Here is a 113,941-nt window from a genome sequence, read left to right as displayed (position 1 = left end):
TTTTTGTTTGATGATAAACAAACGAAAAAAATAATGAGAAGGGCAAGGTTTTGGTCAACAGTCAAAATGATTGGGATTACATTGATTGTTACACCCATTGTGCTAATAGCCTTATGGTATGGGCTGAGGACTTTATCGTTAAATAGTGCTCAAAAAGTAATGGATGATATTCATTTATTTAACGAAATAAGTGCGCCCAATGTTCAAATTAGTAATCAGGTTTATGACGATCATTTGCTTGGAGGAAAAATAACAACAACAACCTATAAGGTGCTTGGAGATCAGCATCGACCCTATATTTGGAAGCCTATCGAAAGTGATTATAATCTGTTTGGAACGCTTACATTCACTTCCTTTTCTAGCTCCATCCAAATAGAAGGTTCAGAATCACTGGCAGAAACACATCAATTCGAACGGTTTAATGACTACACGGGTGATCGAGAAATGTTTTTTTATCACCCTAAAATTGCATACGATCATTATAAAGATAATATTAGTGAACTGAATCAATTGGAGAAAAATACTTTAGTAGAATTAGCTATTTCTTTTGATAATGCCTATCGTTTTGACGACATTAAAAGCAAGCTACCGCCTGAAGTGCAAGTAGATTGGTGGTGGGTGGATGCTTATACAGATGATACGCTAGATTTTATTAAGCAAGGACAGCATACGATTGCAGCTAATCATCCGTACATTTACGGCTTCCAATCAGAGCAATCCAAACCAAAACCCCGACGTTCTTCAAGCGACGAGGTTGACACCTTTATTCGAAACATTGAGCTTCTTCGTAAAGGCAAGAACTTTGAGTGGGAAACAAACCAGGTTTATCAAGCTTTAATAGGGGAAAATGGGACCCTGGAGAAAAGTGATGTGAAAATAACTGGAGCGGTAGTAACTGGTACACCAGAACAATTGCAGTCATTACAAGGACAACCATACATTAAAGGGTCTATATTTGGTGTAATATCAAATCAGAAATAGAGGGCTTGAAAAAAGTAATCAGCACGATCCTGCAGGAAAGGTCAATTTTAGAAAAGCTTATTTTGGATTAACCAGAATAGGCTTTTTTATCTGAAGTAATTTAGTTTAAAATTAAATAGTTTAATGTTAAACTATTTACAGACAAACAAGAAGGAGATGTTGTTGCAATGGGTAAACTACAAAACAAAGTAGTCATCATTACTGGTGGTGCAGGTGGTATTGGTAGTGGAATGGCAAAATCTATGGTAAAGGAAGGGGCGATTGTCACAATTGTGGATTTAAATGCAGAAGCAGGCGAGGCAATGGCAAAAGAATTACAAGAAATGTCTCCACAGTCTATGTTTTTACAGGCGAATCTAATGGAACGCGATGAATTACCAAAAATTATTGATACAGTCGTAGAAAAATACGGTAAACTAGATGTGCTAGTTAATAACGCTCATGCTGCTAAACAAGTTACAATAGAAGAAACTACACAAGCAGATCTTGACTTGTCATTTGGGACAGGTTTTTATCCAACCTTCTATTTAATGCAAGCAGCACTACCACATTTAAAAGAAACAAAGGGTAATATTATTAACTTTGCATCTGGAGCAGGCATTCAAGGTCATGAAACACAGGCAGCTTATGCCGCTGCTAAGGAAGCCATTCGCGGCATTTCACGTGTTGCCGCAAATGAATGGGGACGTTTTGGTATTAATGTCAATATCATTAGTCCGCTTGCTGACTCACCAGGTGTACAGGCATGGGCAAAAGCACAGCCAGAATATTATGAAGCGGTTAGAAGTAAAATCCCACTAGGTCGTTTTGGTGATACTGAGCAAGATATCGGCCGTGTAGCTGTTTTCTTAGCTTCTGACGATTCCCAATACATCACGGGTCAAACGATTATGGTGGATGGGGGTTCACTAATGCTTCATTAATGCTCGGCGTTTGAGGAGGATTTTTTTGAAACAGACAAATATTTTTAAACTGATTCATATGATTGAGCAGGTGAATAATGCCAATATTATACGTTTTACAAAAGCGTTTCCATATCCTTTAGGAATTTCACCTATTTTAGTTTTAAACGAGCTACATGGCAAAGGCCCGCAAAAACAAGCAGAATTAGCCGAAACGATCGGCTATACAAAAGGTGCTATGACGAGCATTGCTGAAAAGTTGGTCAAGCTTGGATTAGCAGAAAGACTGTATGATCCATCCGACCGTCGCACGATTCGCTTACAAATTACAGTTGAGGGTCAAAGTGCTTTAGCAAAGGCTCAATCCATCGGGAAAGAGGTCTTTGTACAGCTTTTTGACGTATTAGATGATGAGGAAATTGCCCAATACTTACGGATTCAAGAAAAATTAGTACAGGGTATCCAGCAGAAAAATGAGTAGCTAATAGTAATGTAAAAAATCAACGCTCCTTTTAAGAGGTGGGTTGATTTTTTATTGGATAGAATACGCAAACTGGCGGATAAAACTCAATATGTGACGGATAGAATGAGGATTCTGGTGGATAGCCTTCTATTTTTGCTGGATAGCCATGCTCTATGCAATTTGGATGACCCTATTAACTGCTTGAATACAATAATTCATTTAAAATCTAATTGTAAAATAGTTGAATTTATTGAAAATTGTCCGGCTTCATTTTATAATCAAAATACGGTTCTATTATAGAGACATTTGAGGTGTAAAATGACATTAAAAACATTAGATAACTCCTTGGAGGTTCTGAAATATTTTAATAAGGAAAATCCTACATGGGGTGTACGTGAGCTAGCGAAAGAGATGGATATTAGTCACTCGATTATTTATCGGATTTTAGCGACCTTCGAAAAACAAGGCTTTCTTATTCAAAATCCTGAGACAAAAAAATATGAATTGGGGCTACGCTTTCTAGAATATGGTCAGATGGTTAAAGATAAATTAAATCTTTCTGACTTTGTTTTACCAATTATGATAAACCTTGCAGATACCATCAAAGAATCCGTGTTTTTAACATGGCTAGATGGAACGGATGGTGTCACAGTGGAAATAGCTGAGAGCTCTCAAACCATTAAGTTTTCGGTGTCGATTGGCACGCGGACACCGCTACATATTGGGGCATCTTGTAAAGTCATCATGGCTTATCTACCTGAAGAGAGAAAAAAGGAGATCATGGAGCATGGGATGAAAAGATTAACTCCTGAAACGATTACTGACCCTGATGAAATGCTAGCTGATTTAGAAAAAATACAACAGCAAGGCTGGTGCTTTTCGACGGGAGAATATTCTCACTCGGTATTTGGGCTAGGTGTACCTCTTTTTAATAGTAAAAAAGAAGTGATTGCCTCTTTAACAATTGCTGGCCCTATTTATCGTAAGCCAACAGAGGAGAAGTTACCTGAAATGGTGAATGTTCTTCAATACGGAGCAATGAATATTCAACGTTATTTCGATCAATACAGCTTTAAATTGTATCATGAATAAGCATGAAAAAGAGGCTCAAGATAGTTAATGTCTATCTTGAGCCTTTGTTTGGATGTCTTTCATGATGGACACAGCCGTGTCGATTTCTTCAAACGTATTAAAATAGTGTGGCGAAAAACGGGCCATTTTAGTAATTTGATTGCGTTCCATAATGGTATTCGCCATAAATGTGCCCGCTTCAATGATGACCCCACGTTCTGCTAAAGCATTGGTTAGATCATCTGGTGACAGCCCTTCAATATTAAACGGTGTAATCGATAATCGATAAGCATTATTTTGCGGGCCATATAAGACAATGCCTGGAATCGTTGCAAGCTGTTCAATTAAATAGTTTGTTAGCTGTTGTACGCGTTCATATATGTGATGGATACCAATATTGTTCGCATAATCAATAGCTGCCCCTAATCCGAAAATACTGGGAATGATCGGACAACCTGGCTCAAAACGTTTAGCTGTTTCTAAAAAAGAATAGGCATTGTTCTGATAATCCCACTGGGTGCTGCCCCAGCCAATCATAATGGGCGTCAATGTTGGAATGAGCGCTTCTCGTACGTATAAAATACCTGATCCTTCAGGGCCGCGTAGCCATTTTCGCCCACATGCAACTAGAAAGTCACAGCCAAGTTCGGCAACATTCATTGGTGTTAAACCAAGTGTTTGATTGGCATTAATCAATGTTAGTACATGGTGTTGCTGGGCTAGCTGACATATTTCTTTGGCGGGCTGGAGTGCCCCAGCAGCATTGGACATATGGGCAAAGGCAATCAATCTCGTTTGAGGGGTGATGAGTAGCTCAAGCGCTTGTAAATCTACCATATATTCATCATTCGTTTTTAACACTTTCAGCTGAACCCCTTGTTGCTGAAGGGCAAGCCAAGGCACATAGTTACTCAACATTTCTGTGTCGAGCACTATGACCTCATCTCCCTGTTTCCATTGCATGCCCCCAGCGACATAATTAATAGCCACTGAACCGTTTGGCACAAAGGCAATTTCCTCTTTTATTGCGCCGATAAACAATGCGGCTTGCTCTCGAATACGCTCTACTTGAGCATACGTTTCTTGACGAAAAGAGGGCAAGTAGGGACCAATACTTGCTTGTTTTTGGAGATAGCTCGTCATTTCATCCACTACTGGCTGTGGCATGGCAGATGCAGCAGCTGTGTTTAGATAAATATAGTGTTCAAGTAGCGGCATATCCTGTTGTATTTTCCTCATGTCTATCATTGTACACACCAACCTTATAAAATGATTAATTCTTTCGAATAGGTCATCAAATTTTCGTAACCATCTTCTGTGACAATTAAATTATCCTCGATACGAACACCAGCAACATCCTGCACATAGATACCTGGCTCCACAGTAAAGGCCATGCCTGGCTTTAACATTAGTTGATTACGTTGCATCATATAAGGCTCTTCATGTGCGCTTAAACCAATGCCATGGCCAAGTCGATGTGTGAAATAATCGCCATAGCCAGCATCGCAAATAATGCCTCTTGCCAGATCATCGATGGCATGAGCTGGCATACCTGGTTTTATGGCTGCTATGGCCGTTTCATTTGCTTGCTTCACAATGCTGTAAATCGTTTTTAGCGTTGGAGAAACTTCTCCTAAAGCAACCGTTCTGGTCATATCCGCCACATAGCCCTTATAAATAGCACCAAAATCTATGACGATTAATTCGCCTGTCTCTATTTTTTTCGTGCTTGCTCTACCATGAGGAAGCGCACCTCGATAACCCGAAGCAACAATAGTCCCAAAAGGTGTTCCTTCTGATCCGCGTCGTCTCATTTCATATTCTAATTGGGCTGCGACTTCCATTTCTGAAATACCTGCTTGAATAATTGGTAATGTGGCTGCTAGACTTTCTTCGACAATCTGTACAGCCTGACGCATAAGGGCTATTTCATGTTCATCTTTTTCCATACGTATATCACGAATGGATGCTCCGATATCACATAAATTGTCATATGTAAGGTTTTCGATAGCCTTCTGTTCCTTCACGCGCATGGCGTCATATTCAATACCAAGTGTCTGCGCTATTCCTAATTCTTTTTTTAGTTGCTGGATGGCCTGTGTAGGTCCTTCTTCATCTGAATAGGATAAGATTGTCCCACCATTACTCAAGTCTACTTTTGTTAATTCTACTTGTGGAACGAGAAAATATAATTGATTATGAGCGGTGATAGCGACTACTGTTAAGCGTTCACTTTGCTTTAACTGAAGGCCTGTAAAATAATACATGTTTGACCCTGGCACTAGTACCGCTACATCAATCGACTGTTGCTGCATACGGGAAACGAGCTGCTCTCTTCTTTTTTGAAACATTGAGTGATTCCTCCTAAATAAAATTGTTTCTATTATAGAGACGTTGTATCTTGAAAATAGTATATATCAACAATAATGAATTTTCAATAAATTAAGATAGCACCATTTTGATAGAAGGGGATGAATGTAAAAGGAAGATAATTGACAAATGAGGGAATAGTATGCTGTAAAATTAGTAAATACTAGTGTACGTCTTTTTTTCGTTCATTATGCATATAAGTAGACTAGATAAACTTTTTTCCAACTTAATACGTCAAAAAGAGGGGCAAAATTGTTAAGCAAGAAAGGACTTATGTATGGAAAAAAATATGAAACGCTCAAAAGAGAAAAAGAGCAAGAAAAAATTATGGCTGTGGATTGTTGGTAGCCTATTAGCAATTTTTTTGATTTTTATAGGTACTGCCTACTTTACCATCCAAAAAACTATGAATAAAATAAATACACCACTTATTCAAACAACAGATGCAGCACAACCAGAAGAAAAAACAGTGATTAAAAAAGATCCATTTTCGGTTCTGATGCTTGGGGTCGATGAACGAAAAGATGATAGTGGTCGTTCCGATACCATGATTGTAATCACTGTGAATCCTGAAAAACAGACAATGAAAATGCTTAGTATACCCCGTGATACACGAACAGAAATCGTTGGTCATGACACAGTAGATAAGATTAATCATGCCTATGCCTTTGGGGGCGTCCCAATGGCTGTGGATACGGTCGAGAATTTTTTAAATATACCCATTGATTATTATGTGTTTATTAATATGGAGGGCTTTTTACAAATTATTGACACGCTGGGTGGCGTAACAATCGATAATGATATGGATTTAACCTATGACGAATACCATTATCCAAAGGGAGAAATCACATTAGATGGTAATGAGGCCCTTATTTTTTCTCGTATTCGTTATGAAGATCCCCGAGGTGATTTTGGACGTCAAATTCGACAACGCCAAATCATTGAAGCGGTGATGAAAAAAGCTTCTACACCATCAACATTATTAAAGGCAACCGATATGCTGAATGTACTAGGCGACAATGTTCGCATGAATTTCTCTGTGAAGGACCTTATTCAGCTACAAAGTATTTATAAAAAAATGGATAAGGATATTGAGCAGTTATCGTTTGAAGAGGGAGATGGAGAAAGGATTAACCGCATTTGGTACTACATTCCGAATGAGGCAGAGCTTCAAAAAATACAAACAGATTTAAAAAACCATTTACAAAGCAAGTAAGCAAGTTGCTTACAATATGTCGCATACGAGTTGTAAACTTTTTGGCCACGAAGGGAGGGAGATGAATGAATGGGAGGACCCAGGTGCTGAGGTATACAGCGCTGAATCATTGCATGCAAAGCTATGTACCTAAACGTAAAGTGCGAAAAAATCCAGTCCAATCAGCGGTAAGAGGCCTACAAGTATTGTGTTTAAAATTGTTTATGTAAGGGATAAAAAATCATTCAGGTAGGGTGCATGCCTAGTTGAATGATTTTTTTGCTGTTATCCATCATTTTTCGATATTTCTTGAAATATCTGAAAATTAAGTGTATACTGACATTAGAAATGGTTAAAGGAGTGATTGTGATGATTATAGGCACAATTTTATTAGCATTTGCATTACCAGTTGGTATCGTATTAGCAGTAGATTTATTAAACGAGCAGCATCACTCTGCTACACAAACTAACCATTCATAACGGTGAAACATCAAAATAGCAATTTCTAGACAATGTTACTTTGTAGCCTTGTCTATTTTTCTATGAATAGGAAACAATTTGTGTGATTCATTCGTCAATAATAGTGAGAAAATGTTATACTATTAAAAAACAGTATCGGGGAATGAGCATGCAAGAGGAAAAAACATCCAATCTAAAAAAAGAAATACTATCCTACATCAAAATTATTGTCATTACAGCTGTTGTTGTTTTTGGCTGTAAGCAATTTTTATTTGCGCCGATTAAAGTGCAGGGAGCATCGATGTACCCGACTTACCATGATAAGGATATTATTATTGTAAGTAAAACAAGTAAAATCGAACGTTTCGATCAAATTGTTTTCCAATCACCTGTTGAGGATGAGTTATATATTAAGCGTGTCATTGGTCTTCCAGGGGATAAAGTGGAAATGAAAGACGATGTATTGTATGTCAATGGCAAAGCATACAAAGAAGATTATGTTAACCGTCAAACGGATGATCCTAATCAATTACGCATTACGGAAAACTTTACATTGGAACAATTAGTAAATGAAAAAGAAGTGCCAAAGGGCATGTATTTTGTGCTTGGTGACAATCGTCTAAAAAGTAGTGACAGTCGCCATTATGGTTTAATTTCAGAGGATGCAGTGTACGGTGAATCAAAATTAATACTATATCCATTTAGTCATTTTCATATTGGTTCAAAATGATGAAAAAAGAGGTCACTCCATTGAGTAGCCTCTTTTTTATTGTTGGGGTAAATCGGTACAGCTTTTATAAGTGGGATAATAGACACAAATCCTTGAATTTTCAACGGTTTCCTTGATGGGCGATGGCTTACTTTTCATGGGAGATTGCATTGCTGTTTCTTCATTTGTGAACGCTTCTTCTACTAATTCTACGCCATAAAATAGTATTAAAAAATAGCAGACAAATCCTACTATACGCAAACAATCACCTCGTAAAATAGTTATTGTATGTTATTATATATGGTCAAATTCGTCGAAATATAAGCAGAAAATCGAAATTTTCTCTCGATGAAAAGATTGTTAGATGTAAAAAACTCTATAAAAAAAGCTATTGTCAATGAAATTTTGATGTGCTACTATAGCTAAAGTAAATATTTGATCTGTATAACCTCAATAATATGGATTGAGGGTCTCTACCAGGAACCATAAAATCCTGACTACAAAACTTTGCTTTATTTTTGTAGTCAGGATTTTTTATTTTGTTTTAAAATAATCTCCTACAAAAATGAGCGTGTAACGAAGGGGAGATTACGATGAATTGGAGAGTTTATATTCTTGCTATGACTACCTTTGCAGTAGGGTTAGTTGAATTAATTGTTGGTGGCATACTGCCAAATATTGCAGAGGATTTAGATGTATCTTTAGCGACAGCGGGGCAATTAATTACTATTTTTGCACTAGTTTATGCAATTTCTGCGCCAGTCCTACTATCCTTGACAGCCAAGGTGGAACGGAAGCGCTTATTCCTTATTTCTTTATTTATTTTCACGTTAGGAAATCTCATGACTTTCTTTAGTACAACGTTCATCATTGTGCTAATTGCACGTATTTTCACAGCCATGAGTACAGCGTTAGTGATTGTTTTATCATTAACGATTACAACCAAAATCGTAGAGCCTCGCCATCGCGCTAAAGCACTTGGACTTGTTTTTATGGGCGTAAGTTCTGCGCTTGTGATCGGTGTGCCAATGGGTATTTTTATTACAGAAGCGTTTGGCTGGCGAGCTGTATTTTTAGGTATTAGTGTACTGTCAACGATTTCAATGATATTAATTGCCTTATTACTTGAAAAAATGCCAATTGGAGAAGTAGTGCCACTCAAGGCGCAAATCAAATCTCTGGCGAATTTAAAAATCCTGACAGCGCAGTTAACTACCTTGTTTATGCTAGCTGGTCATTACATGCTCTATGCTTATTTAACACCATTTTTAGTAGAGGCATTTGATATGAGTGCTTCATGGATTAGTATTTGTTACTTAATCTTTGGTATTGCCTCTGTTAGTGGGAATGCTGTAGGTGGCTGGGTCAGTGATAAAATTGGCACAAGTAAAGCCATTATTTTAATTGTCTCGGCCTTCGCCATTGTCTTATTCAGTATTCCTTATACAATTATTGCCTTACCACTGTTTTTAGTGTTTACGGTTTTATGGGGTGCGTTGAGCTGGGCATTGACACCGCCATTACAAAATTATTTAATTCAAGCGGATCCTCAATCATCCGATATTCAGCAAAGCTTAAATACAGCTGCCCTGCAAATTGGTATTTCTATCGGATCAGCAGTTGGTGGCGCAATGTTTGCCTGGACAGGATCTGTTATGCACTTAGCTAGCTTCGGTACGATTCTAGTTCTCTGTGCTTTAGGCTGTGCCATCTTCTCTATTAAAAGAGCACCACTTGGACAGGAGCAGCACGTAGATTATCAATCAGCACAACATAACTCATAATAGAACAACAGCCATGAAAGGTATTGGGAAAGCCATCCCAATACCTTTTTAATTGGTTTGCATGAATCTATTTTCATACGCTTTCCAAAATTAAATTCTCTATGGTTTCTTAGCATACTCTAATTACCTATGGAATAGATTGTTGTAGTTAATGAATTTACAGATTTGAGGAGTTTGAGATTTTAAGAGCGAATATTATTTTCAAGAAAAATAGTAGGAGACCTTCATCTCTTGTAAATGGAAGGAGAACCCAATGACTGAATATCATCAACAATCATCTGCTGAAGTCATGAAGATATTGAACGTCACCACACAAGGTTTGACTGATGATGACGTCCAAAAAAGGCAACAGGTCTATGGCTATAATGTATTAGAGGAAGGGAAAAAAACAAGTACGTTGGCTGTTTTCATGGGCCAATTTAAAGATTTATTGGTCATCATTTTACTCGTTGCTGCCATTGTTTCCTTTCTACTAGGAGAAGTAGAAAGCACCATTGTGATCATGATTGTGGTCATTTTAAATGCCATTTTAGGTACAGTGCAGCATGTCAAGGCAGAACAGTCACTAGATAATCTGAAAGCCTTGACCTCTCCCATTGCCAAGGTCATGCGCAATAATCAACTAGTAGAAATTCCTTCTGAAGAAATTGTAGTAGGAGACCTTCTGATGTTGGAGGCAGGAGACTATATCAATGCAGATGGCAGACTACTAGAAAGCCATAATTTACACATCAACGAAAGCTCTCTTACAGGCGAATCGATAGCTGTGGCCAAAAGTACAGACCCTATTCGAAAAAACAATATCACCATTGCGGATAAGAAAAATATGGTGTACTCAGGAAGCTTTGTGACCAATGGACGTGGCATCGTGATGGTTACGGCAATCGGGATGCAGACGGAAATCGGAAAAATTGCGAATTTACTCGATACAGCCAAGGAAAAGAAAACACCGTTACAGATTAGCCTTGATCAATTCGGTGAAAAATTAGCATTAGGGATTACGCTGATTTGTTTAGCGATTTTTACTATTGACCTTATCCGAGGACGAGCCTTAGTGGAATCCTTTATGTTTGCCGTATCTCTTGCTGTTGCGGCTATTCCAGAGGCTTTGAGCTCCATTGTGACCATCGTATTAGCTTTTGGCACCCAAAAGATGGCGAAGGAAAATGCGATCATTCGCAAGCTGTATGCTGTTGAAAGCTTAGGGAGTGTATCGGTCATTTGTTCCGATAAAACAGGTACTTTAACAGAAAATAAAATGGTGGTACAGGAAGTTTTTGTAGACCAGAAGAAGATTCCCCATGACTGGCTTAATCCAACGAACCCAGTGGAAAAAGAGCTAATGGTAAAAGCCCTTTTATGTAGTGATGCTGTAGAGCGTGAGCAGAAAGAAATCGGCGATCCTACAGAAATTGCGCTCGTGAAATTGGGGAAACAGTATGGTTTAGATGAATTGAATATCCGCGAGCAATATCCACGCCTGGCTGAAATTCCATTTGATTCGACGAGGAAGCTCATGAGCACTGTCAATCAGATGGACAAGCAACCCGTCATGATTACCAAAGGGGCTTTAGATGTACTCTTGCCAAAAGTGACACGAATCAAAACATCAACAGGCATTTTTGAGATGACCCCGCAGCATCGTCAGAAAATCGAGGCGATGAATCGTGATTTTTCTATGAATGGCTTAAGGGTGTTAGCCATTGCTTATAAGGAGGTATTGCCTCTACAAAAAGTCGATACAAGAGCGGAACGAGATTTAATCTTTGTGGGCTTAGTGGCAATGATGGACCCGCCAAGAAAAGAATCAAAAGAGGCTGTGGAAAGCTGTATAAAAGCAGGTATTAAGCCCGTCATGATTACAGGGGACCATAAAATTACAGCAACGGCTATTGCCGAACAAATTGGTATTTTACAAAATCCAGCAGAAGCGATAGAAGGACATGCACTCGAGGGTCTAACCGATCAAGAGCTACAAGATAAAGTACATGATTATTCTGTGTATGCTCGTGTTACACCAGCCCAAAAAATCCGTATTGTTAAAGCATGGCAGGATAAAGGGCATGTTGTCGCCATGACAGGGGATGGTGTCAATGACGGCCCTGCTCTGAAACAAGCAGATATTGGGGTAGCTATGGGCGTGACGGGAACAGAGGTTGCAAAAGATGCCTCGTCCATGATTTTAACTGATGATAATTTTTCAACGATTGTTAAAGCAATCGCCAATGGCCGTAGCATCTATACAAATATTAAAAATGCCATTCTGTTCTTATTATCTGGAAATGCAGGCGCTATTTTTGTCGTGTTGTATGCAACGGTTCTGGGCTTACCTGTTCCTTTTGCACCTGTCCATCTATTATTCATCAACTTATTAACAGATAGTCTGCCAGCTATCGCCATCGGTTTAGAGCCAAATAATAAGAAAACAATGAAGGACAAGCCTAGAAACATTCATACCCCTTTATTAAATAAAGCCTTTACCACACAAGTCGTGCTTGAAGGGATATTAATCGCCATTTCCACCATTATTGCGTTTCAAATCGGTTTATCGACAGGCGATACGTTAACAGCGAGCACGATGGCCTTTACAACGCTATGCTTATCAAGGTTAGTGCATGGCTTTAACTCTCGATCCAAACAATCCATTTTTGCTATTGGTGTATTTTCGAATAAATATACGTGGTTTGCCTTTATCATTGGTGTGCTAAGTTTACACATTGTTTTATTTATGCCAATGCTTACAACGGTCTTTGAGGTAGCTCCATTAACACTAGCACAGCTAGGCTTTATTTATAGCCTATCGGTGTTACCATTCCTAGTCAATCAATGGTATAAGCTACTGTTTGTGAGAAACCGATAATAGATAAAAAAAGAAGCTTCCGTTAGGTAATAAACGGAGGCTTCTTTTTAGCGTGGAGAGGCTAATAACCAGCCTTTACTCTTACTTAGGTCAATCAATTTCGCTCCAAGTAGGGCATAACGCATATGGAGTTCACCATACTTGGTTAGATGTGTTTTCTTTACTGCCAGTTCTAAAGCTTGGCTTACGGCAATCAAAGAGGAGGCAATATTCATCGATAAAATAGCACTAATTTCGCTATCATTAATGAAAGATTTTCCACGAATATCCGTTATTTTCATTTTGCTGTACTCTATCGAGGCTGTTGGTGCTAGCACACCGTTTTCCTTTAATAGCAGTGTTAGCTGTTTATTTTCTTCTTTTAAACATTGAATAAATTCCAATGTTAGGATTTTTAAGTTTTTATCACGCGTATGCTTAAAAAAGGCATGGCTTGAAGCAATATAGCCTTGATTGACACCGAGCTGTGACCAAAGCTTAAAAATCTCCTTAAATCGTAATGATGCTAGATTTTCATTTATCATTGTCATCCTGACACTTCCTAACTCTTAGTTTGAATTAAGATTAGGATGGAGCAGTAAATGACATTCTATTCATCTTTTACAATAAAAAATGAATAAGAGGTCGCTAATAGTACATGCCATAAGAATACGTATGAGGGTAATGATATGGATAAGGGTATGGACATGGTTTCATATATTGCTGTGGCATGGTTGGTTTATAAGGGGCTTGATCGGTTGCTGATTTGACACGATTGCAGCCTTTTGCTGGTCCAATATAAGTTGTAGGAACAATCGGTGCAATAGTTTTCTTCCATTGCTCTTCATCTAAACAATACGTATGGGCCATAATATTGGCTGGTGTGAATTTTAAGATATCAGAGCCTAAAATGACCTCTGGCGTTGGCGCATCAAAAATAGCGAGTAGATGTGTGTTATCTTCTGTTGCTACCTCATAATGCCACCAGCCCTGTGGTATATTGGCAACTTGCCCAGGCTTGATGGGATAGTTTTGAATTTTCTTGGTAAAGGGATTCAATAGAGAAACCGTTGCTGCTCCTGCAATACAATAGACAAGCTCGGCTGCATTTTGATGGTAATGTGGCTCGATGACATTGTCTTTACTTAAAAAAATATCAAGCAAAGATGTATTTTCTAATGTATTTAATTGTTCCACACCGAGAATATTAATGTAATTTCGGGAGTCTTTTTTAAAAAGCGTACTTTTATTGACATCAAACGTGAACGCTGCAGAAGGGGAGCTATAATCGATATTTGAGCTGATACTTACATCCTTTCTCATGTAAATTGAGCTATTCATCATCATAGATTATGTTTTAAGGGCTTCTAGACTTACACAAATGCCTAGATGCCGCTAGCATCTGTCTGGATAAAAATTAGCTAAAATTACCACTTCTATTTCAGAACGTATGTGCGTATAATGAAAACACAAACGTTTGTTCTTAGTTGTGAAAAACTCTGTTCAACATGTAACGCACGTAAACAGAGTCAGTAAAGGAGCATTCAACATGAAAGAACAGTTAATAAAAGCCATGCACCGTCACCAAATCGTCCACATGATGTATATAGCGAAATCAGGTGCCATTACAAAAAGGCGCGTGAAAATCATCAACATCACAGGTGATTCCTTTACCGCCTTTTGCTTTACAAGGCTAGCGAAGCGTACGTTTCTTATTAACAATGTTCTAGCACTTCTGCCTATTTTACAGCGAGAGTCTGAGGTCATATGAATTACGACGACTTCCCACAAAGAGATATTTTTTGTATTGATATGAAATGTTTTTATGCGAGCTGTATCGCTATGCTAGAAGGGCTAGATGTTCTGACAGATCCGATTGCCGTCATCGGTAATTTTGAGCAACCAGGCAGTATTGTTCTGGCTGCTTCCCCGATGATGAAAGAAAAATTTAACATTAAAACAGGGAATAGACGTTATGAAATTCCCCAACACCCAGATATTAAGCTGTTTGAGCCAAAAATGTCCTTTTTTCTAGAGATGTCCATGGCCATTACGCGTCTGATTGCACAATATGTCCCTCCAGAGGCGATCCATGTTTATAGTGTGGATGAAAGCTTTGTAGATCTAACGGGAACAGAGCAACTTTGGGGCTCACCTGAGCAGGTAGCCAAATTGATTCAGGAAGATATCTATGAAAAGTTTCGCATTCCGTCCGCCATTGGCATGGGACCAAATATGCTGATGGCTAAATTAGCGTTAGATCTAGAGGCAAAAAAGTCAGGCTTTGCCAAATGGACCTATGCAGATGTGCCACCAAAGCTTTGGCCAGTACGTTCTTTATCTGATATGTGGGGGATTGGTAAACAGATGGCAGCCAATTTAAATGCGATGGGCATCCAAACAGTCGGTGGATTAGCCCATGCCGATTTAGCCGAATTAGAAAAGCGTTTTGGTATTATGGGTAATCAATACTATTACCATGCATGGGGCATTGATCTCTCCACATTGGGGGAGCCACTAGTGAACAATGCGGCATTAAGCTTTGGGAAGGGCCAAATGCTGATGAAGGATTATCACACACGAAAGGATATTGCGGTTGTGCTGTTAGAAATGTGTGAGGATGTGATGCGACGTACACGAGAAGCGGGGTATGTAGGGCGGACGGTTAGCTTGGGGCTCTCTTATAGTCGCAATGCGATGACAAAAGGGTTCCATCGCTCAAGAACCATCGAAAGTCCAACTAATGAGACCCTTGTCATGTATCAGACATGTCTGGCCTTACTAGATGAGCATTTTGCGGGTGAGCCAGCACGTCAATTATCGGTTAGACTGACAAACCTAGAGCCAGAGCGTAGTATTCAACTTGATTTATTTGATGAGCGGAGGGAACAACGACAGGTCATTGGTCATGTCATGGATGCGATTCGCAGAAAATATGGAGTGGTGGCCTTATTACGCGCAGCCTCCTATACAAACGCTGGTACGGCTATTTCACGGAATCGCTTAGTTGGCGGGCATTTAGCATAAGGAGTGAAAAAATGATAAGAGATAGAGGAACGATGAAATGGACAGCGATGATGCTACCAGAGCATTTAATGCTTTTGAAGGCGTGGAAACAAGAGATGTTGACAGAGTCACCTCGGGAACATGCTGAATGGGAGCTTGAAGAACTACAGCAAACAATCACACGAGCATTCGTACAACATAACTATATTATGTTAACTATATGGGAACATGGTAACTATGTGCAATGGGGAGGTACCATTCAAGCAATGAACAAGGAGCAGTTGCTACTTGAAACCATTACCACAACGAAGCATATTCCCTTAAGGTATATTTATGCTGCTCGTATAGAAGATGATGGCTGTGATTAATGGAGAGCAACGACGATTATTACATCAATATGTGCTGCTTGATTTAGCCGTGAAATCCTTGCAGCACGATCTGACAGTGGCAGAACATTTTAAGATGAAGCGTGTATTTTTACCTGCCATGGATGCCTTGTTAAAGCAGCTACACAAAGATTATTTTCAATTGAAACGTCAGCTCGCCCAACAAAAAATACGATTAGTTGGCTGGCACCGGATTGATGACTACTTTAGTGATGTGCAAGTGGCTACCGCAGGCAATGATGAGGTGCTACGCTATGCCAACCAAGCATTAAAAACCCAGGTGGAGGAGCTTATGAATAAACATCTACACAATGCATAGGCTTACGTTTACGACGAAAAAGCCAAAAGCTGATGACAAGAATGGTCAGCTTTTGGCTGGCTTTATTTCTCGATAGGTTTCACATCCATTTGCTCAACAAGAAATTCATTGTTAGAACGATTGAATTGATAGGTGATACGAACATTGGCTACATAAATGGGTGACGCTATCTTTAGAGCGGCAAATTCAAAACGATTTGCTCACCAATAGGCCCCATTCTTCTTACGCCATGATCCACAAAGCCTACTTTGATATACAAATTCTGTGCAGCTATATTTTTATGATTGACGACTAACACCACTTCGTTACATTCTTTAAATTCCTGCTTCACAAAATCAGCAAGAGCAAACATGGCCATTTTAGCATAGCCCTTACCTTGTTGCTGATGATCGATGGATAGGGCAGTTAGTAACATGGCCTGAGGATTACTAGAATACTCCTTAACTCTGTCCGTTGCATGAAGAACAAAAAAGCCAACAGGTACATCATCACTTAAAATCACAATCGGATATTGTCCTACCTTTTCAATCGCAATCTCTTTAGGAAGAGCTGTAAATTGGTGTTGTTCTTCCGGTAATTCAAAACGATTTAACTGTTCTACGTAGTTTTTAGAGAAATGTACTAACGCAATACTCGTTGTTTTTTGCATAAAAAAGCCTCCTTTTTTAATATTTTAAACATAGAACAAATGTTCGTCAAGGAGGCTTGTATAAAAATAATATGGGGGCAGGTCATTTTAACTTAATAGGGTACCAAAAAATAAAATAAAAGAAATACTAATAATCACAATAAGAGTGATTACCATTGTCAAAATTCCTCGAAGCAAGGTCGTTAAATTTTTCACATCTTTCATGCCGACCAGGCTTAGATAAAAGCAGGCAATGGACAAGAGAAGTGTCAATAGTAATGGATGTAAATGAAGATGTGTGTCAAAGAAGCCTTTCAATGTGCCTGATAGAAAAAATAGTAGGATGCAACCCAAAGATAAAATAAATGACCAAAAATTTAAATTAATTCTCATTATTTTCCTCCTTCCTATAAAAACGAATTTGTTGTAGGAATGTTTCGATGATTCCGCTTGATAGGGAAAAGGAGAAACTAAACGAGCAGTTGCTAAAAGAGGGTCACTTGGACGAAAGTGACCCAAAGTACCATAAAGGAGTATAAAGTAAAGTTGAAAGAACTTTACACTACTATTAGTATGTGAAGCTAGCTGTTTAAGATAGTTATCTATCTCAGCCGCTAGCTATTAATTGTTTGTCAAAAATAAAATGAGCTAGAAAAAAACGATGAGGGGGAGTTTAGAGGAATAGCTGGGTAGCGTTTCATTGTAAAAGGCTTTAGCTTCTGTAATGGAACAGAGGCTAAAGCCCGAGGCGATCAATTAACACATAAAGCTAGCACCAACGATAATAAGAAGGATGAATAGTACAACAATAAGCACGAATGTCGAGCTATTGCCACTTCCATTGTCCCCGCCACAGTAACTATTGAAATTACTAACATTTCCATAGTAACTCATGAAACATACCTCCTTTCTTTCTTCTAAAGTATGTACAGGACAAAAGGGGGAGCGTTATGGAGCCAAGCCACAATGAGAGAAAATGTGAAAGAGCAAATCATTGCCTGAGTTGAACCTTCATTTTGAACGCTTTACCTTATTATTATGATGAAATAGTAGCTTGAGCTAGTTGTTAGCCTGCACAGCACTAGAAAATGCTATCACGAGCAGGTAAAGACTTTTTGGCAAGGGGAGGGGGGTGATTTCCGTTATGTCAGTGTACGATGAGCCCATTCACTTATTGTGTTCGCTTCCAACTAGTTACAGCATCAAAAATAATGAAACAAATTCTACTAATTGTTTTGTTTTCATCACTATGTAAAAAAACATCCGTTCTAGGATGTTTTTTAGTATAACGGCTGCTGCATATGACAAGAAGGGAAGCCGTTCACATCATGAATCATATGAAGATCGTACTGCTTTAAGGCAAATTGACTTTGATACAAATATTCAAGGACAAGAAGCTTTCCACCTGATACGCCACAGAGGACACCGGAAGTTCCTTGACCATTTGTGAAAGAAACACCAACGGGCTGACCGATTAAATATGGAATTTTATGTTGCCAAGGCACAATAGCCACTCCTTTCACTATAATATATGAAAGGAGTGACTAGAGGTTCTTGCCTTTACTAAATCGTTACCAAATATTAGTGAATCTATTTTCTTTCATCATCATTCACATGGTAATATAAGTTATAATTGGGGTTATAAAGAATTGTGAGTTATTAACGATCGGGAGGAGAAATGATGAAATTTAAAATAGGGATCACATTTATTCTAGGCTTCTTACTACTCATGCTTGCTGCATGCACACCAACTGAAAAAAAGGAGAGCCAACTTCACGAGAAAGAGCAAATAACAGATGACGAAGAGATGGTGTTCTCATTTGAGCACCCTCAAACCAAACAAAAATACAAAATCATTCATGCCAATCAACTGTTTTATCCCTATATTGAAAAGGTCAAAGAGAACCCGAATCTTTCAACCTCGGAAACCTTGGAACTGTATAATAAGGAAATCATTCAACCAATCAACCAGGATTGTTTTGAAAATGGGGAGTATTATCATATGGCAGAAACCCTGCTTAATACGGTTCCTAACAGGCTAACAGAAATACAAGTGGTAAGTGAAAAAATGGAGACGCATAAAGCAGAAATCAATCAAGCCATTCAAGAATCTCTTTTGAAATCCGCAGACCTCTTACCCTCTCGAAGTGATGTAGCCGTTTGCGTATTCCCTTCCGCAACCAATAATAGAATACCCTTCGCAGTTGGGGCGGGCAAAATTATAATTCCGTATTCTCTAGGTGGTTCAGATGAATATTTAAAGGGAACCATTGCCCATGAATACCATCACAGCGTTTGGGCGGAGAAGCATACGAATAAAGTTAAGACGTTTTCGATTTTGGATAATATAGTCTTCGAAGGAAAAGCCGTCATGTTCCAAAAGTCCGTATTTCCTGACATCCACCTGATTTCGGTGGACTTGACCTACAATAAGGAATTATGGTCTCAAATTGAACCAGATTTAAACAAGTCTAACTTAAAACGATCCTTAGAGATTGTCCATGGTGGCAAAGAATTACCGTATAATTACGGTTACAGTGAAGGCTACAAGATGGTTAAATCCTATCTAGACTTGCATCCTAATCAAACACCAGAGGATTGGACAGCCTTAAGTGCACAAGAAATTTTTGAAGAAGGAAAATACTTGGAACACTATCAATAACTATTTTAGGATGACACTTATTTGTGAGGGGCCAAAATTAAAGACAGAGCACTTTTGCTTACGGATTACCTTGTGAACTAGTAAAACATGCAGCGTAATGATAGGTCCTTCTCAATTGAAAAGCAACAAACAATGAGTCACTACGGTTTTGAATCGCAGTGGCTTATTCTCTTTAATGAGCACTAACTGTCAAATATTCTTTTACGTAAGGTTCACAATTATTCGAAAAAAAGAAGAGAAATATGAATTTTACAAAAATATTAGGAACACCTTTTCCGACAATACAAACGAAGCAAATTCAATTAAGAAAGTTAAAGCCAGAGGATGCTATAAACTTATACAACTATTATTCAAATGAAAAGGTCTATCGTTATCTGGATTGGAACGGACCAGAGTCACTCGAAAAAAGTTATGAAGTCATTAATAGTTGGAACGAAGGCTATGAAAAGGGGTGGCTTATTCGTTTTGCCATTGCTGACAAGTCGACAGATGAAGTAATTGGAACGATTTTTTTAAGTGAATTTGTAGGAAAACGAGCTGAAATAGGCTACGAATTATCGGAAAGATACTGGCATCGAGGCATTATGACAGAAGCGGTGAATGAAATATTATCTTTTGGCTTTAATCAATTAGGTCTAGTCAGGATACGGGCAACTGTTGCTACAGAAAACATTGCGTCCAAGAAGTTACTAACGAAGGGTATTTAAGACAATATGAATATCATAGTGTTACAGGACAAAGTAGCGATATGTTGATCTACTCATTATTACAGACAGAGTTTGCAAAAAAAGGTAGGAAAATTAGTGTGTTATCAAAGCAACCTTAGCTGTTCAAAGTGCCAAAATATAAATGCCGCAAAGTCATAGTATGCTGATGGAATGAGGAGAACCTCCCCAAGAACGATGCAACGGGTTGTTAATGAATAGTTTGCTCTAAATCATGAAAAAATCTGCGGCTAAACAAAGTATGTAAAAAGGGATAGCATTGTACAAAAACATCTTGGGGGCGATGTTAAAGGTGCTATCCCGACATTAATGTATGTGAAAGGACTTAAGAACATTACCACTGTAAGTAAATTGAAAAGTAATTGAAATAAGGGTGAAAAGTTTTTTACATGGATTTCATGACGCATCCAACATATTCAGCGTTAAAAGGGAGTACTGGAGTTGAGCTAGATGAAAGATTGCTGAAAGTAAACAATGTTTATTTTTCAAAAAATAAAGCTAATGCATTTAGTAACCCAGAACTGACTAGATTTTTAAATGGTAATGGAATCAAAGAAATACATATTGTCGGTTTGTTTACAGAAGGCTGTTCTCTTTACAATAATTTTCATACGACCGTCGTGAAAGATGCAGTGGCAAGTTCAAGTGATAAAAAGAGATTAATAGCATTAAATAAGTTAAGATCAAATAAGGTGAAAGTTATTGATTCTTTTCAGTTATTAGAGATGCTTTGAATGGCAGAAATTCCTTTCACACAAGGATACAGGTTTCAATTACATTTTTGTAACGAGAAAGGGTGGCAATATGAGTAGGAATTTCATTATATTTGGTGCTAGCCAAGGATTGGGTGATGCGTTTGTCAAAGGTTTACCTGTCAAAGGAGATACAGTATGGATGGTATCACGAACGAGACCTAAAAGTTTAGATATAGTTGACGGAGTAAATCGTCAATGGCTATCAATCGATTTGTCTAATCAACAACAAATAGCAACTTTAAAAGAAGCGTTAAAAGACATTCCTCTTGATGTATTAATTTATAATGTTGGGGTATGGGAAAAGCATGGATTTGAAGATAATTATACATTTGATAAGGATGAAGTAGAGGATATTTCTAAATTAATCAATATCAATCTAACTTCTACTATTACATATATTCAGGCACTTTTACCAAACTTAAGACAAGCGGAGCATGGGAAAGTTATTTTAATTGGGTCAACGTCAGGCTTAGATCACACAAACAATGCACAAGTTTCATTTGTAACATCTAAATTCGGCTTAAGGGGCATTACAAATGCGCTACGCGAACATTTAAGAGAAGATAAAATTTCAGTCACTTGTATTAATCCAGGTGAACTGGCAGCAGAAGTACCGTATGAAGAAGGAGCCGAAAAGGCCATTCATTTATATGAAGGTACAAGAATTCCCGTACAAGATATTGTAGCTATTGTACAATGTGTAATTAATTTATCAGCGGTCTCCTGTGTAAAAGAAATTAATATGCCAGCCATAACGGATTTAAATGCTTGATTACTCAGTGTACGCTACTCTTGTTGAGTAGCGTATTTTAATAAAATAATAAGCGATTATTCTTTACCCCAGAAAAAATTTTCGAGATCACCTCACACATATGCATACAAGTAAGCTCATATAAATAAAGGTAGTACAAAAATCAACATCATTTCATCGTCATCATTAAATTCTAAAAACACTTCCACCCTATCAAATCTTAAGAAAATCTTCAGGTTCTACTAGGAAATATTTAAGATTCGCTGTGTATAATTATAAAAAAAGTAAATTTACGAAACCATTTGAAGATTTAAAACGTATTGGTAGTAGGAGAGAGAATATTGAAGTAGGTGAAGATATGGCACATACGATTTACATAGTATTAACCAAAACAGGGACGTTATTATCAAAAGCGATTGGCATGTATACGGGCAAGGAGATGAATCATGCATCCATAGCCTTTGACGAGGGGCTATTGGAGATGTATAGCTTTGGTCGAAGGCAATTGAACAATCCATTAAGTGGGGGTTTTTTACGAGAGGATGCAGAAAGAGGGCTATTTGAATGTGCGGATTGCGTTATTTATCGCTGTCGTATATCCCATTATCAATATTTAGACATGATGAAAATTGTCCGTTATATGTATTGGAATCGAGATCGCTATAAATATAATTTTATCGGACTGTTTGGTGTGGTGATGCAAAAGGAAGTGAGACGTGAACGTGCTTATTTTTGTTCCCAGTTTGTAGCGACGCTATTAAAAGTGGGAGGTCTAAGAATAGTTCAAAATCCAGCATTAATGACGCCTCATTGCCTAGCACAATTACCGTATTTAGAGAAAGTATTTGCAGGGAAAATGGCAGACTATTTACAAACTGTTCGTGAGCCAGCTATGCTTTACGGTTAACGAATGTACGCACTACCTTACGTTTAAATATTAAAATAGACACGCACGCGGGCAATCTTCTATTTTGTAAAATAGAGGATTGCCTTTTTATCTTAATTCAATAGAAAACTCGCTTCTCTATCGGTGGTGAGGTGAATGTACAAATTGTTCTTTTGATGCAGTGGGTATCCGAATACCGAAGCGGAGGAACTTATCGAGCAAGCTCAAAAAATATGGATGCAATTACGCTAAGGCGCAGTCGATTATTAGTAATATTTACCTCATATGGAATGTCAATAAACCTAGTTGTTGGAAAGTGGAAAATGAGTCCTATTCCTGTTAAAAGAGTCATCATAAAATTGCTATCATAATTAGTAGCGTATGTACGTTCATTGATTGAATAGTAGCAAGGAGGATATGTAAATGAGTGAAGAAGTAACAGCAGTTGGTTGGGATGCGATTGATCAGGCATTATCACAGGTGTATGGTGAGCAGGAGCCAATGCATTATGGGACATTGATTCCCTATTCACTAGGAGGACAAGATCCTTTAGATGGAATAAGTGTTTATAAAAGCGAAACATCGATTCCACATTGGCATTTTGTTACATATGGCTTCTCGGAATTATATGAAAAGGAATTTGAAAATAAGGACTATAGTGGCTATGGATTTGAATTAACATTTCGACTAGTACGTCAAATAGATGAGGAAGAGCCACCTGCTTGGGCATTGAATTTACTACAAAATATGGGCAGATATGTGTTTAATAGTGGCAATGTTTTTAAAGCGGGAGATTATTTAGATGCAAATGGTCCTATTTGTCTTGATGCCGATACACAATTAACCGCACTGGCCTTCACACATGATCCAGAGCTTGCTGAAATCGATACACCGAATGGCAAGCTGGCGTTTGTCCAAATGGTTGGTATTTCAGAGGATGAGTTAGAAGCGATGCAGACGTGGAATACACTTGGTGTGCTAGAGGCAGGCATCAAGGAAATCCCAAGCTATATTACTGATTTAACAAGAACTTCTCTACTCCAAAATCCTGAAGTTGCCGAGGCAGTTGCGCGAGGAATGGAGGAGGATGGTTCTAATACGGGGTTTCTTTTCGTAGATCAACTCGCTTGGGAAGTAGAAAAAAAGGGCTGGTTTAACAAACAGTCTACTATCGTTCAACTTGGGGCAAAGCAAGCTGATGTCATTAGTAAATTATTACGTGGACGAATTTTGAAAGATAAAGATCTTAGCTTAGTCGGTCAACAAATAACGATAATATTTAAAGCAGGCCATCAAGTAGGTTTTTCTGAAAATGGTCAAGAGATTACGATCACATTGAACAAGGCAGCAGTAGAAGAATTAAGTCAGAAGCTGATACCGCAAGAAAGTCAATTCACCATTTCTTCTTTAGCTGGTGTAAGCTTTCAAATTTTGAAGACATATATTAAAAATCAAGAAGGAGCGGTTGTGAAAACAATCGGATAAGATGAATCTCTCGCTAGGCTTTAGCGAGAGATTTTTCTCTAACAATAGAAAGCGAGGATGTACAGTGAAGCAGTGTGTAGAGCATTTTCTAGCGGCTGTATGGGAGCAACTCACAGCTGTTTATCAACAAGAGAGTAAACGAATATCAGGCTTGAAAGAGCAAAGTAGGTTACAAGCAGGCATCTTTCAATATTTAAAAGTCGCCTGGAAAAAGGGAAAAAGCCCTAATGGCATGATCTTGATAGATGTTTATGAGCCATTTAGCTGGAGTGACAGTTCCTATAAGGTGGAAGCGGGTCCATATATACAAGAGTTTACAAACGTACACCATATTGAGGAGCTTTTTTCGGCTTTATGTACAAAAACAGAGGCTATGTTTCAGTCTGAGCAATATGGTCCCCGATTTTTTGATTACCGCTTTCAGGTGGTACTTGAATTTGAAGATGATAAAACGGTATTCCAATATCAAAAGGAGCTGTTGAATAATCGTAAACTGGAGTCAACGAAACAAGTGCTGGCAACATTTATAGAAACAAAGGTGATGGCAGAGCTACCAGTCAGACCAAGTGATAACGATGAATTTTTCTTTGCGCAGTATTTGGTCAATCCACATTTTTTCCATCAAACAGCTGAGGAAGTCGAACCACTTATTCATCGACTTCAAGAAAAGCATCGTGCCAATAAAGAGCGTTTAGACCAATGGATTTATTATTATACGATGGCGTTTAAGCACTGGGCAGAGGAGCGTTTTTTAACGCACTATTTTGAACAAACAGGCGATTACATGAAAGAGTGGGTATTGATAACGGAGGACCCAGTACAACAACTAGAGCAGGAAAAACTAGATTTCTTTCTTTATGTTGCGTTGAAAATTGGTCAAAAAGAGCCAGCCACACGATTAGAATACTTGGAACTTGCTAAGCAGCTTGGCTCGCAGCAGGCAGCTGATTATTTGGAAAAAGGAAGCGGTCGTTTTGAAAGTATAAGAAAGCGAGATGTATTCCAAGGACAAGCAAATGATATTTTACAAACGATTGATATACGAGTGATGGTAGAAGAGGAAGCAGTTTATCGTGAAGCGCTTTGCTATATCAATCAACTGTTAAAGGAAGGTTTTCCAAAGGGCTATAAGCTGACTTTAAAGAGTAAAGCGAAAAATTACCTTCCTATCAAAAAGTTAGCTAAATCAAAGCTTCATCAGTTTTTCGCCAATTGTCTAGAATTTCCGAACCTTTTTCCATTATTGGCGGATTATGCACAGCTCGCGATGGAGGAATTTGCTTGGTATCAGGATGTCGAGCCAAGCGAAAAATCAGCTATGCCTGGTACCTATGCAGTTTTAGGATTAGGGCTTTCTAGCAGGGATTATTTTACGCTTGTTCAACGTTATATGTTACTCGTTGATACAGAGCATCAGTCTGTGCAAGATCCTTATGCGGAGGCTTTTCTCGAAGCTCATGGTCTATCGGTGGAGATAATGCCTGTGTTTGTAGCTATTTTACTTGGTGCAAGTGAATCGGCGAAGCCATTAAAGGCCATTGACATCAGGGAACTGGATTTACTCGTGGCGCTTCGACAAGAGCTGGAGAAGAAAGAAGATTATCAGCGTGCATTTGCATTATACCGAATATTCGGTAGTTCCAAGAAGCTTGCACAGCGACTAAAGCAAGAATCAGCACCCATAAAGGATGAACTAGAGAAATTACTGCAATGGATGGATTCCTGAAAGGAGGGAAAACGAATGGAATGGGCGGAAGTGAGTAAATCCAAGGATCTAGAGGTCGTCCGAAAGGCCATAAGTAAACTAAATGTAAATGAGCGAGATGCACGAGGGAGAACACCGTTGATGCTTTTTATAACAAATCGAATGCCCCTAGAAGGAATCCAGCTTCTTATGGCACAACATATTGATTTGGAGGCACGAGACAAGCTAGGTGATACAGCGCTTAAAAAGGCTGTAAAGTTTAAGCAAGAAAAAGTGATTTCATTACTACTTGCAGAGGGTGTAAATTTACATATGCCAGAGGGGATTACAGCTACAGCTTGGTTTGCAGCCAGGGAGCATGCTAGAATAGCAGATTTATTGTTAGAAACACCAGGTGCAATCCGTCTAACCTTGAATGCAGTAGAACAACAGCAAGTCGATACCATTTTATACGAGGATTCTCTCGATACAATGTGCCAGCACATTAGCAAAATATCATCAGCTATCATTTTGCATGCCATTGTCAATAACTATAACTGGGATGATGGACCAGAGCCAATGCGCACAGCATTAGCTAATCCAGTTTGTGCCCCTATTACCATGATGGACATGTTTGAGCTAATGGAAGGTGCGTATTGGCTAACACTAACAGAGGAAGAAATAGCGAGTTCCGATTGGAAGCGACCATGGAAAGAGATGGCGGAAATGTTACGGGGAAAATTAGAACGATAGATAGTGAGGAAAGAGCAATGGATCAGAAAGCAAGGAAAATATTAATGCAAACCTATTGGCAAGCTGGTAGATGGCGATCTGGTGGATATACCTATACAGAAGAAGATTTTCAATATGCTAAAAGTAAGGGTTTGATGTTTGATCGATTAACGATTTCCCACGATGAATGTGTACAAAGGTTGCAACAGCTTCACGAGAAAGCCTTAACAAAGGAGCTTGTGGTGAAGGCATTTTTGCATAGTTTATCGACGCGCAAGGTACATTTACGCAGTGCCTTATCGAGCTGGGCTCTTACTCATAATTTACCAATGCATACGTATCATGAACGACCTGTGGCATTGGCCTCCTATAGTGGTTGTGGCTACTGTAATGAGCAGAAAATCATGTCAAATGAGGCGTATGAAAATGAAGATTTAAATGTGCTTAATTTTGAACGAATCAAGTGGGGAGGGGTTCGCCTCAATTGGCTCGTCTATTGTTTACTAGACTTAGAATGCTTAGTGAAAGAACAACAGACATTGAATGTAAGTGAGGAAGACGTAGCCCTGCTAAAACAGATGGTAGCGGCAGTAGAAACCTGTAACGACACAGATGCAGCTAGACAGCTTGAGAAGCGCTGGAAAGAAGTTTTCAAGTCCAATCAATATGAACGAGATGTGGTAATGGAAATCTGGGGTTATGCGGGTTTACTCGTATCGAAGGATGATTATCGCAAGGAGCGCGGACGGGGAACTGATTTTATGTCAATGGCTACTTGGAGAGGACAGGATGGCTATTCACAAGAAAAGATGGAGTTCTACTTCGGTTCCTACTTATAAAAAAAGGAGCGATATTCGATGAAGAAACCGACCAAAAGACCGTTGAAGCTTGTAGCGAGGGAACCTTTAAAGCAAATAGCGTATTTGACAACAGCTTCTAAGTGGCTCCCTATTTATTTGATAGTTTCTGTGGACATGTTCAATGGAATACTGCCATGCTGGAATACACAGACGATATGCAGATTTTAATTACAGAGGGCTGAGCATTTATTTTTACGAAAGCTTTATTAGATTAAGTAAAAAGGAGAGGACAATGAAATGGGTGCATGGGGATACAAAGCATTAGAAAGTGATGAAGGTTTAGATGTAGTGGCGTTTTTACAGGAGTTTATGGAACAGCATAAGGAATCCAATGAGATAACATTATCGGGTATTATACAGGCTATGAATCAGCAAGGCTTTTTTGGTAAAGCCTTTGAGGAAATTGACTTTTTCTACGATGTAAGTGCCATGGCTTTGGCAGAGCTTTATAGTCAATATTTGAATATGGGTACCATTTATGGTCAAGAAAGGAAGGATGGAGAAATACAATGGATAGCGGATGAAGGCTCATTGACATTTCTATTACGGTATTTACAGGACATTAGAGACGAAATACCTGATCAGCATGGTAGTAGAGAGATTGTAGAATTATGGCAAGAGTCCAAGAGCTGGCCCGACTGGCAGTCCAACTTAGCCTACCTTATTCAGACAATGGAACAAGAGATTAGCCGTTTGCCACAATAAAAACACATGGAGTGAGTGTAAGTGACCTATGATTTTTGGATAATGGCTTCAATCATGGAATTGATTGAATATCCAGATGAGGCAAGTGATGACTATCAAGCACATCCAACTTTACAGGCCATTATGGATGTGCTTGATATCCAAGTGCCGATAGCAGAGATTTACGAACGTTATTTGAATCAATCCATCCATACAGGGCATGTTTTGGTATTTGCCAATAAGCAGCTTCCACATGTCTGTGTGGTACTTGATACTTATCGTGATCCACTTGATCAACATGATTTGATTCAATTTGGCTGGAGAGTGAATACAAAAGATGTTCGCCTAGTAAAACAGCTGACACGAAAACTATTTGATCATTGTGATGAGGGGATTCGCTATGAGGAAGGTCAATCCATTCTCTATCAGGTATTACAAGAACAACGCTATCCTCGCCAATTTTACTATGAGACATTATATGAGCAACAGATGAAGAAATTTTGGGTATGACAGCATCAAAAAGGATTCGTGACACTTTCTATAAAAAGTGCACGAATCCATATGATAGAACTTATATAAAGACAAAGCTGAATAGAGATAACGCTATGGAAATGATTACAATAGGTCCAATCATTTTCATATGGCGTTTTCGTGTCATCACAACAATCGCTACATATTCACGAATCATCGCATTGGGCCAATAGTAAAAGGCTGTCTTAGAGCCAATGCCCTGACTATCTAAGCCCGCGAGTCTTGCATAAATACCCGCACGAAATAGATGGAAATTATTTGTGGTAAAAATACTGTTGTAGGTTTCACCTTGTTTTCGATCATCCATGAGCTGCTTAGAAAATAACATATTTTGATAGGTATTCACAGAGCGGTTCTCCTGAAGTGTATGCTCAATAGGAATGCCTTTTTCAATTGCATATCGTTGCATCGCTTCAGCTTCTGGTAGATTCTCATCAGGACCTTGTCCACCAGAGAAAATAATGGTAGGTGGTGTAGTCACTGCTGCTTGCCTATGATAGAAATCCATTGCCTTTTGAATTCTACTAGCTAAAAGTGGAGGGACCTTATCATTAATTAATCCACTGCCTAGCACAATAATAAAGTCTTGGTTCAATCGAGGTCGATTGAATTGGTAAAGAAAGTAAGCGGATAAAAAATTGGATAAATGGATAAAAAAATAAAACGTAATGAGTGAAATTCCACCAAAAATGGGCTGGAGATGGATTGAAAACAAACTTGCCGGATTGATAATCGGTAATAGGATAAATAATAAGATGCCAATCGCCACGAGTAGTGTTAAGGAATTGGCTAAACGTCTACCTTCTCGCTTCATTAATACTCTTGCATTTAAAAATAAACCAAACATTAAAGCAACAATGCCAAAAGGAATTAGGATGAATAGAGCAATGAGTGGAATAATGACAATAAGCCTTAAAAAGTAATGGTCAGATGCTAAAGATAGGATGACGCAAAATAGCAGAAATGAACAGACAAATAGATTAAATAATAGCCCGTTGATCATTTTTCTTGGGTCTTTGAAGTAAGAAATAAGAAAAACGACGAAAAGAATCAGTGGAATAATGCCAAAATACATACAAAATGCACCTCAAGTGATGGAGTTGGTTAATATCTCTTTATTATAAGTAATTATTGGATGAAATCAACCACCGATGAAAAGTGAAGGGGGAGCATTTAGAAGCTCCCTCTATTTTTTTTGTGTACGATGATAGGTTTTATTGAGGTAATCAATATATTGGGTGCGCGTTAATCCACCAGTTTGGCGATTAAAATCATCGTAGGAGATATCTTCTGGTAAACTAAATTCAGCTAGTGCCCGCTGACGTTCTTCACGGAAGTGCGGATGATCTAGCGACGCTGTTACAATTCCTTCTTCTGGTTTCAACCAATCACTGGCAACGCCTGCAGAGACACCATGATTGGTAAAACGGCTAGCTGTTTGAAATGAGGTTGAAGGCGCAGGTTTACTAATGTTTCCTGTTCCCCAGGATAGACGATATCGAGGCTCTTTCCCATAGTTTAGTGTCACGCCATAGCCCATTGGGAATACAATATCGGATGCTGTTAACATTTTGTGACCTATCTTTTCATAGCACCCTCGCATAAAATGGTCGTCCATCACAATATGGGTTTGAGCGGCCAATGGAGCGGATATGATTTCTTCAAGAGAAGGCAAGCGCTCTGTCGTTGTCAACAAATAGGGCCGGACGAACAATGGCATTGTCATTACATTATGCCAAATACTATCTTCTGCAAAGAGATGATCCTTTTGCATTTGACGTAAATCGCCAATGACAAGCACATAGCCGTCCACAAATAAATCGATTTCTACACGAAAAATATCGCCTGGCACAGTCTTATAGCGTAGACTTTTCATCTTTGTTAGCTTTTCAAGCTTGGCTGAATAATCTGCAGGAAGCTGGGATGGAAATTGCTGTAACCAATTCAAGAGAGCCGATTTAGTCGTTAAATGCTCAAAGCCTGTTAGTGGTAGCTGGTAATATGTTTTGGTATTACGAGCCGTAATAGAGCTAGATGGATGATTTTGGTTACCTAGACTAGCAGAAAAAACAACGCCTGCAGCTTTCACAGCGGATATATTGGTGTAATTCAATTTCTTTTCTTTTCCACGCGCGGTTTGAGGGACGATGACTTCTCGATTACGTGTTAAAATGTCCACATCTGCTTCTTGGTAGCTATGCTCATTAACGAAAATTCTTTTTTTTATGAGATCACCTTCTAGGCAAATAAAATAATCCTCTCGAATCTGAATCGTTTCCCAATGTGTTTCTAGGGTATGTAGGCCGAAATATGGGCGCAATGAATTGGTTAACCAACTAGTAAATGGTGTCAACTGGACTTCCTCCTAACTATCGTTTCTTATTTTGGTTCAGTATACTGAAATTGATGAAGGACGAAAATAGCTAAGGTGGAAAATAGTTACTTTTATGCAGTGATAATAATTGCTTTTGGAGCAGATGTCTATCTTTTTCTTCAGGCTATAGAACTGCTATAATGACAGACAGAGGTGATGAATATGCATATTGTGACGATAGAAGGCATACCCTATGCTTGGCTTGAACAATTACAGAAAATCCACGCACACGTTTTTGATGGTGCTAATTTGCCACTCGAAAAGCTAGAAAAGAAAGAAGGCCTTCTTTGCATATTGGCAGTGGAAGGTGACACAGTAATCGGCTTTAAACTAGGCTATCCACATCCAGATGGTGTTTTTTATAGTTGGTTGGGTGGCGTTCATGTGACGAAACGAGGTCAAGGAATTGCAAGCCAATTAATGAAACAACAGCATGAACATATCAAGACTTTAGGCTTTCACAAAGTTCGTACATATGGTAGAAATACACGCAAAGCCATGCTCATTACCAACCTCAAACATGGTTTTGATATACTATCAACATTTAGTGATGAAAAAGGAAGACATAAAATTATATTTGAAAAAACAATCGATAAGGAGTTCTAAACATGAAAGCATATTTAGCAAATGGATTATTTTCGTTAGGGGATCGTTTCGTGAATGAACAATTGGCAGCAGCTATTCGCGAGGCAGTGCCAGGCATCGCATTGTACGTACCCCAGGAGAATGAAGCCATCAATGATAAATCTGCCTATGCAGATAGCCTAGCCATTGCCCAAGCCGATTTAGAGATGCTACAAAATAGTGATGTACTGATAGCTGTATTGGATGGGGTGGAAATTGATTCAGGTGTAGCCGCAGAAATTGGTGCGTTTTCTATGCTGAATCGTCCCATTATTGGTGTACTAACAGATGTTCGTCAGCAGGGGCGGGACAACATGCAAAAAATAGAGGCTCTGATCCGAGATGGGCTAGAGAATCAGTTTGTTTATCGTAATTTATTTGTTGTTGGGTTAATTAAACGCAATGGCGTGATAACATCTTCTATTGAAGAGGCTGTGAAAGCAATACAAAAACTAAAGAACGGGGAGGCATCATGATGCTATTAGCTACATCAGACATTGTGGCAGGAAAAGATATTATTGAAACATTAGGACTGGTGAAAGGGAATTCTGTTCAATCCAGAAACATTGGTCGTGACATGATAGCTGGACTTCGCAATATTGTAGGTGGAGAGATGAAAGAGTATGCTGAAATGCTTGTGCGCTCTCGTGAAATTGCCACAGAGGCAATGGTTGAGGAAGCCAAACAATTAGGTGCAGATGCGATTGTAGGCGTTCGTTATGCTACTTCCTCTGTAATGGATGGTACATCAGAAGTATTGGTATATGGAACGGCTGTAAAATTTAAATAAAAGAGTAGAAGGACTTTCATTCATTCGATGGAAGTCCTTTTTCAATGGTTAAAAAGTGACACCTTCATCTAAAATGCTGTAAAATTTTAGTTAATTATGTCAGAAATACAGTCTGTTGTGCTGCTTGAATGGTGATTTATTGTAGGATGCGTATAGTACAAATTATACCAATAAAGTAGAAGTTTTATCTTGATTCAGCAGAAAACGTCCATCTTAGTGGGTGTCCAAACACCGACTGAATCAAGATAAAAGCCCTAGCGGAGGTCACAGATTTTGAAGAGGAGCTTTTGGAGCAACTCGAAAAAATCCGGACGCAATCACGCTGAGGCGTAATTGATAGTAGGAAGGCTATTTATGTCCAATGTATTGCGAGCCGGGCATGATAGAAGGAAGAGTGGGATATATGGTAAATTCACAACAAGGCAAAGGCTATCGCGTTCTATCCATGTTTGATCGATTGATGAATGGCCAAGGAATCAACAAGAAGCAGGAAGCATTGACACATCAGGTTGGTGAAAAAACCATACAACGGGATATCGATGAGATTCGTACGTATCTGGAAAAGGCTAAGCTTGATTGCCATTTACAATATGTGCGAACAGAAAAAGTGTATAAATTAATGAATACGGAAAGCAATCGTTTATCAAAAGAACAGGTGCTGGTCATCGTTAAAATATTGATTGCATCAAAAGCTCTTATAAAGTCTGATATCGGTGAGATCATGGAGCAGCTTCTCTCACAAGTAGCAGTAGATCAACTGGATCAAATATTATTAAATGAAAAAGCTGTGTATGAAGATGTCCATCATAATAAGTCATTATTGTCATTGATATGGGAGATTTCAGCAGCCATTCAAAAGAAAAAGGTCATTACCATTGATTATTTACAGGAGGGTGAAGCTATTCCAACTACAAAGGTTTTAAAGCCGCTCGCTATTATCTTTTCAACACATTATTTTTACTTAATGGCAGATAATCAAGACACCCCAACTGTTTACAGAATGGATCGTATTCAGCATTTTCGTGAAATGGATATAAAATTTCAATTTCCCGCTGTAAATCAATTACGAGTAGAGGACGCTAATGAGCTTACTCATATGCGTATTCTCTATAAAGGCCAATCTCCTCAAATTGTTTACGGTCGTTTCCCAACAGCCAACCTAGTTTCCAAAAACAAGCATGAATATGTTTTTGAGGCAGAAGTATTAGGACATGGCATGAAAGAATGGTTGTTAAGTCAAGGAGCCGATATAGAGGTATTAGAGCCAATTGAACTGAGAGAAGAGATCATTGAAATCATCGAAGCTATGCAGCAAAATTATCGTTGCATATAAAAAACCCGTGCATTTGCGCACGGGTTTTTACGATTACTGAAACAATTGCTTGATGAATGTCATATCGACATCCTTAGCAAGTTTATAATCTTTCATGTAGTTTTCTTCATATAAATATACAAATAAATGCTGATTATCATCTAAACGCAAGCCAATTTCCCTGCCATCATTGATCGATAATGTCAGCCAGTAAGCTTCATTAGAATTGGATTTAGAAAACCACACTTTTTTTAAAGGTAGGTTCTTTAATGGCTGCATCATTTGATTGATTTCTGCTGCATCAGTAATGGTCAATGTTTTCTCATCTGAGGAACGAATGATTTCAATTTCATAAATTTCCTCCATTTCGAGACGTTCTGTTACCTCTGTTGTAAAATCAGTGTCTCGTGTTAACAACATTGTCGAGATATACAGAATAAGTAGTGGTAGTAAAATGCCTAGCAGTAGCTTGTATCTTTTTTTCATGCTCGTCTCCTTAAATTCTAAAAATTCACACATATGTATTCTTTTCCACGCTATAATTGAGCATATACTGAAATGATGAAGGAAGGCAATTAAATGACACATAATCATGAAGAAAAAGAACTATTTTATCCAAATGGAACGGTCATGTATCGAGGTGGCGTCAAAAAGAATGATTTTGGCCACGATATCTATGACGGCAAGGGCTCGCTATTTGATCAAGAAGGAGAACTATTATTCGAGGGTGAATTCGTCAATCATATGAAGCAAGGCAATGGCATCATGTATTTAAAAGGACAACTCATTTATCAGGGCGAATTCATTCAAAATAAAAAACAAGGTCATGGCATTTTATACAAGGATGGTCACATTCATTATGAAGGTCATTTTCGCAATGATTTAATGGATGGTTATGGAATTCTATATTATGAAGAGGATGTGACAGCCCCTTATCAAGCACTGCGATCACAGTACCCACATTTAAATCAACCACAGTATGAGGGTGATTTTGTCCACGGCATGAAAAAAGGAAAAGGCAAGCAATATTATCCAAATGGATTGTTACAATATGAGGGTGATTTTATTTGGCATCATATGCAAGGGGCTGGGAAGCTGTATTATCCTACAGAATCACCAACAACTGAGGAGCTTGATCGTGGGGTAACAACACTCCACTATGAAGGTCATTTTTTTGAAGATCTAAAGCATGGTAAAGGCAAAGTATATGCTAGGGATGGGATTCTAGAAGCGGAAGGGCAATTTAAAGAGGATGTGATGACAGGGCAAGGAACGCTATATTATGCCAATGGGCAGGCTTCCTATATTGGTGACCTCGTGCAAGGCAAAAAACATGGACGAGGCGATTATTTTAATGAAGAGGGCAAAATCATCTATAGTGGAGAATTTATCAACGACGAACGATTACGCATTACACCTGAAGTCGAGCAAGAGATTGCCAAGCTACAAAAACAATTAGATAGTCTTGTAGGTCTTCCAAATGCAAAGAAGGAATTACATAATTTAATTAACTTTATTAAAATTCAAAGCTTGCGTGTGGATCATGGTTTAACAAGCTTTCCTATTACCTATCATCTTGTTTTCTCAGGTAATCCAGGCACAGGTAAAACAACGGTGGCACGCATTATTGGCCAAATCTACAAGCATCTTGGTGTCCTTTCAAGTGGGCATTTTGTGGAAACAGATCGTGCGGGGCTAGTCGCTGGCTATGTTGGACAAACAGCGTTAAAGGTTCAGGAAGTCGTTAACAAAGCAAAGGGTGGGGTACTTTTTATTGACGAAGCCTACTCATTAATAAATGATAAACAGGATGCATTTGGGAAGGAAGCAATTGATAGTTTATTAAAGGCAATGGAGGATCTACGTGATGACTTAGTAATTATCGTTGCTGGCTATACAGAGCTGATAGAGGAATTTTTACAATCTAATCCAGGCTTTAAATCTCGTTTTAATCATTTTGTACAATTCGATAATTTTAGCACTGATGAACTCTATGATATCTTTGCGATGCTTTGTCAAACGAACGACTATCAATTTGGCGATGCATTTGCCCAACATATGAAAGCACAGCTACGTCATATGCCAATTGAAACCATCCCTAATTTCTCGAATGGTCGTTATATTCGAAACTTGTTTGAAAAACTAGTGACAATCCAATCAACCCGATTGATTCAACAGGCAACAATCACGAAAGATGAACTTATGACATTTGAGGAGCAAGATATTTTACAGGGCATTGCAGAAAAGCTATTTGATAATACTTTTTAAGACAAGGAGTAGACGAATGAAAAAGTTGATTGCGCTTATTATAGTGTGTGTATGTATTTTACCACGAGTGGTAACAGTCCATGTTACAGTGAATAATCATATTAATGTTCGCCATAAAAACGATAAAAGTTGATGAGGGATGCATAAGGTGGTAATATAAGACAAAACATACGCTATCGTATTTTTTGGAGGGCAATCATGCAAGTATCGAAAGAAGATTGGATTAGAGCGGGTCTAGAGCAATTAGCAGAAGCGGGCATACATAAAGTACGTATTGAAGCACTTGCTCGATCATTAAACATTAGCAAGGGGAGCTTTTATCATTATTTTCGTGATCGTCAACAGCTATTAGATGCCATGCTTGACTATTGGGAAACCCATGCGACAAAGGCCATTATTCAAAGCATGGAGCAAGAAGATGCTACTTTAGAACAGCTTTTACGGATAAGTTTTCACAAAAATAAAAAAATGGAGATAGGCATTTATGCTTGGGCCAAATATGATCCAGATGTCGCAAAGCGTATCGTTCAAATAGAGGAGCAGCGAATTGACTGTGTGGCGACACTCTATCAAAAAAGTGGTGTAGATATAAATGAATCTACTGACCGTGCAAGATTGGCTTATTTAACCTATATTGGCTGGATGACACGATTCGAAGCCAATCCTCATTTCGATCTCGAAAAGATGATTAAGCTCCTATTACAATAAGAAGGTCTCTCAGAGCCGACATAAGCTTTGAGGGACTATATTTATCGCCAAAACATACGATGGCGTATGGAAAGGTGAATAGGGAGGTAGAACATGTTTATTTTATCAATTGTCGCAGTGGGACTATTATGGCTGATTAGTGTAATACATATTTATTGGGCTTTTGGTGGTGGATGGGGTACAGAAGCTGTTATTCCTATGAAAGAAGGCAGCCAACAAGCCGTTTTTGTTCCTAGGAAATGGGGAACGCTCTGTGTAGCAATGCTGGTGTTGCTAGCAAGTAGTATCATCCTTGTTCAAGAAGGGTGGATGACATTTTTTCAAGCCTCTATTTTTTCAAAAATAGGCAGTATCGTTTGTGCGCTGGTATTTTTGATACGAGCAATTGGTGATTTTAAATATGTTGGCTTTTTTAAAACCATTAAGCATTCCAAGTTTGCTCAAAATGATTCGAAATGGTATAGTCCGTTATGTTTGTTTCTTAGCTTGGTCTATGTACTAGTGTTGTTTTAACAGCTATTTTACTTTGGAATGGGGGAAATAAAATGGAGCAAATAATCTACTTACTTCGTCATGGTGAGACAAATTATAATACACAAGGGAGATATCAGGGACAGCTTGATTCACCACTAACAGAGCGTGGCCGGGAGCAAGTTCAGCAAAATGCACGCATGCTGAAATCACTCATTGGCGATGCAGATGAATGGACCATCCTATCAAGTCCAATGGGAAGAGCCATGCAGAGCACAGTCATACTTTGTGAAACGCTTGGCTATAACATTAACAAGGTGAAGCAGGATCAACGTTTAACAGAGGTTGCTGTGGGACAATGGGCTGGCTTAACCATGGCAGAAATACAGCAAAATTGGCCTGCTTTATTAACGAACACGGATGCCTTCAATTGGTATTTTCGTGCACCAGATGGAGAAACCTATGAAGCTGTTGTGAGCAGACTAACTGCTTTGCTTGAAGAGATTCAACCATTTTCAAAAGTAATTGTTGTCTCGCACGGTTTGACGGGGCGTATTTTGCGCGGCGTCTATGCTGGTCTAAATAAAGAAGAGGCTCTCAAGCTAGAGGTTTCTCAAGATGTATTGTTCAAACTAACTAATAAAGAGATTACAAGAATTAGTTCAAATTACGAAGATGATTTTTACATGTGAAAATATTTGAGTTCATCTCATTTTTCTCAAGGAATATTAAGAAATGCCGCCTATTATAATGTGTAGGAGGCGTTTTTTATGAAAAAATGGATGTTATTGGGCTGTCTTTGTATCGTGGTTTTCTTATTTTATTGTATAAACAAAACATATGAACTCGCTCATCTAGAACTGCCATCATTACATAGTCAAAATGCTTTGTTACTCAATGAACAGGGCGAAGTATTATACGAAAAAAATGCGGATGCTATTATTTATCCTGCATCCTTAACAAAAATCATGACAGCTATCGTTGCCATAGAGATGACAGATAATTTACAAACACAAACCATTGTAGAACCCCAAACGATTGCGAACTATACGGCACAAAATGCTTCGATGGCAGGCTTTCAAGCAGGAGATTTTGTCACGATGGAGGACTTATTGTATGGCACACTCCTTGCCTCAGGTGCCGATGCAACCGGAACACTTGCAGATGCTGTGGCAGGTAGTGAGGATAAATTTGTTACGTTGATGAATAATAAGGCGCAGGAATTAGGCATGCATGATACACATTTTGTTAACACCAGTGGCCTACATGATGAGGCACATGTATCCAGCGTGCGGGACATCAGTAAACTTCTACGTTATGCGTTAGAAAATCCTATCTTTTATCAAATCTTTACCTCGAAAAGCTACACAACTCATGTACCCAACCAATTAATAATTACAAACTCATTATTTACAAAATTGCCGGGTCTAGACGGACCAATACTAGGTGGAAAAACAGGCTATACCCCAGAAGCAGGACTGTGTCTGGCGTCCATAATCGAAAAAGAAGGGAAATCTTTTTTATTCATTACAACCAATGCCCCAAGCTATATGTGGACCCCACCCCCACATATCGAGGATGCCCTCACTGCCTACGAGGCTTTATGAGAGGAAAAATAATGAAAAAAGCTCAACTTTTTCATGGTTCCCAGCGTCTTAATAGAAAGGAGGGCATTGAATATTTTAGGGACGGTAGTAGATAATCCAGGTTTTTTGGGAGAAGCTGCTTGATACGAGGAAGAGGATCTATTCCTGAGAAGAGCTGCTCATAAAAGTGGTGGAAGCGCTCTAAATGAGAAGAGAGCCGCTCATAAAGGAGGTGGACCCGCTCCGAAAGAGAAGAGAGCCGCTCATAAAGGGGGTGGACCCGCTCCAAATGAGGAGGGAGCCGCTCAAAGAGGGGAGAGACCCGCTCCGAATGAGGGGAGAGCCGCTCATAAAGGAGGTAACCCCGCTCCAAAAGAGGAGAGAGCCGCTCATAAAGGAGGTGAACCCGCTCCAAAAGAGGAGAGAGCCGCTCAAAGAGGAGAGAAACCCGCTCCGAATGAGGAGAGAGCTGCTCATAAAGGAGGTGAACCCGCTCCAAAAGAGGAGAGAGCCGCTCATAAAGGTGGCAAACCCGCTCCAAAAGAGGAGAGAGCCGCTCATAAAGGGGGTGGACCCGCTCCAAATGAGGAGGGAGCCGCTCAAAGAGGAGAGAAACCCGCTCCAAAAGAGGAGAGAGCTGCTCAAAAAGGAGGTAACCCCGCTCTAAATGAGGAGAGAGCCGCTCAAAGAGGAGGTGGACCCGCTCCAACTGAGGAGGAAGCTGCTCAAAGAGGAGGTGAACCTGCTCCAAATGAGGGGAGAGCCGCTCAAAAAGGAGGTAACCTCGCTCCAAAAGAAGAGAGAGCTGCTCATAAAGGTGAGAGAAGCGTTCCAAAAGAGGAGAGAGCCGCTCAAAAAGGAGGTGAACCCGCTCCAAGTGAGGAGGGAGCCGCTCATAAAGGTGGCAACCCCGCTCCAAAAGAGGAGAGAGCCGCTCAAAAAGGAGGTGAACCCGCTCCAAATGAGGGGAGAGCCGCTCATAAAGGTGGCAACCCCGCTCCAAAAGAGGAGAGAGCCGCTCATAAAGGTGAGAGAGCCGCTCCAAATAAGGAGAGAGCCGCTCAAAGAGGAGAGAACCCCGCTCCAAAAGAGGAGAGAGCTGCTCAAAAAGGAGAGAACCCCGCTCCAAAAGAGGAGAGAGCCGCTCATAAAGGAGGTAACCCCGCTCTAAATGAGGAGAGAGCCGCTCATAGAGGAGGTGGCCCCGCTCCAAATGAGAAGGGAGCCGCTCATAAAGGAGGTGAACTCGCTCTAAATGAGAAGGGAAACGCTCAAAAAGGAGAGAAACCCGCTCCAAAAGAGGAGAAAGCTGCTCATAGGAGGTAACCCCGCTCCAAAAGAGGGAAGAGCCGCTCATAGAGGAGATGGACCCGCTCCAAATGAGAAGGGAAACGCTCAAAAAAGAGAGAAACCCGCTCCAAATGAGAAGGGAAACGCTCAAAAAAGAGAGAAACCCGCTCCAAATGAGAAGGGAAACGCTCAAAAAAGAGAGAACCCCGCTCCAAAAGAGGAGAGAGCCGCTCAAAAAGGAGAGAGCCGCTCACCTAAGTAATAGTACCGCTCCATTCTAAGTAGCAACGGCTCATTAGTAGCAGCACGAAGATGATCCATTCTCAAAATAGGAACTAACAAAAAATCAACAAAATAAGTCGACATCATTGAATTATCATAAACTATGCATAGTTTCGTAGAAAAACGGGAAGGAGGAATGTATAAGTATTTATTAAAATACGATTTGAGTAGCCTTGTAATAGGGAATCTAGTTGATTATTACTATTTTCTGGTATGAATGTTTCCTCTATAATGAAAGTTAAATCTTAACATTTTTTTAGCAAACAGACATGGAAGACATCTAAGGGCGGTGTAGAACAATGAAAAAATTTTTACCCTATGCAATCGTTTTGACGTTTATGATATGCATATTGGCTGGGCAACTTTCAGCAAGTGCTGAAGGGTCAGTGGTGATTCAAAAGGTCACCAAAGATGCGGTAATCTATGAAGAAGCTTCTACGAATAGTGCGGAGACCGGGGAACTATCAAAAGGAAGCTTTGTTTCAGTAACACAAGTAAGTAAAGGATGGACACATATTCAAACGCCAGAGCAGGAGGGCTATGTCACATCTGATGTTTTAGTCAAGCTGAAGTCTGAGGGTTACTTAGTGATTCAAAAGGGTGGTACGACTTTATTTACAGCCCCAAGTCAACATGCCCAGCATGTAGGACAGCTCTATGAAGGACGAATGATTTATGTGTATGGCACAGCACCTGGAGGCTGGTCTTTCGTCCAATATGGGGAAGAGATTGGGTATGTAGCGACAAGCGCATTAAAAAAACCAACCTCAACAAAGAAAAAAATCAATGCTGTTGCTGGTGCTGAATTACGTTTAACAGCGAGTCCAAACGGAGAAGTTCTTGGTACACTTGCCAATAAAACGACTGTCCAGTATTACATAACACTTGCAGGCTGGGCCTATATAGAAGCAGGCGACCAAAAAGGGTATGTCAAAGCTTCTGAGCTAGCCGATATTCAGTTAATAGATAACAAAGTTTATAATAAAGGTGTGCCAGTGGCGAAAGGCGCAAAAAAACGGGTAGCTTTAACATTTGATGATGGGCCTGATGCCAAGGTGACACCACAAATTTTGGCAACGTTAAAAAAATACGATGCCAAGGCTACATTCTTTATGGTAGGTAAAAATGTATCAAGAAATACTGCAATCGTTAAGCAAGTCTATGAAGCAGGGCACGAAATCGGCAACCATACCTTGAGCCATAAAAAATTAACGACCTTATCAATAGCAGGTGTTAAACAAGAAGTCAGTGGCACAAGTAACGCTATTTATGCAGCCATTGGGCAGTATCCAACCGTTTTTCGTCCACCGTATGGAGCGACCAATGACCAAGTACGTTCTGTCATGACCATCCCTTCGATTTTGTGGTCGATTGATACACTGGATTGGAAACATCACAATCCAGATAAAATTTTAGCGTATGTCAAAGCCTCTGTAAAAGATGGTAGTATTATTTTAATGCATGATATCCATCAAACGACAGCCAATGGTTTAGAAAATGTCATTCTTTATTTACAGAAACAAGGCTATGAATTTGTCACAGTAAGTGAGATATTACAATAATAGAAAAGCTTTGCAATCGTCTACACTGGACGACTGCAAAGCTCTTTTTGTGTGCTTTGAAAACCCCCTGCTATGCAGGGGGTTCCGGAAAGCTTTTAGCTATGGACAATAAAAAAACTCCAAACGTACAATAAAGTCAGGTCTAGTCAACCGACTTCGTACGAAAGGAGCCACCATAAATGGATAATAAAAGTTTAGCACATACAACGTGGAATTGTAAGTATCATATCGTCTTTGCGCCAAAGTATAGAAGGCAGATTATTTATGGTCAAATTAAAGCAGATGTTGGAAGAATATTGCGCCAATTATGTGAAAGAAAAGATGTAGAAATCATAGAGGCAACAGCCTGTCCTGACCATATTCATATGTTGGTAAGTATTCCTCCGAAATTGAGTGTATCTGCGTTCATGGGTTATTTAAAAGGGAAGAGTAGTCTAATGATTTTCGACCGACATGCAAATTTAAAGTATAAATACGGTAATCGTCAATTCTGGTGTCGAGGATACTATGTGGATACAGTCGGCCGAAATAAGAAAAAGATACAGGAGTATATAAAAAATCAATTACAAGAAGATATCCTGCAAGATCAAATGACGATGAAAGAATTCATTGACCCATTCACAGGAGAAGAAATCAAGAGAAAGAAAAAATAAGTAAGCCGCTTTAGCGGTTTGTGTGAAAACGGAGTGCGGTTGACGGACCATTCAGAATGTCTTTAGACATGGGCCAGTACCCCAGCGTTTCACGCGCAGAGCAAAGAGGCTGGGACAAAAGAAAAAATGTTAGACCATTTACAAGTTTGGTCTAACATTTTTTTGCGTTATTAGAACACATATACTTTAATAAATCGCAAAAATAACATTCATTTTTTGCTTTTTCTCAATAAAATGAGTTATGTCCCAGCCTCTTCTGATTTATTTAAATAAATTGATCGTTGTAATGATAATTGGAATACCAAATACGTCGATTAAAAAGGCACCGACAATCGGAACGACGAGGAAGGCTTTTTTAGAAGGCCCGAAGCGTTGCACTACGGCTGACATATTGGCCATGGCATTTGGTGTGGCCCCTAAACCATGTCCTGCAAAACCAGCTACCATAACAGCTGCATCGTAGTTTTTGCCAAGTAATTTAAACAATACAAAAATACTAAATACAACAATAAAGAATACTTGCGCAAAGACAATGATAAATAATGGAAGCGCTAAATCAGCAATTTCCCATAACTTGATACTCATTAGCGCCATGGAAAGGAAAACACCTAATGTGACATCACCAATTAATGAGATACTCTTCATATTGATTGCTTCTGGTTTGAATTTGTCCATCATATTGCGGACTAAGACAGCTACAAACATAGCTCCCACATAGCCTGGCAGAACGAAGCCTGTTGCCTCTGAGAATAGTGTGCCGACATACGTACCGACAGCCATACAGAAAGTAATTAATAAGACTTGTGTAAAGAACGAATCGGATGTAATTTGCTCATGTTTATTCTCATATTCGATTTCTTCCGATTCTTGTTCATCGGGTGTTAAATTGTATTTACCTACTAAATATTTGACAATTGGACCACCAATTAAACCACCAGCAACTAGACCACATGTTGCGGCAGCGGCACCAATTGTCATGGCTGAAGAAATACCTAAATCTTCTAAAGTTTGTCCAAATGCAGCGGCAGCTCCATGACCACCCTCCATAGAAACGGCTCCAGCCATCATTCCGATTAAAGGATGAATGCCCATGAGTGAGGCAAGCGATACCCCAATGACATTTTGCATTAACGCTAGGAAGCCACATGCTAGCCAGTAAATAATGAGTAATTTTCCACCGAGCTTTACTAGTTTAAAGCTTGCACCTAAGCCAATTGTCGTGAAGAAAGTAATCATAAATAAGCTTTGTAAAGAAGTATCAAGGGATATTTCTAGGATACCCGTTGTTTTTAAGATGGTAGCAAGGGCAGCGAACAATAAACCACCAACCACGGGAGCTGGGATACAGAAACGCTTTAAAAAGCCTATTTTATTAATAAGAAAGCCACCCAATGCAAAGAGTGCAACGGCTAGAAACACCGTTGTAATTTGATTAATTTCGATCATGAACCTTGCCTCCTAAGTAAGTTGTTCAGTGCTTCATACACAAAATAAGCACCTAATTTCACTGTACGTCCGTTTTCATCTAATAACGGATTGACCTCACATATATCAAATGAATGTGTGTGTGGGTGTGAAGTGACTTGTTGGAGGATTGTGCGCACAGTCGATGGGTCAAGCCCAAACGGTGAAGGAGCACTTACACCTGGAGCGAAAGCTGCATTTAAGACATCCATACATAATGTTAAAAGAATATAATCATGTTGATCCATATAGTGCTGTAATTCATCCGATAATTGCTGTTGGTTGGCTACTGTCATTTGATCCTCATAAACATACTTCACCTTTAATTCATCGGCTTTTTCGAAAAGTTCTCTTGTATTGCCATAGCGTTGGATACCAACAACAAAATAGTCAGCGTGGGGATCCTGCTCTAAAATTTGACGGAACATCGTACCTGACGAAGTTTGTTCATCGTATGGTCGTAAATCGAAGTGAGCATCTATATTGATGATGCCGATTTTAGCATCCTTTGGTAGGGCAGAACGAACGCCTACATAATGGCCATACAGCGTTTCATGTCCGCCACCTAGCACAACACATGCTAATTTTTTTTGCAGTACTGTTGCTACTACTTCACCAAGCTCACGCTGTGCATCCTCTAACGCATGGTTCAGACAAACGATATTGCCAACATCAATGATTTGTTGATCGTCCTCAAATGTCCACGGTAAACTTGCTAATCCTTCTCGCAGTGCGTTTGGTCCGTTTGCTGCACCTACACGACCTTGATTTCGACGTACCCCTTCATCGCAAATAAAACCAACGAGTGCAGCGCTTTTCTTATCTGAAGCGCTTACATCATTAATCGCCAATCTTTTAACTTGTTGGTGTAAACGAAAACTGCTTGTATTTGTCGTTGAATCTATTCGGCCTTTCCATTGTTTTTGATCTGTCAGTGTGTACATAATTTATCAACCCCATTGTTAATATTATTGTAGAAAAAGTATTGTTGTAATTCATTATATATTCACATAATTATAATTACTAATATATAATTAATATTAATCTATAGCTTTTAACTATAAATATTGGAGGTATCTATAGGTGGACATTAAACAATTACACTATTTTATCGCTGTTTCAGAACAGATGAATTTCTCGAAAGCCGCAGAAAGACTGCATATTTCGCAGCCTTCCTTAAGTAATGCTATCAAAAAATTAGAACAAGAGATTGGCTCCCCCTTATTAGAAAGAAATACTAGAAATCTGCAATTAACAGAAGCAGGAGAGTTACTTTTTGAACGGGCAAAAGTTATTGTGAAAAATATGGAAGTATTGAAAATTGAAATGGATGAAGTGATTGTTCATGGCACGAAGGATATCACCATTGGGGGCATGGAATCAATCAAGCATTGGCTCCCGAAAGTAATCGCCAACTATAAAAAAGACTATCCACAAATGAAAATTCATTTAGTCGATATTTTAGGCAGTAAGCGGGTGAAAAAATCCTTGAAAAGCTATAAAACGCATGTAATCATCACCAATCAGCTAATGGATGATCCAGAGTTAGAAGTTCAAACCTTATATGAAGAACGATTGGTCGCAGTGTTACCTTTACATCATCCGTTAGCCCAAAAGGAGGTTCTAACCATCTCAGATATTTGTGAAGAACCATTTATTATTAGTACCGAGGGCTTTCAAACAAGACGAGATATATTAACGTCATTTGAACAGGCTGGTAAAAACATCAATATTCAATTTGAAATTGAGCGTTTTGAAACGGCTGTATCGCTCGTACGAGAACATTTAGGTGTGACCATATTACCTGAAAATTACTTGCAAGGGCCGACTGCCAAAACGATTGTAAAAAAAGAAATTGAGGGTGTGAATTTAAGTCGAAATGTCTATCTAGTGTACTTGAAAAACCGTCATTTACCATTAGCCATCCGACAATTATTGAAGGATATTTTACAGTTTTTTGAAAACAAAACGACGTAAGTCCATAGTAATGAATTTTCCCTTTTGTTAGAAAATTCAAAAATAGAACATTGCTTTACTAGAAAAATAGCGGTAACATTTATTGTAAGAATGAAAATGAACATTCATTCATTTTGCGAAGTTCAAGCAAAGGGGGTATCTTCTAATGAATTTTTCCTATAGTGAAAAGGTTGTGAAGTTACAGGACAAGCTGACGAATTTTATGGAGCAATACATTTATCCAAATGAGACCGTTTATGCTGCACAGGTCGAGGCAATGGAAGATCGTTGGGGAGCGATTCCACCTATTATGGAGGAGCTGAAACAGAAGGCACAACAGGCAGGTTTGTGGAATTTATTTTTACCAGATAGTGAATATGGAGCAGGTTTAACCAACTTAGAATACGCACCTTTATGTGAAATCATGGGACGCTCACTTCTGGCACCCGAAGTGTTTAACTGTAATGCACCTGACACAGGAAATATGGAAGTACTTGTACGTTATGGATCGGCACAGCAAAAAAAGCAGTGGCTTGAACCGTTATTACGAGGCGAAATACGATCTTGCTTTGCGATGACAGAGCCAGCTGTTGCATCCAGTGATGCTACGAATATTGAGGCAAGTATTGAACGAGACGGAGATGAATACATTTTAAATGGCCATAAATGGTGGACAACCGGTGCTGGGGATCCTCGCTGTAGGGTGGCTATTTTTATGGGCAAGCATAAAGATACAATGGCCCCTATCCATGAGCAGCAATCTATGATTCTCGTACCAATGGATACACCAGGGGTAAAAGTGGAGCGTATGCTAACTGCCTTTGGCTACGATCATGCACCAGAGGGCCATGGTGAGGTTACTTTTACCAATGTACGTGTACCAGTGGATAATATTTTATGGGGGGAAGGAAAAGGCTTTGCCATTGCGCAAGGTAGGCTAGGACCCGGAAGAATTCATCATTGTATGCGTCTTATTGGTGCAGCAGAACGTGCATTGGAGGAAATGTGTGTACGTGTACAGGAGAGACAGGCATTTCATCGACCACTAGCAGATCAAGGGGTAATGCGGGAGCGTATTGCCGAATCTCGCATGGATATTGAGCAAGCAAGGCTTTTAACTTTGAAGGCTGCTTATATGATGGACACGGTAGGCAACAAAGAGGCAAAAGCTGAAATTGCCATGATTAAGGTAGTTGCGCCAAATATGGCACTAAGAGTCATTGATCGAGCTATCCAAGCATTTGGTGCAGCTGGGGTAGGTCCAGATACAACGCTTGCTGCACAATGGGCAAATTCACGCACATTGCGTTTAGCAGATGGACCAGATGAGGTGCATCGTAATACCATTGCTAAGCTAGAATTGAAAAAGCATGCCAACAAACAAGAGGAGCTGGTGAAATGACGGTCCTAGAGTTATTTAGCTTAAAAGGTAAAACAGCCATTGTGACAGGAGGAGGACGTGGACTCGGTGCGCAAATTGCTCAAGGATTCGCAGAGGCTGGAGCCAATGTGGTCCTATGCTCACGAAAGGTGGAGGCGTGTGAGGAAGTTGCCACAGGGCTCGAAAAGCTAGGTGTTCAAACATTAGCCCTAGCATGTGATGTCACAAAGCCAGAGGATATTGCTCATGTGGTGGCCAAAACAATCACAACATTCGGTAAAATTGATATTTTAGTCAATAACAGTGGCGCATCATGGGGAACACCTGCCATTGATATGCCCTATGAAGCCTGGCAAAAAGTATTTGATGTCAATGTCAATGGAACCTTTTTATTTAGCCAAGCAGTGGGCAAAATTATGCTAGAGCAAAAAAGCGGCAAAATTATTAATATTGCTTCCATCGCTGGACTAGGTGGTACGCTACCAGCTTTTATGGACACGATTGCCTATAACGCGAGTAAAGGGGCTGTCATCACTTTAACGAAGGATTTAGCTGTTAAATGGGGACCACATGGAGTCAATGTCAACGCCATTGCACCAGGATTTTTCCCAACGAAAATGTCCAATGTTTTAATCGAACGTGGACAAGACTATTTAATGGGCGTTACACCGTTAAAACGTTTAGGTTCAGAAAATGATCTGAAGGGCGTAGCGTTATTTTTAGCAGCACCAGCTTCGGATTATGTAACAGGGGATGTCATTGTAGTAGATGGGGGCATGAGCTCCATTATTTAAGGAGGGAAGTAAAATGGATACGATGCAAGTAAGGTCAAGTGAACGGTTAGATGTGGATAAATTACATGCCTTTTTAGAAAGCTATTTCCCTGAGCTTCCACAGGGGAAACTTGAAATATCACAATTTAGTGCAGGACATTCCAATTTGACGTATTGTTTAAAAATAGCAGATTTCGAAGCTGTTCTACGTCGTCCTCCGCTTGGACCAGTTGCCAAGAAAGCGCATGATATGAAGCGGGAGTTTACAATTTTATCAGCATTGCATCCATTTTTAACAGCGGTTCCCAAGCCGTATGTCTATGTAGAGGATCGAGACATCATCGGTAGTGATTTCTTTTTAATGGAGCGCAAAAAAGGCATCGTCCTTGATACGCATTTTCCAAAAGGGACAGAACCAACAGAGGAACTAGCACGTCAGTTATCCGAAATGATGGTTGACTCTTTAGTTGCATTACATGCCATTCCTTATCAAGACACACCATTAAAGGATATGGTGAAGCCTGACGGATTTATGGAACGACAAGTGTATGGCTGGATCGAGCGTTATGAAAAAGCGAAAACAGCAGAGCATGCGGAAGTAGCCGTATTAACAGAGTGGTTAAAAAATCATATCCCTTCCAATAATGAAGCAACCATTATTCATTATGACTATAAATTGAATAATGCGATGTTCTCTAAGGATATTACCGAAATGATTGGTCTTTTTGATTGGGAGATGACAACAGTAGGGGACCCACTAGCTGATGTTGGGGTAGCAATGAGTTATTGGATGCAAGCGGATGACCCAAAAATGCTATTATATGCACTTGGAGAACCACCAGTAACTGTATTACCAGGCTTTTATACCCGACAACAATTTATTGATCGTTATGCAGAGAAGAGTGGGCGAGATGTGTCAGCCATTCATTATTACTGTACATTTGCTTATTTCAAATTAGCCGTTATTTGTCAGCAAATCTATTATCGTTATGTCAAAGGGCAAACTCAGGATGATCGCTTTGCTCAGATGGATAAAATGGTCGCTGCACTCATACAACAGGCTTCTAAATCGATATAAATCAAGAAAAAACGGTTACTTTTTGCTAAGTAGCTGTTTTTTATAGCTCATTAAAGCAGATTATCCGACACTAAATTATATATATATTTATTTTCACTCGCACAAAATCTACTCAAAAATCATAACAAAACACGTACAAGAAATTAAAAGAGGGGGAACATAAGTTCCCTTTTATTATAGGTGCTATTCAATAATTATTTATTGTTTTTCGATAAAAAATAATTGACTTATAATATAACTAACGCTATCATAACAATTGTGAGCGACATCAATAACAACAAGGATTTAACTATCTGGAGGAAGAAATAATGAAAAATATTTACTTGCCACAATTCCGATGATCATGGGGATCGTATGTTTATTTATAAAAGGACTTATAGGAGATGAGATACTAGCAGATGGTACGATAGTGGAGAAAAACTTCTTTTTAATTCCATTGAGTTATCTATTTTTCTTTAGCGGCATACTAACATTCTTGATTATGGCGTTATTTTCTACATTCAAAAAGCGAACTATCGCATCATAATGCTAAAAACAGGCCCAAAATAGGAGCCTGTTTTTTTATGACCATGTTTGATCTAGTTTATCACTGTAGTAGTGAATGGCTTTTTTATAATCTTGAATGCCCTGATGGTTGGTTGTAAGTATTAAGGTGTGCAATAATGTTTCCATTGATTTTGCATGTTCGCCAAGATTATAAAGTGTCATGGCATAGAAGACCTTGACATGCTCGGCCTCAGGGAATTCTTGAATGGCTTGTTCAAAGATTCGCTTTGCTTGCTCGTATTGCCCTAAAGTTCGATATGTGCTTCCTAAACCAAGGTAGGCATCCACTAATACTTCTGGTTCTAGTCCCAATTTTATCGCTTTTTCATAGTGCGGAGCTGCTTCTTTTTCCTGCCCTAAAGAATCAAATGTCCAAGCACATTGAAATTGATAGTATGCATTTTCAGGATGTTCCTTGACCAGTGCCACCATGCATTGATTAGCTTCCTCAAGCTGTCCGTTTTTTCTTAATGCAAGTATACGTTCTAATTGTTTGTCCATTTTATTTAACCTCTTCTTTGTTTAAATAACTTACCATTCATAAAAACAATCTTCTATCAACAATTCAAATGAATCAGCTAATCGCTTGATTTCCCCGCAATCATGATCGCAAATGAAGACCTTACCTGATGAATCGATGAAAATGGGATTTCCTTCACCGTCCATTGAAATGACATAGCTAGTGTCTATGATATTCGGAGATAGGATATCTTTATATTGTTGACGAAAATCCAGTGTTAAATCAACAACGGTTTCGTTTCCTAGACTAGAGCCATTCGAAAAAGCATGGATTGCTAAACCTGCGTATGCTCCACCAAACGTTTCAATAAATTCGACATAATCGTTGTGAAATTGTACATAAAGTTGCTGCTGTGCATCTTTTATTTCTCTTTGGCTTGCAGGTTTACCTACTAAGGTTGGGTGCTTCTCATTAAATAAAAATGACCGCAAACGCTTTATTAGATTTTCCTTCATAGACACGCTCCTTTTATTAAGTATACACGATCCTTCATTGCTAGGAATCTGTGGAAATGATATTGTTAATGTAATAGTAACATCTAATGAGGTGATAGAATGCTAGAGCGTTCAATGGAAAAAACACGGGAAAACAAAGAAGAAAGGGAGTGATGATACAAAAAAAGAAAAGAGGATCAAGATGATGATATATCAAAAACTTATGTGTGATGGATTTGAATTAAACTATTGTATAAAAGGTCAAGGCCAACCAATTTTAGTGGTGGGGAGTAGTATATATTATCCACGTCTGTTTTCAGAAAACTTCTACCAACATTTTCAGGTTATTTTTTTAGATCATCGAGGTTTTGGTAAGCCTACGCATGCATTGAAACAAGCTGATTATACATTGGACAAAATAGTGAAAGACATGGAGTATGCAAGACAAACTCTACAGCTTGATGATTTAATTGTTTTAGGACATTCAGGGCATGCATTTATGGCGATGGCGTATACCAAAGCTTATCCCCAGCATGTTCAAAAAATCGTTCTTTTAAATACAGCAACAACGAATAGTCAAGAAAGACAGCAGCAAAGCTTGTCTTATTTTGAGGCACATGCAAGTGCGGAGCGTAAACATCAATTTACGCACGATATAGCTTTGTTGGAGCAGGATCTTAAGAGGGAGCCTGAACGACGCTTTGTTCACATGTGTATTCGTATGGGGGCACATAGTTTTTATGATTATATGTTTAATGCTACCTCTACGTGGGATAACGTTCATCCGAATATGGAAATTATTGATTATCTATGGGGAGTAGCTTTTGCGGAGCAGAACCTTTTACAAGAAATACAACAAGTAAGCAAACCGATTTTTATAGGACTAGGTAGGTATGATTATTTAGTTGCGCCTGTTTCGTTATGGGATGCAGTGGATTATACTCCTCATGTAAAGAAAGTTATTTTTGAAAAAAGTGGTCATAATCCTATGTTTGAAGAACCTGTATTTTTTGATGAACAATTAATCAAATGGATAAACGAAGAGTAGTCGAATGGCTGGTTATGCTTATATAGCAATAACCAGCCTATTTCAATTACACAAAAAAGGGAAGAGTTAAAGTATTAACTTCCTGCGCAGGTTTTACGTAATGCATCTATTTTTTGACAGTCTATAATGACTGGGCGTGCCGTTTCATCGAATTGAATGAAGTACCCACAGCAGTTTTGCGGATCAAGATAGATAAAATAAATACCTAAAAATTGGCTGCCGTTTGAGAGGTATACATCTACTAAAGTCCCTGGTTCAAAACATTCTAAGTGACTACAAACACAGCTTTGACAATGTTCTTTGTCTTGCTTTTTTTTCTGATATGTTTTTTCAAATTGGGGGCTATTATAATATTTGATTTTATAAGAATCTTCCTCAACAATAGGATGATCGACGCCAGAAGCGTGATCAAAGCAAAAATTTCTTGATTCACAATAACATTTGGAAAACTTATGATAATTGTTAAATTCCCAATTCATTCGTGTTAAATATCTGTTTTCATTCATTCCTTAAACGCTCCTTTATGGTTTCAATATCATGCTAGCACGGGTCACCTATTTCTAATCTATGTCAAAGAGCCATTTAGGAGATGGTAAAATGTCTATTTATCTGTAGAATAAAAGAAAAGACTAAACTCATAAATAGAGTTTAGCCGTTCAAGTCGTACTCGCCCTTCAATAAACCATAGATCTCTAAATCAACAACACCTTTGCCAGACCATAATGAAGCTTGTCTCAAAAGACCTTCTTTTATGAAGCCATTTTTTAGCAGCACTTTTTTCGATGGTTCATTTAAAGGCATGACTTCTGCCTGTATTCGATTAACATTTACCTCCTCCAATAAAAATTTTACGATGATTTCGACTGCCTCTGTAGCGATGCCCTTTCCCCAGGAAGCTTCAGCTAAGTAGTAACCAATTGTAACCATATCTATTTTTTGATTAAAGTCCATCGCTTCGATAATCCCTACAAGTTTTTCACTCTGTGATTTTTCGAAAATACCCCATTTTATTCTGCTTTTTTTCGTATAATCACGTTCAAAATGGCCAATCATTTTTTGAACAGTTTGAAGGTTGTGTTTTGGGATGATGCCACAGTACTCAAATACTTTGTCATTATCATAAATGGCAAATAGCTCTTGTATATGTGATTCTTCTATTTTTTTAAATTGTAAATTAGTTGAATGTAAGGTAGGGAATTGCTTAAATACTTTCTCAATAATCATCGGCGTAGCTCCTTTTTTATTCTTTAACAGGAATGTAGATTTTCATTTTCATCTCATGTGGATAGATAGATTGCATAACATCCGTTATTTCAAAATCGGGACCAGAATCGCGCTCATAATTAGAATTTGGTAACCATACGCCATAAATGTAACGTCTTGTATTTTGAATTCCTTCCGCAGTGCTATTCAATGTAAACTCCGCATATTTACCAGCAGGAATTTCTAATTGGGTGAAGCCTTTCTCTAATTGCTCCTCAAATGTTTCGACTTCCTCTCCTACAATAAAGGAAAATTGACCATTCTCCTGAAAGTTTGTAGAAATGCCATACGCCATGTTAGGGGCTACTTTATGTGAGATTCGCTCATAATATTGCTGTTGACCAAAATCCATATAAAAGCCTGGAATTTCAGCATAATACTGTTCGTCTTGTAAGGACGTTCTGTATTCATAGCCAGTGATACGTTTTTTAGGTAATTGAAGTATTTCTGGTCGCTGCATAGGGAGTTCTCCTTCCAATTTATAATCCAAAAAGTTTATTTTGGTTTGAAGTGGTATGGAGTGGGCTCCTTTTCGGTATTTAGCAGGTGTGACACCAAAATACTGAACAAATGCCCGTGTAAATGCCTCTTGAGAACCATATTGAAAGTTGATTGCAATCTCAAGTATATTCTGGGTAGTTGTTACTAATAAGGAAGCCGCTTCAGAAAGCCTCCTGTTGCGAATATACTGCTGCACTGAAAAACCTGTAATGGCTTGAAAAAGTCGTTGAAAATGAAATGCTGAAAAGTAAGATTGGGAAGATATATCTGTAATCATTAACTTTTCCTGTAGGTTTCTCTCAATAAATTCTATGGCGCTTTGAATTCTTTCAAAATAATCCATACCATCATCCTTTCTTAACTCAATGGTACTGTCTAATAGGAAGGGTTTTTTGATAATTTGTGCTAATTTGTACATTAAATTGTAATGAATAGGAAATCAATAGAAACATTGAATTAAATGATTAATAAATGTATAATTTAACTAAATTTACAAGAAAGCGAGTGATAGATGATGATAGTCAGCTCAATTTTCCCATTCAATAACATAAAGGTGCGGGAGGATTAATAGATTGATTTCTTCCGCAAACAATCGGAGGAGAAAATATGTACAAAAATTACGGATCGTTAAGCACAGCACTTTATGATTTTACAAAACCAGTTGGACACTCTCTTGGTGGGGATATTGAATATTATCTAGAGCGATTGCAAGGTATCACGGGTAAGATTTTAGAGGCAGGGGTCGGTTCTGGACGCTTCTATATTCCTTTAATGGAGAAGGGCTTTGATATAGAGGGGATTGATTACTCTCCAGAAATGCTGGCGTCCTGTCGAAAACGTTGTCAAGAGCGAGGATTGACACCAGTCCTTTATGAAGGGAATGTATGTCAATTTACATTAGATCAACAATATGAAGCCATTGTTATGCCAACAGGCACGTTTTGTTTAATTGAAAATCATCAAGAAGCGCTGTCATCCTTAACCTCTATGTATCAGCACCTTGTTCCTGGTGGGCGACTCCTAGTAGATTTATTACTTCCTACTGACTGGAAAACAGGGGAAATTACGACATCTTACCATCAAATTTCACAAGATGAAGGAATTGCTCTTGAAAGAAAATCGATTGCCATGAACTGGGTGGAGCAATATACACTCATGGTTTTAAAATACGAGAAGTGGCAACAAGGTACATTAATGGATACAGAACTGCAAAAGTTTTTATTGCGCTGGTATGGGATAGAGGAATTTAAGCTTCTATTACAAAGTGTTGGATTCTCTGATATAACTTGTTCAGCGAACTACACGTTCCTTCAACAACCAAATGAAGAAACGTCACTTATAACATTTGAAGCGGTGCGTTAATTGTAATGACCAGTACTCCTTAAAAGAGTCTGGTCATTTTTTGTGAATTAATCTAGTTTTAATTTTGTAGCAGCTCCGACTCCTTTTGTATGAACCTTGACTTCAATTTGAACTGCTAGGTCTGGATAGAGGGTTAGCCAGCTCTTTTTGATTCGATTCCATGCTTGATAGTCCTCTCGGTGTAGTACATCACTAAATTTTAATAGATCAGCTTGATAGGTTTGTTGAATGGTTTGAAGTGTATGTTCTAAACGCTCCTTGATTTGTCTGCTCGTTTCTTTATTTAAAGCATCGATGGTTTTTGATTTTGTTAAATCCAGAGGACAACTTAGCTCTGCAACGTTCTGCTCAATATCAAGTTTAATGGAAATCGAAGGTATCCCATTTGTAAAATGGCCCGTCACTTTAGTAGAAGAATTAATAATTTCGGTTGAGATTTTCCCTTGCTCAGGACAGGCAATTATTTCAAATGTACTTTTTATATTATTGTTTAAAAAATTATAATCTCTGCTTTCTTGTTCTGATAAATAGCCAATGAGCTTATAATTTTTAAAAATGGCCAGCCCACCATATTTTAATTGTGCAGGGCTCTCAATTTTTTCTATATTAGAGCTATAAGCACCAGCATCTGCATCACCGTATATTTGAATAGAGGGTAATACGGCACTATTATCAATACTACCTAAAGATTGGACTAAGTCATCTAGAATAACAGACTCTGTCGTTCCCCATACAGCTTCTGATACTTTTAAGGATTTAAACATTTTGCTAGCAGGAATATCCTCTAACGGTGTTAAAATACTTAATATTTCTAGTGCAGTTGCTTCATGGGACACGATAATGTTAAATTCACTTCTACCTTCAGGGTCTCTTTGAAATAAATCCAAAATGCTATTCATACCTTCTTTAGCCATTTCTTCGCCGACAATAATGATTTGCGCATGCGCATAATAAGGCTTTCTTGGCGTCAGTGTTGTTAATTTTCGAATGGCATCAAATAAGGTTTTTCCCTTTGCATGATAGGTAAAAACAGGAACTTGAATACTTGATGCTTTGTTCGAGGTAACTTGACTTGGGTTCACAATCTGAACAGAGATTTCAACTAGCTCGTCCGATTTATCAATGCCAACAGCCGTAACAATAGCTAGTTCGTTTAACTCCCGTTTATTCCAGCATCCACCTAGCAAAAAAATCACTACAAGCAATAGGATAAATGATACCGTGTATTTGATGATGGGCACCTCCTCTAGGAAAAGGGCTAGGACAATTCCGATACTATTAAGGATAAGCAAAAGACAGGCAAAATAATCAATAATGGATATCTCAGAGAATCTTTTTGAAGGAGGGTAAAAATGTAGAAACAAAACAGTATGTATATGAAATGGAAAAAGGGAAATGAAACAATTTTTATTTGAAGGTGTAGAGGCCATCAAAATGATTGGCTAAATGGTATGAAGAAATATTGGATTTTAAGCTTCTATACATAGAAGAGGGAGCATTAGCCATTTTATTTTCCAGACAATCACTTTGAAGTTGGAAAATAGGTGAATTTCCTTTCTCAAAATATTGAAGAGACTGATTTATTTTGAGTGGATCATCCTGTTCAAGTGGAGAAGGGTAACTAAATTTTTTTTTTAGTCGTTTGTCAATCATAAGCGGGTCACTGCGTTAACAGTGACCCTAGTAACAAATCTAGGAGGTGTAAGGCTAATTAGCTTTACACTACTATAGTATACTAATCCTCTATATTGAAATAGTTAATTGCCTGGGTAATAAAAAGAAAATTAAGAATTATATAAAAATAAATGGTTTCGACCTATTTTTTAACAATATGCATGTAATGGATAGTTTCAAAAGCACATAAGTAATCTGTTCGATTTTGGAAATACAGCTCTTGAATCGCTGTAGGAGATAGATGTTCGTATATAAGCAAGCCTAATTGATCTAACATCCTCTCCATGTCCGCATAAGCATAGCAAGATTTCATTGGTTCACCACCAACTGCGGCCATTTTCACCATGTTTTCCACTCTATTCGAGAGTCCTTTTTCTTTAAAGAGAGATTGATCAGCATAATCCAAAACAATGGAACTCCCTGATGGAACTAGGGCAAATAAATGATTAAGTAAGCTTGCTAATTCCTCTTTAGTTAAATAATAAGAAACACCTAACAGACTAAAAAAAGTTTTTTTATTTTGGAAGCCTTGCTCTAATAATGGTTGAGATTGAAATTGTTTTGTAAAATCCATTGGTACAAAATGTAGATGATTCAGGAGGGGAAGGGAAGCTTCCTGTAATCTTTTCTTTTTGGAAGCCTGTGTTGCTGGATAATCCACCTCAAAAATTTCTAGCATGGCTTGTACCTGCTGCTGACGATACGGAAAAGTATCAAGGCCAGCACCTAAAATGACATATTGCTCGACACCAAGCTGTATTTCGTTTTGCAGGACCCTTTCACAGTAAGCAGCACGTGCCAAGGGCGTTGGAGAGAGTTGAACTTGTATAATCCATTTTATTAATTCTTTCGTATTGCCTTTAAACTTTGTAGCAATCTCTTTATTAAAAAATGCAATACCTTGTATCATGTTGTCTTGAATTGTTTGATATTCTTCTTGTGAGATCAATTCTTTGGCTACATAATCATCAAAAATTTTCGGAGAATCAAATTGACTATGATAGGCTCTACTAAAAGCAGCTACTAATGAAGTGATACTAGATTCCTGTTGATTCATACCAACACTCCTTAACAAAAAATAGGATTCCCCTGGCCAGGAGAATCCTATTATATAAAAGATTAATTTAAATGTAAATTTTAGCATAAAAATATTTTTTTGTCAAGTTTTAGGTATTGAAAGAGGGGAGTTATATGAAAAAATTTAAAGTGATTTTACCTTTACTCTTAGCTATTATTCTTGGTGGTATGTTCGTTACATGGAAAAATCAAAGCTATTCTGCTACCGATATATTAGAAAATGCTAATTTTGATGTGGAAAATCCCACTATAAGCCTACATTGGATCGATACAGATAAAGAAGATCTATTTTCAGAAATAAAAATATCAAAAGAAACACAGAAAGAATTGCTAAAGTCTTTTCAACAAGCAACATTCAAAAAAACAGCAATAAAAACCGTTGAGTACGATTATCGAATGACAATCTCACTTAATACAGGTTATCCGATGTTCATTGATTCTAAAAATAAAACACTGGTTCTCCTTACCACCAAAGAAAGCTTTGAAATTGTAAAAGATCATGATTTTTTTAGTATGTTAGAAAAAGCAGCGGAAGATTCTAAGAAATTGGTTGATGTCCAACACCAGATGAATGAAGTAGTGATGTAGCATAGACTCCCTGTGACTTATGTAGATGGAACGACTGGGCATGGTGAATTTCACACCTCTTTTAATAGTAACCATTCTACTGAAGAACTTGGTATTCGATATGATGTGAAAAATAGAGCCACACAACAATTTAGCTGGAAAATTACTCATTCCGACGGCAAAATATGGGCTCAAGGGACATTAGCTGCTGGAGAAGAACAAACATCAATACTGGAAAAAGAAAGCTATACTATGCCAGAGGGAGAATATGCTATTTCGATTATTACAGTAGATGGCGCTGAGGGGATGTTTGATATTGCTATTGAATTGGTGGAGTAAAAAAAATTTTAAGAATGTGTAACTTTTTAAAACATCAGCCGTCTAACTCATCAGTAGAATACAAAAAACTAAAGCAAACTAGTAACATTCACTTTTCACAAAAGGGCCAGGATTCACATTTTTCGTGATTTCCTGGTCTTTTTGTGGTGGTAGTCCTATTTTTAACGAAAAAAATTTAAAATTCATGAAACCTTTAGCCTGTTCATTCGTATTGTTATTTGAATCTAAAGCTAGACAAAATTTAGTAAGATTCACTTTCACTTAAAAGACTAGGGCTTACATCATATTGTGAGGATCTAGTCTTTTTTGTATAGTTGTTCAGAAATTGTTCAGTGTAATATGCTAATCTATAAAAGAAGATTTTTCATAGTCTTCACCTAAACGCAAAATGACCAGTTCTCTTTATAAGAGTGACTGGTCTTTTTGTTTAATGTACCTTAAGTTGCTCTGCAAAATATAAAATGTTTTCCTCAAAATTAGTAACGGACTGAGATTCTTCTGCTATTTTACTAATTGTACGACGCGATCCATTGCCTTTTTAACACCAACTGGCAGGTTAAACGGAGATTTCCTAAGATCAGTTTGCCCATGAACCCTTTATTTCTTTGCCATTTTACAACGTTACTTTGTGAAAGGGCAGGCTAGAACTATAAAGTAGATTCACTTCTTTTGGCAGAAATTATCCAGATGGAACAGGGTGTAGTATTGCTACCAATATCAGTTTATAGAAAATACAATTTAAATTATGTGAAAATAGCTAATATGCCTCCTACCTATACAGTGGGATTGTCATGGATAAAAGATTTTATGTCATCAGCCACCATTAGACAATTAAAGGATTTTATTATTTCCTACTTTAATGATAACAATGAAGATTACAAAAGTTGAAATATCAAATTATTTTCTCGAAAAAACATTAAATTTGCCTAAAACCCTATTGGAAAATATTTTAACTTGTTCAGCGCCTCAACTTATCGTAGTATTATAACGAATCAAAACTAAGTAAGTTAGTAAGATTCACTTTCACAATAAAATCAGGTGCTCCCCACAAGAGAGCACCTGGTTTTTTGTTTTATAAATTACTATAGCTGCGTTTTTTTTATAAAATTGAATTTATAGCAATGTATAGACAACTACTTTAACCTCCCAGAAATCGTACTGTAATGGTATCGTTTGTCTCAAATGCTGGTAGCCATACTTCTACATAGCTGTTTTAATGATGGAAAAGAACTGGGCTATTCTTCAATGGTTTCTTCATATGTTTTGCGACCAGGGTTTATTTTTGTTACTTGGATCGTTATTTCCCCGATGGAATCCTTTGTTAAAGGGATTTTTCCTTCTTTCTCTAGCTTTTTCCATGCCTTGACGTTTGAGCGATAAAGATATTCTGAAAAACGATAGATATCAACGTCTAATTTTAAGCCTTCTTCATAGGTTTCCATTATTTCTTTTTTTACTTGTTTGATGATGTTGCCTCGTATTTCATCGGCATTTATTTTTCCTTTAAATCCATTCAGCGTAGCCTGTAAATGAATAGAAATATCAAATGTCACATGCTCCTTATTTTTAACGACGGGTTTCACTTCGACATTTAATTTATCTAAATCCACGGTTAGATAATCTCTTTCGCGACCTTCTAATTTAAAGGTGACTTCGCCACGATTGGTATTGTTATGCATCCATTGATTGCCTCTAGCAGCTGCGTTTTTTATAAAACCTTTAAAGCCATCCTTTGTCAAAATTCCAACACCTGCAAAAGTCGTTTCTTCAACTTGTTCCTCTGCTGTTTCCCAATCTTTCATAATGGTCACGTAGGGAATACTTACCTCATGGCTTGGCTCATTTAAGCCTATAATTAAATTTCTTAGGCTTTGAGGCTCTATGAAGGATTCTTGCTTAGTTGTATTGATGGGATTACTTAATTTTGAAGAGGTCAATGAATTCCTTAAAATCGGTGTGACAAGTAGAACATCTTTAATTGGGTCCTTTGTACTGTAGACCCAAATATGATAGCGAGTCTCTCGAAAACGAATAAACGTATCAATAACAGGGATGCTTCGTTCATTTTCCATGGCTCGTTCTGAGAAAAGCAAATACCTCATATGCCCCCAAAAAATTTCCTGGTCTGAGGAACGATACAGTTTATAAATCGCTTCTTCAACGGTTTTTCCTTCAGCATAACCCACCTCTGCGGGTGCAACATCTCCACTAGGCTGTTCTGATTTCGCTACATCGGCAAAATTAATAATTTGGAGATAGACTTTATATTGATTATCCTCAAAATCCACCCCAACAGCATTGACATAATACATTCTTTGAGGTTCCGTCACATCCCAACAACCTGACGTAAACAATACAGTCGTTAAAATGAATAGGAGAAATACGTTATTTTTTCTAGTCATCGTGTCCCTACTTTTATATTTGGTTACCTTTAAAATAGTTTGGACAAAAAAATGCGGACTTATAAGTAAGGGTGTTGAATGAGTCGTACGAAGTGGCGAGATGTGAAATACTCGCGATGAGAAGTCAAATATCAATAGCTTTGTGTTGCTTAATTATTTACAAAAATATGTATTGGGCATCCATATCTATTTATATGGATGAAAAGAGGAGAGTGATGTATAGAGAGGATGTTTTTGCCCCGTTGCGTGTTTTTATTTTGCTAATGTTTATTGAATGAGTATGAGCACTTAAAAGAAAAAATAATAAAGAAGTTATGTGTTAAAGCTAGTCGCATTAACACACATCGATTATTTCTTCTCTGCTGAAATGATTAAAAACATAGGTCTTCGCAGTTCATCCCGCATTTCGGGAATATTTTTTAGCATTTCCTCTGATAGCATGGGCTCCTTCACAGCACTTACCCTAAATCCAGCTTGAATTAAGACATTGATATAAGTGGAGAGTGTACGATGGTATTTGATGACATTCTTGGTAAGGAAGCTCGTTTCGCGAATGCCTTCTGTTTGATAATGATCGACTGCCCAATGCAAGCGATTGCCGTCCTTATCGTAGTACCAAGCTTGTTCATTGCGTGATGTGAATAGAGGATGCTCTACTGAGAAAATAAACGATCCATGGGGTTTTAGATAAGCATAAAGCTATTTACACAATGCTTCAAAGGGTTGTACATAATGAATAGCTAATGAACTAATTATGACATCAAATTGAGAAGCAGAAAAATGGATATCTTCAATCGGCATCTTTAAATAGGTAATAAAAGGATCATTCGTTTTTTCCTGCGCTTTTTGAAGCATTTTTTCCGATAGATCCACACCGATTACTGATTTTGCCTGTTGCTCGCGGGCATAGCGGCAATGCCAACCGAAGCCACAGCCTAGATCGAGTACAGTCTTCTCTCGTAAATCTGGAAGAAGTGCTTTTAACACGTGCCATTCACCTGCTGCGTCTAGTCCTTGAACGGAACGTGGCATTTTTTCATATTCGGAAAAGAAATTGATTTCATCATATTTATTTTGTTTCATATATTGAACACTCCTATTAATTAAGTTCGCCTCCTAAATCTACTGATAACCTAGGAGGTTAGCTATCTTCTTCTAATCATTGCTGTCACCTCGTGTAACTTTTTTAAACGATAACACATTTAATTACTACAAGAACTTCTCAGAATTAATCACAACACTGACATCATCCAAAAAAGCTCACATCTCTAAAATTTAAAGATGTGAGCTGCTATTACCTTATATACCCTTTAAGTTATCTGTTAATCTAACCACTCAATTGCACAACTGTTAAGGAGCGGTTTAAGTAACTAGCTATTAAGGAATCCGATGCTGCACTTGCACCAACCAAGTCTCCTGCGGCTAATGTAGCTTGAACAACATAGGACGAACTACTTCTATTGACAACATTAAAGACTGCGATGCCGTCTAGAAAAATAGGTTGCCCATTGATGGTAATGCTAACTGTGAAAAATGGTTGATCAGGATCAGCATCTGTTGTTGCTTGCGCATTTATCGAAATGGTAATTTGATAGACACCATTATTTTGAACGACTAACTCGTTTCCAGTAGGGCTAACTGTAACATTTGATAGCGGGCCAATTACATGGAAAGTAACGGGCGTCTGTTCAGACGTTAAAAAGCCTAAAGTATCTCCTCTCAGGGACCCATATCCTAAAACACCACGATCAGGCGAGGGAACAGGTATAATAGGACCAGGAAGAGCAACAATTTTTGGGAAGTAATTCGTTTCATTTTGACAACAGTCATTACATGTATGTTTATTGAACATTCTCTAACCCTCCTATATGCTCTCAATATAGGTATTATATTCAACTCTCTTATCACCATTTGAACGAACACCTAGGCTACAGATTAGATAAAGTCTAAAAACGCTAGCATTTTCTGCTAAAATGCTATTTGTTGAGGGTATCAAGCATCTACTACAGCCTTTTATCTTAAATGGAAAAGAATGAATGCTTCAATTAGACTTTATTACTGAACAATTATTTTGATGGGGGAGGTATATATCCTGGTAAGGAATTTAGAGGAACAGGGAAATAAGGAAAACCCAGTACCCAGCCAAGGCTTTCCTTATTTAACAATATCGCAAAAAAGGCTATTTTTTTGCCTGAATCAAGGTGAACCAGCTTTTTTTATTGAATGTACCAGAAACTCTGTATATGGGTTGATAGAATCCTTTCGTATCATACATATACGAAAGCTCTATTAAATCGATAGTAAGCTGATCGCCTGTTTTTATCAAAAGTTCTTCATCTGTTACGAGTGCATTGAATTTTATTTGTGGAAAATCGCCATTCTTAATTCGCTCATACACCTCTGCAGGTGACAAAATATTTACTTCCCGTATCAATTGATGCTGATGAAGACTATAGGATAATGCGTACACACTTCCATCTGGTTTTAGACAGAGGTCTACATCACCAAGCCAATAATCTTGGTTAGATTCAGCGCGGTCAGGAAGCGTCCATTGAAATACGCCATTATCCAAAGCTGTAAATGCTACATCTTGAGGAAGGAGAGAAAGCTCGTCCATCACGCTCTTTGCCTTGTTCACCAGTGTCTCTTGCACAGCTGAAGAGGGTTGCACTGGCGTATAAAGATTGTCTGTTAGCGACCAATTGCCCTCTGCGCTAATGAATAACGTATACGAGTTTTCTGCTTTGTCTTTTAATAAAAGCTCACGATCACCCCTAATATCCTGTCTACTTAACTCTGATAAATCGAATTTCTTTTGCAACAGAGTCTCCACTTCATCATTTTGAATTATTTTTTTATATATTGGGGCAACGGTAGATGTTGCATGTAAATCTAATGAAGTGGTTACATCAACGCCCGACATATTCGATTTTGTGTAGGCGTTTATGGTTAAATGGCCAAATTCCTGTTGAGTATAGACAATCATCATGCCAACAAAAATCAAACCCATCATGATAGGGATGGCTAGATTTCCGACCAAACTTTTCATTTTTACTTTTTTGTGCTGAACAATAGAAGTCCCAAGTCGGTATAACTGGTATCCAATAATCCCGCCAAGCGAGTTGTTGATTAAGTCATCAAGCTCAAAAATCCCCGCTCCTGTGAGTGTTTGATACGTTTCAATGGATAAAGTTGCAATCACTACTACAGGAAGAAGCCACTTAAACAATTTAAATTTAGAGAAAAGTAAAGGTAAGAAAACGCCTAATGGCACAAACATGAAAATATTAAAAATACAATTTTGAAGATCTCGTAACGAGTATTTCTTCCATGCATCTATATAACCACTGAATGGTTGAAGATTCATTTGCATGAAATGGGAAGAACCGCGACCAATAATCGTTAGCTCACACACAAATACAATATAGCCGATAAAGAGTGCTCCAAGCATCAGTTGCTTTATGTTTATTTTTTTTCGATCGGACTGGTGTTTTTTATAATAAAGGAAATAATAAAGTGCAATGAGTAAGAACTCAGCGCCAATAATAAGGATGACTGGCAACATTAAAATCCGAATGTTATTCATAATATCTGTAACGCCCAAGACAAGATGCTCCTAACTATGTTAATCTGATGAATTGATTTTCTGTTGATGTAATATTGTCGACTTTTCTTATTGTAAATGGTAATTATTAATAGTTATTGAGAATAATTATGAAGATTTCTTAAGATTTTGCATCATATCTACTAGTGGAGGAAGTGCTTGGAAGAGTAAGGGGAAATAGATAAAACTATAATAGCTGGAAACGTCTAACGTGAAAAGGAGTGGATGAAATGTTAGTAGATGTTTTTTATTATATAAAATTATCAATGGGTATTTTTCTACTTAGTTTGTTCGTTACATTATTTTTAATTTTATTAAAAAAGCCTATTGTCAATGGATATACAATAGGTGTATTAGCAATAATTTCCTGTATCGTATCAGGGGCACTGATGATTATTTCTGGATACATAGCGGATGAAGTGCCCTCAGGCGGAGACCCAACTACCTTTTATATGTTTCTAGTTATTCTCTTTTTAAATATAGTAAATTTGATTTTATTTTCCGTAAAAAAAGTGAGGGGAGATTAGGGGATCATCAGCAAAGTTTATGGAAATTGTACTTTCAGAAGTGATGACAAAATAAATGACATCGCTTGTTCTCTAGAATTAAGGGCATCATTTTATGGGCAATTAAGTATAGGTAGGTGTTTTTTATGAGTCTTCCGTTGTGTTGGCTTGTCGGTCCTTGTAATCAAAAATGATATAAACAATTGTCAGAAAATATCAATATACCCTATAATAAATAAAAAAGCTGAGAATAAGAGGTGAACTTATGGGGAAACCAGTAGATTACAATCTATTTCCAGGTTATCAAAACACACTTGACTCCAGACTTGATGAGCGTAAGGAAGAATTTATTGAGGAACTAGAAAGAGCAAAAGTTGATGGACATATACTTGAATTTGAAAAATCACTAGAAGAATTGCCCCAATAGTAAAGTGAAAGCATCTTGACGAGAGATGCTTTTTTCTTTTGCTTAGAGCTTGTTTATATGTATAAATCGGGCTATTCACTTCAAGGAATTCTTCCTTTTTAAGCGATAATAATTAATAGAAATGTCAATAATCAATAGGATGTATAGTACACTAAATACATTTAAAGTTAATGAAGGCAGAGGGAAAATGACTTCTCTAATCAATATTAACCATATAGTAGTTGATACTAAAACAACAGCATCCAATAAAATAGCCATCGTATGTTTGTGTTCTTTGAAAATAAAATTAAATACAATTAACCTTATTAAAATGGGTGTCGTGAAGAAGTAAAATGAATAAATTTGTGTAATTTCTTCTAGGCTCACATTGCATCTTCCTTTGGTGTTATTTGAGTTAAATAAGCGGCAGCAAACAAAAATAGGACTATTACTATTAGCCCTACTCTGAGATTATAACATATAAATGTCTATTTTTCCATTTTACGTAAATAAGCAAGCTGTCCAATATGATAGGCATTGTGAGTCGCGGCATTCGATAGGATGGCCCACCATTCCGCTTTCACGGGGTATCCATTTACGATAGATAAAAGCTGCTCTTCCTCAATTAATTCTTGCCATTGCAGCAGGATATGGAATAACTTTTCTTTCAATTCATAGAAAGTTACTTCATCTTTAACAAGAAACGTATTTGCATTATTCGTTTGGGATGGGGCCTTCACTTGATTCTCCCTATACCGTATTTGCCAAATTTCATTCCAATAGATTAAGTGCTGGACAATTTCAGCCATACTATGGCTAGAAGGATCGGGTTTCCAAAAGGCTTCTGCTTCAGATAGCCCTTCAACGACTTCATAAAATGAGATATACCAACTACGGTCATTCGCATTAGCTAAAAATTGATCTAACAAGATGGTCTTAGCCTCCATCACTCACGTTCCCTTCTTCAAAGTATTTTTTGAATAGTATATCATTTTGAGGTTTGAATGTACGGATAAAATACTAGTGCTGACAAGCTTTGTATGAATTTAATGCAACAATAAAAAAGCTGCGGCTTGTAGAAGCCACAGCAAATGAATAAATTGTAGGAAATAATTAAACAATAGAAAATATCATTAAATAGGTATATCAACTTCTATTATCAGCTTTTTCCGATTCATCTTTTTTACTTCTAAGCAGCAAGGCCATAAATAAGAAACTGGCTACCCAAAAGGCAAAGAATAAATTCTCAAGCAAGGCCCAATGCCCACTATTAAAATAGTTCCAAATTGTTGTGAATAAAAAGACGATGATAAAGAATGCGATATATAAACATTTTCCGAATATAGTCACTTCAAGCACCTCTATTATTATATAAAATGGTGTAATCATCACACATAAGAGATGAAGACGGTCAACAAATACTACTTTCTTCACTTACTGCGTGCGAGACACTCAAAATTAGTGTGTGTTAATTATGGTTAGTTATACATTCATTGAAAAGTCGAGGAATCTGGCAGCGTTTCCTGTTTTAAAAATATACGATTTTCAAAGGATATATGGAATGAGATCATTACGTAGACAAATACATTTTTCAATCTCCAATTCCAATAGAGCAAAAACCCCACCAAATCAATACTTTTACGCTATAATGTAGGACGAGGTGAAGAAAATGTTTGTAAGTGAGAAACAGATTGAAATCCGGTATGCGGAGACCGACCAAATGGGCGTAGTGTACCATGCGAATTACATCATTTGGATGGAAATTGGTCGTACACAGCTTGTAAGTGATGCGGGCTTTGAGTATGCTGCATTAGAAAAAGATGGCTATGTATCGCCAGTAATGGATTTATCGATTTCGTATAAAGCAGCCATGCATTATGGACAGGTGGCAACGGTGCGCACTTGGGTAGCAAAGCATGATCGTTTACGAACTACGTATGGTTATGAAATTTTACATGAGGATGGCACGGTAGCAGCCACAGCTCAATCCGTACATATTCTTGCGCATAAGGATACATTGCGACCAGTATCTTTAAGTAAGATTGACCCAGCTTGGGACGCCAAATATAAAGAAATTGCCGTTGAGGCAAAATAGGAGAACAATAGATGGAAATGTTTTTAGCTTTAGGCGCGATTTTGGCAGGTCTTGGTGTTATTTTAGGAGCTTTTGGCGCACATGCACTAAAGGATAAGTTTGCCTCGCCACATTATGCAGCCATTTGGGAAACGGCTGTGCAATATCAAATGTATCATGCTATAGGAATTCTTGCGCTTGGTATTCTATCCAATGAGGCACTTTTAGGAAGCTCTAGTCTGCTTTCGTGGGCAGGATATCTGATGTTTACAGGGATTGTCTTCTTCTCTGGTAGTTTATATGTGCTTGCCGTGACAGGTGTGAAAAAGCTAGGGGCGATTACCCCAATCGGTGGAATGTTATTTATTGTTGCATGGGTGCTTGTCATAATAGCGGCCTTATCATAAGAAAGAGACTGTAACGAGAAAGTTCTGATGATTCATATCATAGGAACTTCTCGTTTTTTAGTTTAGTATGAAGAAAATGAAACAATTTGTCTGATTTTGCGTATTACATAGTGTTGATAGATGATAAAATAAGCTAAACATCAATGTAAAGGTGGGAATATTTATGGGTTTATTAAAAGCAGGCGTTGGGGCATTAACAGGCGTTTTAGAGGATCAATGGCGTGAGTATTTTTATTGTGAGGCATTATCCGCCGATGTTCTGGTGACTAAGGGCATTAAACGCACTTCTAAACGAGGTTCAAATAAAGGCAATGACAATATTATTAGCAATGGCTCGATAATTGCCATCAATGAAGGGCAATGTGTGATGATTGTAGAGCAGGGGAAAGTCGTAGAGTTTTCTTCAGAAGCTGGCGAATATGTCTATGATACATCAACAGAGCCTTCGATTATGTATGGCTCAGATTTGTCTCATGGCATTATGGAAACATTTAAACAGATAGGCAAACGTTTCACATTTGGTGGAGAACCTGCTAAAGATCAGCGAGTTTATTATTTTAATAAAAAGGAGATTGTTGGGAATAAATATGGCACTCCTGCACCGATTCCATTCCGTGTCATTGATCGTAATATTGGCTTAGATATCGACATTGCGATTCGTTGCCATGGCGAATATTCTTATAAAATCATTGATCCATTATTATTCTATACAAATGTGTGTGGAAATGTGGAGCGTGAATTTACACGAGAGACCATTGATAGCCAGTTAAAATCAGAATTAATGACAGCGTTACAGCCAGCCTTTGCACAAATTTCAGCAAGTGGCGTTCGTTATAGTGAAATACCCGCTCATACAGTTGCATTAGCAGACGCACTCAATAAGGTTTTATCTGAAAAATGGCTTGCTACACGTGGTTTAGCTGTTGTGTCATTTGGCATCAGTACACTGAAAGCTTCTGAAGAAGACGAAGCGATGATCAAACAACTACAACGCAATGCGGTCATGCGTGATCCAGGTATGGCTGCTGCCCATTTAACTGGTGCTCAGGCAGAAGCGATGATTGCGGCTGCCAACAATGATGGTGGGGCTATGGCAGGATTCATGGGGATGAATATGGCTGCACAAGCTGGTGGAGTCAATGCTAGTCAACTTTATCAAATGAATGAGCAAAATAAGCAAGCACAAATGGCTCAGGCTGCGATGCAAAATCAAACAGCTAAAGCCTCTGATACATGGACATGTGCATGTGGTCATGACAACACGGGGAAATTCTGTTCAAATTGTGGTGCGGCAAAACCGGCGGAAGAGGGCTGGACATGTACGTGTGGAGCGGTGAATAAAGGGAAGTTTTGCAGTGAGTGTGGCTCTAAAAAACCAGCTGGTGCTTTACTCTATGCATGTGATAAATGTGGATGGACACCAGAGGACCCTGCAAATCCACCTAAATTCTGTCCTGAATGCGGCGATGTTTTTGATGAAAAGGATGTCAAGTAAGGAGATGATGGCCTATGTCAACGCAAGAAGTTGAAAATGTCAAACAAGTAAAGCTTGACTTTGATGCTGAATGTCCTTCCTGTGGTGCATCGATTGAGTTTAATCCTGCCACAGGTAAGCTGACTTGTCCGTATTGTGGATTTGAGTCTGAAATTGCAACCCCTGAGCAAGAAGAGGAAAAAGTTGCCCAGGAAATGGACTTCTTAAAAGCAGAAGAACGTGGAAATTTCAATTGGGGCGTGGAGAAAAAGACGGTTATTTGTAAAGCTTGTGCAGCCGAGACGATTTATGATGCCCTACAGGTTGCTGACAGTTGTCCTTACTGCGGTTCGAATCAGGTCATGGAGGCTAGTGCTGAGAATACGCTAGCACCCAATGGCGTATGTGCTTTTGAAGTAACGGATAAGCAGGCAGGGGAACATTTTCAGAAATGGATTAAAGGCAGATGGTTTACACCAAAGGCTGCCAAAATAAGTGCAAAGCCTGATGCCTTTAAAGGGGTATATCTCCCGTATTGGACGTTTGACTCAAAAACAAGCTCCAGATACTCCGCAAGATATGGACGTCATCGAACAGTTACGGATAAAGACGGTAAAACGCATACAGAAACAGATTGGTATTCAACAAGTGGTTTTTATCAGGAATTTATAGACGATCATTTAGTGAGTGCCACGACACGCTATGATCGGGACATGATGCGAAAAATCGAACCATTTAATCTCCTTAATAATAAGGCTTATAAACCACAATATGTAGCTGGATTTTTATCAGAGCGTTACAGTGTTGGTTTGCATGATGGCTGGAGCCAAGCAAAAAGTGAAATCCATGATCACCTCCATGCGCAAATCACGTCCAAAATTCGTTGGGAAAATAGTGCCGATGTAGTATCCAATCTGCGTTTTTCCACAAACCATGATGATATTACATACAAATATTTAATGTTACCGATTTGGTTATCTTCTTTCCGCTATAAGGAGAAGATTTACCGCTTTATGGTGAATGGACAAACGGGTCGAGTTGGCGGAAATGCTCCTATTTCGCCGCTTCGCGTAACGATTGCTGTTATTTTATCAGTAGCAGTAATCGCACTGATTTGGTATTTCTTTATGTCTGAATAATAATAAACAGTATGCCAGTAGGAGCCTCGTGTTGTCCTATTGGGATACTGTTTTTTCATAAAATTGTCCTTAAATACTGGGCAAATGACTGAATTATTTGGCTTGGATAGGATAATGATCATCTATTATCACGGCTGTCTTTGTGTCATGTTGCATAAATTAAAGTGAGAAACAAAATAAGAGAACAGCCTTGACTGACATGAAAATTAAGTAAAGTAACAAGATGGCGTAAGGAGCAACCTACTATGCAGGAAAGTCGTTAGCATTGATAATAATCGAATAATTGTCTATGTTGAAGGTTAAAATTTAGGACAGATTTGCCATAAATTATGAGAAGTGAAGTTGCGATTTTACTTTAAACAACTTATTATACAGTCAGAGAGCATTTTTTTAGTTAATCATGATGAATGCAATGTTATTTTTGAATAACAATGAAAACGTTATTCATATTGGAGGTTTCGATGATGGACGCAATTGAAGTGTTAACGAATTTAGATCAAATACATGGGTATTATCAACCGATATTTAGTGCAGATGCGCATACGGTGATTGCCTACGAAATTTCCGGATATCTACAAATTCAAGGTCAGCAAATTAATTTAAAGGATTTTGTCAACAATGAAGATATTCCAGAAGAATATCGAATTGATATGGAACATAAAATTTTACATGCGGCATTAGCTAAAATTGATGAAATTGCACCAGAAATTGATATTTATATTCCAAGCAATCCAAATTTATTGATGCAAGATTTTGGTGAAAGTCATTTTAATATTATCCAACAATATATAGATGAAAAAGATTTACAGCGCATCGTACTTGTCGTATCAGAGCATCGTTTTATCGGGGATATTAACAAACTACATCACGCCCTCCGCTATTTTACGACGTTTGGAGTGAAAATTGCCGTTCAGGAAGTAGGAGCCGAAAGTCATTTAGAGCATATTGCGTTATTGGCACCCCATATCTTAAAGGTCAATACACGTGATTTAAATTATGATTCTTGGTCTGCTCAATCGGACATGATTTCCGCCATTGGTAGCCTAGCTTATAAAATTGGAGCGAATCTTTTATTTGAAGATATCGAAACGGTTTATCAGCTACAATTTGCTTGGAAAAATGGCGGTAGATTTTATCAAGGACCATACCTAGCAAATCCAGCAATGACCTTTGTTGATAAGGATATATTAAAGGAACGTTTTAAAAAAGAATGCCAGCAATTTATTACTTCCGAAAAGAAAATGCTGGAGGCACAATATTTGCAGTTAAAAAAATTAAGAGAGGAATTAGAGGCGATTGTTCACCGTGTGAAACCAACGAGCGACAATGTCTCCCATTTAGAGTATTTAGCTGAACTATTAGATAACTACTCCTTCCGACTCTATATTTGTAATGAGGATGGGTTCCAGTTAACACCAAACGTTATGCGAATTGACGGTAATTGGGAGCTACAGCCACGTGCCATCAATAAAAATTGGAGCTGGCGTCCTTATTTCCTCCAAACAATTATCAAAATGCGCAACGATCAAAGTGGGGAAATCTCTGAATTGTATCGGGATATTGAGACAGGAGAAATTACAAGAACATTCTCCATCGCCATCAACGAGCATGAATATTTGTTTGTTGACCTTTCCTATGACTATCTTTACGAACACAAAATTTTTAGGTAAACCTAAGATAGTTTATATATCAAGGATTGTGGGGTACATTCAATGAGTGTACCCCACTTTTTAAATTCAGTGATAACGATGTCGGACAGGTAGATGTAAAGAATAAAGGAGGGCTCTTCGTAATGAAGAAGGCTATTATATCAGACATTCATGGAAATATAGATGCGTTACAAGCAGTACTACTCGATATTAAAAATCGTGGTATTAAGGATATATACAATCTAGGTGATAGCTTATATGGACCTTTATTTCCTATCGAAACTTATGAATTATTAGTAAAAGAGGACATTCGAAATATTAGGGGGAATTGCGATCGAATCTTATTAGATAACAAGACAGATAATCCAACGGTACAATATGTTCAAGGTTTATTGGAAGAGGAACAGAAGGAATGGATAGCTGATTTGCCATTCTCTTTACAAACGGAAGATTTTTATTTTTGTCATGGTACACCCACTAGTGATGAAAGTTATTTGTTAGAGGAAATCAGTCCAAATGGTTCAACACTTAAGAAGACAGAAGATATTTTGAAGTTGGTTAATGGAATTTCCCAGAACATTATTTTTTGTGCGCATACTCATATACCTAGAGTTGTCTATTTACCAAATGATAAAATCGTTATTAATCCGGGTAGCGTTGGATTACCAGCATATGAAGACGAATTACCAACCTATCATAAAATGGAGTCTGGCTCTCCTTATGCGAATTATACAATTGTAACTAAAAAAGAAGACGATTGGATGATAGAACAAATCCTTATTCCATACAATCGAGATGCAGCTATCTTACAAAGTGAAAAAAATGGAAGAATAGATTGGGGAAAAGCCTTGCAAACAGGTAGAATGTAAAATTGTTTGGTAGCCATCGTTCTAACAAGGTCTTCTTCAACTAACAATCGAACTGCTACCTTATGATTTTGAGCACACAGACATTTAAATTGCATAATCAGCTAAAAGAGAGAGCAATTTAATAAGATCACATGCCTTCTGCAAACGGAGAGGACTTTTATTATGCTCTATGTAAGAAATCGAGCTTGGTGATGGTGAGAAAGGACATTAATTTAATTCAAGCTAATTTTCATCACCTACCATATTGTTCAGAAACTGTTCATATTACCCTGATATACTATCAATGAACACGCATACTAACCAAAAAACTAGGTACTCCAAAGTGGGGTACCTAGTTTTATGCAAAGGGACACTTGGGATGGAGTGACCCTAGTAACAATTTCGGAGGTGTAAGGCTAATTTAGCTTTACATTACTATATATATGTTGTGTTTGTTATGGTTGAATAGTTAATTGCCTGAGAAATAATTATTGAAGCTCAAAAATAGTCTCTAGGTTCATTGATTGTCTAGGATAGGAATGGTAAAGTGTAAATAACTTTAGGTACAAGGAGGAGAATTCACATGAAAAAAAGATCTATTCGTTTTTTAAGCATGGGTATAGGGTTCTCCACAGCTGTTTTTTTCTAAAATCGATAAGTAAGGGATAAGTCTGCCCTTTTTTAGAAAAATACGACCTAAAGGAGAATAGAATATGAAATCAAAAGTCATACGTAAAAATCCAATGCAGGTACCTAGCCCTGTTGGAAAGTATAGCCATGTCACAATCATTCCGAAAGATGCTGCAATGTATGCATTTTCTGGACAAATAGGAATTGGTCAAGATGATCAATTGCCGGCAGGATTGATAGAGCAAATTACTAATACATTTAAAAATATTGAAATGATTTTAACAGCTGAGGAATTGGATGCTTCACATGTGGTAAAGGCTGACATTTGGGCCACAGAGGAGATTGATTGGCATCACTTCTATCAGCAATGGGTAGCCATGTATGGTGATTCCTATCCTTCTATGACTATTGCTTATGTATCAGCATTAGGGCTACCAGATATAAAAATTGAGATGGATCTTTGGGCTGCTAAATAGCCTAAAAAACGACAATATCCAAGTGGTATTGTCGTTTTTTGTATTAACGTAACATCCTTTTTAATTGCTTCATTTCATAATTCAATTCGTCAATTTGCTTTTGCAGTTTGTTAATATCATTGCTATTGCTTTCATTTTCCTTTAGCTCATCCTCTAAAGCAAGACCAGCCGCAATGGTCGCTAGTGCGTCACCCAGTGTTGTAATGGCTCCTGCAATCACTGCCAGCTTAGCTGCTTGACTCACGGATTCTATTCCATCACTATTCCGATTGCCTTTATTATTCTTCATACAATCCTCCCTATAAAAAAGGGTATTATTTGCATTCTATGCTTAGGATAAGTAGCAGGTGAAGATTCTTTTTGGCATACCTCGTATAAAAAGGTCATTTATGTTTGCAACAACGGAAAGTTGGATTTTTTGAGGCGTTTTCCAGAAGTTGAAGGACTTTATTTTACAGCTATTTTTAGATCCAGTAGAGAATAAATATTTTATTTTAACTCATGGTAAAATGCGTTGTCAATAATAAATTTGTAATTTTATTAAAAAATGTTATAATAGTCTTACGATAATTTTTTATAAATGTATTTCGAATTCCGATGTCCTATTTTGCAGAAAGAATTTGGATACGTTTTTTTTAATTTCCTTTGATAAGCTGAAAAAAATCAAAACCATTATGTATGCTTAAAAGGAAGTTAATGAAAAAAATTTACTATCTAATAGTAACTTAGTTTTTATTCCATAAGGAGGACTAGATTAATGAATCTAATTAATAAGAAAGTTACACACAAGCGTTTTGGCATAGGTAGTATAGTTAATCAAAATGATTCGAGTATTGAAATCCATTTTGCAACGGAAAATAAAAGGTTTGTTTTCCCTGATGTATTTGGAAACCACCTAAAAATACATGATAAAAGTGATGCTAAGTTACTTGAGGAAATTATACAAAAAAAAGAAATTGAACGACAAGAAGAAGAATGGAAGAAGGAAGAGGAAAAAAAACTACAACGGAAAGAACTAGTACTTCGCTTGGAACACGAAAAACTTATGAATAACCATAAACTTCATCCCGCATCACAAATGGTTTTTTGGTGTGACACAGAAGAACAGAATAGTTCTTTTTCAGAGTGGAAAGTTTTTTCAGGCATATTAAAGAGTGGTAATAACAAAGGAAAGCCAAACAAGCCGAGCCGCCTGCACCAGAATAGCGCTGTTCTATTAACGGCAAGAGAATCCAGCAAGCCTGAAAAAGATAGACGTATCTTAGGTGTCTATATGGTGAATGAAAATTTTGTCGGTAAGCTGTGTGAAGATGGACATATTCCTGCTCATTCAAAATACAGAATTCAACTGACAGAACAGGAATCAGATCAGCTGCTGTTCTGGCAATACTATATAAATGAAAAATTCCCCGAAAAAATGACATGGAAGACAGGTAAATATCGTTATTTTGAAAATTTATGGATGGCTCAAATTTTACTTGATATCATTTCGTTGAAAAGTGACCCAAAAGAACGAGAGTTGGCGCAACAATTCTTTAAACACTTTTGTAAAATGAATCAGATAACAGTTCAAGAGTTACCAAAGCCGAATGGCGCATTAACTCGTATTTAGACGTTAGGGCTACGGATATAAGAATGACTAACACCTACTTATATAAAGAACCAACTACCCAAGAAGAAGAGACATACTCGAATGTGACGAAAGTGGCAATGAACAGCTATATAGAAAAATAACTGCAATGAAGACAAGTCACTGGATTTTAAAATCCAGTGACTTGTCTGTTTATCAAATGTTTTTTATAGAAATAAAAGAAACAGCGTCAATATTGGATTAACGCTGTTTTTAAATTAGTCACTTCTGCATATTTCTGACCGTAATCTTCTGTATGCAAAAAGTGACCAAATTAAATGGGGATGTGTTTCTTGCTGAAGATATGAGCAAAGATGGAAAGCGAGTAGGGTACATTACCAATATATGACGTTTAACGCTATACTGATAGGTATTTATCATTGACTATAAAGAATCTTTATTACTTTGTCTTAGGGGAGGAACTGTCCAATAGGTACCCATACGCCACAGCCATTCCATCGGGCCGAAGCGGAAAAAGTGTAACCATAGCTTGCTAAACAGCAATTGGCAAACATAAATACCAAGACAAATCCACAAAGATTCAATGTAGCGAAGATGCCCAATTAGCTGGAAGGCGTGACCGATTACTAGAATGAGTGCTGTTTGGCCCAAGTAATTAGTCAAGGCCATGCGCCCATATGCTTTTAACGGCGCTAATAGTCGCTGGAACAAAGTACTTTGTAATAATAGGATGATTGTTCCCATATAAAATGCGGAAGCAAATGGGCTGAACTGTAGTCCGATTAATGCAAATTGCTCGATATTTGTACTATGTGCTTCTAGCTGATCCTTAGTCATATTATCAATATTGACAATGGCATCAGGTACATACAGCCATTGATAAAACCAGCTAGCAATACTAATACACCCCATAATAATCGTCACTAGCATAATTTTTCTTCGATGCATAGAGATATTTTCAAATAATCGATATTGACCAGCAGCTAGACCTAGTAAAATCAGAGGAAATGGCATCAAAATTTTAAGGCCAAAATAAGCAGTAATGGCTAAAAGAATGAACCCAATGATAAGATTGATTTCTTTGCGCATTTTATAAAAAGGTAAGGCTACAAAGCCAAAAAAAGCATAGACAGTTAAGGCTTCACCTGGTTGGAAATAAAAATGTACAAGCCCCATAAGCAGTAAAATCAAAAGTCTACGACTAAATAAGGCATAGGCTTTTTCGCCCCTTGCCTTGGCCCGTGATATAAAGAGATAAAATCCTATACCAAATAAAAATGAAAAAATGATAAAAAATTTACCCTCTACAAAAAGTGTTAAAAAGCGACTATAGGCAATATCGTTAGCCAGCTTAGGTGGTTCTATCCACATTAATGCAGGAATATTGACTAAAATAATGCCCAGTAAGGCGAACCCTCTTAAATAATCTAATGTATCAATTCGTTTATTAGTGTTGGTCGGTTGCAACGTTCATCTCCTCCTTCAAAACCAAGTATAAGGAAGTTTACTAAAAAGTAGTAACGATGAAGGTTACACGAATCTGACAAAATTGTCATCTAACAGATTAGGTCTCAGTTTGCTCAGGATATATCGCGAATAGCTCCTGTGCATGCTGACGCAAAAGCTGAATTAATGCTTGGGGTTCTTTGACAATCGCATGTTGACCAAGGCGAAAGAATAGGGAGCTATTAAAATGGAGCTCATTTTGATCAATCATCGTATCGATATAGCCTGTTCCATCACTTTGTCGAACAACAGCTTTTTCAAGATGGGGCTCACTTAAACATTGACGAACGCCTTCGCTTGATAATTCTACATATAAGCGAATAGGCTGTTGAGGCTCATAGTCACTTTCAAGCCACTGTTGCAAATTCATCGTCGTTTTATGGCTTTTATCACTGATTGTCATGGCATGAATACGATCGACACGGAAGAGTAATATTTTTTCATTTGATAGTAGCAACGCAGGCATATACCATAAACCATCATGAGCGTACACGCCAATAGGCTGGATATGCTTTGATGTGATACCAGACTTTGATTCATACTGGATATGCAATTGTGACCGGTTGATGATCGCCTCTAAAACGTCTGTTAAGAGTGGCGTTGTAATGGCTCTTTTAGGATTCCAAAAGGCCATATACGATTGCAGCGTATCCACCTTTTTCTTGGCCTCCTGCTGTAAGGAGTCATATAGTTTTTGAGAGACAGATTTCATTTCAGTATTAAAAGGTAAATCACGATAGTAGTGCAGAGATTGGAATGCAAAGAAAATGGCGACTGCTTCTTCCTCCGTAAATAAAATAGGAGGGAGGATTGCATTTGATAAAACAGTATAGCCACCATGTCGACCTTGCTCCGCATAGATGGGCAGTCCCATGTCACTTAAATCTAAAAGGTAACGATGCACTGTTCGCACTGAAATATTGAATGTATCGGCAATTTCCTGCGCTGTAAATTTCTTTTTCGCACTGACAAATAACAAAATATCAATTAATCGTTTGGCTTTGGACATATTTTTTCACCTTTTTATTTAATCATGCCAATAGTTGTCATGTTTTATATTTAGTATAGAGATTGTACAAGAGATTTTCAAGAAGAGGAGCTGACGAGATGTCACGAGAAATAGTGGTATTTATTGCAGGGAGTTTAGATGGATTTATTGCTAAGGAAAATGATGATTTGCAGTGGTTGGAAGAAACTGAGGGAGAAGGAGATAATGGCTACACTGATATGTATCAAACCATTGATACCGTCATTATGGGAAAACGAACTTATGATTATATTCTAGAGCACAGTGATACGTTCCCCTATCCTGATAAAAAATGCTATGTGTTCACAACAGCTCAAACTGGGGAAAATGAGCATGTGACATTTGTCCAAGAAGATGTGGTCACATTTACTAAACGATTAAAAGAGCAAGAAGGCACAAAAATTTGGATGGTAGGTGGAGCGGTTATACTAGATGCCTTTTTACAGGAGCAACTAATTGATGAATGGATTATTACCATCACACCACATTTACTGGGCTCGGGAATACCTTTGTTTACATCTCCACGTCCGTTCGAAAATTTAAGGCTACTGGAGACAAAACGATATGGTCAGATGGTGCAGATGCATTATCAGGTGAGGAAAGAGGCTTAAATCGAGCCTCTTTTTTAGTTGACAAAGGAACGATAGATATCGCCTAAGAGACCTTGCATTTGATGGACGCCTGTATCGGTGTTAGACATGGCAACAAAGCCTTTTTCTAAATGAGGGTAGGCCACGAGCATACATTGGTAGCCAACACCCCAGCCAAGGGAGGATATTTCAAGCTGCTCGCCAGTACCATCAAGAAATACACCAAGGCCCATCCATTCCTTACAGCCCTGAGGATGAACTAGCTCATGGATCGAAGATAATCCAAGTGTACCTTTTCCTTTTAATGCCTGTATTACCTCTAGTAATAATTTGACTAAATCTGATGGTGTTGTCCATAATCCACAAGCTGCATCGTATGGGTAGATTGGGTGTCTTTGGGCTGTTAAGGTGCCATCTTTATAATGACCACTTGCTGTATTAGCAGTTGGAACTTCGGAAGAAAAAAAGCTGTTTGTCATAGCTAGTGGTCGAAAAATAAGGTCTGTCACGAGTTGAGGAAACATTGAGCCTGTGGTGTCCTCAATCAGTAATTGAACGATGCAAAAGCCTGCATCGGAGTAATGAAATTCATGTCCCGGTTCAATGGTACTTTCGATAGGCATGGGACAATAAGGTGTTTTACCGTGTAATACATCGCCCATCGAAGGCATTTGTGTCAATGAAAGTAAGGGAGGAAAGCTGCCTTTAGGGTCAATAATACCTGCCTGATGACATAACAAATGTCGTAATGTTACTTTTTTTGCCCTAGTATAATTATTATCTGGTATCTTCCAGGACGTAAGTTTTTGATTAATATCCTCATCTAAATCTACTATTTCTTGCTCGACTAGCTTCAGCACTAAAATGCTTGTTAGTAGTTTACTGATTGAACAGGCATTGAAGATGGTTTCTGTATTGATGCTGGTAATTTTTCCGACCTCTAACAGCCCAAAGCACTCTGTTTTCTGAAGCTCTCCATCCTCTATATAGGCAAGGCTGAGACCTGCTACTTGTTGTTGCAGCATTTGCTCGTGTATTGTCATAAATAAAGAGTCTCCTAGTTTTTCCTTCATCATACCATAAGAGGGAACTTATGTTCTTGAAAAAACTATAGTTTTTTAAGCTGAAATTTATTGTATAATAAAGGAATTATTTCTACAAAGGTATATGTAATGGAGGGGTTCGATGACAAAAGAGTTTCCACAAAGAATACATATCATTGGGTCCGTTGGTAGTGGGAAAACAACATTGGCGAGGGAATTATCTAAAACCCTTCAGATTCCTTATTATGAGCTTGATAATGTGGCATGGATTCGAAAGGAATCAGGGGATATTGTAAGAACAGATGAAGAAAAAGAGGCGCACTTACAAAGCATTCTCCAAACGAACAGTTGGATTATCGAAGGGATACATCAGGAGGAGTGGGTTGTTGATAGCTTCCAACAAGCTGATTGCATTCTCTTTCTTGATACACCTTACAAAGTTCGGATCTTTCGTATTATAAAAAGATTTATGAAACAAAAAATGGGCATCGAAAAAGCTCATTATCAGCCAACTTTTTCGATCTTCTTTAAAATGTTTCGTTGGAATAAACGCTTTGAGCAGAAGGGGAAACCTAGATTTTTTAAACAACAAAGTGATCTGTTAAATAAAATTTTAGTGATTCAGCAAAAAAAGGATTTGAATAACTTCCTTCAGCAATTTTAAAGCGTATCCCGAAATAAGGATACGCTTTTTTTAGGCATTTTTCTTTGTTCGTGTTGTCCGTTTTCTTGTAGCTGGCTTTTTCGTTTTTTCTAAGGAAGCCTGTAGCGCTGTCATTAAATCGGTGACATTTTCAGGAATTGGGCGTTGTTTATCACTTGTAGCTATCGTATTTGTAGCTTTCTTTTCTTCAATTAGTTCTAATAAAGCATTGCGGTAATCGTCTGTATATTTTTCAGGGTTGAATGTAGTTGTTAGTTGCTCCACTAACATGAGTGCAGTATCAAGCTCCTTTTGCACAACATCCTGTTCACTTGGAATATTTGGTACATCGCCAATACTTCTAACTTCATCTGGATAGTGAATGGTTTCCATCACGAGGGCATTTTGATAAACACGTACGATGGCAAGCTGCTCTTTTGAACGGATAATGATTTTAGCAATGCCAATTTTTCCCGATTGTTCTAATGTTTTACGTAACAATGAATAGGCTTTGGCACCGGTCGAATCGGGCGATAAGAAATAGGTACGCTCAAAATAAATCGGATCGATTTCAGTTAATTGCACAAAATCAATAATTTCCACAGCCTTATCTTCATTTTCCTTACGCAAGTTTTCTAAATCCTCTTGGTCCAACACAACAAATTTATTTTTGGCATATTCATACGCCTTCACGATATCTTCATCTTTTACCTCTTGGTTACAGCCCTCACAAACTTTTTTGTAGCTAATGGGCGTATGACAGTCTTTGTGAAGCTGACGCAATTTGACATCTTTATTTTCAGTAGCAGCATGTAGTTTCACAGGGATATTGACCAGTCCAAAGGAAATACTGCCTTTCCACACTGTATGCATTATTGTCACCTCGTTTTTCTTACTATGATGTATTTTGAGGTTTTTTATGTATCTTAAAATGAAATCTTCAAACACTGAAGATAAAAAGCAAAGAAGGTATTGTGGAATGAAACCAATGCTTTTAACGGAAACAAATGATATTCCTAGTGGAGATGAATGGCTATTTGAAACGAAGTATGATGGCTTTCGCTGTTTATTCGTTTGGGATGAAGTGCCGCAGCTCATTAGTAGAAATGGGCGAAATTTAAATCACTTGTTTCCTGAAATTTTGGCTTTTTGTCAGCAAATACATGCGTCCATTCAAACATTTTTACCCCTAACCTTGGATGGGGAATTAGTTTATTTACGCAATCATTACAAAAGTGATTTTGCTGTTGTTCAAAAAAGGGGGAGAATGCAAAATCAAGACGTGATTAACTCACATGCTAACTCATTTCCTTTTCGCTATCTAGCTTTTGATGTTTTAACGCTTAAAGGAGAATTCCTCCATAACCGCTATTTAAAGACGCGGAAAGAGCAATTGGTCAAGCTTGCTGCGAAGTTCAAATGGCCAATCGTTGACTATGAGAATCCAACGCCTATCCAAGTTGTACATGGCAGTGAGGAGCACGAGAGCTTATGGCAGTCCATCAAGCTTTACAATGGGGAGGGTATCGTTGCCAAGAAAAAAACAAGTAAATGGCTGGAAAACATACGTTCTAATCATTGGTTAAAAATTAAAAATTGGCGTTATGTCACCGTTATTGTCACGCAATACGACCATAGCAATAGCTATTTTCATGGTGCAGTTTTTGAGGAGAATCAATTACGAGAAGTCGTTACGTTTAAGCATGGTATGACAGAGGAAGAACATCAAACACTTATCAAATTCTTTCAGACGAATGGAAAACGTAAAAAGGAGCTATGGGAACTTGAGCCTTCTATTTGTGTTGATATTGCCTGTATTGATTTTGATGGTAATAAGCTTCGGGAACCTAGATTTCATGCCTTTCGATTAGAGTTGTTACCTGAGGATTGTCATTGGCAGCACATGCAGCGTCAACTGTATCCTATCCCTGAATCAGTTTCTATCACACATCCAGACAAACCTGTATGGCCAAAAATGGATATTACAAAGGATCAATACTTGTCCTATTTGCAAAATATCTCGCCCTATTTATTGCCTTTTCTAAAGGATCGCCCACTAACGCTAATACGCTATCCACATGGGGTTCTGGGTGAAAGCTTTTATCAAAAAAGTCGACCAGAAAAAATGCCTGATTTTGTGGCAACAGCAGTGATGGATGACATTGATTATATCGTATGTAATAACTTGGAAACATTATTGTGGCTTGGAAATCAACTGGCATTAGAGCTACACATTCCATTTCAAACACAACATTCCCCGTATCCAACAGAGATTGTTTTCGATTTAGATCCACCCTCAGCACAAGATTTTTCATTAGCCGTTTCAGGAGCACTTGATTTAAAGAACATTATTGATTATTTTCAGCTACAATCCTTTGTTAAAACATCTGGTGGAAAAGGCCTACAGCTTTATATTCCTTTGCCAGCAAATTCGTTTACCTATGAAGAGGTTCGTGTATTTACAGAATTCGTTTGTCGCTTTTTATGTGAGCAAAAGCCGAATTTATATACAATTGAGCGTTTAAAAAAGAATCGTCATAAAAAATTGTATTTAGATTATGTGCAGCATGCAGAGGGCAAAACCATTATTGCTCCTTATTCCACTCGTGGCAATGAACGGGGCTTAGTAGCAACACCGCTTCTGTGGGAGGAGGTCAATGATAACCTAACACCAGCGCTTTTTACAATTCCTTTTGTCATGGAACGCATAAAAAAAATGAATAATCCCTTTCAATCGTTCCGTGAAGTAGGGGAGCAACAGGATTTTCAAGCTGTTCTAGATCGATTAAAGGAATGAGGACAGGGATTAGCCTCTTTATGAGGACAGGGAATGACCGCTGCTGAATGAGGTTTGGAGCGCTTTGAAAAGAGAAGTGAGCGGGTTTACCTAAAAAAAGAGTGCCTTGAACAGAAAAGTGAGCGGGTGAACCTGAAAAAGGAGCGCCTCGAACAGAGAAGTGAGCGGTTTTTACCTGAAAAGGAGCGCCTTGAGCAGAAAAGTGAGCGTGTTTACCTGAAAAAGGAGCGCTTTGAAAAGAGAAGTGAGCGGGCTTACCTGAAAAAGGAGCGCTTTGAAAAGAGAAGTGAGCAGGTTTACCTAAAAAAAGAGCGCCTCGAACAGAAAAGTGAGCGGGTTTTACCTGAAAAGGAGCGCCTTGAAAAGAGAAGCGAGCGGGCTTACCTGAAAAAGGAGCGCTTTGAAAAGAGAAGAGAGTGGGTTTACCTGAAAAAAGAGCGCCTCGAACAGAAAAGTGAGCAGGTTTACCTGAAAAAGAGCGCTTTGAACAGAGAAGCGAGCGGGTTTACCTAAAAAAAGAGCACCTCGAACAGAAAAGTGAGCGGGTTTTACTTGAAAAGGAGCGCCTTGAAAAGAGAAGTGAGCGGGTTTACCTGAAAAAGGAGCGCTTTGAACAGAGAAGCGAGCGGGTTTTATCTGAAAAGGAGCGCTTTGAAAAGAGAAGCGAGCGGTTTTTACCTGAAAAGGAGCGCCTCGAGCAGAAAAAGGAGCGGGTTTACCTAAAAAAAGAGCGCCTGGAACAGAAAAGTGAGCGGGTTTTACTTGAAAAGGAGCGCCTCGAGCAGAGAATTGAGCGGGCTTACCTGAAAAAGGAGCGCTTTGAACAGAGAAGCGAGCGGGTTTACCTGAAGAAGGAGCGCTTTGAAAAGAGAAGTGAGCAGGTTTACCTAAAAAGGAGCACCTTGAGCAAAAAAGTGAGCGGATTTACCTGAAAAAAGAGCGCCTCGAACAGAAAAGTGAGCGGGTTTTACCTGAAAAGGAGCGCCTGGAACAGAAAAGTGATCGGGTTTACCTGAAAAGGAGCGCCTGGAACAGAAAAGTGATCGGGTTTACCTGAAAAGGAGCGCCTCGAACAGAAAAGAGAGCGGATTTTACCTGAAAAGGAGCGCCTTGAACAGAGAATTGAGCGGGTTTAACTGAAAGAAGAGCGCCTCGAACAGAAAAGAGAGCGGGTTTTACCTGAAAAGGAGCGCCTCGAACAGAGAAGAGAGCGGGTTTACCTAAAAAAGGAGCGCCTCGAGCAGCAGAAAGAGCGGATTTACCTAAAAAAGAGCGCTTCTAAAAAAGAGGTGTCCCCAAAGTCATTGGAGACACCTCTTTTTCCTATTAGTGTGGAACCTGAGCATTTAGTTTTTCTAAGTAATCCAGTATCCCCATTGCTGACACAATGGTATCAAATGGAATGGTTTGATAGACAGGATGATCGGACGGAATGCCGTTTTCCTGTAAATAGCTGAATAAAAGTTCCTTTAAGCGAGCATCTAAGTAGTGAACTTGTTCCTGGAATTGACTTGATGCTGCTTGCGCTTTTCTACCTTCTTCTAGAAAGAACGGTGTCCAATAGCGCACCTGACGATAGGCTTCTGCTGGATTTTGATAGGCACCATAGTGACCGAAATATAACTCATTTGCTTGTAGCTTTTCATACAATTGCAGGGATTGTTCCATGGTTTCAGGATTGTACTGATTTGGAGAGGTCGACGGAATGATTAAATCGATCGCTTCCCCATCCATTTCAGGGTAGCGAACACCGGTCGTATCTCCTACAAATAAACCATTTGTAGCGGAATAAAGCATTGAAACATGATGTTTGGCATGGCCTTCTGTATGATAAAACGTTAAATGATGTTGCCCTAATTGAAGACGCTGTTCATGACTAACTTCAATAATTCGCGCAGCGTCAATGGGTACAATCGGATCAAAGAGTTTGTCAAATTCAGCGCCATAAACACTTTTTGCACTGAAGATAAGACGACTTGGATCAATCATATGGGCTGCACCTCGTGGATGAACCACTAATTTAGCATTGGGACAGCTTTGCAAAAATAACCCTGCTCCGCCTGCATGATCTAAATGGATATGTGTCACGATGACATAGTCTATATCCTCTAATGCAATATTTAATTCCTGTAGCCCTTCCATAATATAAGGCACGGATGGACTGGCCGAAGTTTCGATTAAGGCTATCTTTTCATCGATTAATAGATAGGAGCTTGTTCGCTGCTCTCGACCTAAATCATGTGTATCAATACAGTAGAAATTTGGTGCGATTTGTTGGACGCTAGTCAATTCAATTTCCCCCTTTTATTTCAAAAATAAGTAACATATGCTTATAAATGCAATATTTAGCTACAAAAAGTAGTAGTTATACTATATAATAATAGAAAATTAAACTGAATGTCTATTCATTTTTTAGGGGGAAAGTAATGGAGAATAAAATTCGTTATGATACACGAAAAGTCCATCGTGTAAATTTGGCTATTATTTCAATTTTGGCCATTCTAATATGCGGACCTATGATTCTATCGAAGGGCATACATTTTTTATTTATTGGGCTAGCTGTCATTGCCTTGGCGGTGTGTAATTATTTTTTACCTATAAAAACGTATGTCAAAGGCTTTATTTTTGGCCTCATTCCATCAAGTGTTGTATTTACCTTATTTTTGCTTGATAGCTTTTCGTTAAATAAACATTATATTTTACTATGCACAGTGGCCATTATTGCACTGTATTTTAAAAAGGAACTGATCGTCTTCTTTGGGATTCTAACAAATCTTAGTTTTTTCATTTTATATATGGTCAACTCGTCATCATTATTGGGGCCATTTGATGACACCATTGTCTTTGTGACACTTCTGGCGATTATGAATGGGGTCATTATTGCCTTTTATTTGCTGGCAAAATGGGGGAATGAACTGATTCAACATGCAGAAATCCAGCAAAATGAAGTGCAAGCATCCTTCAATCAACTACAAAATACATTTCAAGAAATCGAAAAGAGCAGTCAGGCATTGGACAAGCATGTCACGCAATTCCAACAAACCATGCAAAGGATTTCTGGCTCTAGTAAGCAAATTTTAGTAGCCACAGAGGATATTTCTGCAAGTATTCAGCAGGAGGCATCCAGTTTACAAATGATTCATGGCACAATGGGCGACTCTGTACATTTCGTCAATAAAACATTGACGATTTCGAAGGATACGGTCGCAAAATCTACTGAGCTACAAACAGAAGTATTGGCAGGATGGGATAAAATGCAGGATGCAATGACTCAAATGAGCGTTATGAGTCATGCGATGAGCTCTACTGCGGAAACTGTCAACGAACTACAACACAGCCTACAAACGGTGGATAGCCTATTAAAGGGAATTACACATATTGCAGAACAAACCAATTTATTGGCATTAAATGCGGCGATAGAAGCGGCTAGAGCAGGGGAACATGGTAAAGGATTTGCCATTGTAGCAGATGAGGTGCGTAAGCTAGCTGAGGAAAGTGCCGCTATTACAGTCAGCATTACTAATGTGACGAAAACTTTGTTTGAAAAATCAACAGAGGCTCATCAACGTTCTGATGACGGTGAAAAGGCGCTACAGCATGGAGAACAGCTTTTACAGGATGTCAGTCATTTCTTTAATAGTTTAAAAGATTCTTTTTCAGAAACGAATACAGATTTAACGAGGGGAATGCATGAATTAAGCAGTGCCATCTCACAATTTGAGGTGATCCAAATGCAAATTGAAAAACTGAATCACATGACTGAGCAAAATGCAGCTTCTACTGGTGATATTCTACATTCAGTGGAGGACGAAAATCAGCTTCTAGTAAGCATGACAGATACGACGAACCATATTCAGGCTTTAAGCAATACGTTAAAGTCATTAGTAATGGCAAAGGTATAAATAGAACCATTGATATTGAAATAAATGGTAGGGTAAAATAAGAATAGGATTAAGCATCCTTGATGAAGGGTATAGAGATGTTATTCATCTGCATTGTTTTATCTATACCTGTTTATGGTTACTGTATTTGGAGTTTGTATGATCCTGAGGAAAGTTCTTTATTCTTTGAGCGTTGGCGTTATAAAGAAACACCAGAGGTATCCGATTTGCAAATAAATTTGATACGGATTGGTAGTGTGTTTGCTATGGTGATAGTCACCATTTATCTCATTGTTGTAGCTGTCAATACATTCAGACCATAAAATCTGTTGTATGAGTTGAGAAGGAGGAGGGATTCCATGAACATTCGTAGTGTACAGAGTTCAGATTACTATACTTTATCTCCATTAATTGATGAGTGGTGGGGCGGCAGGAATATGTCAGATAAGCTGCCTAAATTATTTTTTGATCACTTTACAAATACGAGTCTGATAATGGAGAAGGATGGCGAAATTATCGGCTTCCTCATCGGTTTTTTATCGCAGTCCAAAACAAATGAAGCGTTTATCCATTTTGTTGGGGTCCATCCTGATTATAGAAAACAGAATATTGCAAAAAGATTATATGATGTATTCTTTCATGTTGTGAAGCAATACCATCGAAATATTGTGAAATGTGTCACGTCGCCTATTAACGAAGTGTCTATTGCCTTTCATACAAATATGGGCTTTAGAATGGAAAAAGGTGACAAAGTGATGGATAATATGTCCATTCATAGTAATTATGGTGGCGAAAAACAAGACCGTGTGTTGTTTTATAAGATTCTACCGTAATTTACTTTAGATAATTGGCATATAGTCCCCAATAAGGGGGCTATAAATGTTTATCAAAAAGATATTTACGTTATGGTTGCTACTTTCGATTCTTGTTTGTGGTGCATTTTTCTTTTTTCCAAATGCACCTATTCATTCTGCTGAAAAATCCAATGCTCCTCTGTCACGACCTAGCAATAATGAATTATTGCGTTATATTCAGCAATATCAATTTTTAATCAGTGAGATTTTTCATGCATTGCGCAAGGAATCCTATAGCTTTCAATTAGATTATGGGATTCTATCCAATGGGAAAATCGAGCTCCTTGTGTCATTACCCGCCAAGGTCGATCATAAGACAAAGCAACATATAGAAGAAACGATGTTGGGTGTTATAAAAGACAATGATTTAAACCCAATCTCTTTTCAAATAACGTTAAAGAATCTCTATGAGCCAGCAGAAGCGTTCTCCACTCGGCTAAGTTATAACGATGTAATGGCCAATCTATTTGAGACGATGATTGAACAAGATTTTGGCGCCTTCAGCATCGATCATAGTATTATGTCGGAGGAAATTCAGATAAGGATTAATTTAACAGAAGAGAAAAATGACATAGCTAAAAAGAAGGCTCAACAGTTAGCGGAAGACACAATAAAACAGCATCAATTTGATATAGAAACATTTTCTATTGACGTTCAAAATAAAATTAAAATTTTAGATTAGAAATTAAGACAAATTTTTGTATTATATGAAGAAGGGGGAATTCATACGCTACATGTGGCAAATGCTGTAGCTTTTTTTATGGGGAAAGTGTGTCTAGGTATGATGTTCATTTTCAAGGGTGCGCGGTGAGGAGTTTTGATTCCTAAAAACGGAGCAGACCATTATGGTGATGCTCTTTTTTTATTTAAAATCTCAATAACCATCGAAAGCATCCCATATTAACTGGGGGTAAAAACAATGAGTAAAATGCAGCATAAAATAGCGATCATTACAGGTGCAAGCCACCCACGAGATATTGGCACAGCTATTTGTAGAAGATTAGCTGCGGATGGTGTCAGTATTTTTTTTACACACTGGCATGCTGATCGTAATTGGATTGGCGAATTCAAACAGGAGATTTTGAGTATGGGTGTTTCTTGTGAAGAAATGACGATTGATTTATCAGATTCACAGGCAGCCCAAACGATACGCCAAACGGCCGTCGAACAACTGGGCGTACCTTCCATTTTAGTAAATAATGCTGCCCATTCAGCACAGGATGGCTATCTAGTGTTAGATGCTCAAACATTAGACGAACATTACGCGGTGAATATGAGGTCCACCTTTCTTCTTTGTGTGGAATTTGCCCGTCTTTTTGAAAAAGCTAACTTAATCTCAGGGAGAATCATTAATATGACATCTGGTCAAGATTTAGGTCCTATGATGGGAGAGCTAGCCTATGTAGCAACAAAAGGGGCAATTTCAGCCTTTACTAGATCATTAGCACAGGAGCTAGCACCGCTAGGCATTACCGTAAATGCTGTCAATCCGGGGCCAACAGATTCTACATGGATGAATGATGAAATTAGAGGTTATTTATTACCTAAGTTTCCAAAGGGTCGGCTTGGAACGCCAGAAGATGTGGCCAAAGTGATTGGCTTTCTAGCTAGTGATGAAGCTACATGGATAACTGGACAAATAATCCACTCAGAGGGCGGATTTCTGCGAGGATAGAGAATAAAATTGAGATCAAAAGTCTTGCTACGATTTGTGGCAAGGCTTTTTTACGTGCCCATAAAAAAGGTCACTTCCGAATTTGGAAATGACCAAGTTTTGTCAGGTGTGTTCGTTGGAGGAAAAAAATCTTAAAGAACAGATACACTATTATTTTATTCTTTTAGTATAATAATTTCTAGGTTTTTAACCAGTAATTAAGTTTCTTCCTAAGTGCTGTATTTTTTCCCATAATCAACACTTTTATCTTCGCCCTACTTATGTATAGTAAGGCAAAAAGGTTGCTGTAGACCCACTCGATGTTGGGTTGTTATGATGATAATGTACGTAAGTGGGAGGTAAGTGAATTGGAAGCAGAAAGATATAATAACCTTAAATTAGGTGAGCGTGGAGCCATCATTAGTATTATTGCATATATAGTTTTATCCATCGTGAAAGTTGGAATTGGTTACATGAGTGGTTCAGAGGCTTTAAAGGCGGATGGATTAAATAATACAACAGATATAATTGCCTCTATTGCAGTACTGATTGGACTAAAGCTTTCACAAAAACCTGCAGATCATGATCATCGATATGGGCATTGGAAAAGTGAAACCATTGCATCGATGGTCGCTTCATTTATTATGATGGCCGTTGGTATTCAAGTATTAGTGGGTGCTTTTACTTCATTTTTTCAAGGTGGAAAAGAATCGCCAGATATGGTTGCAGCCTATGTGGGATTAGGATCGGCGTTGGTGATGTATTTTGTCTATCGCTATAACAAAAAATTGGCAGAAAAGATCAACAGTAAAGCCGTTATGGCTGCTGCTAAGGATAATTTGTCAGACGCTTGGGTAAGTATTGGAACCGCTGTAGGTATTTTGGGATCACAACTACATATGCCATGGTTAGATACGGTAACAGCTATTATTGTAGGTTTTATCATTTGTAAAACAGCTTGGGAGATTTTTAAAGATGCTTCTCATGAACTTTCTGATGGATTTGATGAGAAAATACTTCAAACATACAAAGAAATTATTTTAAAAATAGATGGCGTTAAAGGGTTGAAAGAAATCAGAGGAAGAAATTATGGTAATAACGAGGTAATCGATGTCGTTATTCTTGTAGATGCAAAGCTAGATATCACGAAAGCTCACGATGTCGCTTCTGTTGTTGAAAAAAATATGGTTGAAGAGCAAGGAGTTTATGAAGTGCATGTCCATGTTGAACCTAAGGAGGCATAAACGGGAGTAGAGTGATTGAGACCAAAGAGCGCTATCAAGTGTGATGTCTTTTATAACAGCCTCCACAGTACTATTTGTTTCAACTTATTGGATGGCACTGTGGAGGCTGTTGGAGGAAATAATGAAGGTCAATGGGATGTAAGTGACTGGCGAGATATTCCTCAATAAATAATTATTCTGTAACTGCTTAATGGTGATGAAATGACTAATTTTAACTTTTAAAATAAGTGGTAATTGTAGGTTTTAGCCTTTCATTGATAAAAATTTCATTTAGGGCTGGACTAATACGATTTTTTATCATATACTGTATGTAATAGAATCTTTCTTAAAGAAATAATAAATTCACATATTACAAAGAGTAATCGTGTTTTGTTAGTTACTTTTTGTAATATGTGAATTTTTTTCTTTGGAAGTTGTATGATTTTATTTAATAACATTATTGGAGGTCATTTAAATGACACAAGGTACAGTAAAATGGTTTAACGCAGAAAAAGGTTTTGGTTTCATCGAAGTAGAAGGCGGACAAGACGTATTCGCTCACTTCTCAGCTATCCAAGGTGAAGGTTTCAAATCACTTGAAGAAGGTCAAAAAGTTGAATTCACAGTAGAAGAAGGTCAACGCGGACCACAAGCTGCTAACATCGTTAAACTTTAATTTTTAAAAAAACATTCTTGAATAGAGTGCTTTCAATAGACAAAGTCGATTTTTTCGACTTTGTCTATATTTTTTTGACTCAAAACATATTGAGATCTTTATTTTAGATTTAATAATTGATTTTTTATCATTAACGCACCTTCCAAAACGCCCCTATGAAATACTACCATACGAAAATCTCCTGTAAACTATCCTGCATTTCAAGTGAACTGTACCTAAATTTTTACCCAATATTTTTCATTGGAAGAAATTGCATAGATTTTCAAGAGGATTTAAGTAGTTATACCAATGATTTTGATAATCGTTGTAGCGCAGATTCCCTAAACAAGTTGTCTACAACCCAACACGGACGATAATGAACGCAGAAGCAGCAGGAGGGAGTATTTACGTGAGGCTGGTATATGCCACTCTTACACATCAAAACTACCTAAAACCATAAAATCTACAATAACGCCACTTACTGGATTTTCTGAACCCAATACACTAATTCCTAATACTGTGACACCACTAATATTGGTAATATTAGCAGAGACATATTTTCCAATACTATTCTTCTCCCTCATTTGTGCTCTCGGTCTTAAATTTATCGACGAATTTGTCGAGTATACGCTTGACACGGCATAGTCAATTGTTGATAAAAGAGGGGAGCCATTAGCTAATGCGTTGTCTGTAAAATAAAATGTGGCTATCCCATTTGCATCAGATGTAGCTTGTCCATAAACAATGCGCTTTACTTTTTCTGGATTCGACTCTCCTGCTTTAAACACTTGCAATATCGTTGGTGCAAGTGTAATAAATTCAATGCTCATAGCCATTCTCCTTTGTTATTTTTAGCCTTAATTATGTTTATATTGTATGAACTTTATGTTAGATTAGTACTTTATATGAGCAGCCGAGCTTGTTTTGACATATGTAAGCCATCACAATTAAGAATTCTATACACGATGCTAAAACAATGGATATAGAATATGGCGCTATCAAGAAAACACTTAAAAGAATATGTTTACTAAAATGAAGTGTGACAAAGTATGCATATGAGGAAAGAAGCTAAAAAAGGGTCACCAGAGTGTGAGACGACCCTTTGGTCATAGCATGAAAAGATAAGGCTGATAGATAGGCATTCCACTAGTAGCAGAAGGCGTAATGCAGGTTTTTAATTTTTGCCAATAATACAAGTATTAATTATGCAAGAAACTAGCGCCGACAATAATTAAAAGAATAAATAGGACAACAATTAGAGCGAATGATAAATTATCGTGCTTGCCATAGCTTGAACCGTAAACTTCATATCCCATATTAAAGTCCCTCCTTTCAGTCATCTAGAATATGTAAAGTTATAGAAAGCAACTAGCCAGTTATTCTCCTTTTTTAAAAAATGTATATTACATATTTATCGTGGTTCGTACGAATTAGAAATATTTAAGGGTCACTCGGCTGGAAGTGACCCTAAGTAACAATTCGGGAGGTACAAGTTAAACTAGTTTAGCTTAACACTACTATTTATATGAAAAGCTAACTCCTTTTGTATAGTTTATTGCCTTTAAAATAAATTTAAACAATAAAAAAGGCTGTGACGGTCAACCAACGTCATAGCCTATGAAGTGCGTGCGATACACTCATTAATAGTTTGTGTAAATATAGCTTATTTATACATTTAAAAAGCCGCAGCGTCGTCACACGCTACAGCCGTTGTCTTGCCAGTATAGTCAGATGATTCATTATATCATAAATTATTAAATAGCAACCTCAAAATGAACATAGCTGAATAGGTGTATATAATTTAAGATGGATGAAATACACCGTTAAAACGACAAGATACAATCGATAGCCAAATAGCTGTTGTGGAGCATAATTACAAAATCTTATAGGAGCATGTTGTTGAAAAAAGATCATGTCACTAGCAGAAAAAGATCTTTTAGCAAGGCGAGGGGTTGATTTCCGTTCCACCAGCGTCCTTTCCAGGGGGCGCCCGATGAGCCGCTTCACTCACTTACGTTCGCTCCAGTGTCTCCTCTGTGACTAAATCCCCTAGGAGTGACGCTGGCTCCACTCCAATCAACCATTTTGCAAAAGTGTCTTTTCCTTTTCTTTCATACTAACAGTAGTGAAAAATGTGGAGAAGCGATGCGTGACAACACCTCTCCATAAAGAGTAGTGACAACCTTCACTTTATTTAAAAATCTTTGCTAAAAAGGTAACATTTTTGTGGATTGGAGTGTAAGTAGCCTGTAACGGAAATCCATTTTTACAAAAATTCTATTGATTGTTTTGTTTTTCAACACTAAGGAGCATGTTTTGATATCAGCTTTATCAAAACATGCTCCTTCTTTTTATTATTTATCAAAGCTACTTGTACTTTAGATTAAACCTCTTACTTTGCAGAAATATCATTCATTCATGTCCTCCTCTTATTGGTGAAAAATTTCCTTTCAACCAAAAAAGTGGTTGAACTAAATTTTTATTTGTGTATATAATGTTTATATAGTATATATACAATGTGTGATGGTGAAGGTAAACGTATGTATTTCCGCCTTTAGAGAAGGGAGATTTTGTTGCGAGGATGGGAAGATGGATTTTGGATTCGAGGCTCTTCACCGAATGGATTACCCCTTACTCCTTTCCATTTTTTAATATGGCCATCTCAATTCATGTTATTGCGATACTGATGGCAGCACTAGGGGGCATTATTTCAACTATATTCTCAAAAAAATAAAGAAGAGGGATTGGCATGCAAATCATTATTTCGAACAGTTCAAAGGAGCCAATTTATGAACAGATTACGAATCAAATTAAATCACTTATTTTAGCAGGTGAACTACAGGAGGGGACAGCAATACCTTCTATGCGCAACCTCGCAAAGGATTTACAAATTAGTGTGATAACGACGAAACGAGCCTATGAGGAATTAGAGAAGGCGGGCTTTATCTATTCCATTGTCGGCAAAGGATCTTTTGTTGCAGAGCAAAATTTAGAGGTTATAAGAGAAAAGAAGCTGAAGGTTATTGAGGAACAGCTGAGCGCGGTCATAACGAATAGCAGAGAAATGGGCCTGTCACTTGAGGAGTTACAGGAATTATTGAAGATTTTATACGAGGAGTGAAAGAAATGGAAAATGTGGTTGAATTAAAAAATGTAACGAAGAAGTTCAAAGGTTTTTCTGTAAATAATATTGATTTACAAGTGAAGCGAGGCTTTGTTACGGGATTCATTGGAGCAAATGGCGCGGGTAAGTCGACAACGATAAAAACGATGATGAATCTATTAAAACCAGATACCGGAGAAGTGAAGCTTTTCGGATTGGACTACAAGACGCATGAGAAGGCGATTAAGGAGCGCATTGGGTTTGTATACGATGGCAATATCTTTTTTGAAGGGCTGAACTTAAAAGATATAAAACGCATAGTTGCACCTGCTTACAAACGCTGGGATGATACATTATTTTATCAATATGTCGAACAATTCGAATTACCACTAAACAAAGCGATAAAAACTTTTTCAAAAGGGATGCAAATGAAGGCTTCATTGGCGATAGCACTCTCACATCACGCAGAGCTGATCATTATGGATGAGCCAACAGCAGGATTAGATCCCATTTTTAGACGGGAGCTGTTAGATCTATTACAGGAATTAATGGTGGATAGTAATCGCACCATCTTCTTCTCTACGCACATTACAACTGATTTAGATCGTATCGCAGATTATATAGCTTTTATACAGAAAGGGGAGTTAGTATTTAATCAGTCTATTCACGATGTAGCTCAAAACTATGCGCTCGTTAAAGGCGAATTGAATCTTTTGGATAGAGATACTGAAAAGGCATTTGTTCATGTTCATCGTGCAACAACAGGATTTGAAGCATTAACGGATAATATCAAGGCAGCAAAAAATATTTTCGGAGACACAGTTATTATTGAACGTGCCTCTCTGGAAGATATCATGTATTACTTTAAAGGAGGCATCCATCATGCTTAACTTAATCAAACGCGATGTCATACTACAGAAAAGGCAGCTAGTAATCTTTATTCCTTTTATCTTAGTCTTTATTATTATGGGGGCACATCCAGCTTTAATTTTTCTAGTTGCCAGTATTTTTATTCCCTTTAACACATATGCATATGATGAAAAAGTAGAGACAAATATATTATTAAATTCCTTACCTTACACACGTACGGAGATTATCGCATCACGCTATCTTGGTGCAATTGTATATATGATTTTATCCATTGGGGTGACAAGTTTAGCGTTATTTGCTTTCAATAAACATTTTACGATGGCAGATATTGCGATTGGTAGCGGCTTATTCTTATTATTTGCTGCGCTTACTTTCCCATTATTTCAGGTATTTAAACAGGGCTATATTACAACTGTTATACTGATTAGCTTTATCCTCTTAACATGGATTTCACGACCTGTTGCATTGTATATGAATGAACACTTAACAGCAATCATTGATTTTATAGATCATACATCTGTCACGGTTTTATATATAGGAGCGGCACTTTTAATTTTGGCAATCTATAGTATTTCTTGGGGGATTACCAATATTATTTACCAACGAAAAGCGTTTTGATTGTGTTCATTGAGGTAATGTTTTCCTCTCAATTATTTAATCTGAGGAAAAGAATGATAACGAACTTTAAATCGACATATTTTGGCGGGTTTATTTGGTATTTCAAAAGTGGTTTTATAGTAAAATTTGGTATATAAAATGTAGGAGGTTTTATATGCCTGATTTATTACTCATCCTTTTTTTATTGAACTTTTCATTATTTCTTTTGCACGAAATGGATGCTATAAGACATTCTGAGTGGCGATTGTTTATAATACTTAAAGATATGGAAGATTCAAAGGCTTATAAAGTATTCACTTTTATTCACCTGTTTCTTTACGTATCAATCCTTTCCTTACTTTTCAGTCAGTATCAAACCATTATTTTTTGGGTTCTTGATTTATTCTTTATCATTCATGCAATCTTGCACTTCATTTTTGAACGACATCCTCGAAATGAATTTAAAAATAGGTTTTCAAGAGCCATTATTTATCCAATGGGATTTCTTGCTGTAATACATTTAGTATTTTTATTTAATATTTCGATTTAAGGTATGATAAAGGAAGTTTTCAAAGTGAAATTTCCTGAAAATTATTCCAATTTGTTGATCTTCTGCTTATTATAAAGATGGAGGTGATTAACAGATGTATAGTAATACCGCAAATATGTTGAAGCAAACGAACAATCTTATCAATGCATTGAAAAAAATAAAACAAAACCTATCCTTTGTAAAATTGTATATGAATAGCGATAGAATACTGGCAATTTATTTTTTAAGTAATGCATATAGTGACTTTAATTTATTTAAAACAATTTATTTATCTGTAACACCTGGTGATCAAACAATTGATGAATTTTTACAGGAGTATGAAAAATTCTTTGTAGACGTGAATAAATACTTAGAGGTCTTTACTGATGATGGCGTGGTTGAAGATCGACTTCATAAGGAAGTTTTGTTTGCGATTAATGAATTAGAAAGATATTTGTTAAATCTGTTAGATGTGTATAGATAAAAAGATAGACATTCCTTATTTCTGAGGGGTGTCTTTTATTTTAAAAGGTCTCCTTTTGAATAAGCTAAAGCCTCTCTAGTTGTAGCGTTAGAGGATAATCAAAATGAATTAGAAATATTAAGTATTGGGAGAAATATATGATTAAAAAAATTGAAATGGGTTTGTTCGTAATTGGTATAGTAATGGCATTAATAGGCATGCCTTATTTATTGGGCTATTCAACGAATGAATTTTTAAAATACCCTCTCTATTTAGGGTTAATAGTAGTGGTTGTCTCTTTCCCTGCAAAAAAATCAAAAAGAAAGTAATTTGAACTTATTGGGATTTTAATACTTGATGTCTTCTGCATTAGAGCTTGTATAGTAGATAGACACGCTTGTGATATAGTTCCTAACAAAAGACAAGTAACAAGGCAGTAGCAGTTTATCTCGCTGATATGTAAAAATAAACTGCTAGTAGATAAATGAAGATATAGAAAACAGCAATACATTTATATATAACTGTAGAGTAATATTGATCAAGACTTGAGGGCATTAATACCACAATGGAGAGAATTACAATCAAGATATACAAAGGACTATATGTCAGTTGTGAAAGTAAGGTAGTTATAGGGTGGGTGCTTACATCGGTCATATTGCCTCCAAATAATGAAACGAACTTCATTCATTTTATCAGTAATTTACTCAAATGGAACTAGTAAATATTGGGTGTAGGATAAAGCAAAGGAGGACGATATGAGAAAATTTAAATGGGTTCCATCTTGAATAGCTTAATCTAAAAATACTTTTAAATAATAAAAAACTAAACCGACAGTCACAAAAGAATTTAACAAAAACGCTAGCTTGTTTTGAAACCTAATTTTAAACAGAAACATCATTAAATTATGAAGAAATAAATACATTGTTATAATAATAAAATGAATGATAGAAAATAAGAAGCTCCATACGACTAAAGAAATAGTACTCAAATCCCCAGGATAACTTTCTGCAGCTGTAAACCGAATACCTCCCATAAAAAGCACCGTCACCCATTGGAAACAATAAGTTAAGAAAAGCACTATTACAAAATAAACGATATACGATAAATAAAGAAAAAATGTCTTAATAACCATTCCAGTCTCCTCCAATAGTTACAATAACGATATTTCGATCAATTAGTTGCAAATGTCTAAAAGAAATGATTCTTCCTTAATGAAGCAGGGTAGTTGAAAGAGGAGGAATTTTCATATATGGCAAGGCAATCCATTGTTAAGATTTGATAGGTAAAGTATTCCATGGAATGAAATTGGAATAGGAAGTTAATTAAAGAAGAAGTTGTATGGAGGAATCTCATGGGTTAATGAAGTAATAACTAATGCTAAAGAAATGATACATAGGTCTAGAACTTTCACGAGGATAGTGACAGTTAGAGAAAGAAAGCCCCGGGGATTGAAGCGATTGTTGCTCCAATACGGCAGTGTTAGTGAACGAAATCAAATAAAGGCTAATTATATTTAGCAATACATTACTAACAAAAGGACAGCATGAAGCCAGTTGGGGTGTTAGGACATGAACAGATGATCAATCCCCAAACGTTATCGTGATGAATATAGATTTTATATTTTTGAAATTTCAAATAAATGAATGACCAAAACCTAAAAAAGTGGTAAAGTATAGAAAAAGTGAATGGAGAATTATGTAATGGAAAAACTGAAAAAGGTTGAATTAAAGCATTTTTCAAGTGAATATATGAAAGAATTGAACACTTTTGTACTTACTGAAGAACAAAAACAATTTTCTGCACTGCCAAGCAAATTTGAGGAAATTAATGAAGGACAGCATCGTATTGTAATTTTAAGTGAAAATACACCTGTAGGTTTCTTTCTCCTAAATTCAAATGAACGAGTTAAGAAATACTCTAATAATATAAATGCGATGCTATTATCTGCATTATCAATTAATCATATGGAACAAGGGAAGGGCTACGCAAAACAAGGCATGACATTACTAGTAGAGTTTGTTAAAACAGAATTCCCTAACTGTGATGAAATTGTTTTAGTTGTTGACAAAGATAATATACCAGCGCAGAAACTATATGTAAAAGTAGGGTTTGAAGATACGAATGAGAGGCTAATAGGACGTATCGGTGAAGAAATTATCATGAGACAAATAATAAAATAATAATAGACCGGCATTGTCACCAGAGTTTATGCTACATTTTGTAGATGAACTCTGGTTTTATGTTTTGCGGAAAATGTCGGATCCATTCTTAAAAATGAGCTTCATCGCTCAAGTTTAGCAAAGAAAAGCATTTAAAATATCCTAATTAAAAATACACCAGCTATCATTACCATTAAACCAATTATTTGTAATGGTTCAATTCGATTTTTTATCGAGTTAAACAATCCGAATTGCTCTACCAACAGGCTACCAGTGATTTGACCAAATAGAACAAGGACTACAGTTTGTCCATTACCAATTTGATTGACGAGAAATACATTGATTAGTACATAAGATCCTCCTAAGATCCCTCCAATCCATATCCACCAAGGAGCAGAGTGTTTAAAGGGCTCTTTAATATTTGTGTAAGAGCGATCCATTAACCCAACAATTATAATCAACGTAATAGTACCCACAAAGAATGAAACAAGGGCAGCATGGGAAGCAGAGTGAAGAACTTTCCCTAATTGTCCATTAATAGCAATTTGGATAGCTAGTAACATTCCTGCTAATATACCTACTATGCGCCAAATCCATTGTTTCAACATGTTTTCCTTATTTGTTAGGAGAGAAATCTGGTCATTTTTCTTGCTGCGTATAGCTGTCGCTAAAAAGACACCTAGTAAGACTAGTAATATGCCAAAGATTCGATTCCATCCAAAAGAATATTGTATTGAATTAAACCAACCATAATGATCGATTAGCATACTCATCAGAGTCATTCCCAAAATTGGTAGTATGGCTGTCTGCACACTGCCCAATTTAGGAAACAAAAGAATGTTGGTGGTTATTGCAATAGCGCCACCAATTCCTCCCAACCATATATAGATAGGCTGGTTCAAGAATAAATCTAATGGAATACCCAATGAAGAACCACTACTTAATAATGTAATCGTTAAGAAGATGACGCCAACAGCGAATGAAATCATTGAAGCTAAAAGTGGAGAAATCACAAACTTTCTTAATTGAGCATTAATGGCTGTTTGCCCAGCAAAAATAGCTCCAATACCTATAGCCAAAAGTATTGCAAACATAAAAATTCATCACAACCTTTGTTGAATAAAATGTAACGAAAAAAGAAATTTAAAACAACGGCATGATTGATTATATCAAAGTACGTGTCAAACAGAAATGATGAAAGGTTTAAAAGAAGGCATTCTAGCAAGTGTAGATGAGATTAAAGCTAGTGAAGATTTCAAATCTATAAAAGATGTAACATATAACAAATCCTTCTCAGAATTCACATTATCTGTAAACAAAGAAGAGTTTGAAAATAGTCTTGATACAATGGCCTCTTTAGGACTAGCTTTAACAGGTATGTACTATCAATTATTTAACGGTGTGGACGAAAAAGATTATAAAGTCAAAGTAATTTTTAAAGACGACTCAAACGGAGATGTAATCAACACAATAATTTATCCTGATGATTTAAACGAGAAAAGTTGATTTTAAGAACACCTAATTTGGGTGTTCTTTTTAATTACTATGAGAGCGATCGAATGGAAGTAGTGTCCACAGTAGCAGCAGCAAATCTGAGACGAGAACAAAATAACAAAATTCTATAGGTGCTCCATTAATTTTGAACTTGGGTATTTTTGTATTTATTCATGGTTCCACTCTCATAGATAATGAAGCTAGTTTAGAAAATTGCTTGAAGTGGTAAAGTTCTATCTAGCTAACATTACCAATATTTGTTTAGATATTAATATTCGAATCTATGATAGTATCAATAATTGTGGAAAATATATGTATGTAAGAGAGGAAAGTGAATATGCAAAAGAACACGATCAAAGGCTTTTTTTTAGGATTTACAACAGCAATGGTATTAGGGGCTGCTACACTAACAGTAGGTGCTGCGAGTGGAACATTTAAGGATGTCAAAGCTGGTGCGTGGTACGAAGATGCCGTTCTTTGGGCACAAGAAAAGGGAATTGTTAGTGGTTATCCAGATGGGACGTTTAAACCAAATAGCAATGTCACACGCGCTGAATTAACAGGTGTTGTTCAAAACCTGGCCGAAGGGGGTTATATTGATGCGGATTTAGATCGGGTGGATCAGTATGAAGCAATCAAAATTGGAAAAACAACTAAAGAGGATTTGATTAGGATGTTTGGAGGATATAGTCAAGGCTCTAACTATGGTGAATATTATATTTCTTCAATAGAAACAACAGTATGGTTTAACAATGATGGCACAGTAAGGTCTAAGGGTGGGTTTAGTGCAAATTACCCTCAAGTAACAGTAGAGAACTTAAAAAAGTTAGAATCGGGTATGAGCTATGAACAAGTTAGTATGATCCTAGGAGGAAAAGGTTTAACGTTTGAATCAAAAAATACGAATGAAAAAACGTATGGTTGGCGTGGTACGGAAGCTCTAAATGCTTCATATGCTCATTTAGTTTTCGATAAGGTCGGAGATGGATTATCTTTAGCACTTGATCGGAGTAATATTATATACCCAAAAACTAACAATGAATAATTTGAAGATAGTATATTTGTTAAGTAGAGATAGACCTAAATTATTCCACAAAGCCCAGATACTCATTAATTTTGAGTCTGGGCTTGTGCTTATTCAACTCGTAATTCCTTTTTATTATCCTCAATCTTCTGGTAGGCCGCCTCAAAGAGCTATCTAAAGAAATTTTTAATGGCATCCATACGAATTTTACTATAACACTCTTCGCAACGAAAAATCTTATCTGTTCTTTCCTTTAACTGTCTGAATCTCAGTGACCCCTCATATACTCTGAATTTATTTCTACAACTAGAGCAAATTACCTCATAGTAGTTCATAGCTATCCTCCCCAGGTGTGACTTATTATTTTTTAGTTGATTTATCGAAGATTGTAATCAGTTCCCTTGTATATTCCTGAACATTTAGCTGAGGATTTCTCATTAATTCAATGGTGAACCCATCAATGGAATTTCTTATAGTTAACGCCATTACTCTCGCAGACAATTGGGTGAATTCTCGGAAAACACCCTCGTGCATTCCTAGTGTGAGTATGTTTTCAATGGGAAGAAAAATAGTATCATCATGGTCCGCCGCAAATCGAAGTTTGCCATCAGCAGTTCTTTCATTAGAAACAATTTCAATGACAGCGAAAACATGTTGCCGATTTTCATCTATGAATCTCAGGTTTGATTCAATATACACGCTAAGCATTTCTATAGGAGATGGTTGATTTTCTATTAGAGGTGCAGTATAGGCTTGACATGCCATATAGTATTCGTAAATTACTTGCTCTAATAATTCCCCCTTGTTCGCAAAGTGATAGGAAATAACGCCCTTACTGATTTGTGCACGTTTTGCAATTTGACCTAATGAAGCTTGAGCGTAACCGACTTCAGCGATCGTTTCAATGGCACATTCTATAATTTGAGTTCTACGAGCTTTTTCAATAAATGACATTTCTTTTTGGTTAGTTGTTTTATTTTTTATACTCATATATATATTTTAGTACGGTCGTACAAATAAATCGAATAAGAAAATTTAAGTCGACTCCTATTTTTTTGTAGTGTCATTATCCATAAGAATTATTTACCATTAGTTAATAATGGATAGAATATATATAATAAAACTCTTACCTAATAGAATCATAACGAAAGATTGGATTGAATGAATTTTGAGTAAAATGAAAAGATTAGTAGTTTGTTGTTTAATAGTAGTTATTGCAACATGCCACTTCGGTACAGCGAATAGTACTGTATATGCAAGTGAAAATGATAATCAGATTTATAATGGTAAAGTGGTAAACGGAAGACTTTACGTACCTATTCGAGCTGTAGGTGAAAAGATAAAGGCGCAAGTAAGCTGGGATGCGACAACGAAAACAGCCGCTTTAATTAAAGGTAAGAAAGTGATCAAAATGACACTTGGCTCCAAGATCCTAAAAGTGAATAATGAGCAACGACAAATGGATGTATCGTTACTTTTGGAAAATGGAAGCATTTTTTTACCAATCAGATTTATCGGCGATGCGCTAGAGTACAAAACTACATGGACTCAATATAATCGGGTTGCAGGTTTATATTCTGAGCAGGAGCAGTTTGGTGTCGTTGTATATGCTCAACCACTGTATTATGAGGATGGCTATAAGCTGCTGGATGAAGCCATTGCTAAAGTAAAAAATATTTCAACTGTCGCTCAAAAAAGACAGTATTTAAAGCCATACTTCACAGATGAAATGATTAATTTAATTATTATGAGAAACTTGACCTTTACGGATATGTCTCAAGAATATAATTATTATTCTTACTCTTATCCAAAAGAAACGAATATGAAAATTAGTCGTGAGGTTTCTGTACCTGGAAAGTTTGGACGTTTAGTACAAGATGCTTTACTTACAAAGAGAAATAATCAATGGGTAGTGGGTTCTCTTACAGAAGGTTTTTATCAATTTATGCCATAGGATTTTGTAAAGCTTTCATCTAAGGATGGAGGCTTTTCTTTTGCTGTGAACTCAAACAATCGAAAGCTTGTTCATGGGCTAGAGTGTTGCGTGGGGAAGATTACGATACTTGAGCTTAGTTATTAATAGGTTGGAGCTGTGTGGTTTTGGGACTGAAAATTATTACATATATTTCATCTTATGGTTTAATATTGGTTGTAGGAGGTGATAAGAAATACAAAATCTGCTTGAAATAAAAGTTATATTCCAAGAAAAGTAAGAGCAGATGTTACAAAAAGAACTTCAGATTAAACAAGTATTAATAAATACTGATAATAAAATAAAACAACTATTAGAGAAAAATAAGGGATAAAAATTAGTTTTAATGATGTGTGATGTAGATATTTTAGTCATAGGAGGTTTTATTACTGAATGCTCAAAAAAGGAAATACATAAGTATATTTTTATTAATGATAATGGTCCTGTTCGTTATACCTAGTGCATTCAATCCTATATATATTAATCTAGCGTTTGCACTTTTAGGGTTAGTTGTAATTAATAAAAGTTTCGATTTTAAAAGTCAAAATAAAAGAAACTTTATTAAGTCTTTAAGCACAGGAATATTTGTATTTCTATTATCCGTGAGTATGGCAGTTTATAATTTATTTTTTGTGTAAGTTGATGTATATAAGTATATTTCAATCTGATTAACATACATTAAAATGCAAAAAAAGCCACTTTTTTGGCACACCGAATAGCCGTTTATCTGGAGAAAATTTTCAGATAAACGGCTATTTTGCATAAATCATCCAGATTTATTTTGGTTGATATATGTAATATAAAGAAATTTTTTACTAATTATTAATAGGTAAATATAGTGAATTTGCCATCAACACCAATATGTATCGATAAATTTTTCTGCAGATAAATGAATTGTTTCACACTAAGCGTACTGCTGGTTTGATAGAAGATTATTTAATTTTTGAGGATGTAAAATAGATGATTTATTCTACCTTGTGTATATTTTTGCTCGAAAAAACGTTGACAAATAATATTTAGATAATTTAGAATTCAATTATTGATAAATGATAATCAATTCTCATTTTTGAAGAGGTGTTACTATGAGTGCAGAAAAAACATTAGAAATCATTGATCTGTTCAATTACGAAACAAGGGAATTATCAGTGCAGCAGATAGCAATATTATTAAACAGCCCACAAAGTTCTGTTTATAGGCATTTGAAAATTCTAAAAGAAAAAGGATATGTTGTTGAAACAAGCCTAGGTAATTACAAGTTAGGCTATCGTTTTCTCCAGCTGGCCAAGTATGTGAAAAGCGATATTAATTTATCATCTATTGCATTTCCTGTAATGAAAACTCTATCTACCAAGTTAGGTGAAACGATTATTTTGACGATTCCTACAGAATATTCGGCGGTCTGTTTAGAAGTTGTTACACCAGATAAAGCAATAAAAGTAGCATCTGAACAGGGGAAGATCCTGCCGCTACATGCAGGTGCTTCTACAAAAACATTACTGGCGTATATGCCAGACGATACATTAGAGCAATTAAGCAAACGAGGATTGCTACATAAATATACAGAAACAACAAAAACCTCTGTAGAAGAAATTCAAGAAGATATGAAGGTTACTAGAGAGAAAGGGTATTCGTATTCTGATTCTGAAGTAGATGAAGGGGTAATCGCGTATGGTGTACCAATACATGATATGGATAATCACTTAATCGCAGCTTTAAGTATTGCTGGACCTTCCGAGCGAATGAAGGAAGTAGAGGAGCAAAAAATAATTGAACAACTTTTTGATGCAAAAGAAGAAATTGAACATTATTTTTAATAAACAATGGGGGATGGGGAAATGAATCAATTTGAAGTAGTTATTCAAGGTCAATTAGTTTTACCTGAAAAGGTAGTAGAAGGAGAGATTGGCGTACAGAATGGAAAAATCGTAGCAATTTCGGAGGGTATCGGACACCTTCAAGCAACGAATATAGTCAATGCTCAAGGAAAATATGTTTTTCCAGGGTTAATTGATGCCCATGTACATTGCTTTAGTAACCCAGATGAAGGTTTTGAAGTAACAAGTGCAGCTGCTGCGGCAGGAGGAGTTACCACATTCCTTGATATGCCATATGACTTACCCAATCCTATTAACAATGTAGAGATGTTTAAGGAAAAGGTTGAGCGCTTAAATAAGCAATCAATCGTAGACATTTGTTTATGGGGGACAATTTCTAAATATGACGGTGTGGAACAAATTAAGCCATTAGCAGAAGCTGGTGCAGTAGCATTTAAAATGTCTACATTCGAGACAGATGCCTATCGCTTCCCACGTATTCCAGACTACGAAATTATTAAAGCAATGGAACAACTTCGGGAATATGATCTAGTCGCTGCGTTCCATGCAGAAAACGATGAAATCATTGTCGAACTGATTGAAGACTATCAAAAGGCAGGGAGGGTATACCCAAAGGCACATATGGAAACTCGTCCACCTTATACAGAAACATCTGCTGTATTAAAGCTTATGGAGTTCGCGCATTGGACAGATGCAAAGCTGCATATTGTTCATGTAAGTCACCCACGTACGCTGGAATTAATCAAACTGTTTAAAGAGCAAGGGACAAAAGTAACATCAGAAACTTGTTACACTTACTTACTATTAAACTGTGATGATTTAGATAAATTTGGTCCAAAAGCAAAAAATAATCCACCATTACGTTATCAAGAGGATGTGGATGGCTTATGGGAGAAACTAAAAACGAATGATCTTGATTTTGTTACTTCGGACCATGCTCCTTGGTCATTGGCACATAAAGAAAAAGGGAAAGATAATATTTTCCTAGCTGCATCCGGTATGCCTGGTTTAGATATTATGGGGTCATTAATGTTTGAAAGTATGGTAGTAGAAAAAGGATTTTCACCTGTGCATTTTGCAAAAGTAATGGCACAAAATCCTGCAGATATTTATGGCATACCGAATAAGGGCCGTATTGCAGAAGGATTTGATGCAGATTTTGCAATTATTGATCCGGAAGTTGTTTGGACAGTAGATGAAAACCAATTCCATTCATATTCGAAAATTTCACCATTCCATGGACAAGAGGTAAACGGAAAAGTTGTGCAAACGATTGTACGTGGCGAAACCGTTTATGATGGAGAGAAAGTGACAAAAGAGCCAGGATTTGGTGCATTTGTTCCAGGCAAGGCATATAAACAATAATTGAGGTGTAGGGATGTCAATTCAACATTTTGAAGATGCATTAAAGCGCTTATTACAAGTTGATTGGGACATGTTACCTGCAAAAACTAAAGAGCGTGTTGAATGGATTTATTTAGACACATTTATGGTAGCAGCTTATGGCATGCAAGCTGCTACTGAAGTGTCGCAGCTGATAAAAGAGCAGTCCGAGGGGAATATTCCTTTAGTAGGGCAGGCACTAGCTAGACAGCCACTCGATTTTTTAGTTTTAACAGGAACAGCTATTGTTAGCTTTGAACTAGATGAAGGGAACCAATTTGCAAAAGGTCATCCTGCAGCCCATATATTTGGTCCACTCTATGTTGCAGCTTATGAAGAAAATAGTTTAGGTAAAGATGTGTTACGTGCTTTTATGATTGGTTATGAAATAAGTGCGCGCTTAGGAAATGCTAGTAAGCTAGATGACAACGCACATCCTCATGGTACATGGGGAATTGTTGGAGGTGCTGTAGCTGCAGCAATATTAAAAGGTTTTACAGATGATGAAATTGTAGAAGTGGCCAAGTTAGCAGCAACGTTTCCATTCGTTACTTCATGGCAGGCTGCAATACAAGGTCGAACAGCTCGGAATTTATATGTTGGTTTAGCCAATCAAATTTCATATCAAATGCTAGGTTTTATGAAAGCTGGTTTTTCAAGCCATTTAAGTGTAGTGGATCATGTTTGGGGCCAATTACTACCAGTATCAATTGACTATACGTTATTCAATCTAAAAGAAGAAGAAGCATATTTAATGGATCAAAATTATTTTAAATTGTATCCTACTTGTCGATTTACGCATTCAGCAATTGATGCGGCTAGGGTTTGTTTGGAGGAATTGAACACCAACGTAGCAGCTATTACAAAAGTTGAAGTAACAACATACTCATTAGCAGCACGATTAACGAATAAGGATCCAGAAACAGTATTAGCATCAAAATTTTCTATACCTTATGCCGTTGCAGTAGTGCTTCTGAAGAAAAGTTTGTATACGCATTATCAAGAAAATTTAGATAATGAGGTACGAGCGTTAATAGAAAAAATAGAAGTTACAGAAGATGTAGAACTGACAGGGATGTTACCAACTAGTCGTCCTTCAAAGATTAGAATTACTTTTGAAGATGAGCGCGTCATCGAGAGATTGGCTTTAGATGGTAAAGGAAACTTTAAAGAACCGCTACCGAAGCTAGCATTGCAACGTAAATATACTGAATTATTCGAAAAAACAAGTTTGCCTAATGTGCAAAAACTTATGGAAACAATACAACAACTTGAAAACTTTACATTTAGAGACTATATCGCACAAGTAGATGAGGTGAGGGAATGTATCAAATTAATTTAAAGCGCTTACAAGAAAACTTTGAAGAACTGGCAACTCAATTCAATACGGGAGAGGCTGGATTTAATCGAATTGCTTTTTCACTTGAGGAGAGAGGTGCTTTAGAATGGCTAAAGCGCAAATTAAATGCAATCCAAGTAACCGTGAAAGAAGATGCAGTTGGCAATGTTTTCGGAAAGTTTGGTGCTAACAATCTGCCTTCAATTAGTTTTGGATCTCATTTAGATACCGTAAGAAATGGTGGCTTATACGACGGAGCATTAGGCGTGTTAGCTGGGTTAGAATGTTTGCAGACATTAGTTGAAAACGGCTATAAACCAACTAAACCATTAGAACTAATCGCTTTTGTTGCGGAAGAGGCAAACCCATTAGGCGGTACATTTGGTAGTCGAGCTTTAGCTGGCATGTTAGATGAGTCTTATACAGATGATAAATTGAAAATAGCTAATTTGACACGGGCACAATGTGAGAAGGCCATTCGATCTCAACGTGAGTTTGAAGCATTTCTTGAACTTCATATCGAACAAGGTTTTGTATTAGAAGAAAAAAGGGCAAAAATTGGTGTAGCGACAGCAATTTCCGGTATATTGCGTATTTTCGTCCATATTCAGGGTGATGCCCGTCACGCAGGGACAACACCCATGCATCGTCGGAATGATGCCTTGCTTCAAGCAGCTTCTTTAGTCCAGTTTGTAAATAATGTAGCAATAAAACAGGAAAGTAATTTAGTTGCAACAGTAGGTGAATTCAATGTTTATCCAAATTTAGCAAGTGTCGTACCAGGGGCTGTTGAATGTATGATTGAAATTCGCGGGGATCTTTGGGAAGAGATAGAGTCGGTAGAAGAAATGATTTCTGACTGGTGTGAACAGCATATTGATGCATCATTACGAAGAGATGTTGTCAAATATCCAAATGCATTGGATGCAAGTATTCAACAAGCGATTACGAATGTGTGTGAAGAAAATGAAGTAAGTTATACAAAAATGTTAAGTGGTGCAAATCATGATACGAAATCAATGGCTACATTATCGAAAGCTGGCTTAATTTTTATACCAAGTAAGGACGGTATAAGTCATCACCCTGATGAGTATTCATCGTGGGAGGATATAGAAATCGGAACGAATATTTTACTTAAAACGCTAGTATCTTTATCAAAATAAAACAATAGGGGTTGCATTTATGAAAAAATGGTTTTTAGTAATTTTGGCAGTAGCTACGCTTGTATTAGGGGCATGTGGGGACAAACAGGAAGCTTCAACACAAACGGCATTAGAGCGTGTAGAGAAAGCGGGCAAATTAGTTGTCGGGACAACAGGAAATTACCGACCATTTTCATACATGGATAAAAACAATAAACTAACAGGTTACGATATCGAATGGGCGACGATTATTGCAGATGAATTAGGTCTAGAGCTGGAATTTGTAACAGGACAATTTTCTGGTTTAATACCAGGGTTAGTAGCAGGCAAATTCGATGTTGTTTTATCAGGAGCAAATGCAACGGAAGAACGAAAAAAGTCAGTTGATTTCTCAGAATTTTATGCGAAGGATGGAGCAGTAGCGGTAGTGAAAAAAGGTACTGCGGGAGTCAGTGGCATTGAGGATATGGAAGGCAAAATTGTTGGGGTAAATGCAGGTTCTGCTTTTGAGGAAGTTGTGAAAAAAATTGGTGGTTATAAAGATTTGAAAACATATCCAGGTGCTGCAGAGAGCTTTGCCGATTTAATCGCTGGCCGTGTTGATTTTGTCGCAATTGGTCTACCAGCAGCGGCAGAGTATATAAACAATTCAACAACAGGTAACGAAATTGAAATAATCGGTCAACCTTTTGATGAAAAAGATATAGCTGTCGCAATTGCTAAAGATTCAGATGATTTATTGGAAGCCATTAATAAGGTGATTCAAAAGAAAAAAGAGGATGGTACATTTGATGAGCTCGCGATGAAATATTTTGGTCAAACCTTTTAGTCATTGTGAAAGATAGCTGAATGAATTTAATAAAGAGGGATGTGATATAGATGAATTTTGATGTAATTTCAAATGCCATGCCATACTTTTTAGAAGGTGCATGGGTTACATTGAAGGTCTCTATTCTAGCAATAATACTAGGAACAGTTTTAGGCTTTATTTTGTGCTTATGTAAGATGTCTAATATACGTATCTTAAAGTATATAGCATCTGTATATATCTGGCTATTTAGGGGATTACCACTATTAATTATTTTATTTCTATTTTACTATGCAACTCCGTTTGATATTAAGTTAAGTGCATTTACCGCAGCATTGTTCGCAATGTCATTGAACTCTGCAGCATATAAGGCTGAGATTATTCGTTCAGGTATGATGGCTATTAATAAAGGTCAGGTTGAGGCGGCAGAAGCAATCGGGATGACACCTATTCAAATTATGTTTCGAATAAAAATACCGCAAATGGTGCGTCTAATTATCCCACCATATATTAATAACTCTGTAGTTTTATTGAAGGAATCGGCGCAAATTTCGGTTATTACCGTACCAGATTTAATGTTAAATGCTCAAACACAGTATAGTAGTACATACCTACCATATGAAACATTAGGTGTGGCAGCCATATTATACTTAGTTATGACGAGCTCATTAATGCTACTACAATCATGGACAGAGAAAAAATTAAAAGTAGCAAATAACAATATGTAAGGAGGGAACCCATGGAAATATTAGAATTAAAAAATATTAATAAATATTTTGGAGATAAGCATGCACTCAAAAATATTAATTTATCGATTAATCAAGGCGAAGTTGTTTCTTTAATTGGTCCAAGCGGTTCGGGGAAGTCCACTCTACTACGTTGTGTAAATTTTTTAGAGGTACCTTCTGAAGGTGTTGTGAATTTTGAGAATCAGCCAATTAAATATAAAGTAAATCGCTCAAATCAACTAACATTACGGTCTAAAATTCAAATGAGCAAAGTACGTGAAAACATCGGTATGGTTTTCCAACACTTTAATTTATGGAAGCATAAAACCGTACTTGAAAATATTATTGAAGGTCCCATACAGGTAAAGAAAATGTCACGTGAAGAAGCTATTAAAATTGCTGAAAAGCTTTTAGAGCGAGTGGGACTAGCTGATAAACGTGACGATCACCCTAGTGATTTATCGGGTGGCCAACAGCAACGAATTGCAATTGCACGTGCATTAGCAATGGATCCACATGTTATGTTATTTGATGAAGCCACTTCGGCACTCGACCCAGAGATGGTGAATGAGGTTTTGCAAATTATGAAAAGCCTTGCAGAGAGTGGCATGACGATGATTATCGTAACCCATGAAATGGAGTTCGCTCGTAAAGTATCAGATCGTGTTGTATTTATGGAACAAGGTGCAATTGTAGAGGTAGGAACACCAGACCAAATTTTTGGTGAGAAAGCAAATCCCCGTATTACACAGTTTTTAAACAGTATGCATCCAACTATATAATTTCTTATGGGGGAATAGAAGTCATATTCCTCCCTTTTTATGATTTATCACCAAAAGTAAGTGCTGATATATAGGTATGGGCCATATCTATAGTAGATTATTCGTTGAGTGAAGTAGGGGATAGGTGCTCAACAGAAAGCATTTAACCTGATACAGTACAAGACTTTACAAATAATCCATACCCTAAATATGAGCGTTTTAGCGTTTACATAAGCTTAGCCAAATTGGTGTGACCAAAATCCCTGGTTTTAATCGAGTTGCACACTCCTTAAGAAGATGAAAAAGGGAGCATTCTTATAAAATAATGGATGCAGGGATTCTTGAATATCATAATCTAGCAGTTGGTATTGTGATATCGATTGTCGCATTAACGAATTTGCAAGTTACATTTAAAGGACAATTAGATCATGTAGTAACAACACCTATGTTTTGCGTAAAGACCCGTTATTAGTCCACGTTAAAAATTTGCATAACTTGAATATTTGTTTTTGCTGTATCATTATGTATAGACAACATTTCCTACATAATAGAAGGAATACAAGCGTGGTACATAAAATTGTTAGCCTTATATTCCGGATATTTACGAAATAGGGGATACATATGAAATTGATCGCCTGTATGAAATAGTTCATGACAAAAGTCAAGCCATTGTTGCTGTGAAGATTGGTTTTAATTGAGAAGAATAAAATGCCGCACATTAACAAATAAGGCCTGACTCTTATCAGGCCAACAAAAAAACTTTCAAGCACATTCTATAAGCTACTTCTTCAAAATGCAGCAGTAATTTCATTTAGATTGGTGCAAAGCTTTACCTGAGGTTGCTTCTTTTTAAATATTGTTATTTTTACCATTTTATAATTTCAAATTCAAATAGAATATTGAAATCTTGATCTACTAAAATTACTTTATCTACTTTGTATGATTTATCTAATGTCTTTGAATTAAAGTACATCATTAATCCTTGCACAAACTGCTTTGCTTGTGAATTATGTTCTGTATCTTTTGATTGTACTAAGAAATACTTTCCATTTTTATTTATGGAAGTTGATGTAGCTGAAACTGAGTCAAACCAAGTAGTTTTAGTATAACTTCCGAAATTTTCTATCATGAATTTATCAGCTTCGTTTTTGATAATGTTTTCTAAATCTGTTTGTGTGTTATCACTTCTAAAATCTTTATATGGATCTTCATTAACTATATACTGGGTACTATTTTTGTTAGCAATTGTTTCTGTTATTTCACTATTATTTACAACATATAGAGCGAGCATTACTACACCAATAAAAATAAGTAAATGATACGATTTTTTCATAGATATTCTCCCCATTCTTAATCCAATAAACTTAAAATTAATTTAGCAGATATTTCTAGAAATGAATAGTTAATGCAGAGGCAACTGTTATGTTTTTCAGAAGAATAAGAGTTACGAATGTTCCAAACCAATCAATTTAAGCAATCTATAGTGTAAAATCGGAGGCAGGATGATGTCGGTATTTTCCTCTATGGGTATCTATAAAAACAATAAATTAACAGGAATGACAGACCTGCGCTCCACAAATTTGTTCGGAGCAAGACATGGCAGGTCCATATTTTTTAAGAGAATAGGTATCTTATGAAAATTGGTAATTATATCTAAATTATCTGTTTTATTGTATAATCAAAGAACAATATTTAAAAGGTGATGGTAGCTTTGCTAACAATATTACAAATTGTTTTTTCAATCATAGTAGTATCACTCTCAACTTACGGAATTATCACAAGTGATCACCAGTGGAATTTCCTATTGATTTTCTTCTTAGGATTATTGATATTAATTTTAGGAATGAAAGAATTCCAAAGAGGGCAAAAAGTTTATGGTTGGATC

127 protein-coding genes, 2 pseudogenes and 1 riboswitch (1 of these 130 cut by a window edge) are annotated in these 113,941 nt (G+C 37.4%); of the genes and pseudogenes, 89 read left to right on the top strand and 40 right to left on the bottom strand.

The window, feature by feature from the left end; translation table 11 throughout:
• The 4 genes from ACEVFT_RS12155 to ACEVFT_RS12140 form a co-directional block, all read left to right on the top strand.
• Positions 1–981, top strand: the 3' portion of a protein-coding gene (locus ACEVFT_RS12155; RefSeq protein ID WP_205447557.1) for an anti sigma factor C-terminal domain-containing protein. Its footprint begins 21 nt before the window's first position; the window shows 981 of its 1,002 coding nt (coding positions 22–1,002); its start codon lies off the left edge, out of view; its stop codon occupies positions 979–981.
• 167 nt (positions 982–1,148) lie between these two features.
• Positions 1,149–1,904 carry an SDR family NAD(P)-dependent oxidoreductase gene (locus ACEVFT_RS12150; RefSeq protein WP_205443998.1) on the top strand — a complete coding sequence of 252 codons (756 nt, stop codon included), beginning with the start codon at positions 1,149–1,151 and terminating at the stop codon, positions 1,902–1,904.
• A gap of 25 nt (positions 1,905–1,929) precedes the next feature.
• Positions 1,930–2,364, top strand: coding sequence for a MarR family winged helix-turn-helix transcriptional regulator (locus ACEVFT_RS12145; protein ID WP_243456226.1), 435 nt, complete (start codon positions 1,930–1,932; stop codon positions 2,362–2,364).
• 300 nt (positions 2,365–2,664) lie between these two features.
• Positions 2,665–3,438, top strand: coding sequence for an IclR family transcriptional regulator (locus ACEVFT_RS12140; protein WP_004230566.1), 774 nt, complete (start codon positions 2,665–2,667; stop codon positions 3,436–3,438).
• A gap of 24 nt (positions 3,439–3,462) precedes the next feature.
• Here ACEVFT_RS12140 and ACEVFT_RS12135 read toward each other — a convergent pair whose 3' ends face one another.
• Together ACEVFT_RS12135 and ACEVFT_RS12130 are read right to left on the bottom strand one after the other, a co-directional pair.
• Complete coding sequence (locus tag ACEVFT_RS12135) at positions 3,463–4,665, bottom strand: aminotransferase class V-fold PLP-dependent enzyme (RefSeq protein WP_393950023.1); 1,203 nt, start codon at positions 4,663–4,665, stop codon at positions 3,463–3,465.
• A 14-nt stretch (positions 4,666–4,679) separates the two neighbouring features.
• On the bottom strand, positions 4,680–5,768 hold the full coding sequence (locus tag ACEVFT_RS12130) for a M24 family metallopeptidase (protein WP_393950021.1): 1,089 nt from the start codon (positions 5,766–5,768) through the stop codon (positions 4,680–4,682).
• 296 nt (positions 5,769–6,064) lie between these two features.
• On the opposite strand from ACEVFT_RS12130, the gene ACEVFT_RS12125 reads away from it, so the two are divergent.
• The 3 genes from ACEVFT_RS12125 (at position 6,065) to lepB (ending at position 8,171) form a co-directional block, all read left to right on the top strand.
• Positions 6,065–7,003, top strand: a complete 939-nt coding sequence (locus ACEVFT_RS12125; protein ID WP_205443995.1) for an LCP family glycopolymer transferase — start codon at positions 6,065–6,067, stop codon at positions 7,001–7,003.
• 348 nt (positions 7,004–7,351) lie between these two features.
• Positions 7,352–7,462, top strand: a complete 111-nt coding sequence (locus ACEVFT_RS12120; RefSeq protein WP_016995537.1) for a hypothetical protein — start codon at positions 7,352–7,354, stop codon at positions 7,460–7,462.
• A 148-nt stretch (positions 7,463–7,610) separates the two neighbouring features.
• Positions 7,611–8,171 carry a signal peptidase I gene (gene lepB, locus ACEVFT_RS12115; RefSeq protein ID WP_342440752.1) on the top strand — a complete coding sequence of 187 codons (561 nt, stop codon included), beginning with the start codon at positions 7,611–7,613 and terminating at the stop codon, positions 8,169–8,171.
• Positions 8,172–8,207: 36 nt separating this feature from the next.
• On the opposite strand, the gene ACEVFT_RS12110 is transcribed toward lepB, so the two are convergent.
• Positions 8,208–8,411 (bottom strand): hypothetical protein, encoded by a 204-nt coding sequence (locus ACEVFT_RS12110; protein ID WP_393950018.1) that lies wholly within the window; start codon positions 8,409–8,411, stop codon positions 8,208–8,210.
• A gap of 159 nt (positions 8,412–8,570) precedes the next feature.
• Positions 8,571–8,670, top strand: a riboswitch (purine riboswitch).
• A gap of 73 nt (positions 8,671–8,743) precedes the next feature.
• Between ACEVFT_RS12110 and ACEVFT_RS12105 the strand changes: the two genes are divergently transcribed.
• Together ACEVFT_RS12105 and ACEVFT_RS12100 are read left to right on the top strand one after the other, a co-directional pair.
• Positions 8,744–9,934 carry an MFS transporter gene (locus ACEVFT_RS12105; protein ID WP_342440750.1) on the top strand — a complete coding sequence of 397 codons (1,191 nt, stop codon included), beginning with the start codon at positions 8,744–8,746 and terminating at the stop codon, positions 9,932–9,934.
• Between the two features lie 253 nt (positions 9,935–10,187).
• Positions 10,188–12,794, top strand: a complete 2,607-nt coding sequence (locus ACEVFT_RS12100; protein ID WP_342440749.1) for a cation-translocating P-type ATPase — start codon at positions 10,188–10,190, stop codon at positions 12,792–12,794.
• A 47-nt stretch (positions 12,795–12,841) separates the two neighbouring features.
• On the opposite strand, the gene ACEVFT_RS12095 is transcribed toward ACEVFT_RS12100, so the two are convergent.
• Positions 12,842–13,324 carry a DUF3231 family protein gene (locus ACEVFT_RS12095; RefSeq protein WP_243456224.1) on the bottom strand — a complete coding sequence of 161 codons (483 nt, stop codon included), beginning with the start codon at positions 13,322–13,324 and terminating at the stop codon, positions 12,842–12,844.
• A gap of 97 nt (positions 13,325–13,421) precedes the next feature.
• Positions 13,422–14,078 (bottom strand): cupin domain-containing protein, encoded by a 657-nt coding sequence (locus tag ACEVFT_RS12090; protein WP_393950030.1) that lies wholly within the window; start codon positions 14,076–14,078, stop codon positions 13,422–13,424.
• Positions 14,079–14,322: 244 nt separating this feature from the next.
• Here ACEVFT_RS12090 and ACEVFT_RS12085 point away from each other — a divergent pair, with 244 nt between their 5' ends.
• The 4 genes from ACEVFT_RS12085 to ACEVFT_RS12070 are packed head-to-tail and all read left to right on the top strand — an operon-like array spanning position 14,323 to position 16,484.
• Positions 14,323–14,544, top strand: a complete 222-nt coding sequence (locus tag ACEVFT_RS12085; RefSeq protein WP_205443991.1) for a transcriptional regulator — start codon at positions 14,323–14,325, stop codon at positions 14,542–14,544.
• Complete coding sequence (locus ACEVFT_RS12080) at positions 14,541–15,800, top strand: Y-family DNA polymerase (protein WP_342440748.1); 1,260 nt, start codon at positions 14,541–14,543, stop codon at positions 15,798–15,800. The genes ACEVFT_RS12085 and ACEVFT_RS12080 overlap by 4 nt, the downstream gene beginning before the upstream one ends.
• A gap of 11 nt (positions 15,801–15,811) precedes the next feature.
• Positions 15,812–16,147, top strand: a complete 336-nt coding sequence (locus tag ACEVFT_RS12075; RefSeq protein ID WP_393950016.1) for a YolD-like family protein — start codon at positions 15,812–15,814, stop codon at positions 16,145–16,147.
• The gene (locus ACEVFT_RS12070) at positions 16,131–16,484 is read left to right on the top strand and encodes a YhjD family protein (protein ID WP_393950015.1); all 354 of its coding nucleotides are present in this window, start codon (positions 16,131–16,133) and stop codon (positions 16,482–16,484) included. The genes ACEVFT_RS12075 and ACEVFT_RS12070 overlap by 17 nt, the downstream gene beginning before the upstream one ends.
• A 172-nt stretch (positions 16,485–16,656) precedes the next feature.
• Here ACEVFT_RS12070 and ACEVFT_RS12065 read toward each other — a convergent pair whose 3' ends face one another.
• The 4 genes from ACEVFT_RS12065 to ACEVFT_RS12050 all read right to left on the bottom strand — a co-directional run bounded on the left by ACEVFT_RS12065 (position 16,657) and on the right by ACEVFT_RS12050 (position 18,617).
• Complete coding sequence (locus ACEVFT_RS12065) at positions 16,657–17,133, bottom strand: GNAT family N-acetyltransferase (RefSeq protein ID WP_342440739.1); 477 nt, start codon at positions 17,131–17,133, stop codon at positions 16,657–16,659.
• Positions 17,134–17,220: 87 nt separating this feature from the next.
• Positions 17,221–17,505 (bottom strand): hypothetical protein, encoded by a 285-nt coding sequence (locus ACEVFT_RS12060; protein ID WP_393950013.1) that lies wholly within the window; start codon positions 17,503–17,505, stop codon positions 17,221–17,223.
• Positions 17,506–17,868: 363 nt separating this feature from the next.
• On the bottom strand, positions 17,869–18,006 hold the full coding sequence (locus ACEVFT_RS12055) for a YjcZ family sporulation protein (protein WP_243456223.1): 138 nt from the start codon (positions 18,004–18,006) through the stop codon (positions 17,869–17,871).
• Positions 18,007–18,392: 386 nt separating this feature from the next.
• On the bottom strand, positions 18,393–18,617 hold the full coding sequence (locus ACEVFT_RS12050) for a hypothetical protein (RefSeq protein ID WP_205443984.1): 225 nt from the start codon (positions 18,615–18,617) through the stop codon (positions 18,393–18,395).
• Positions 18,618–18,793: 176 nt separating this feature from the next.
• Between ACEVFT_RS12050 and ACEVFT_RS12045 the strand changes: the two genes are divergently transcribed.
• From ACEVFT_RS12045 to ACEVFT_RS11995, 11 genes are all read left to right on the top strand, one after another.
• The gene (locus ACEVFT_RS12045) at positions 18,794–19,774 is read left to right on the top strand and encodes a DUF2268 domain-containing putative Zn-dependent protease (protein ID WP_393950010.1); all 981 of its coding nucleotides are present in this window, start codon (positions 18,794–18,796) and stop codon (positions 19,772–19,774) included.
• A 242-nt stretch (positions 19,775–20,016) separates the two neighbouring features.
• Positions 20,017–20,481: a GNAT family N-acetyltransferase gene (locus ACEVFT_RS12040; protein ID WP_393950008.1), complete on the top strand. Its 465-nt coding sequence runs from the start codon at positions 20,017–20,019 to the stop codon at positions 20,479–20,481.
• 416 nt (positions 20,482–20,897) lie between these two features.
• The gene (locus ACEVFT_RS12035) at positions 20,898–21,233 is read left to right on the top strand and encodes a cysteine hydrolase family protein (RefSeq protein ID WP_393950006.1); all 336 of its coding nucleotides are present in this window, start codon (positions 20,898–20,900) and stop codon (positions 21,231–21,233) included.
• 70 nt (positions 21,234–21,303) lie between these two features.
• Complete coding sequence (locus tag ACEVFT_RS12030) at positions 21,304–22,026, top strand: SDR family NAD(P)-dependent oxidoreductase (protein WP_393950004.1); 723 nt, start codon at positions 21,304–21,306, stop codon at positions 22,024–22,026.
• 244 nt (positions 22,027–22,270) lie between these two features.
• Entirely contained in the window at positions 22,271–22,912 is a 642-nt protein-coding gene (locus ACEVFT_RS12025; protein ID WP_393950002.1) for a hypothetical protein, read from the top strand.
• A 402-nt stretch (positions 22,913–23,314) separates the two neighbouring features.
• A complete protein-coding gene (locus ACEVFT_RS12020; RefSeq protein ID WP_393950000.1) occupies positions 23,315–24,376 on the top strand; it encodes a suppressor of fused domain protein in 1,062 nt (353 codons plus the stop codon).
• A 64-nt stretch (positions 24,377–24,440) separates the two neighbouring features.
• Positions 24,441–26,102, top strand: a complete 1,662-nt coding sequence (locus tag ACEVFT_RS12015) for a DUF6138 family protein (protein WP_393949998.1) — start codon at positions 24,441–24,443, stop codon at positions 26,100–26,102.
• A gap of 15 nt (positions 26,103–26,117) precedes the next feature.
• On the top strand, positions 26,118–26,813 hold the full coding sequence (locus ACEVFT_RS12010; RefSeq protein WP_393949996.1) for a DUF4274 domain-containing protein: 696 nt from the start codon (positions 26,118–26,120) through the stop codon (positions 26,811–26,813).
• Between the two features lie 17 nt (positions 26,814–26,830).
• Positions 26,831–27,631 carry a hypothetical protein gene (locus ACEVFT_RS12005; protein ID WP_393949994.1) on the top strand — a complete coding sequence of 267 codons (801 nt, stop codon included), beginning with the start codon at positions 26,831–26,833 and terminating at the stop codon, positions 27,629–27,631.
• A gap of 258 nt (positions 27,632–27,889) precedes the next feature.
• Entirely contained in the window at positions 27,890–28,357 is a 468-nt protein-coding gene (locus tag ACEVFT_RS12000; protein WP_393949992.1) for a DUF4259 domain-containing protein, read from the top strand.
• A 42-nt stretch (positions 28,358–28,399) separates the two neighbouring features.
• Positions 28,400–28,846, top strand: coding sequence for a hypothetical protein (locus ACEVFT_RS11995; RefSeq protein WP_393949990.1), 447 nt, complete (start codon positions 28,400–28,402; stop codon positions 28,844–28,846).
• A gap of 61 nt (positions 28,847–28,907) precedes the next feature.
• On the opposite strand, the gene ACEVFT_RS11990 is transcribed toward ACEVFT_RS11995, so the two are convergent.
• Together ACEVFT_RS11990 and ACEVFT_RS11985 are read right to left on the bottom strand one after the other, a co-directional pair.
• Positions 28,908–29,942 carry a YdcF family protein gene (locus ACEVFT_RS11990; protein WP_393949989.1) on the bottom strand — a complete coding sequence of 345 codons (1,035 nt, stop codon included), beginning with the start codon at positions 29,940–29,942 and terminating at the stop codon, positions 28,908–28,910.
• 111 nt (positions 29,943–30,053) lie between these two features.
• Positions 30,054–31,220, bottom strand: coding sequence for an immunity 26/phosphotriesterase HocA family protein (locus ACEVFT_RS11985; protein WP_393949987.1), 1,167 nt, complete (start codon positions 31,218–31,220; stop codon positions 30,054–30,056).
• 177 nt (positions 31,221–31,397) lie between these two features.
• Between ACEVFT_RS11985 and ACEVFT_RS11980 the strand changes: the two genes are divergently transcribed.
• From ACEVFT_RS11980 to ACEVFT_RS11965, 4 genes are all read left to right on the top strand, one after another.
• Positions 31,398–31,847 carry a GNAT family N-acetyltransferase gene (locus ACEVFT_RS11980; protein ID WP_393949986.1) on the top strand — a complete coding sequence of 150 codons (450 nt, stop codon included), beginning with the start codon at positions 31,398–31,400 and terminating at the stop codon, positions 31,845–31,847.
• A 2-nt stretch (positions 31,848–31,849) separates the two neighbouring features.
• On the top strand, positions 31,850–32,341 hold the full coding sequence (locus ACEVFT_RS11975; RefSeq protein ID WP_342440724.1) for a nucleoside 2-deoxyribosyltransferase: 492 nt from the start codon (positions 31,850–31,852) through the stop codon (positions 32,339–32,341).
• Positions 32,341–32,655, top strand: a complete 315-nt coding sequence (locus tag ACEVFT_RS11970) for a YbjQ family protein (RefSeq protein WP_205443961.1) — start codon at positions 32,341–32,343, stop codon at positions 32,653–32,655. The genes ACEVFT_RS11975 and ACEVFT_RS11970 overlap by 1 nt, the downstream gene beginning before the upstream one ends.
• A gap of 403 nt (positions 32,656–33,058) precedes the next feature.
• Entirely contained in the window at positions 33,059–33,988 is a 930-nt protein-coding gene (locus tag ACEVFT_RS11965; RefSeq protein ID WP_393949985.1) for a helix-turn-helix transcriptional regulator, read from the top strand.
• 33 nt (positions 33,989–34,021) lie between these two features.
• Here ACEVFT_RS11965 and ACEVFT_RS11960 read toward each other — a convergent pair whose 3' ends face one another.
• Positions 34,022–34,453 carry a hypothetical protein gene (locus ACEVFT_RS11960; protein ID WP_205443959.1) on the bottom strand — a complete coding sequence of 144 codons (432 nt, stop codon included), beginning with the start codon at positions 34,451–34,453 and terminating at the stop codon, positions 34,022–34,024.
• A 93-nt stretch (positions 34,454–34,546) separates the two neighbouring features.
• On the opposite strand from ACEVFT_RS11960, the gene ACEVFT_RS11955 reads away from it, so the two are divergent.
• From ACEVFT_RS11955 to tnpA, 10 genes are all read left to right on the top strand, one after another.
• A complete protein-coding gene (locus tag ACEVFT_RS11955; protein WP_393949984.1) occupies positions 34,547–36,235 on the top strand; it encodes an AAA family ATPase in 1,689 nt (562 codons plus the stop codon).
• 198 nt (positions 36,236–36,433) lie between these two features.
• Complete coding sequence (locus ACEVFT_RS11950; RefSeq protein ID WP_393949982.1) at positions 36,434–36,943, top strand: TetR/AcrR family transcriptional regulator; 510 nt, start codon at positions 36,434–36,436, stop codon at positions 36,941–36,943.
• A gap of 93 nt (positions 36,944–37,036) precedes the next feature.
• On the top strand, positions 37,037–37,456 hold the full coding sequence (locus ACEVFT_RS11945; RefSeq protein ID WP_393949980.1) for a DUF3995 domain-containing protein: 420 nt from the start codon (positions 37,037–37,039) through the stop codon (positions 37,454–37,456).
• A gap of 32 nt (positions 37,457–37,488) precedes the next feature.
• Positions 37,489–38,106 carry a histidine phosphatase family protein gene (locus ACEVFT_RS11940; protein ID WP_205443953.1) on the top strand — a complete coding sequence of 206 codons (618 nt, stop codon included), beginning with the start codon at positions 37,489–37,491 and terminating at the stop codon, positions 38,104–38,106.
• Positions 38,107–38,184: 78 nt separating this feature from the next.
• Entirely contained in the window at positions 38,185–39,021 is an 837-nt protein-coding gene (locus tag ACEVFT_RS11935; RefSeq protein ID WP_205443951.1) for a D-alanyl-D-alanine carboxypeptidase family protein, read from the top strand.
• A 184-nt stretch (positions 39,022–39,205) separates the two neighbouring features.
• Positions 39,206–39,667, top strand: a complete 462-nt coding sequence (locus tag ACEVFT_RS11930) for a hypothetical protein (RefSeq protein WP_393949978.1) — start codon at positions 39,206–39,208, stop codon at positions 39,665–39,667.
• Positions 39,668–40,171: a hypothetical protein gene (locus tag ACEVFT_RS11925; protein ID WP_393949977.1), complete on the top strand. Its 504-nt coding sequence runs from the start codon at positions 39,668–39,670 to the stop codon at positions 40,169–40,171.
• Positions 40,172–40,255: 84 nt separating this feature from the next.
• The gene (locus ACEVFT_RS11920; RefSeq protein ID WP_393949976.1) at positions 40,256–40,552 is read left to right on the top strand and encodes a hypothetical protein; all 297 of its coding nucleotides are present in this window, start codon (positions 40,256–40,258) and stop codon (positions 40,550–40,552) included.
• A 319-nt stretch (positions 40,553–40,871) separates the two neighbouring features.
• The gene (locus tag ACEVFT_RS11915) at positions 40,872–42,134 is read left to right on the top strand and encodes a polysaccharide deacetylase family protein (protein WP_393949974.1); all 1,263 of its coding nucleotides are present in this window, start codon (positions 40,872–40,874) and stop codon (positions 42,132–42,134) included.
• Positions 42,135–42,313: 179 nt separating this feature from the next.
• Complete coding sequence (gene tnpA, locus ACEVFT_RS11910) at positions 42,314–42,787, top strand: IS200/IS605 family transposase (protein ID WP_036129052.1); 474 nt, start codon at positions 42,314–42,316, stop codon at positions 42,785–42,787.
• 261 nt (positions 42,788–43,048) lie between these two features.
• Here tnpA and gltS read toward each other — a convergent pair whose 3' ends face one another.
• Both gltS and hutG read right to left on the bottom strand, forming a co-directional pair.
• Positions 43,049–44,233, bottom strand: coding sequence for a sodium/glutamate symporter (gltS, locus tag ACEVFT_RS11905; protein ID WP_205443946.1), 1,185 nt, complete (start codon positions 44,231–44,233; stop codon positions 43,049–43,051).
• Positions 44,230–45,195, bottom strand: a complete 966-nt coding sequence (gene hutG, locus ACEVFT_RS11900; protein WP_393949972.1) for a formimidoylglutamase — start codon at positions 45,193–45,195, stop codon at positions 44,230–44,232. The genes gltS and hutG overlap by 4 nt, the downstream gene beginning before the upstream one ends.
• Positions 45,196–45,334: 139 nt before the next feature.
• Between hutG and ACEVFT_RS11895 the strand changes: the two genes are divergently transcribed.
• From ACEVFT_RS11895 to ACEVFT_RS11875, 5 genes are all read left to right on the top strand, one after another.
• Entirely contained in the window at positions 45,335–46,228 is an 894-nt protein-coding gene (locus tag ACEVFT_RS11895) for a LysR family transcriptional regulator (protein WP_342532527.1), read from the top strand.
• 145 nt (positions 46,229–46,373) lie between these two features.
• Entirely contained in the window at positions 46,374–47,609 is a 1,236-nt protein-coding gene (locus ACEVFT_RS11890) for an acyl-CoA dehydrogenase family protein (protein WP_393949970.1), read from the top strand.
• Positions 47,606–48,382 (top strand): SDR family oxidoreductase, encoded by a 777-nt coding sequence (locus ACEVFT_RS11885; protein ID WP_205443939.1) that lies wholly within the window; start codon positions 47,606–47,608, stop codon positions 48,380–48,382. The genes ACEVFT_RS11890 and ACEVFT_RS11885 overlap by 4 nt, the downstream gene beginning before the upstream one ends.
• Before the next feature lie 13 nt (positions 48,383–48,395).
• The gene (locus ACEVFT_RS11880; protein WP_342532525.1) at positions 48,396–49,439 is read left to right on the top strand and encodes a phosphotransferase family protein; all 1,044 of its coding nucleotides are present in this window, start codon (positions 48,396–48,398) and stop codon (positions 49,437–49,439) included.
• A gap of 337 nt (positions 49,440–49,776) precedes the next feature.
• Positions 49,777–49,965 carry a DUF3955 domain-containing protein gene (locus ACEVFT_RS11875; protein WP_393949968.1) on the top strand — a complete coding sequence of 63 codons (189 nt, stop codon included), beginning with the start codon at positions 49,777–49,779 and terminating at the stop codon, positions 49,963–49,965.
• 35 nt (positions 49,966–50,000) lie between these two features.
• On the opposite strand, the gene ACEVFT_RS11870 is transcribed toward ACEVFT_RS11875, so the two are convergent.
• Both ACEVFT_RS11870 and ACEVFT_RS11865 read right to left on the bottom strand, forming a co-directional pair.
• On the bottom strand, positions 50,001–50,486 hold the full coding sequence (locus ACEVFT_RS11870) for a tetratricopeptide repeat protein (protein WP_393949967.1): 486 nt from the start codon (positions 50,484–50,486) through the stop codon (positions 50,001–50,003).
• Between the two features lie 30 nt (positions 50,487–50,516).
• On the bottom strand, positions 50,517–50,960 hold the full coding sequence (locus ACEVFT_RS11865; RefSeq protein ID WP_393949966.1) for an SMI1/KNR4 family protein: 444 nt from the start codon (positions 50,958–50,960) through the stop codon (positions 50,517–50,519).
• Positions 50,961–51,141: 181 nt separating this feature from the next.
• On the opposite strand from ACEVFT_RS11865, the gene ACEVFT_RS11860 reads away from it, so the two are divergent.
• Positions 51,142–51,987 (top strand): alpha/beta hydrolase, encoded by an 846-nt coding sequence (locus tag ACEVFT_RS11860; RefSeq protein ID WP_393949965.1) that lies wholly within the window; start codon positions 51,142–51,144, stop codon positions 51,985–51,987.
• Between the two features lie 74 nt (positions 51,988–52,061).
• Here ACEVFT_RS11860 and ACEVFT_RS11855 read toward each other — a convergent pair whose 3' ends face one another.
• The 3 genes from ACEVFT_RS11855 to ACEVFT_RS11845 form a co-directional block, all read right to left on the bottom strand.
• Complete coding sequence (locus tag ACEVFT_RS11855) at positions 52,062–52,466, bottom strand: hypothetical protein (RefSeq protein ID WP_393949963.1); 405 nt, start codon at positions 52,464–52,466, stop codon at positions 52,062–52,064.
• A gap of 169 nt (positions 52,467–52,635) precedes the next feature.
• Entirely contained in the window at positions 52,636–53,211 is a 576-nt protein-coding gene (locus ACEVFT_RS11850; protein ID WP_393949962.1) for a GNAT family N-acetyltransferase, read from the bottom strand.
• A 16-nt stretch (positions 53,212–53,227) separates the two neighbouring features.
• A complete protein-coding gene (locus ACEVFT_RS11845) occupies positions 53,228–54,094 on the bottom strand; it encodes an AraC family transcriptional regulator (RefSeq protein WP_393949960.1) in 867 nt (288 codons plus the stop codon).
• A 263-nt stretch (positions 54,095–54,357) separates the two neighbouring features.
• Here ACEVFT_RS11845 and ACEVFT_RS11840 point away from each other — a divergent pair, with 263 nt between their 5' ends.
• Positions 54,358–55,113, top strand: coding sequence for a class I SAM-dependent methyltransferase (locus ACEVFT_RS11840; protein ID WP_205443924.1), 756 nt, complete (start codon positions 54,358–54,360; stop codon positions 55,111–55,113).
• 47 nt (positions 55,114–55,160) lie between these two features.
• Here ACEVFT_RS11840 and ACEVFT_RS11835 read toward each other — a convergent pair whose 3' ends face one another.
• The 3 genes from ACEVFT_RS11835 to ACEVFT_RS11825 form a co-directional block, all read right to left on the bottom strand.
• The gene (locus ACEVFT_RS11835) at positions 55,161–56,354 is read right to left on the bottom strand and encodes a Ger(x)C family spore germination protein (protein WP_456952058.1); all 1,194 of its coding nucleotides are present in this window, start codon (positions 56,352–56,354) and stop codon (positions 55,161–55,163) included.
• 166 nt (positions 56,355–56,520) lie between these two features.
• A complete protein-coding gene (locus tag ACEVFT_RS11830) occupies positions 56,521–56,766 on the bottom strand; it encodes a hypothetical protein (protein ID WP_393949958.1) in 246 nt (81 codons plus the stop codon).
• Between the two features lie 163 nt (positions 56,767–56,929).
• Positions 56,930–57,844 (bottom strand): class I SAM-dependent methyltransferase, encoded by a 915-nt coding sequence (locus tag ACEVFT_RS11825; protein WP_393949957.1) that lies wholly within the window; start codon positions 57,842–57,844, stop codon positions 56,930–56,932.
• 134 nt (positions 57,845–57,978) lie between these two features.
• Here ACEVFT_RS11825 and ACEVFT_RS11820 point away from each other — a divergent pair, with 134 nt between their 5' ends.
• From ACEVFT_RS11820 to ACEVFT_RS11810, 3 genes are all read left to right on the top strand, one after another.
• Complete coding sequence (locus ACEVFT_RS11820) at positions 57,979–58,452, top strand: hypothetical protein (RefSeq protein WP_393949956.1); 474 nt, start codon at positions 57,979–57,981, stop codon at positions 58,450–58,452.
• A 12-nt stretch (positions 58,453–58,464) separates the two neighbouring features.
• Positions 58,465–58,770, top strand: coding sequence for a hypothetical protein (locus tag ACEVFT_RS11815; protein ID WP_393949955.1), 306 nt, complete (start codon positions 58,465–58,467; stop codon positions 58,768–58,770).
• A 669-nt stretch (positions 58,771–59,439) separates the two neighbouring features.
• Complete coding sequence (locus ACEVFT_RS11810; protein WP_393949953.1) at positions 59,440–59,658, top strand: hypothetical protein; 219 nt, start codon at positions 59,440–59,442, stop codon at positions 59,656–59,658.
• A gap of 347 nt (positions 59,659–60,005) precedes the next feature.
• Here ACEVFT_RS11810 and ACEVFT_RS11805 read toward each other — a convergent pair whose 3' ends face one another.
• The 4 genes and pseudogenes from ACEVFT_RS11805 to ACEVFT_RS11790 all read right to left on the bottom strand — a co-directional run bounded on the left by ACEVFT_RS11805 (position 60,006) and on the right by ACEVFT_RS11790 (position 64,776).
• Positions 60,006–61,172 carry a Ger(x)C family spore germination protein gene (locus ACEVFT_RS11805; RefSeq protein ID WP_393949951.1) on the bottom strand — a complete coding sequence of 389 codons (1,167 nt, stop codon included), beginning with the start codon at positions 61,170–61,172 and terminating at the stop codon, positions 60,006–60,008.
• Positions 61,173–61,520: 348 nt separating this feature from the next.
• Positions 61,521–62,255: pseudogene (locus tag ACEVFT_RS11800) on the bottom strand (class I SAM-dependent methyltransferase).
• A gap of 244 nt (positions 62,256–62,499) precedes the next feature.
• Positions 62,500–63,024: a hypothetical protein gene (locus tag ACEVFT_RS11795; protein WP_393949949.1), complete on the bottom strand. Its 525-nt coding sequence runs from the start codon at positions 63,022–63,024 to the stop codon at positions 62,500–62,502.
• Between the two features lie 327 nt (positions 63,025–63,351).
• Complete coding sequence (locus ACEVFT_RS11790) at positions 63,352–64,776, bottom strand: VanZ family protein (protein WP_393949948.1); 1,425 nt, start codon at positions 64,774–64,776, stop codon at positions 63,352–63,354.
• 230 nt (positions 64,777–65,006) lie between these two features.
• Here ACEVFT_RS11790 and ACEVFT_RS11785 point away from each other — a divergent pair, with 230 nt between their 5' ends.
• Positions 65,007–65,303 (top strand): hypothetical protein, encoded by a 297-nt coding sequence (locus ACEVFT_RS11785; protein ID WP_393949947.1) that lies wholly within the window; start codon positions 65,007–65,009, stop codon positions 65,301–65,303.
• A gap of 244 nt (positions 65,304–65,547) precedes the next feature.
• Positions 65,548–65,709 (top strand): hypothetical protein, encoded by a 162-nt coding sequence (locus tag ACEVFT_RS11780; RefSeq protein WP_205443914.1) that lies wholly within the window; start codon positions 65,548–65,550, stop codon positions 65,707–65,709.
• A gap of 467 nt (positions 65,710–66,176) precedes the next feature.
• Here ACEVFT_RS11780 and ACEVFT_RS11775 read toward each other — a convergent pair whose 3' ends face one another.
• Together ACEVFT_RS11775 and ACEVFT_RS11770 are read right to left on the bottom strand one after the other, a co-directional pair.
• Positions 66,177–66,638, bottom strand: coding sequence for a DinB family protein (locus ACEVFT_RS11775; RefSeq protein WP_342532512.1), 462 nt, complete (start codon positions 66,636–66,638; stop codon positions 66,177–66,179).
• A gap of 196 nt (positions 66,639–66,834) precedes the next feature.
• Positions 66,835–67,077: an RNA polymerase subunit sigma gene (locus tag ACEVFT_RS11770; protein WP_393949945.1), complete on the bottom strand. Its 243-nt coding sequence runs from the start codon at positions 67,075–67,077 to the stop codon at positions 66,835–66,837.
• 280 nt (positions 67,078–67,357) lie between these two features.
• On the opposite strand from ACEVFT_RS11770, the gene ACEVFT_RS11765 reads away from it, so the two are divergent.
• From ACEVFT_RS11765 to ACEVFT_RS11735, 7 genes are all read left to right on the top strand, one after another.
• Positions 67,358–67,783 carry an acyl-CoA thioesterase gene (locus tag ACEVFT_RS11765; protein ID WP_342440695.1) on the top strand — a complete coding sequence of 142 codons (426 nt, stop codon included), beginning with the start codon at positions 67,358–67,360 and terminating at the stop codon, positions 67,781–67,783.
• 11 nt (positions 67,784–67,794) lie between these two features.
• The gene (locus ACEVFT_RS11760) at positions 67,795–68,169 is read left to right on the top strand and encodes a DUF423 domain-containing protein (protein WP_205443912.1); all 375 of its coding nucleotides are present in this window, start codon (positions 67,795–67,797) and stop codon (positions 68,167–68,169) included.
• A 163-nt stretch (positions 68,170–68,332) separates the two neighbouring features.
• Positions 68,333–69,664 carry an SPFH domain-containing protein gene (locus ACEVFT_RS11755; protein ID WP_393949943.1) on the top strand — a complete coding sequence of 444 codons (1,332 nt, stop codon included), beginning with the start codon at positions 68,333–68,335 and terminating at the stop codon, positions 69,662–69,664.
• A 14-nt stretch (positions 69,665–69,678) separates the two neighbouring features.
• Positions 69,679–70,782, top strand: a complete 1,104-nt coding sequence (locus ACEVFT_RS11750) for a TFIIB-type zinc ribbon-containing protein (protein ID WP_393949942.1) — start codon at positions 69,679–69,681, stop codon at positions 70,780–70,782.
• A gap of 464 nt (positions 70,783–71,246) precedes the next feature.
• Positions 71,247–72,452, top strand: coding sequence for an EAL-associated domain-containing protein (locus tag ACEVFT_RS11745; RefSeq protein ID WP_342534782.1), 1,206 nt, complete (start codon positions 71,247–71,249; stop codon positions 72,450–72,452).
• 122 nt (positions 72,453–72,574) lie between these two features.
• Positions 72,575–73,300, top strand: coding sequence for a metallophosphoesterase family protein (locus tag ACEVFT_RS11740; protein ID WP_393949940.1), 726 nt, complete (start codon positions 72,575–72,577; stop codon positions 73,298–73,300).
• Positions 73,301–73,992: 692 nt separating this feature from the next.
• Positions 73,993–74,385: a RidA family protein gene (locus ACEVFT_RS11735; RefSeq protein ID WP_393949939.1), complete on the top strand. Its 393-nt coding sequence runs from the start codon at positions 73,993–73,995 to the stop codon at positions 74,383–74,385.
• Between the two features lie 43 nt (positions 74,386–74,428).
• Here the strand turns inward: ACEVFT_RS11735 and ACEVFT_RS11730 are convergent, their stop codons facing one another.
• On the bottom strand, positions 74,429–74,674 hold the full coding sequence (locus tag ACEVFT_RS11730) for a hypothetical protein (protein WP_393949936.1): 246 nt from the start codon (positions 74,672–74,674) through the stop codon (positions 74,429–74,431).
• A 468-nt stretch (positions 74,675–75,142) separates the two neighbouring features.
• On the opposite strand from ACEVFT_RS11730, the gene ACEVFT_RS11725 reads away from it, so the two are divergent.
• Positions 75,143–75,997 (top strand): malate synthase, encoded by an 855-nt coding sequence (locus ACEVFT_RS11725; protein ID WP_342532507.1) that lies wholly within the window; start codon positions 75,143–75,145, stop codon positions 75,995–75,997.
• 402 nt (positions 75,998–76,399) lie between these two features.
• On the opposite strand, the gene ACEVFT_RS11720 is transcribed toward ACEVFT_RS11725, so the two are convergent.
• Together ACEVFT_RS11720 and ACEVFT_RS11715 are read right to left on the bottom strand one after the other, a co-directional pair.
• On the bottom strand, positions 76,400–77,443 hold the full coding sequence (locus ACEVFT_RS11720) for a DUF418 domain-containing protein (protein ID WP_393949933.1): 1,044 nt from the start codon (positions 77,441–77,443) through the stop codon (positions 76,400–76,402).
• Positions 77,444–77,540: 97 nt separating this feature from the next.
• Positions 77,541–78,491 carry a helix-turn-helix transcriptional regulator gene (locus tag ACEVFT_RS11715; protein ID WP_393949930.1) on the bottom strand — a complete coding sequence of 317 codons (951 nt, stop codon included), beginning with the start codon at positions 78,489–78,491 and terminating at the stop codon, positions 77,541–77,543.
• A gap of 98 nt (positions 78,492–78,589) precedes the next feature.
• Between ACEVFT_RS11715 and ACEVFT_RS11710 the strand changes: the two genes are divergently transcribed.
• Positions 78,590–79,120, top strand: coding sequence for a dihydrofolate reductase family protein (locus ACEVFT_RS11710; protein WP_393949928.1), 531 nt, complete (start codon positions 78,590–78,592; stop codon positions 79,118–79,120).
• A gap of 14 nt (positions 79,121–79,134) precedes the next feature.
• On the opposite strand, the gene ACEVFT_RS11705 is transcribed toward ACEVFT_RS11710, so the two are convergent.
• Positions 79,135–80,142 (bottom strand): serine hydrolase domain-containing protein, encoded by a 1,008-nt coding sequence (locus ACEVFT_RS11705; RefSeq protein ID WP_393949923.1) that lies wholly within the window; start codon positions 80,140–80,142, stop codon positions 79,135–79,137.
• 142 nt (positions 80,143–80,284) lie between these two features.
• Here ACEVFT_RS11705 and ACEVFT_RS11700 point away from each other — a divergent pair, with 142 nt between their 5' ends.
• Positions 80,285–80,806 carry an AAA family ATPase gene (locus ACEVFT_RS11700; RefSeq protein ID WP_393949921.1) on the top strand — a complete coding sequence of 174 codons (522 nt, stop codon included), beginning with the start codon at positions 80,285–80,287 and terminating at the stop codon, positions 80,804–80,806.
• 30 nt (positions 80,807–80,836) lie between these two features.
• Here the strand turns inward: ACEVFT_RS11700 and ku are convergent, their stop codons facing one another.
• Complete coding sequence (gene ku / locus ACEVFT_RS11695; protein ID WP_342440683.1) at positions 80,837–81,658, bottom strand: non-homologous end joining protein Ku; 822 nt, start codon at positions 81,656–81,658, stop codon at positions 80,837–80,839.
• Positions 81,659–81,764: 106 nt separating this feature from the next.
• On the opposite strand from ku, the gene ACEVFT_RS11690 reads away from it, so the two are divergent.
• Both ACEVFT_RS11690 and ACEVFT_RS11685 read left to right on the top strand, forming a co-directional pair.
• Entirely contained in the window at positions 81,765–83,582 is a 1,818-nt protein-coding gene (locus ACEVFT_RS11690) for a DNA ligase D (RefSeq protein WP_393949919.1), read from the top strand.
• A gap of 54 nt (positions 83,583–83,636) precedes the next feature.
• Positions 83,637–84,095, top strand: coding sequence for a hypothetical protein (locus ACEVFT_RS11685; protein ID WP_393949917.1), 459 nt, complete (start codon positions 83,637–83,639; stop codon positions 84,093–84,095).
• 813 nt (positions 84,096–84,908) lie between these two features.
• On the opposite strand, the gene ACEVFT_RS11680 is transcribed toward ACEVFT_RS11685, so the two are convergent.
• Positions 84,909–85,871, bottom strand: a complete 963-nt coding sequence (locus tag ACEVFT_RS11680) for an MBL fold metallo-hydrolase (protein WP_393949914.1) — start codon at positions 85,869–85,871, stop codon at positions 84,909–84,911.
• A gap of 137 nt (positions 85,872–86,008) precedes the next feature.
• Between ACEVFT_RS11680 and ACEVFT_RS11675 the strand changes: the two genes are divergently transcribed.
• From ACEVFT_RS11675 to ACEVFT_RS11640, 8 genes are all read left to right on the top strand, one after another.
• A complete protein-coding gene (locus tag ACEVFT_RS11675) occupies positions 86,009–87,484 on the top strand; it encodes a methyl-accepting chemotaxis protein (RefSeq protein ID WP_393949912.1) in 1,476 nt (491 codons plus the stop codon).
• Between the two features lie 62 nt (positions 87,485–87,546).
• Entirely contained in the window at positions 87,547–87,786 is a 240-nt protein-coding gene (locus ACEVFT_RS11670) for a DUF6199 family natural product biosynthesis protein (RefSeq protein WP_393949910.1), read from the top strand.
• A gap of 36 nt (positions 87,787–87,822) precedes the next feature.
• Entirely contained in the window at positions 87,823–88,296 is a 474-nt protein-coding gene (locus tag ACEVFT_RS11665; protein ID WP_342440677.1) for a GNAT family N-acetyltransferase, read from the top strand.
• Between the two features lie 46 nt (positions 88,297–88,342).
• Entirely contained in the window at positions 88,343–88,999 is a 657-nt protein-coding gene (locus ACEVFT_RS11660; protein ID WP_393949907.1) for a hypothetical protein, read from the top strand.
• 237 nt (positions 89,000–89,236) lie between these two features.
• On the top strand, positions 89,237–89,992 hold the full coding sequence (locus tag ACEVFT_RS11655; RefSeq protein WP_393949905.1) for an SDR family oxidoreductase: 756 nt from the start codon (positions 89,237–89,239) through the stop codon (positions 89,990–89,992).
• Positions 89,993–90,339: 347 nt separating this feature from the next.
• Entirely contained in the window at positions 90,340–91,215 is an 876-nt protein-coding gene (locus ACEVFT_RS11650) for a cation diffusion facilitator family transporter (RefSeq protein WP_393949902.1), read from the top strand.
• 15 nt (positions 91,216–91,230) lie between these two features.
• On the top strand, positions 91,231–91,383 hold the full coding sequence (locus tag ACEVFT_RS11645) for a hypothetical protein (RefSeq protein WP_393949900.1): 153 nt from the start codon (positions 91,231–91,233) through the stop codon (positions 91,381–91,383).
• Positions 91,384–91,669: 286 nt separating this feature from the next.
• Positions 91,670–91,870 (top strand): cold-shock protein, encoded by a 201-nt coding sequence (locus tag ACEVFT_RS11640; protein WP_004225195.1) that lies wholly within the window; start codon positions 91,670–91,672, stop codon positions 91,868–91,870.
• A gap of 410 nt (positions 91,871–92,280) precedes the next feature.
• Here the strand turns inward: ACEVFT_RS11640 and ACEVFT_RS11635 are convergent, their stop codons facing one another.
• A complete protein-coding gene (locus ACEVFT_RS11635) occupies positions 92,281–92,679 on the bottom strand; it encodes a hypothetical protein (RefSeq protein WP_393949898.1) in 399 nt (132 codons plus the stop codon).
• 369 nt (positions 92,680–93,048) lie between these two features.
• Positions 93,049–93,123: pseudogene (locus tag ACEVFT_RS11630) on the bottom strand (YjcZ family sporulation protein); the annotation flags it as partial.
• 1,307 nt (positions 93,124–94,430) lie between these two features.
• Between ACEVFT_RS11630 and ACEVFT_RS11625 the strand changes: the two are divergent.
• From ACEVFT_RS11625 to ACEVFT_RS11590, 8 genes are all read left to right on the top strand, one after another.
• Positions 94,431–94,583, top strand: a complete 153-nt coding sequence (locus tag ACEVFT_RS11625) for a YfzA family protein (RefSeq protein WP_393949895.1) — start codon at positions 94,431–94,433, stop codon at positions 94,581–94,583.
• Positions 94,584–94,598: 15 nt separating this feature from the next.
• A complete protein-coding gene (locus ACEVFT_RS11620; protein WP_205443868.1) occupies positions 94,599–94,970 on the top strand; it encodes a GntR family transcriptional regulator in 372 nt (123 codons plus the stop codon).
• Between the two features lie 5 nt (positions 94,971–94,975).
• Positions 94,976–95,842 carry an ABC transporter ATP-binding protein gene (locus ACEVFT_RS11615; RefSeq protein WP_393949893.1) on the top strand — a complete coding sequence of 289 codons (867 nt, stop codon included), beginning with the start codon at positions 94,976–94,978 and terminating at the stop codon, positions 95,840–95,842.
• Complete coding sequence (locus ACEVFT_RS11610; protein WP_205443866.1) at positions 95,835–96,440, top strand: ABC-2 transporter permease; 606 nt, start codon at positions 95,835–95,837, stop codon at positions 96,438–96,440. The genes ACEVFT_RS11615 and ACEVFT_RS11610 overlap by 8 nt, the downstream gene beginning before the upstream one ends.
• Before the next feature lie 154 nt (positions 96,441–96,594).
• A complete protein-coding gene (locus ACEVFT_RS11605; protein WP_342440671.1) occupies positions 96,595–96,969 on the top strand; it encodes a DUF6713 family protein in 375 nt (124 codons plus the stop codon).
• Positions 96,970–97,084: 115 nt separating this feature from the next.
• Entirely contained in the window at positions 97,085–97,432 is a 348-nt protein-coding gene (locus ACEVFT_RS11600; RefSeq protein ID WP_393949890.1) for a hypothetical protein, read from the top strand.
• A 137-nt stretch (positions 97,433–97,569) separates the two neighbouring features.
• On the top strand, positions 97,570–97,740 hold the full coding sequence (locus ACEVFT_RS11595) for a hypothetical protein (protein WP_393949889.1): 171 nt from the start codon (positions 97,570–97,572) through the stop codon (positions 97,738–97,740).
• 1,371 nt (positions 97,741–99,111) lie between these two features.
• Entirely contained in the window at positions 99,112–99,591 is a 480-nt protein-coding gene (locus tag ACEVFT_RS11590; RefSeq protein WP_205443859.1) for a GNAT family N-acetyltransferase, read from the top strand.
• A gap of 131 nt (positions 99,592–99,722) precedes the next feature.
• On the opposite strand, the gene ACEVFT_RS11585 is transcribed toward ACEVFT_RS11590, so the two are convergent.
• Positions 99,723–100,664: a DMT family transporter gene (locus tag ACEVFT_RS11585; protein ID WP_393949887.1), complete on the bottom strand. Its 942-nt coding sequence runs from the start codon at positions 100,662–100,664 to the stop codon at positions 99,723–99,725.
• A 97-nt stretch (positions 100,665–100,761) separates the two neighbouring features.
• Between ACEVFT_RS11585 and ACEVFT_RS11580 the strand changes: the two genes are divergently transcribed.
• Together ACEVFT_RS11580 and ACEVFT_RS11575 are read left to right on the top strand one after the other, a co-directional pair.
• A complete protein-coding gene (locus tag ACEVFT_RS11580) occupies positions 100,762–101,076 on the top strand; it encodes a hypothetical protein (protein ID WP_393949884.1) in 315 nt (104 codons plus the stop codon).
• Positions 101,077–101,401: 325 nt separating this feature from the next.
• Positions 101,402–102,109 (top strand): S-layer homology domain-containing protein, encoded by a 708-nt coding sequence (locus ACEVFT_RS11575; protein WP_393949882.1) that lies wholly within the window; start codon positions 101,402–101,404, stop codon positions 102,107–102,109.
• A gap of 149 nt (positions 102,110–102,258) precedes the next feature.
• On the opposite strand, the gene ACEVFT_RS11570 is transcribed toward ACEVFT_RS11575, so the two are convergent.
• Together ACEVFT_RS11570 and ACEVFT_RS11565 are read right to left on the bottom strand one after the other, a co-directional pair.
• Positions 102,259–102,423, bottom strand: coding sequence for a DUF2197 domain-containing protein (locus ACEVFT_RS11570; RefSeq protein WP_243456214.1), 165 nt, complete (start codon positions 102,421–102,423; stop codon positions 102,259–102,261).
• Positions 102,424–102,448: 25 nt separating this feature from the next.
• Positions 102,449–103,078 carry a TetR/AcrR family transcriptional regulator gene (locus ACEVFT_RS11565; RefSeq protein ID WP_342440667.1) on the bottom strand — a complete coding sequence of 210 codons (630 nt, stop codon included), beginning with the start codon at positions 103,076–103,078 and terminating at the stop codon, positions 102,449–102,451.
• A gap of 187 nt (positions 103,079–103,265) precedes the next feature.
• On the opposite strand from ACEVFT_RS11565, the gene ACEVFT_RS11560 reads away from it, so the two are divergent.
• The 9 genes from ACEVFT_RS11560 to ACEVFT_RS11520 all read left to right on the top strand — a co-directional run bounded on the left by ACEVFT_RS11560 (position 103,266) and on the right by ACEVFT_RS11520 (position 112,528).
• Positions 103,266–104,042 carry a stalk domain-containing protein gene (locus ACEVFT_RS11560; protein WP_393949880.1) on the top strand — a complete coding sequence of 259 codons (777 nt, stop codon included), beginning with the start codon at positions 103,266–103,268 and terminating at the stop codon, positions 104,040–104,042.
• 1,100 nt (positions 104,043–105,142) lie between these two features.
• Positions 105,143–105,874 (top strand): IclR family transcriptional regulator, encoded by a 732-nt coding sequence (locus ACEVFT_RS11555; protein WP_393949876.1) that lies wholly within the window; start codon positions 105,143–105,145, stop codon positions 105,872–105,874.
• A 21-nt stretch (positions 105,875–105,895) separates the two neighbouring features.
• Complete coding sequence (gene allB / locus ACEVFT_RS11550; protein WP_393949874.1) at positions 105,896–107,260, top strand: allantoinase AllB; 1,365 nt, start codon at positions 105,896–105,898, stop codon at positions 107,258–107,260.
• Positions 107,261–107,273: 13 nt separating this feature from the next.
• Entirely contained in the window at positions 107,274–108,620 is a 1,347-nt protein-coding gene (locus ACEVFT_RS11545; protein ID WP_393949873.1) for an MmgE/PrpD family protein, read from the top strand.
• Entirely contained in the window at positions 108,602–109,780 is a 1,179-nt protein-coding gene (locus ACEVFT_RS11540; RefSeq protein WP_393949871.1) for a hydantoinase/carbamoylase family amidase, read from the top strand. The genes ACEVFT_RS11545 and ACEVFT_RS11540 overlap by 19 nt, the downstream gene beginning before the upstream one ends.
• A gap of 19 nt (positions 109,781–109,799) precedes the next feature.
• Entirely contained in the window at positions 109,800–110,588 is a 789-nt protein-coding gene (locus ACEVFT_RS11535; protein WP_393949869.1) for a substrate-binding periplasmic protein, read from the top strand.
• 50 nt (positions 110,589–110,638) lie between these two features.
• Entirely contained in the window at positions 110,639–111,295 is a 657-nt protein-coding gene (locus ACEVFT_RS11530) for an amino acid ABC transporter permease (protein WP_393949866.1), read from the top strand.
• A gap of 17 nt (positions 111,296–111,312) precedes the next feature.
• Complete coding sequence (locus tag ACEVFT_RS11525; protein WP_205447544.1) at positions 111,313–112,077, top strand: amino acid ABC transporter ATP-binding protein; 765 nt, start codon at positions 111,313–111,315, stop codon at positions 112,075–112,077.
• Between the two features lie 304 nt (positions 112,078–112,381).
• Positions 112,382–112,528 carry a hypothetical protein gene (locus tag ACEVFT_RS11520; RefSeq protein ID WP_393949864.1) on the top strand — a complete coding sequence of 49 codons (147 nt, stop codon included), beginning with the start codon at positions 112,382–112,384 and terminating at the stop codon, positions 112,526–112,528.
• A gap of 393 nt (positions 112,529–112,921) precedes the next feature.
• Here ACEVFT_RS11520 and ACEVFT_RS11515 read toward each other — a convergent pair whose 3' ends face one another.
• Positions 112,922–113,389, bottom strand: coding sequence for a hypothetical protein (locus ACEVFT_RS11515; RefSeq protein WP_393949861.1), 468 nt, complete (start codon positions 113,387–113,389; stop codon positions 112,922–112,924).
• Positions 113,390–113,941: the final 552 nt, after the last annotated feature.

Source organism: Lysinibacillus sp. PWR01 (assembly GCF_043359455.1).
In the GTDB taxonomy this organism is placed as follows: Bacteria; Bacillota; Bacilli; order Bacillales_A; family Planococcaceae; genus Lysinibacillus; species Lysinibacillus fusiformis_F.
The sequence above is the reverse complement of the archived record's forward strand: the minus strand, read 5'-3'. Positions and strand labels throughout refer to the sequence as shown.

Bases quoted from the DNA above. Each gene is read 5' to 3' on its own strand.
- ACEVFT_RS12150 (WP_205443998.1), top strand. From the start codon at position 1,149: ATGGGTAAACTACAAAACAAAGTAGTCATCATTACTGGTGGTGCAGGT.
- ACEVFT_RS12140 (WP_004230566.1), top strand. From the start codon at position 2,665: ATGACATTAAAAACATTAGATAACTCCTTGGAGGTTCTGAAATATTTT.
- ACEVFT_RS12135 (WP_393950023.1), bottom strand. From the start codon at position 4,665: ATGATAGACATGAGGAAAATACAACAGGATATGCCGCTACTTGAACAC.
- ACEVFT_RS12130 (WP_393950021.1), bottom strand. From the start codon at position 5,768: ATGTTTCAAAAAAGAAGAGAGCAGCTCGTTTCCCGTATGCAGCAACAG.
- ACEVFT_RS12125 (WP_205443995.1), top strand. From the start codon at position 6,065: ATGGAAAAAAATATGAAACGCTCAAAAGAGAAAAAGAGCAAGAAAAAA.
- ACEVFT_RS12120 (WP_016995537.1), top strand. From the start codon at position 7,352: ATGATTATAGGCACAATTTTATTAGCATTTGCATTACCAGTTGGTATC.
- lepB (WP_342440752.1), top strand. From the start codon at position 7,611: ATGCAAGAGGAAAAAACATCCAATCTAAAAAAAGAAATACTATCCTAC.
- ACEVFT_RS12105 (WP_342440750.1), top strand. From the start codon at position 8,744: ATGAATTGGAGAGTTTATATTCTTGCTATGACTACCTTTGCAGTAGGG.
- ACEVFT_RS12100 (WP_342440749.1), top strand. From the start codon at position 10,188: ATGACTGAATATCATCAACAATCATCTGCTGAAGTCATGAAGATATTG.
- ACEVFT_RS12095 (WP_243456224.1), bottom strand. From the start codon at position 13,324: ATGACAATGATAAATGAAAATCTAGCATCATTACGATTTAAGGAGATT.
- ACEVFT_RS12085 (WP_205443991.1), top strand. From the start codon at position 14,323: ATGAAAGAACAGTTAATAAAAGCCATGCACCGTCACCAAATCGTCCAC.
- ACEVFT_RS12080 (WP_342440748.1), top strand. From the start codon at position 14,541: ATGAATTACGACGACTTCCCACAAAGAGATATTTTTTGTATTGATATG.
- ACEVFT_RS12075 (WP_393950016.1), top strand. From the start codon at position 15,812: ATGATAAGAGATAGAGGAACGATGAAATGGACAGCGATGATGCTACCA.
- ACEVFT_RS12070 (WP_393950015.1), top strand. From the start codon at position 16,131: ATGATGGCTGTGATTAATGGAGAGCAACGACGATTATTACATCAATAT.
- ACEVFT_RS12065 (WP_342440739.1), bottom strand. From the start codon at position 17,133: ATGCAAAAAACAACGAGTATTGCGTTAGTACATTTCTCTAAAAACTAC.
- ACEVFT_RS12060 (WP_393950013.1), bottom strand. From the start codon at position 17,505: ATGAGAATTAATTTAAATTTTTGGTCATTTATTTTATCTTTGGGTTGC.
- ACEVFT_RS12055 (WP_243456223.1), bottom strand. From the start codon at position 18,006: ATGAGTTACTATGGAAATGTTAGTAATTTCAATAGTTACTGTGGCGGG.
- ACEVFT_RS12045 (WP_393950010.1), top strand. From the start codon at position 18,794: ATGAAATTTAAAATAGGGATCACATTTATTCTAGGCTTCTTACTACTC.
- ACEVFT_RS12040 (WP_393950008.1), top strand. From the start codon at position 20,017: ATGAATTTTACAAAAATATTAGGAACACCTTTTCCGACAATACAAACG.
- ACEVFT_RS12035 (WP_393950006.1), top strand. From the start codon at position 20,898: ATGACGCATCCAACATATTCAGCGTTAAAAGGGAGTACTGGAGTTGAG.
- ACEVFT_RS12030 (WP_393950004.1), top strand. From the start codon at position 21,304: ATGAGTAGGAATTTCATTATATTTGGTGCTAGCCAAGGATTGGGTGAT.
- ACEVFT_RS12020 (WP_393950000.1), top strand. From the start codon at position 23,315: ATGAGTGAAGAAGTAACAGCAGTTGGTTGGGATGCGATTGATCAGGCA.
- ACEVFT_RS12010 (WP_393949996.1), top strand. From the start codon at position 26,118: ATGGAATGGGCGGAAGTGAGTAAATCCAAGGATCTAGAGGTCGTCCGA.
- ACEVFT_RS12005 (WP_393949994.1), top strand. From the start codon at position 26,831: ATGGATCAGAAAGCAAGGAAAATATTAATGCAAACCTATTGGCAAGCT.
- ACEVFT_RS12000 (WP_393949992.1), top strand. From the start codon at position 27,890: ATGGGTGCATGGGGATACAAAGCATTAGAAAGTGATGAAGGTTTAGAT.
- ACEVFT_RS11995 (WP_393949990.1), top strand. From the start codon at position 28,400: ATGGCTTCAATCATGGAATTGATTGAATATCCAGATGAGGCAAGTGAT.
- ACEVFT_RS11990 (WP_393949989.1), bottom strand. From the start codon at position 29,942: ATGTATTTTGGCATTATTCCACTGATTCTTTTCGTCGTTTTTCTTATT.
- ACEVFT_RS11980 (WP_393949986.1), top strand. From the start codon at position 31,398: ATGAATATGCATATTGTGACGATAGAAGGCATACCCTATGCTTGGCTT.
- ACEVFT_RS11975 (WP_342440724.1), top strand. From the start codon at position 31,850: ATGAAAGCATATTTAGCAAATGGATTATTTTCGTTAGGGGATCGTTTC.
- ACEVFT_RS11970 (WP_205443961.1), top strand. From the start codon at position 32,341: ATGCTATTAGCTACATCAGACATTGTGGCAGGAAAAGATATTATTGAA.
- ACEVFT_RS11965 (WP_393949985.1), top strand. From the start codon at position 33,059: ATGGTAAATTCACAACAAGGCAAAGGCTATCGCGTTCTATCCATGTTT.
- ACEVFT_RS11960 (WP_205443959.1), bottom strand. From the start codon at position 34,453: ATGAAAAAAAGATACAAGCTACTGCTAGGCATTTTACTACCACTACTT.
- ACEVFT_RS11955 (WP_393949984.1), top strand. From the start codon at position 34,547: ATGACACATAATCATGAAGAAAAAGAACTATTTTATCCAAATGGAACG.
- ACEVFT_RS11950 (WP_393949982.1), top strand. From the start codon at position 36,434: ATGCAAGTATCGAAAGAAGATTGGATTAGAGCGGGTCTAGAGCAATTA.
- ACEVFT_RS11945 (WP_393949980.1), top strand. From the start codon at position 37,037: ATGTTTATTTTATCAATTGTCGCAGTGGGACTATTATGGCTGATTAGT.
- ACEVFT_RS11940 (WP_205443953.1), top strand. From the start codon at position 37,489: ATGGAGCAAATAATCTACTTACTTCGTCATGGTGAGACAAATTATAAT.
- ACEVFT_RS11935 (WP_205443951.1), top strand. From the start codon at position 38,185: ATGAAAAAATGGATGTTATTGGGCTGTCTTTGTATCGTGGTTTTCTTA.
- ACEVFT_RS11930 (WP_393949978.1), top strand. From the start codon at position 39,206: ATGAGAAGAGAGCCGCTCATAAAGGAGGTGGACCCGCTCCGAAAGAGA.
- ACEVFT_RS11925 (WP_393949977.1), top strand. From the start codon at position 39,668: ATGAGGAGAGAGCCGCTCAAAGAGGAGGTGGACCCGCTCCAACTGAGG.
- ACEVFT_RS11920 (WP_393949976.1), top strand. From the start codon at position 40,256: ATGAGAAGGGAAACGCTCAAAAAGGAGAGAAACCCGCTCCAAAAGAGG.
- ACEVFT_RS11915 (WP_393949974.1), top strand. From the start codon at position 40,872: ATGAAAAAATTTTTACCCTATGCAATCGTTTTGACGTTTATGATATGC.
- tnpA (WP_036129052.1), top strand. From the start codon at position 42,314: ATGGATAATAAAAGTTTAGCACATACAACGTGGAATTGTAAGTATCAT.
- gltS (WP_205443946.1), bottom strand. From the start codon at position 44,233: ATGATCGAAATTAATCAAATTACAACGGTGTTTCTAGCCGTTGCACTC.
- hutG (WP_393949972.1), bottom strand. From the start codon at position 45,195: ATGTACACACTGACAGATCAAAAACAATGGAAAGGCCGAATAGATTCA.
- ACEVFT_RS11890 (WP_393949970.1), top strand. From the start codon at position 46,374: ATGAATTTTTCCTATAGTGAAAAGGTTGTGAAGTTACAGGACAAGCTG.
- ACEVFT_RS11885 (WP_205443939.1), top strand. From the start codon at position 47,606: ATGACGGTCCTAGAGTTATTTAGCTTAAAAGGTAAAACAGCCATTGTG.
- ACEVFT_RS11880 (WP_342532525.1), top strand. From the start codon at position 48,396: ATGGATACGATGCAAGTAAGGTCAAGTGAACGGTTAGATGTGGATAAA.
- ACEVFT_RS11875 (WP_393949968.1), top strand. From the start codon at position 49,777: ATGATCATGGGGATCGTATGTTTATTTATAAAAGGACTTATAGGAGAT.
- ACEVFT_RS11870 (WP_393949967.1), bottom strand. From the start codon at position 50,486: ATGGACAAACAATTAGAACGTATACTTGCATTAAGAAAAAACGGACAG.
- ACEVFT_RS11865 (WP_393949966.1), bottom strand. From the start codon at position 50,960: ATGAAGGAAAATCTAATAAAGCGTTTGCGGTCATTTTTATTTAATGAG.
- ACEVFT_RS11860 (WP_393949965.1), top strand. From the start codon at position 51,142: ATGATGATATATCAAAAACTTATGTGTGATGGATTTGAATTAAACTAT.
- ACEVFT_RS11855 (WP_393949963.1), bottom strand. From the start codon at position 52,466: ATGAATTGGGAATTTAACAATTATCATAAGTTTTCCAAATGTTATTGT.
- ACEVFT_RS11850 (WP_393949962.1), bottom strand. From the start codon at position 53,211: ATGATTATTGAGAAAGTATTTAAGCAATTCCCTACCTTACATTCAACT.
- ACEVFT_RS11845 (WP_393949960.1), bottom strand. From the start codon at position 54,094: ATGGATTATTTTGAAAGAATTCAAAGCGCCATAGAATTTATTGAGAGA.
- ACEVFT_RS11840 (WP_205443924.1), top strand. From the start codon at position 54,358: ATGTACAAAAATTACGGATCGTTAAGCACAGCACTTTATGATTTTACA.
- ACEVFT_RS11830 (WP_393949958.1), bottom strand. From the start codon at position 56,766: ATGATTGACAAACGACTAAAAAAAAAATTTAGTTACCCTTCTCCACTT.
- ACEVFT_RS11825 (WP_393949957.1), bottom strand. From the start codon at position 57,844: ATGAATCAACAGGAATCTAGTATCACTTCATTAGTAGCTGCTTTTAGT.
- ACEVFT_RS11820 (WP_393949956.1), top strand. From the start codon at position 57,979: ATGAAAAAATTTAAAGTGATTTTACCTTTACTCTTAGCTATTATTCTT.
- ACEVFT_RS11805 (WP_393949951.1), bottom strand. From the start codon at position 61,172: ATGACTAGAAAAAATAACGTATTTCTCCTATTCATTTTAACGACTGTA.
- ACEVFT_RS11795 (WP_393949949.1), bottom strand. From the start codon at position 63,024: ATGTTCAATAAACATACATGTAATGACTGTTGTCAAAATGAAACGAAT.
- ACEVFT_RS11785 (WP_393949947.1), top strand. From the start codon at position 65,007: ATGTTAGTAGATGTTTTTTATTATATAAAATTATCAATGGGTATTTTT.
- ACEVFT_RS11780 (WP_205443914.1), top strand. From the start codon at position 65,548: ATGGGGAAACCAGTAGATTACAATCTATTTCCAGGTTATCAAAACACA.
- ACEVFT_RS11770 (WP_393949945.1), bottom strand. From the start codon at position 67,077: ATGATTACACCATTTTATATAATAATAGAGGTGCTTGAAGTGACTATA.
- ACEVFT_RS11765 (WP_342440695.1), top strand. From the start codon at position 67,358: ATGTTTGTAAGTGAGAAACAGATTGAAATCCGGTATGCGGAGACCGAC.
- ACEVFT_RS11760 (WP_205443912.1), top strand. From the start codon at position 67,795: ATGGAAATGTTTTTAGCTTTAGGCGCGATTTTGGCAGGTCTTGGTGTT.
- ACEVFT_RS11755 (WP_393949943.1), top strand. From the start codon at position 68,333: ATGGGTTTATTAAAAGCAGGCGTTGGGGCATTAACAGGCGTTTTAGAG.
- ACEVFT_RS11750 (WP_393949942.1), top strand. From the start codon at position 69,679: ATGTCAACGCAAGAAGTTGAAAATGTCAAACAAGTAAAGCTTGACTTT.
- ACEVFT_RS11745 (WP_342534782.1), top strand. From the start codon at position 71,247: ATGGACGCAATTGAAGTGTTAACGAATTTAGATCAAATACATGGGTAT.
- ACEVFT_RS11740 (WP_393949940.1), top strand. From the start codon at position 72,575: ATGAAGAAGGCTATTATATCAGACATTCATGGAAATATAGATGCGTTA.
- ACEVFT_RS11735 (WP_393949939.1), top strand. From the start codon at position 73,993: ATGAAATCAAAAGTCATACGTAAAAATCCAATGCAGGTACCTAGCCCT.
- ACEVFT_RS11730 (WP_393949936.1), bottom strand. From the start codon at position 74,674: ATGAAGAATAATAAAGGCAATCGGAATAGTGATGGAATAGAATCCGTG.
- ACEVFT_RS11725 (WP_342532507.1), top strand. From the start codon at position 75,143: ATGAATCTAATTAATAAGAAAGTTACACACAAGCGTTTTGGCATAGGT.
- ACEVFT_RS11715 (WP_393949930.1), bottom strand. From the start codon at position 78,491: ATGTCCAAAGCCAAACGATTAATTGATATTTTGTTATTTGTCAGTGCG.
- ACEVFT_RS11710 (WP_393949928.1), top strand. From the start codon at position 78,590: ATGTCACGAGAAATAGTGGTATTTATTGCAGGGAGTTTAGATGGATTT.
- ACEVFT_RS11705 (WP_393949923.1), bottom strand. From the start codon at position 80,142: ATGACAATACACGAGCAAATGCTGCAACAACAAGTAGCAGGTCTCAGC.
- ACEVFT_RS11700 (WP_393949921.1), top strand. From the start codon at position 80,285: ATGACAAAAGAGTTTCCACAAAGAATACATATCATTGGGTCCGTTGGT.
- ku (WP_342440683.1), bottom strand. From the start codon at position 81,658: ATGCATACAGTGTGGAAAGGCAGTATTTCCTTTGGACTGGTCAATATC.
- ACEVFT_RS11690 (WP_393949919.1), top strand. From the start codon at position 81,765: ATGAAACCAATGCTTTTAACGGAAACAAATGATATTCCTAGTGGAGAT.
- ACEVFT_RS11675 (WP_393949912.1), top strand. From the start codon at position 86,009: ATGGAGAATAAAATTCGTTATGATACACGAAAAGTCCATCGTGTAAAT.
- ACEVFT_RS11670 (WP_393949910.1), top strand. From the start codon at position 87,547: ATGAAGGGTATAGAGATGTTATTCATCTGCATTGTTTTATCTATACCT.
- ACEVFT_RS11665 (WP_342440677.1), top strand. From the start codon at position 87,823: ATGAACATTCGTAGTGTACAGAGTTCAGATTACTATACTTTATCTCCA.
- ACEVFT_RS11660 (WP_393949907.1), top strand. From the start codon at position 88,343: ATGTTTATCAAAAAGATATTTACGTTATGGTTGCTACTTTCGATTCTT.
- ACEVFT_RS11655 (WP_393949905.1), top strand. From the start codon at position 89,237: ATGAGTAAAATGCAGCATAAAATAGCGATCATTACAGGTGCAAGCCAC.
- ACEVFT_RS11640 (WP_004225195.1), top strand. From the start codon at position 91,670: ATGACACAAGGTACAGTAAAATGGTTTAACGCAGAAAAAGGTTTTGGT.
- ACEVFT_RS11635 (WP_393949898.1), bottom strand. From the start codon at position 92,679: ATGAGCATTGAATTTATTACACTTGCACCAACGATATTGCAAGTGTTT.
- ACEVFT_RS11625 (WP_393949895.1), top strand. From the start codon at position 94,431: ATGGGAAGATGGATTTTGGATTCGAGGCTCTTCACCGAATGGATTACC.
- ACEVFT_RS11620 (WP_205443868.1), top strand. From the start codon at position 94,599: ATGCAAATCATTATTTCGAACAGTTCAAAGGAGCCAATTTATGAACAG.
- ACEVFT_RS11615 (WP_393949893.1), top strand. From the start codon at position 94,976: ATGGAAAATGTGGTTGAATTAAAAAATGTAACGAAGAAGTTCAAAGGT.
- ACEVFT_RS11610 (WP_205443866.1), top strand. From the start codon at position 95,835: ATGCTTAACTTAATCAAACGCGATGTCATACTACAGAAAAGGCAGCTA.
- ACEVFT_RS11605 (WP_342440671.1), top strand. From the start codon at position 96,595: ATGCCTGATTTATTACTCATCCTTTTTTTATTGAACTTTTCATTATTT.
- ACEVFT_RS11600 (WP_393949890.1), top strand. From the start codon at position 97,085: ATGTTGAAGCAAACGAACAATCTTATCAATGCATTGAAAAAAATAAAA.
- ACEVFT_RS11595 (WP_393949889.1), top strand. From the start codon at position 97,570: ATGATTAAAAAAATTGAAATGGGTTTGTTCGTAATTGGTATAGTAATG.
- ACEVFT_RS11590 (WP_205443859.1), top strand. From the start codon at position 99,112: ATGGAAAAACTGAAAAAGGTTGAATTAAAGCATTTTTCAAGTGAATAT.
- ACEVFT_RS11585 (WP_393949887.1), bottom strand. From the start codon at position 100,664: ATGTTTGCAATACTTTTGGCTATAGGTATTGGAGCTATTTTTGCTGGG.
- ACEVFT_RS11580 (WP_393949884.1), top strand. From the start codon at position 100,762: ATGATGAAAGGTTTAAAAGAAGGCATTCTAGCAAGTGTAGATGAGATT.
- ACEVFT_RS11575 (WP_393949882.1), top strand. From the start codon at position 101,402: ATGCAAAAGAACACGATCAAAGGCTTTTTTTTAGGATTTACAACAGCA.
- ACEVFT_RS11570 (WP_243456214.1), bottom strand. From the start codon at position 102,423: ATGAACTACTATGAGGTAATTTGCTCTAGTTGTAGAAATAAATTCAGA.
- ACEVFT_RS11565 (WP_342440667.1), bottom strand. From the start codon at position 103,078: ATGAGTATAAAAAATAAAACAACTAACCAAAAAGAAATGTCATTTATT.
- ACEVFT_RS11560 (WP_393949880.1), top strand. From the start codon at position 103,266: ATGAAAAGATTAGTAGTTTGTTGTTTAATAGTAGTTATTGCAACATGC.
- ACEVFT_RS11555 (WP_393949876.1), top strand. From the start codon at position 105,143: ATGAGTGCAGAAAAAACATTAGAAATCATTGATCTGTTCAATTACGAA.
- allB (WP_393949874.1), top strand. From the start codon at position 105,896: ATGAATCAATTTGAAGTAGTTATTCAAGGTCAATTAGTTTTACCTGAA.
- ACEVFT_RS11545 (WP_393949873.1), top strand. From the start codon at position 107,274: ATGTCAATTCAACATTTTGAAGATGCATTAAAGCGCTTATTACAAGTT.
- ACEVFT_RS11540 (WP_393949871.1), top strand. From the start codon at position 108,602: ATGTATCAAATTAATTTAAAGCGCTTACAAGAAAACTTTGAAGAACTG.
- ACEVFT_RS11535 (WP_393949869.1), top strand. From the start codon at position 109,800: ATGAAAAAATGGTTTTTAGTAATTTTGGCAGTAGCTACGCTTGTATTA.
- ACEVFT_RS11530 (WP_393949866.1), top strand. From the start codon at position 110,639: ATGAATTTTGATGTAATTTCAAATGCCATGCCATACTTTTTAGAAGGT.
- ACEVFT_RS11520 (WP_393949864.1), top strand. From the start codon at position 112,382: ATGGATGCAGGGATTCTTGAATATCATAATCTAGCAGTTGGTATTGTG.
- ACEVFT_RS11515 (WP_393949861.1), bottom strand. From the start codon at position 113,389: ATGAAAAAATCGTATCATTTACTTATTTTTATTGGTGTAGTAATGCTC.